Source organism: Pseudomonas sp. FBCC-B1667 (assembly GCF_059133255.1).
The window spans coordinates 5,942,222-6,055,271 of the sequence record NZ_CP101437.1 but is presented as its reverse complement, the minus strand read 5'-3'; the positions used below and the strand labels follow the sequence as shown (position 1 = coordinate 6,055,271).

108 protein-coding genes and 1 pseudogene (2 of these 109 cut by a window edge) are annotated in these 113,050 nt (G+C 60.0%); 59 read left to right on the top strand and 50 right to left on the bottom strand.

The genetic code is table 11. The annotated features are described in order from the left end of the window. The 3 genes in view from NL116_RS27975 to NL116_RS27965 are tightly spaced (at most 3 nt apart) and all read left to right on the top strand, a layout consistent with a single transcriptional unit that may run on beyond the window. Positions 1-1,162: the 3' end of an alpha-2-macroglobulin family protein gene (locus tag NL116_RS27975; RefSeq protein WP_494378148.1), read on the top strand. Its footprint begins 3,404 nt before the window's first position; 1,162 of the gene's 4,566 nt are visible here — the last part of the coding sequence; its start codon lies beyond the left edge, outside the window; its stop codon occupies positions 1,160-1,162. 1 nt (position 1,163) lies between these two features. Further along, the gene (locus NL116_RS27970) at positions 1,164-2,783 is read left to right on the top strand and encodes a DUF2300 domain-containing protein (protein ID WP_494374928.1); all 1,620 of its coding nucleotides are present in this window, start codon (positions 1,164-1,166) and stop codon (positions 2,781-2,783) included. A gap of 3 nt (positions 2,784-2,786) precedes the next feature. Further along, the gene (locus NL116_RS27965) at positions 2,787-3,599 is read left to right on the top strand and encodes a YfaP family protein (RefSeq protein ID WP_494374927.1); all 813 of its coding nucleotides are present in this window, start codon (positions 2,787-2,789) and stop codon (positions 3,597-3,599) included. A 424-nt stretch (positions 3,600-4,023) separates the two neighbouring features. On the opposite strand, the gene NL116_RS27960 is transcribed toward NL116_RS27965, so the two are convergent. The 9 genes and pseudogenes from NL116_RS27960 to exaC all read right to left on the bottom strand — a co-directional run bounded on the left by NL116_RS27960 (position 4,024) and on the right by exaC (position 13,444). Next, positions 4,024-4,770 (bottom strand): S24 family peptidase, encoded by a 747-nt coding sequence (locus NL116_RS27960; protein ID WP_494374926.1) that lies wholly within the window; start codon positions 4,768-4,770, stop codon positions 4,024-4,026. 227 nt (positions 4,771-4,997) lie between these two features. Further along, complete coding sequence (gene ppa / locus NL116_RS27955; RefSeq protein ID WP_003205933.1) at positions 4,998-5,525, bottom strand: inorganic diphosphatase; 528 nt, start codon at positions 5,523-5,525, stop codon at positions 4,998-5,000. A gap of 113 nt (positions 5,526-5,638) precedes the next feature. Next, positions 5,639-6,387, bottom strand: a pseudogene (locus NL116_RS27950) (M90 family metallopeptidase). A gap of 69 nt (positions 6,388-6,456) precedes the next feature. Next, positions 6,457-7,113, bottom strand: a complete 657-nt coding sequence (locus NL116_RS27945) for a DedA family protein (protein ID WP_494374925.1) — start codon at positions 7,111-7,113, stop codon at positions 6,457-6,459. Between the two features lie 283 nt (positions 7,114-7,396). Beyond that, the gene (locus tag NL116_RS27940) at positions 7,397-7,858 is read right to left on the bottom strand and encodes a GNAT family N-acetyltransferase (protein ID WP_027924319.1); all 462 of its coding nucleotides are present in this window, start codon (positions 7,856-7,858) and stop codon (positions 7,397-7,399) included. A gap of 115 nt (positions 7,859-7,973) precedes the next feature. Continuing rightward, a complete protein-coding gene (gene eutC, locus NL116_RS27935; RefSeq protein ID WP_494374924.1) occupies positions 7,974-8,798 on the bottom strand; it encodes an ethanolamine ammonia-lyase subunit EutC in 825 nt (274 codons plus the stop codon). An 8-nt stretch (positions 8,799-8,806) separates the two neighbouring features. After that, positions 8,807-10,201, bottom strand: a complete 1,395-nt coding sequence (locus tag NL116_RS27930; RefSeq protein ID WP_494374923.1) for an ethanolamine ammonia-lyase subunit EutB — start codon at positions 10,199-10,201, stop codon at positions 8,807-8,809. A gap of 113 nt (positions 10,202-10,314) precedes the next feature. After that, positions 10,315-11,685, bottom strand: coding sequence for an ethanolamine permease (gene eat, locus NL116_RS27925; RefSeq protein WP_494374922.1), 1,371 nt, complete (start codon positions 11,683-11,685; stop codon positions 10,315-10,317). A 238-nt stretch (positions 11,686-11,923) separates the two neighbouring features. Then, positions 11,924-13,444 (bottom strand): acetaldehyde dehydrogenase ExaC, encoded by a 1,521-nt coding sequence (gene exaC / locus NL116_RS27920; protein WP_123433406.1) that lies wholly within the window; start codon positions 13,442-13,444, stop codon positions 11,924-11,926. Positions 13,445-13,869: 425 nt separating this feature from the next. On the opposite strand from exaC, the gene NL116_RS27915 reads away from it, so the two are divergent. The 4 genes from NL116_RS27915 (at position 13,870) to NL116_RS27900 (ending at position 18,227) form a co-directional block, all read left to right on the top strand. After that, positions 13,870-15,783: a sigma-54-dependent Fis family transcriptional regulator gene (locus NL116_RS27915; RefSeq protein WP_494374921.1), complete on the top strand. Its 1,914-nt coding sequence runs from the start codon at positions 13,870-13,872 to the stop codon at positions 15,781-15,783. A 188-nt stretch (positions 15,784-15,971) separates the two neighbouring features. Then, positions 15,972-17,321, top strand: coding sequence for a UDP-N-acetylmuramate:L-alanyl-gamma-D-glutamyl-meso-diaminopimelate ligase (mpl, locus tag NL116_RS27910; protein ID WP_494374920.1), 1,350 nt, complete (start codon positions 15,972-15,974; stop codon positions 17,319-17,321). After that, positions 17,318-17,950 carry a flavin prenyltransferase UbiX gene (gene ubiX, locus NL116_RS27905; RefSeq protein WP_027924312.1) on the top strand — a complete coding sequence of 211 codons (633 nt, stop codon included), beginning with the start codon at positions 17,318-17,320 and terminating at the stop codon, positions 17,948-17,950. Before mpl ends, ubiX begins: the two co-directional genes overlap by 4 nt. Continuing rightward, positions 17,943-18,227, top strand: coding sequence for a YceK/YidQ family lipoprotein (locus NL116_RS27900; RefSeq protein WP_140669532.1), 285 nt, complete (start codon positions 17,943-17,945; stop codon positions 18,225-18,227). The genes ubiX and NL116_RS27900 overlap by 8 nt, the downstream gene beginning before the upstream one ends. Positions 18,228-18,257: 30 nt before the next feature. Here the strand turns inward: NL116_RS27900 and NL116_RS27895 are convergent, their stop codons facing one another. The 3 genes from NL116_RS27895 to NL116_RS27885 form a co-directional block, all read right to left on the bottom strand. Then, a complete protein-coding gene (locus NL116_RS27895) occupies positions 18,258-18,899 on the bottom strand; it encodes an oxidoreductase (protein WP_494374919.1) in 642 nt (213 codons plus the stop codon). Positions 18,900-18,926: 27 nt separating this feature from the next. Next, positions 18,927-20,645, bottom strand: coding sequence for a C13 family peptidase (locus tag NL116_RS27890; RefSeq protein ID WP_494374918.1), 1,719 nt, complete (start codon positions 20,643-20,645; stop codon positions 18,927-18,929). 101 nt (positions 20,646-20,746) lie between these two features. After that, positions 20,747-21,202, bottom strand: coding sequence for a MaoC family dehydratase (locus tag NL116_RS27885; protein WP_494374917.1), 456 nt, complete (start codon positions 21,200-21,202; stop codon positions 20,747-20,749). A 195-nt stretch (positions 21,203-21,397) separates the two neighbouring features. On the opposite strand from NL116_RS27885, the gene NL116_RS27880 reads away from it, so the two are divergent. The 3 genes from NL116_RS27880 to NL116_RS27870 are packed head-to-tail and all read left to right on the top strand — an operon-like array spanning position 21,398 to position 23,074. Beyond that, the gene (locus NL116_RS27880) at positions 21,398-21,760 is read left to right on the top strand and encodes a CidA/LrgA family protein (RefSeq protein WP_494374916.1); all 363 of its coding nucleotides are present in this window, start codon (positions 21,398-21,400) and stop codon (positions 21,758-21,760) included. Between the two features lie 2 nt (positions 21,761-21,762). Further along, the gene (locus NL116_RS27875) at positions 21,763-22,473 is read left to right on the top strand and encodes an LrgB family protein (RefSeq protein WP_494378147.1); all 711 of its coding nucleotides are present in this window, start codon (positions 21,763-21,765) and stop codon (positions 22,471-22,473) included. Positions 22,474-22,483: 10 nt separating this feature from the next. After that, complete coding sequence (locus tag NL116_RS27870) at positions 22,484-23,074, top strand: LON peptidase substrate-binding domain-containing protein (protein WP_494374915.1); 591 nt, start codon at positions 22,484-22,486, stop codon at positions 23,072-23,074. Here NL116_RS27870 and NL116_RS27865 read toward each other — a convergent pair whose 3' ends face one another. Both NL116_RS27865 and NL116_RS27860 read right to left on the bottom strand, forming a co-directional pair. After that, positions 23,075-24,391 carry a bifunctional DedA family/phosphatase PAP2 family protein gene (locus NL116_RS27865; protein ID WP_494374914.1) on the bottom strand — a complete coding sequence of 439 codons (1,317 nt, stop codon included), beginning with the start codon at positions 24,389-24,391 and terminating at the stop codon, positions 23,075-23,077. A 65-nt stretch (positions 24,392-24,456) separates the two neighbouring features. Beyond that, a complete protein-coding gene (locus tag NL116_RS27860) occupies positions 24,457-25,155 on the bottom strand; it encodes a DNA-3-methyladenine glycosylase (protein ID WP_494374913.1) in 699 nt (232 codons plus the stop codon). A gap of 189 nt (positions 25,156-25,344) precedes the next feature. On the opposite strand from NL116_RS27860, the gene NL116_RS27855 reads away from it, so the two are divergent. From NL116_RS27855 to NL116_RS27795, 13 genes are all read left to right on the top strand, one after another. Beyond that, positions 25,345-26,616: a glutamate-5-semialdehyde dehydrogenase gene (locus NL116_RS27855; protein ID WP_494374912.1), complete on the top strand. Its 1,272-nt coding sequence runs from the start codon at positions 25,345-25,347 to the stop codon at positions 26,614-26,616. Between the two features lie 64 nt (positions 26,617-26,680). After that, positions 26,681-27,307: a nicotinate-nucleotide adenylyltransferase gene (gene nadD / locus NL116_RS27850; protein ID WP_494378146.1), complete on the top strand. Its 627-nt coding sequence runs from the start codon at positions 26,681-26,683 to the stop codon at positions 27,305-27,307. Positions 27,308-27,378: 71 nt separating this feature from the next. Continuing rightward, positions 27,379-27,873, top strand: a complete 495-nt coding sequence (gene rsfS, locus NL116_RS27845) for a ribosome silencing factor (RefSeq protein ID WP_123433420.1) — start codon at positions 27,379-27,381, stop codon at positions 27,871-27,873. 9 nt (positions 27,874-27,882) lie between these two features. Continuing rightward, positions 27,883-28,350, top strand: a complete 468-nt coding sequence (gene rlmH, locus NL116_RS27840; RefSeq protein ID WP_007937439.1) for a 23S rRNA (pseudouridine(1915)-N(3))-methyltransferase RlmH — start codon at positions 27,883-27,885, stop codon at positions 28,348-28,350. Between the two features lie 10 nt (positions 28,351-28,360). Next, a complete protein-coding gene (mrdA, locus tag NL116_RS27835; protein ID WP_494374911.1) occupies positions 28,361-30,256 on the top strand; it encodes a penicillin-binding protein 2 in 1,896 nt (631 codons plus the stop codon). A 31-nt stretch (positions 30,257-30,287) separates the two neighbouring features. After that, entirely contained in the window at positions 30,288-31,391 is a 1,104-nt protein-coding gene (gene rodA / locus NL116_RS27830) for a rod shape-determining protein RodA (RefSeq protein ID WP_310270885.1), read from the top strand. Positions 31,392-31,408: 17 nt separating this feature from the next. Then, entirely contained in the window at positions 31,409-32,419 is a 1,011-nt protein-coding gene (mltB, locus tag NL116_RS27825) for a lytic murein transglycosylase B (RefSeq protein ID WP_494374910.1), read from the top strand. Continuing rightward, the gene (locus NL116_RS27820) at positions 32,419-33,432 is read left to right on the top strand and encodes a septal ring lytic transglycosylase RlpA family protein (protein WP_494374909.1); all 1,014 of its coding nucleotides are present in this window, start codon (positions 32,419-32,421) and stop codon (positions 33,430-33,432) included. Before mltB ends, NL116_RS27820 begins: the two co-directional genes overlap by 1 nt. 181 nt (positions 33,433-33,613) lie before the next feature. Then, positions 33,614-34,771, top strand: coding sequence for a D-alanyl-D-alanine carboxypeptidase family protein (locus NL116_RS27815; RefSeq protein WP_494374908.1), 1,158 nt, complete (start codon positions 33,614-33,616; stop codon positions 34,769-34,771). Positions 34,772-34,857: 86 nt separating this feature from the next. After that, positions 34,858-35,133, top strand: a complete 276-nt coding sequence (locus tag NL116_RS27810; RefSeq protein ID WP_003215438.1) for a DUF493 domain-containing protein — start codon at positions 34,858-34,860, stop codon at positions 35,131-35,133. Next, positions 35,133-35,780 carry a lipoyl(octanoyl) transferase LipB gene (gene lipB / locus NL116_RS27805; protein WP_494374907.1) on the top strand — a complete coding sequence of 216 codons (648 nt, stop codon included), beginning with the start codon at positions 35,133-35,135 and terminating at the stop codon, positions 35,778-35,780. Before NL116_RS27810 ends, lipB begins: the two co-directional genes overlap by 1 nt. Position 35,781: 1 nt before the next feature. Continuing rightward, on the top strand, positions 35,782-36,807 hold the full coding sequence (gene lipA, locus NL116_RS27800; RefSeq protein ID WP_027924292.1) for a lipoyl synthase: 1,026 nt from the start codon (positions 35,782-35,784) through the stop codon (positions 36,805-36,807). A gap of 175 nt (positions 36,808-36,982) precedes the next feature. Continuing rightward, the gene (locus NL116_RS27795) at positions 36,983-37,933 is read left to right on the top strand and encodes a S66 peptidase family protein (RefSeq protein WP_494374906.1); all 951 of its coding nucleotides are present in this window, start codon (positions 36,983-36,985) and stop codon (positions 37,931-37,933) included. Positions 37,934-38,059: 126 nt separating this feature from the next. Here NL116_RS27795 and NL116_RS27790 read toward each other — a convergent pair whose 3' ends face one another. The 5 genes from NL116_RS27790 to leuS all read right to left on the bottom strand — a co-directional run bounded on the left by NL116_RS27790 (position 38,060) and on the right by leuS (position 44,059). Then, a complete protein-coding gene (locus NL116_RS27790; protein ID WP_494374905.1) occupies positions 38,060-39,382 on the bottom strand; it encodes a lytic murein transglycosylase in 1,323 nt (440 codons plus the stop codon). Between the two features lie 61 nt (positions 39,383-39,443). Continuing rightward, positions 39,444-39,608 carry an alternative ribosome rescue factor ArfA gene (gene arfA / locus NL116_RS27785; protein WP_003176285.1) on the bottom strand — a complete coding sequence of 55 codons (165 nt, stop codon included), beginning with the start codon at positions 39,606-39,608 and terminating at the stop codon, positions 39,444-39,446. Between the two features lie 73 nt (positions 39,609-39,681). Beyond that, a complete protein-coding gene (gene holA / locus NL116_RS27780) occupies positions 39,682-40,719 on the bottom strand; it encodes a DNA polymerase III subunit delta (RefSeq protein WP_494374904.1) in 1,038 nt (345 codons plus the stop codon). A 39-nt stretch (positions 40,720-40,758) separates the two neighbouring features. After that, positions 40,759-41,364: an LPS-assembly lipoprotein LptE gene (locus NL116_RS27775; protein ID WP_494374903.1), complete on the bottom strand. Its 606-nt coding sequence runs from the start codon at positions 41,362-41,364 to the stop codon at positions 40,759-40,761. A gap of 88 nt (positions 41,365-41,452) precedes the next feature. Then, positions 41,453-44,059: a leucine--tRNA ligase gene (leuS, locus tag NL116_RS27770; RefSeq protein ID WP_494374902.1), complete on the bottom strand. Its 2,607-nt coding sequence runs from the start codon at positions 44,057-44,059 to the stop codon at positions 41,453-41,455. Positions 44,060-44,338: 279 nt separating this feature from the next. On the opposite strand from leuS, the gene NL116_RS27765 reads away from it, so the two are divergent. Next, a complete protein-coding gene (locus tag NL116_RS27765; RefSeq protein WP_494374901.1) occupies positions 44,339-44,659 on the top strand; it encodes a hypothetical protein in 321 nt (106 codons plus the stop codon). A gap of 116 nt (positions 44,660-44,775) precedes the next feature. Then, positions 44,776-45,537, top strand: coding sequence for a YdcF family protein (locus tag NL116_RS27760; protein WP_494374900.1), 762 nt, complete (start codon positions 44,776-44,778; stop codon positions 45,535-45,537). Positions 45,538-45,669: 132 nt separating this feature from the next. Here the strand turns inward: NL116_RS27760 and lnt are convergent, their stop codons facing one another. From lnt to miaB, 5 genes are all read right to left on the bottom strand, one after another. Continuing rightward, the gene (lnt, locus tag NL116_RS27755) at positions 45,670-47,193 is read right to left on the bottom strand and encodes an apolipoprotein N-acyltransferase (protein ID WP_494374899.1); all 1,524 of its coding nucleotides are present in this window, start codon (positions 47,191-47,193) and stop codon (positions 45,670-45,672) included. A 14-nt stretch (positions 47,194-47,207) separates the two neighbouring features. Continuing rightward, the gene (locus NL116_RS27750; RefSeq protein WP_027924283.1) at positions 47,208-48,047 is read right to left on the bottom strand and encodes a CorC family transporter; all 840 of its coding nucleotides are present in this window, start codon (positions 48,045-48,047) and stop codon (positions 47,208-47,210) included. A gap of 5 nt (positions 48,048-48,052) precedes the next feature. Continuing rightward, positions 48,053-48,547 carry an rRNA maturation RNase YbeY gene (gene ybeY / locus NL116_RS27745; RefSeq protein WP_494374898.1) on the bottom strand — a complete coding sequence of 165 codons (495 nt, stop codon included), beginning with the start codon at positions 48,545-48,547 and terminating at the stop codon, positions 48,053-48,055. Then, positions 48,540-49,544: a PhoH family protein gene (locus NL116_RS27740; RefSeq protein ID WP_027924281.1), complete on the bottom strand. Its 1,005-nt coding sequence runs from the start codon at positions 49,542-49,544 to the stop codon at positions 48,540-48,542. The genes ybeY and NL116_RS27740 overlap by 8 nt, the downstream gene beginning before the upstream one ends. 145 nt (positions 49,545-49,689) lie before the next feature. Then, a complete protein-coding gene (gene miaB / locus NL116_RS27735; RefSeq protein ID WP_494374897.1) occupies positions 49,690-51,018 on the bottom strand; it encodes a tRNA (N6-isopentenyl adenosine(37)-C2)-methylthiotransferase MiaB in 1,329 nt (442 codons plus the stop codon). 135 nt (positions 51,019-51,153) lie between these two features. Between miaB and NL116_RS27730 the strand changes: the two genes are divergently transcribed. Beyond that, the gene (locus NL116_RS27730; RefSeq protein ID WP_007894425.1) at positions 51,154-51,483 is read left to right on the top strand and encodes a DUF1820 family protein; all 330 of its coding nucleotides are present in this window, start codon (positions 51,154-51,156) and stop codon (positions 51,481-51,483) included. 38 nt (positions 51,484-51,521) lie between these two features. Here the strand turns inward: NL116_RS27730 and NL116_RS27725 are convergent, their stop codons facing one another. From NL116_RS27725 to NL116_RS27710, 4 genes are all read right to left on the bottom strand, one after another. Further along, positions 51,522-52,076, bottom strand: a complete 555-nt coding sequence (locus tag NL116_RS27725) for a tetratricopeptide repeat protein (protein WP_494374896.1) — start codon at positions 52,074-52,076, stop codon at positions 51,522-51,524. A gap of 224 nt (positions 52,077-52,300) precedes the next feature. After that, positions 52,301-53,584 carry a glutamate-1-semialdehyde 2,1-aminomutase gene (hemL, locus tag NL116_RS27720; protein ID WP_494374895.1) on the bottom strand — a complete coding sequence of 428 codons (1,284 nt, stop codon included), beginning with the start codon at positions 53,582-53,584 and terminating at the stop codon, positions 52,301-52,303. Positions 53,585-53,599: 15 nt separating this feature from the next. Continuing rightward, the gene (gene thiE, locus NL116_RS27715; RefSeq protein WP_494374894.1) at positions 53,600-54,223 is read right to left on the bottom strand and encodes a thiamine phosphate synthase; all 624 of its coding nucleotides are present in this window, start codon (positions 54,221-54,223) and stop codon (positions 53,600-53,602) included. Between the two features lie 32 nt (positions 54,224-54,255). Continuing rightward, the gene (locus NL116_RS27710) at positions 54,256-55,053 is read right to left on the bottom strand and encodes a hydroxymethylpyrimidine/phosphomethylpyrimidine kinase (RefSeq protein ID WP_494374893.1); all 798 of its coding nucleotides are present in this window, start codon (positions 55,051-55,053) and stop codon (positions 54,256-54,258) included. 325 nt (positions 55,054-55,378) lie between these two features. On the opposite strand from NL116_RS27710, the gene NL116_RS27705 reads away from it, so the two are divergent. The 4 genes from NL116_RS27705 (at position 55,379) to NL116_RS27690 (ending at position 61,777) form a co-directional block, all read left to right on the top strand. After that, positions 55,379-57,763, top strand: a complete 2,385-nt coding sequence (locus NL116_RS27705; protein WP_494374892.1) for a 7TM diverse intracellular signaling domain-containing protein — start codon at positions 55,379-55,381, stop codon at positions 57,761-57,763. 74 nt (positions 57,764-57,837) lie between these two features. Continuing rightward, on the top strand, positions 57,838-59,484 hold the full coding sequence (locus NL116_RS27700; RefSeq protein ID WP_494374891.1) for an acyl-CoA dehydrogenase family protein: 1,647 nt from the start codon (positions 57,838-57,840) through the stop codon (positions 59,482-59,484). Positions 59,485-59,572: 88 nt separating this feature from the next. Continuing rightward, complete coding sequence (gene amn / locus NL116_RS27695) at positions 59,573-61,072, top strand: AMP nucleosidase (protein ID WP_185045067.1); 1,500 nt, start codon at positions 59,573-59,575, stop codon at positions 61,070-61,072. A gap of 69 nt (positions 61,073-61,141) precedes the next feature. Further along, the gene (locus NL116_RS27690; RefSeq protein ID WP_494374890.1) at positions 61,142-61,777 is read left to right on the top strand and encodes a pseudouridine synthase; all 636 of its coding nucleotides are present in this window, start codon (positions 61,142-61,144) and stop codon (positions 61,775-61,777) included. Here the strand turns inward: NL116_RS27690 and NL116_RS27685 are convergent. Beyond that, positions 61,772-61,981 carry a DUF2788 domain-containing protein gene (locus NL116_RS27685; protein WP_027924271.1) on the bottom strand — a complete coding sequence of 70 codons (210 nt, stop codon included), beginning with the start codon at positions 61,979-61,981 and terminating at the stop codon, positions 61,772-61,774. The two genes, NL116_RS27690 and NL116_RS27685, sit on opposite strands and share 6 nt — an antisense overlap. A gap of 134 nt (positions 61,982-62,115) precedes the next feature. After that, positions 62,116-62,595 carry an Lrp/AsnC family transcriptional regulator gene (locus NL116_RS27680; RefSeq protein ID WP_007894448.1) on the bottom strand — a complete coding sequence of 160 codons (480 nt, stop codon included), beginning with the start codon at positions 62,593-62,595 and terminating at the stop codon, positions 62,116-62,118. 434 nt (positions 62,596-63,029) lie between these two features. On the opposite strand from NL116_RS27680, the gene NL116_RS27675 reads away from it, so the two are divergent. Then, a complete protein-coding gene (locus tag NL116_RS27675; RefSeq protein WP_494374889.1) occupies positions 63,030-64,094 on the top strand; it encodes a DUF6515 family protein in 1,065 nt (354 codons plus the stop codon). Here the strand turns inward: NL116_RS27675 and NL116_RS27670 are convergent. Beyond that, on the bottom strand, positions 64,079-64,984 hold the full coding sequence (locus NL116_RS27670) for a cation diffusion facilitator family transporter (protein WP_494374888.1): 906 nt from the start codon (positions 64,982-64,984) through the stop codon (positions 64,079-64,081). The genes NL116_RS27675 and NL116_RS27670 overlap by 16 nt on opposite strands. Before the next feature lie 29 nt (positions 64,985-65,013). Then, positions 65,014-65,433, bottom strand: a complete 420-nt coding sequence (gene pmcY, locus NL116_RS27665) for a periplasmic Zn2+ metallochaperone PmcY (RefSeq protein ID WP_494374887.1) — start codon at positions 65,431-65,433, stop codon at positions 65,014-65,016. Positions 65,434-65,542: 109 nt separating this feature from the next. On the opposite strand from pmcY, the gene hrpB reads away from it, so the two are divergent. Continuing rightward, positions 65,543-68,059 carry an ATP-dependent helicase HrpB gene (hrpB, locus tag NL116_RS27660; RefSeq protein ID WP_494374886.1) on the top strand — a complete coding sequence of 839 codons (2,517 nt, stop codon included), beginning with the start codon at positions 65,543-65,545 and terminating at the stop codon, positions 68,057-68,059. Positions 68,060-68,136: 77 nt separating this feature from the next. Here the strand turns inward: hrpB and NL116_RS27655 are convergent, their stop codons facing one another. After that, on the bottom strand, positions 68,137-69,057 hold the full coding sequence (locus NL116_RS27655; protein WP_494378145.1) for a LysR substrate-binding domain-containing protein: 921 nt from the start codon (positions 69,055-69,057) through the stop codon (positions 68,137-68,139). A 225-nt stretch (positions 69,058-69,282) separates the two neighbouring features. Here NL116_RS27655 and NL116_RS27650 point away from each other — a divergent pair, with 225 nt between their 5' ends. The 5 genes from NL116_RS27650 (at position 69,283) to NL116_RS27630 (ending at position 75,198) form a co-directional block, all read left to right on the top strand. Further along, positions 69,283-70,773: an aldehyde dehydrogenase gene (locus NL116_RS27650; RefSeq protein ID WP_494374885.1), complete on the top strand. Its 1,491-nt coding sequence runs from the start codon at positions 69,283-69,285 to the stop codon at positions 70,771-70,773. Positions 70,774-70,807: 34 nt separating this feature from the next. Continuing rightward, entirely contained in the window at positions 70,808-72,178 is a 1,371-nt protein-coding gene (locus tag NL116_RS27645) for an aspartate aminotransferase family protein (RefSeq protein WP_494374884.1), read from the top strand. Between the two features lie 396 nt (positions 72,179-72,574). Next, positions 72,575-73,561 carry an ABC transporter substrate-binding protein gene (locus NL116_RS27640; RefSeq protein WP_494374883.1) on the top strand — a complete coding sequence of 329 codons (987 nt, stop codon included), beginning with the start codon at positions 72,575-72,577 and terminating at the stop codon, positions 73,559-73,561. A gap of 9 nt (positions 73,562-73,570) precedes the next feature. After that, positions 73,571-74,374 (top strand): ABC transporter permease, encoded by an 804-nt coding sequence (locus NL116_RS27635; protein WP_027924262.1) that lies wholly within the window; start codon positions 73,571-73,573, stop codon positions 74,372-74,374. After that, positions 74,362-75,198, top strand: coding sequence for an ABC transporter ATP-binding protein (locus tag NL116_RS27630; RefSeq protein ID WP_494374882.1), 837 nt, complete (start codon positions 74,362-74,364; stop codon positions 75,196-75,198). Before NL116_RS27635 ends, NL116_RS27630 begins: the two co-directional genes overlap by 13 nt. Positions 75,199-75,240: 42 nt before the next feature. Here the strand turns inward: NL116_RS27630 and NL116_RS27625 are convergent, their stop codons facing one another. Further along, positions 75,241-76,317: an endonuclease/exonuclease/phosphatase family protein gene (locus NL116_RS27625; protein ID WP_494374881.1), complete on the bottom strand. Its 1,077-nt coding sequence runs from the start codon at positions 76,315-76,317 to the stop codon at positions 75,241-75,243. A gap of 66 nt (positions 76,318-76,383) precedes the next feature. Beyond that, the gene (locus NL116_RS27620; RefSeq protein ID WP_494374880.1) at positions 76,384-77,058 is read right to left on the bottom strand and encodes a YciC family protein; all 675 of its coding nucleotides are present in this window, start codon (positions 77,056-77,058) and stop codon (positions 76,384-76,386) included. Between the two features lie 180 nt (positions 77,059-77,238). Here NL116_RS27620 and NL116_RS27615 point away from each other — a divergent pair, with 180 nt between their 5' ends. From NL116_RS27615 to NL116_RS27605, 3 genes are all read left to right on the top strand, one after another. After that, the gene (locus tag NL116_RS27615; RefSeq protein WP_494374879.1) at positions 77,239-78,003 is read left to right on the top strand and encodes a DUF2076 domain-containing protein; all 765 of its coding nucleotides are present in this window, start codon (positions 77,239-77,241) and stop codon (positions 78,001-78,003) included. 139 nt (positions 78,004-78,142) lie between these two features. Then, complete coding sequence (locus NL116_RS27610; RefSeq protein ID WP_007990686.1) at positions 78,143-78,622, top strand: LabA-like NYN domain-containing protein; 480 nt, start codon at positions 78,143-78,145, stop codon at positions 78,620-78,622. Between the two features lie 22 nt (positions 78,623-78,644). After that, positions 78,645-79,256 carry a 3'-5' exonuclease gene (locus tag NL116_RS27605; RefSeq protein WP_494374878.1) on the top strand — a complete coding sequence of 204 codons (612 nt, stop codon included), beginning with the start codon at positions 78,645-78,647 and terminating at the stop codon, positions 79,254-79,256. A gap of 121 nt (positions 79,257-79,377) precedes the next feature. Here the strand turns inward: NL116_RS27605 and NL116_RS27600 are convergent, their stop codons facing one another. Continuing rightward, positions 79,378-79,833 carry an Lrp/AsnC family transcriptional regulator gene (locus NL116_RS27600; RefSeq protein ID WP_494374877.1) on the bottom strand — a complete coding sequence of 152 codons (456 nt, stop codon included), beginning with the start codon at positions 79,831-79,833 and terminating at the stop codon, positions 79,378-79,380. A 162-nt stretch (positions 79,834-79,995) separates the two neighbouring features. Here NL116_RS27600 and yedA point away from each other — a divergent pair, with 162 nt between their 5' ends. Continuing rightward, positions 79,996-80,922 (top strand): drug/metabolite exporter YedA, encoded by a 927-nt coding sequence (gene yedA / locus NL116_RS27595; protein ID WP_494374876.1) that lies wholly within the window; start codon positions 79,996-79,998, stop codon positions 80,920-80,922. 78 nt (positions 80,923-81,000) lie between these two features. Next, positions 81,001-82,335 (top strand): RNA helicase RhlE1, encoded by a 1,335-nt coding sequence (gene rhlE1, locus NL116_RS27590; RefSeq protein ID WP_494374875.1) that lies wholly within the window; start codon positions 81,001-81,003, stop codon positions 82,333-82,335. A 123-nt stretch (positions 82,336-82,458) separates the two neighbouring features. On the opposite strand, the gene NL116_RS27585 is transcribed toward rhlE1, so the two are convergent. Then, on the bottom strand, positions 82,459-83,700 hold the full coding sequence (locus tag NL116_RS27585; RefSeq protein ID WP_494374874.1) for a TIGR03862 family flavoprotein: 1,242 nt from the start codon (positions 83,698-83,700) through the stop codon (positions 82,459-82,461). A 191-nt stretch (positions 83,701-83,891) separates the two neighbouring features. Then, entirely contained in the window at positions 83,892-84,812 is a 921-nt protein-coding gene (locus tag NL116_RS27580) for a histone deacetylase family protein (protein ID WP_494374873.1), read from the bottom strand. A 74-nt stretch (positions 84,813-84,886) separates the two neighbouring features. Here NL116_RS27580 and NL116_RS27575 point away from each other — a divergent pair, with 74 nt between their 5' ends. The 3 genes from NL116_RS27575 to NL116_RS27565 all read left to right on the top strand — a co-directional run bounded on the left by NL116_RS27575 (position 84,887) and on the right by NL116_RS27565 (position 87,025). Beyond that, positions 84,887-85,456, top strand: a complete 570-nt coding sequence (locus NL116_RS27575; protein ID WP_494374872.1) for a GNAT family N-acetyltransferase — start codon at positions 84,887-84,889, stop codon at positions 85,454-85,456. A 109-nt stretch (positions 85,457-85,565) separates the two neighbouring features. Continuing rightward, the gene (tesB, locus tag NL116_RS27570) at positions 85,566-86,435 is read left to right on the top strand and encodes an acyl-CoA thioesterase II (protein ID WP_494374871.1); all 870 of its coding nucleotides are present in this window, start codon (positions 85,566-85,568) and stop codon (positions 86,433-86,435) included. After that, positions 86,432-87,025: an HAD family hydrolase gene (locus NL116_RS27565; RefSeq protein WP_494374870.1), complete on the top strand. Its 594-nt coding sequence runs from the start codon at positions 86,432-86,434 to the stop codon at positions 87,023-87,025. Before tesB ends, NL116_RS27565 begins: the two co-directional genes overlap by 4 nt. A 49-nt stretch (positions 87,026-87,074) precedes the next feature. On the opposite strand, the gene NL116_RS27560 is transcribed toward NL116_RS27565, so the two are convergent. Next, positions 87,075-88,034, bottom strand: a complete 960-nt coding sequence (locus tag NL116_RS27560) for an alpha/beta fold hydrolase (RefSeq protein ID WP_494374869.1) — start codon at positions 88,032-88,034, stop codon at positions 87,075-87,077. Beyond that, positions 88,035-88,928, bottom strand: a complete 894-nt coding sequence (gene ypfJ, locus NL116_RS27555; RefSeq protein WP_494374868.1) for a KPN_02809 family neutral zinc metallopeptidase — start codon at positions 88,926-88,928, stop codon at positions 88,035-88,037. Between the two features lie 261 nt (positions 88,929-89,189). On the opposite strand from ypfJ, the gene NL116_RS27550 reads away from it, so the two are divergent. Together NL116_RS27550 and NL116_RS27545 are read left to right on the top strand one after the other, a co-directional pair. Then, a complete protein-coding gene (locus NL116_RS27550; RefSeq protein ID WP_494374867.1) occupies positions 89,190-89,966 on the top strand; it encodes an IclR family transcriptional regulator in 777 nt (258 codons plus the stop codon). Positions 89,967-90,084: 118 nt separating this feature from the next. Then, positions 90,085-90,963 carry a DMT family transporter gene (locus tag NL116_RS27545; protein WP_494374866.1) on the top strand — a complete coding sequence of 293 codons (879 nt, stop codon included), beginning with the start codon at positions 90,085-90,087 and terminating at the stop codon, positions 90,961-90,963. A 47-nt stretch (positions 90,964-91,010) separates the two neighbouring features. Here NL116_RS27545 and NL116_RS27540 read toward each other — a convergent pair whose 3' ends face one another. Then, positions 91,011-92,312: an MFS transporter gene (locus tag NL116_RS27540; RefSeq protein WP_494374865.1), complete on the bottom strand. Its 1,302-nt coding sequence runs from the start codon at positions 92,310-92,312 to the stop codon at positions 91,011-91,013. A gap of 319 nt (positions 92,313-92,631) precedes the next feature. Here NL116_RS27540 and quiC point away from each other — a divergent pair, with 319 nt between their 5' ends. Next, positions 92,632-94,533, top strand: coding sequence for a 3-dehydroshikimate dehydratase QuiC (quiC, locus tag NL116_RS27535; RefSeq protein ID WP_494374864.1), 1,902 nt, complete (start codon positions 92,632-92,634; stop codon positions 94,531-94,533). A 102-nt stretch (positions 94,534-94,635) separates the two neighbouring features. Beyond that, the gene (locus NL116_RS27530; RefSeq protein ID WP_494374863.1) at positions 94,636-95,313 is read left to right on the top strand and encodes a TetR/AcrR family transcriptional regulator; all 678 of its coding nucleotides are present in this window, start codon (positions 94,636-94,638) and stop codon (positions 95,311-95,313) included. A gap of 36 nt (positions 95,314-95,349) precedes the next feature. On the opposite strand, the gene NL116_RS27525 is transcribed toward NL116_RS27530, so the two are convergent. The 3 genes from NL116_RS27525 to NL116_RS27515 all read right to left on the bottom strand — a co-directional run bounded on the left by NL116_RS27525 (position 95,350) and on the right by NL116_RS27515 (position 97,702). After that, positions 95,350-96,204: a shikimate dehydrogenase gene (locus NL116_RS27525; protein WP_494374862.1), complete on the bottom strand. Its 855-nt coding sequence runs from the start codon at positions 96,202-96,204 to the stop codon at positions 95,350-95,352. A gap of 5 nt (positions 96,205-96,209) precedes the next feature. Further along, complete coding sequence (gene aroQ / locus NL116_RS27520; RefSeq protein ID WP_494374861.1) at positions 96,210-96,650, bottom strand: type II 3-dehydroquinate dehydratase; 441 nt, start codon at positions 96,648-96,650, stop codon at positions 96,210-96,212. A 140-nt stretch (positions 96,651-96,790) separates the two neighbouring features. Next, complete coding sequence (locus tag NL116_RS27515) at positions 96,791-97,702, bottom strand: LysR family transcriptional regulator (protein WP_494374860.1); 912 nt, start codon at positions 97,700-97,702, stop codon at positions 96,791-96,793. Positions 97,703-97,992: 290 nt separating this feature from the next. On the opposite strand from NL116_RS27515, the gene NL116_RS27510 reads away from it, so the two are divergent. Continuing rightward, positions 97,993-98,421, top strand: a complete 429-nt coding sequence (locus NL116_RS27510; RefSeq protein WP_494374859.1) for a DUF4160 domain-containing protein — start codon at positions 97,993-97,995, stop codon at positions 98,419-98,421. Next, entirely contained in the window at positions 98,418-98,864 is a 447-nt protein-coding gene (locus NL116_RS27505; RefSeq protein WP_494374858.1) for a DUF2442 domain-containing protein, read from the top strand. The genes NL116_RS27510 and NL116_RS27505 overlap by 4 nt, the downstream gene beginning before the upstream one ends. A 54-nt stretch (positions 98,865-98,918) precedes the next feature. On the opposite strand, the gene trmA is transcribed toward NL116_RS27505, so the two are convergent. Next, on the bottom strand, positions 98,919-99,998 hold the full coding sequence (trmA, locus tag NL116_RS27500) for a tRNA (uridine(54)-C5)-methyltransferase TrmA (RefSeq protein ID WP_494374857.1): 1,080 nt from the start codon (positions 99,996-99,998) through the stop codon (positions 98,919-98,921). Further along, a complete protein-coding gene (locus NL116_RS27495; protein ID WP_494374856.1) occupies positions 99,995-101,290 on the bottom strand; it encodes an NCS2 family permease in 1,296 nt (431 codons plus the stop codon). Before NL116_RS27495 ends, trmA begins: the two co-directional genes overlap by 4 nt. Before the next feature lie 214 nt (positions 101,291-101,504). Between NL116_RS27495 and NL116_RS27490 the strand changes: the two genes are divergently transcribed. Then, positions 101,505-101,960 carry a DUF4879 domain-containing protein gene (locus NL116_RS27490; protein WP_494374855.1) on the top strand — a complete coding sequence of 152 codons (456 nt, stop codon included), beginning with the start codon at positions 101,505-101,507 and terminating at the stop codon, positions 101,958-101,960. A 67-nt stretch (positions 101,961-102,027) separates the two neighbouring features. Further along, positions 102,028-102,579, top strand: a complete 552-nt coding sequence (locus tag NL116_RS27485; protein ID WP_494374854.1) for a DJ-1 family glyoxalase III — start codon at positions 102,028-102,030, stop codon at positions 102,577-102,579. Between the two features lie 6 nt (positions 102,580-102,585). Here NL116_RS27485 and NL116_RS27480 read toward each other — a convergent pair whose 3' ends face one another. Continuing rightward, positions 102,586-103,824, bottom strand: a complete 1,239-nt coding sequence (locus tag NL116_RS27480; RefSeq protein ID WP_494374853.1) for an MFS transporter — start codon at positions 103,822-103,824, stop codon at positions 102,586-102,588. Between the two features lie 486 nt (positions 103,825-104,310). Here NL116_RS27480 and NL116_RS27475 point away from each other — a divergent pair, with 486 nt between their 5' ends. The 3 genes from NL116_RS27475 to NL116_RS27465 all read left to right on the top strand — a co-directional run bounded on the left by NL116_RS27475 (position 104,311) and on the right by NL116_RS27465 (position 106,996). Beyond that, positions 104,311-105,747 carry a cytochrome ubiquinol oxidase subunit I gene (locus NL116_RS27475; RefSeq protein WP_494374852.1) on the top strand — a complete coding sequence of 479 codons (1,437 nt, stop codon included), beginning with the start codon at positions 104,311-104,313 and terminating at the stop codon, positions 105,745-105,747. A gap of 3 nt (positions 105,748-105,750) precedes the next feature. Then, the gene (cydB, locus tag NL116_RS27470) at positions 105,751-106,758 is read left to right on the top strand and encodes a cytochrome d ubiquinol oxidase subunit II (protein ID WP_494374851.1); all 1,008 of its coding nucleotides are present in this window, start codon (positions 105,751-105,753) and stop codon (positions 106,756-106,758) included. 70 nt (positions 106,759-106,828) lie between these two features. Further along, positions 106,829-106,996 carry a DUF2474 domain-containing protein gene (locus tag NL116_RS27465; protein ID WP_494374850.1) on the top strand — a complete coding sequence of 56 codons (168 nt, stop codon included), beginning with the start codon at positions 106,829-106,831 and terminating at the stop codon, positions 106,994-106,996. A 71-nt stretch (positions 106,997-107,067) separates the two neighbouring features. Here NL116_RS27465 and NL116_RS27460 read toward each other — a convergent pair whose 3' ends face one another. Both NL116_RS27460 and NL116_RS27455 read right to left on the bottom strand, forming a co-directional pair. Continuing rightward, on the bottom strand, positions 107,068-108,192 hold the full coding sequence (locus NL116_RS27460) for a methyltransferase (protein ID WP_494374849.1): 1,125 nt from the start codon (positions 108,190-108,192) through the stop codon (positions 107,068-107,070). Between the two features lie 177 nt (positions 108,193-108,369). After that, positions 108,370-109,080, bottom strand: a complete 711-nt coding sequence (locus NL116_RS27455; protein ID WP_494374848.1) for an autoinducer binding domain-containing protein — start codon at positions 109,078-109,080, stop codon at positions 108,370-108,372. A 352-nt stretch (positions 109,081-109,432) separates the two neighbouring features. Between NL116_RS27455 and NL116_RS27450 the strand changes: the two genes are divergently transcribed. Next, positions 109,433-110,209, top strand: coding sequence for a ferredoxin--NADP reductase (locus NL116_RS27450; protein WP_494374847.1), 777 nt, complete (start codon positions 109,433-109,435; stop codon positions 110,207-110,209). Between the two features lie 46 nt (positions 110,210-110,255). Here NL116_RS27450 and mscL read toward each other — a convergent pair whose 3' ends face one another. Continuing rightward, positions 110,256-110,669: a large-conductance mechanosensitive channel protein MscL gene (mscL, locus tag NL116_RS27445; RefSeq protein ID WP_310270652.1), complete on the bottom strand. Its 414-nt coding sequence runs from the start codon at positions 110,667-110,669 to the stop codon at positions 110,256-110,258. Between the two features lie 285 nt (positions 110,670-110,954). On the opposite strand from mscL, the gene NL116_RS27440 reads away from it, so the two are divergent. Beyond that, positions 110,955-112,496: a catalase gene (locus tag NL116_RS27440; RefSeq protein ID WP_494374846.1), complete on the top strand. Its 1,542-nt coding sequence runs from the start codon at positions 110,955-110,957 to the stop codon at positions 112,494-112,496. Between the two features lie 59 nt (positions 112,497-112,555). Then, a protein-coding gene (locus NL116_RS27435; protein ID WP_494374845.1) for an ankyrin repeat domain-containing protein crosses the window boundary here: on the top strand, positions 112,556-113,050 show its 5' portion. It continues 48 nt past the right edge of the window; 495 of the gene's 543 nt are visible here — the first part of the coding sequence; its start codon is at positions 112,556-112,558; the stop codon falls past the right edge of the window.

The window sequence follows — 113,050 nt, the reverse complement described above, 5'->3', positions numbered from 1 at the left end:
CAAGGTGCTGGACCTGAGCCTGCCACCGGAGCATTGGCAGCGGGTGCTGGAGGTGTATTCGAAGCAGGCCAGAAACACGCCGCTGTTGCAGCGCGCGCTGATCCTGTCGTTCGCCAAACAGATGCAATTGCCGGTGAACACTTTGCTCAGCGGCTTGATGGATGACTTGGCGAAAGCCGGCGAGGGTAATGCCGCGAACCTGATGGAGGATGGCGAAGACAGCCTTGTCATGAGCGATCCGGATTCGGCACTTGGCCTGGCCGCTGCCCGAGTGTTGACGGCATCGCTGGCGCGTCAATCCAAGGTGACGCTGCCGGAGGCTTTCAATCGTCAACTGGCGGATGCGCAACAGCGTTTGGCGGTCAGCTCCCAGCCGTTTGCCGAAGCGCTGAACCTGTCGCTGCAACCCTTCGCTCAGGCCCACGCGCAAGCGTTGTTGCAGCGCTTGTTGCCACAGCAATCGACGCTGGAACGCGCCCTGGCGCTGACCTGGTTGCAGCGCAGCATCGAACAGGCTTCGCCGACCATCGCATTGGCGCCGGGTGAAGGATGGAAGAAACAGTACGGTGATACGGGTGAGATGTACTGGACATGGCAAGGGGCGCCATCGGTGCCGGCGGTGTTGTCGTTGGCCGGGACCCAGGAGCGTCCGTTGCGAGCCGCGTTGAGCTTCCAGACCAAACAATCGCCGGTCGATCCGATGGCCGTGACCATCACCCGTCGCCTGTCGCGTCTGGTGCCGGGTGACGAAGCCTTCACCTTCAAACTCGAAGCGGTCGGCACCCAGCCGTTGTCCAGCGACAGCCTGTACCTGGACGAAGTGATCATCACCAGTAAAGCGGCGAAACCGCTGCGTTACGGCATGCTCGAAGTGCCGCTGCCGCCGGGCGCGGATGTCGAGCGCACGACGTGGGGCATCAAGTTGATGGGCAAGGCCGGCACCGAACCGACTGCGCTGGAGAAGGCGCGTTTTGAGCCGGGCCAGATGGCTTATGCGATTCCGGTGGATGCCTTGAGCGGCGAATTGCGCCTGCGTCATCTGGTGCGCTTCTCGCAGAAGGGCCAGTTCAAACTGCCGCCGGTGCGATTCACTCAGGTGTATGCGCCGCAACATCAAGCGCAGGAACAGAAGCCGGCCCTCGGTCAGGTCACGGTCAACTGACATGACCCGGCCTCTGGTCTGGCTGCTGCTGTGTTTGATGCCTGCGCTGGCGACCGCGCAGGACGAACCGCTGCGGCTGGGCTTCAAGGGTGAACTGATTTCGTTGAACCGGACGCAAGTGATTTCACGCGAGCCGTTGCCTGCTGACTTACAGTCGCCGTTGGGCAGTGTGTGGAAGTTGTTTGTGTACGGTTGGCTGGTGGATACCGGCGCCCGTGAACCTGCTTATGAGTGTCGCGGGCAGTCGAAGGAAGAGGTTTATTGCTGCACGGCTGGCGGCAAGATCGAGCGCGATCAGGCGTTGGTGAAATCGTGTGGTTTGTATTTTGAGCCGGCACGTTTGGGCATCACAGGCGCTGACTGGCGCGCGTATTGGCAAGCGCGACAGGCACCGGAGTGGCTGCTGAATCTGCCGCTGTTAAAGCCCTCTACGCGAGTGTCCGTTGCTGAATTGCTCAAGGTAATGGCCGCAATGCCGGCGCAGGATCAGGCGCGCCGGGTGTTGCTGGACGTGGTGTTGAATGCCGCCGACGGCAATGTGGTCGGCGAACTCGGTGGCCGGTTGCGGGTGAAAACCTGGAGCTGGCTGGGGGATCAGGATCCGTCGTCACGGCAGGGCGGGTTTGCCGGTTGGACCGCGGATGGCACGCCGATCTGGGCCGGTGGGCGCGGGACCAGTCAGAGGGTGCTGCGTCATTACGCTGAGGCGTTAGCTTCGGTGTTGCCGACTGATTGGCCGGCGGATTCGGGCCGCTGCGTCGAAGTCGGACTGTTTTCTCGCTATCCGATCGAGCGCGTTCTGGCGGGAGCTCGTGTTGTATCTTCCGGGCCATTGCAGGGCGACTACCGCGTCGAATTCGTCAACGGCAATCAGCTGGATATCCACAGCGACGGCGAATTGTTTTTGGTGAAGGACAAACTTATCGCCCGGCTGGACCGCGAAGAATACGTCGCTCGCGTCCTTGAGCGCGAAGCCAAATCCGAGCCCGCCGAAGCCGCCAAAGCCCTGGCCGTCGCCATCCGCACCTACCTGCTGCAAAACGCCACCCGCAGCGGCGACTGCCTGAGCATCGACGACAGCAGCAGCCGCCAACGCGTCGCCCCGCGCCCGGCCACGCTTGAATCACGCAACATCGCCGCATGGACCAGTGACCTCGTATTGGCCGGCAGCACCGTCACCTACCACTCCGACCAACCCGGCCCGGACAAACTCTCCTGGCAGCAAGCCGTCGAACAAGCCAACGCCGGCCAGCGCTACGACGCCATCCTGCTGCACGCCTACCCGCGCGCCAGCCTCAGCCGCTGGGACAACCCCGTCGCCTCCTGCGAAGCATTGCCCGCCGCGCAAGACTGGCTGCAAACCCAACGCCGCAGCTGGCGTGTGCGGTTGGAAAACGAGGTCGGCTACAACGACGTCAGCACCTTCGCCGTCTGCCGCCTGGCCTTCGGCCGCCCCTACGTCGACCGAGAACGGCAGCGCATCTACGTGCGCGGCGTGCTGACGCTGCAAGACCGCCTCGACCTGACCCACGAATACCTGCACCTGGCCTTCGAAGCACACCCCAATGGCCAGGATGAAACCTACATCGAAGGGCTCGCCCGCCACCTCTTGCTGGAATAGGCCATGAAACTCCGTTATCCACAGGTCTTCCTGTTCCTAGGTTCTTTTTGCGTACTGCCGACGGTGTTTGCTGCTGCTGCCGTCAACCTTGACACCCCCGTCGGCGGTTGGCGCACGGGCGCAGTTGAAGGCGAAGGTGAACATTTTCGCCAGACCGTCAACTACCCCGCTTCGTCAGTCAACACCCCGGTGGGCCAAGCCGATACTGCGCGCATCAGCGGCCAGATCAAATCCACACCCAAGTCGACGGAGCCGGGTCGATTGATCGTCAACGGCGTGAGCATGCCGCTGAAGATTGATCCCGCCGGGCGTTTTGATCGCCCTTTCTCGTTTCCCAATGGCAGCAACAGCGTCGAAGTGCGCAGCCCCGATGGGCAACAGCGACATCGCACGCAGTTCCTCAATGCCAGTGGTGGCGCCACCCCGGCCAAGTTGCGGGTGTTGTTGTCGTGGGACAGTGACGGCACGGACCTCGACTTGCACTTGATCACGCCGGATGGGGCGCACATCTGGTACGGCGACCGGGTTGCGCCCAATAGTGCGGCGCTGGATGTGGATGTGACGACCGGGTATGGGCCGGAGATCTTTGCCATGCCAGCGCCGATCAAGGGGCAGTATCTGGTGTATGTGAATTATTTTGGCGGGGGGTACCGCAGTGATGAGGAGGGGCAGGAGGATGCGGTTCAGCCGTTGACGACCGCGCAGGTGACGGTGATTACCGAGGAGGGAACGCCGAGCGAGAAGATGGAGACGTTTCTGGTGCCGATGCGGGCGGTGGGGGAGTTGACGTTGGTGAAGTCGTTTAGTTATCCGTGATTCTGAATTGGGCAGCAGCGTGCTGTCTAATTGCACGAAGGTGGTCTTCCCAAACCGCAGGCATTAAAAAGCCGGCTTGTGGCCGGCTTCTCGGGGACTGGCTTGGTTCATTTTTGGTAAACCGCGCCAGCCTTCAAAACGTACACCCGGATCTTGCGTCCGGCTGTGGAACTCGGCGAGAAAATTATCTGCCTTGTCGGTGCGATCTGAGCCGCGGGGCGGGTCGATGCGCAAATGTGGGGCGCAGCATACTGATTTTTTTGGGGAATTCCCAGTGTGGTGTGTGGTGTAGAGCCATCGGGCACTGAGGTCAGTAACTCGTCCGGGTTTGTAGGGCGAATGTTCTGCCGCCATCGCGAGCAGGCTCGCTCACACATTTGATCCCATTTCAATTTGGGAGCGACGGTGCAAATGCGGTGCCCTCTCACAGAAACGGCACCGCCGGTCGCCGTTTGTTGAGTGTCGACCACCAGAACACCCACCCCAGCACCCTGATGTTCTGCTTATCGATCTGCTCGGCACTGAAGACCTCATCCGGGTGCTCGGTTTTGTTGTAACTGCGCAACCGCAGCGCATTCCCCGGCATCCGGTGCAGGTATTTGATGCGCAGCATCCCGTCATGGTCGATCGCATAGATCTCCCCATCAATCACCTTGGTGAGCCCGCGATCAATGGCGAGTGTTGAGCCGTCCTCAATCCTCGCGCCCATGCTATTACCGAGCATGTAAACGCAGATCACATCCGTATGGTTGATTTCCAAGGAGTCGAGGTGGCTTTTGGGCAGGCGGATGAATTGGCCGATGTCTTCCACGATGTGGGTTTTATGAGACCCCGGGGCGATGGGTGTTTCTTTGTAGAGGGGCAGTTCGACGTCGGTCGGCTCGATGACCGTGTAGATGCCACGAATCGCCTGGGCGTCGAAAGTGTTGCCGGACTCGTCGAGCAGGCGCAGGTGTTTGGCGTCTTCCGGGCCTTCGCCGGTTTTGAGCCAATGGCTGTTGACCGAGAGTAATCTGGCGACCTCTTCCATGCGGTAGGCGGGCACACCGCGGGTGTACCAGTTGTGGATGTTTTGAGCTTCTGTGTCGAAAAAAGCGGCAAATCCTGTCGTCGTGATCTTGGCTTTTTCGAGCAATGCTTTGAACCGTGGGCCGCTAGTGTTCTTTTTCATAAACACGAGTCTACGGGCGCAGGGCGGGGGTTTGAATAAACGAACCGTTCAAATTTCGAGGGAAATTTACGTCTGGATGTAAGACGTATTGGGAACAAATTAAACAGGAAAAACCGCATCGGCGAAAAGATAAACGCGCTGTTTAAATCTCGTTATGAGCGCCCACAAAAAACCCCGGATCAACCGGGGTTTTTTCAAGTCGTCAGTGGCGCAAGGCCATTGGCGTCTCAGCCTTTGTAGGCAGCAACCGACTTGGTGATCGCTTCGCGGGCGGCATCGGCGCCGGCCCAGCCTTCGATCTTCACCCATTTGCCTTTTTCGAGATCTTTGTAGTTCGCGAAGAAGTGCTCGATCTGCTGGATCAGCAGCGGTGGCAGGTCGGTGTATTCCTTCACGTCGACGTACAGCTGAGACAGCTTGTCGTGTGGGACTGCGATGACTTTGGCATCGCCGCCGCCGTCGTCGGTCATGTTCAGGATGCCGACTGGACGAGCGCGGATCACCGAACCTGGCGCAACCGGGTAAGGGGTAACAACCAGCACGTCGAGGGGATCACCGTCGTCAGCCAGGGTGTTCGGGATGTAACCGTAGTTGGCCGGGTAGAACATCGGGGTGGCCATGAAACGGTCAACGAACAGGCAATCGCTGTCTTTGTCGATTTCGTATTTGATCGGCGCGTGGTTGGCCGGGATCTCGATCGCGACGTAGATGTCGTTCGGCAGGTCTTTGCCAGCCGGAATCTTGCTGTAGCTCATTGGGCGGTGCCCCCGTTAGTTGACCAAAAACACTTGGCCGGATTGACCAAAAAGTGGCGGCGATTATAGGCATATTCCGCCGATGACGCCATGTACCAGAAGTCGTGTAGACCTTAGTCGCGTGCCTGATAGACCGGGTCTTCGGCCAGAAGTTGCTGCAACCGGCTCAGAGGATCTTGTCGGTAAAACAACTTCAGCTGCTCATACACCTTGGGATACGCCTCATGCAGCAAATCCGGAGCGCTAAAGAAGTATTCACTGGTGACGGCAAAAAACTCGGCAGGATTTTCCGCAGCATAAGGGTCGATCGCGGTGTCGGCGTCCGGATTGCGTTCCAGTTGCCGGTCAAGGTCATCGTAGGCCTCTTGCATCACCTTGGCCCAATCGCTCACCCGCATGTCCGGGTGCAGCGGTGGCAGGCCGTTGGCGACGCCATTGAGCATGTCGAGTTTGTGCGCGAGTTCGTGGATGACCAGGTTGTAGCCTTCCCAGCCACCACTGGCCATCACGCCCGGCCAGGCAAGGATGATCGGGCCTTGCTGCCACGCCTCGCCACTGTGTTCGCCGTCCCACTCGTGTTCGACGCCGCTGGCATCGCGATGACGCTGGGGGCTGAGGAAGTCGTCCGGGTAGAGGATGATTTCGTGGAAACCTTGATACCAGTTCAAATCGCCCAGGTTCAACAGCGGCAATGCGCCTGCACGGCCAGCAACAAGCGCTGCTCCTGGTGCAGTTCGACACCGGGCAGGGCGGTCAGGTGTTTGTCTTCGAGGAACAGCACGCAAGCCTCGCGCAGCCACTGGTCTTCAGTGGCGCTGATGCCGTCGAGAAAGCTCAAGTGATGGCGCACCCGCTGCCACATGTCGTCGGCAATCGGGTGCTTGGCCAGGGTGCGCCGGCGACGCCAGGCGCTAAGCGACCACATCGAAGATCAGCGCGATTGCGCTTTGGACGCGGCGTTGCCGAGGCGGCTGCGGACCATGCCAATGATCATTGGCACCAGCGACAGCAGGATGATGCCCACTACCAGCAACGACAGATTTTTCTTGATAAACGGTACGTTGCCGAAGAAGTAACCGAGGGTGACCAGACCACCGACCCAGAGGATCGTGCCGAGCACGCTGAAGAAAAAGAAACGTGGGTAAGGCATATTGCCGACACCGGCGACGAACGGTGCAAAGGTGCGGATGATCGGCAGGAAGCGCGCCAGTGTTACGGTTTTACCGCCGTGTTTGTCGTAGAAGTCGTGGGTTTGTTGCAGGTAATCGCGGCGGAAGATCTTCGAGTTCGGGTTGCTGAACAGTTTTTCGCCAGCCGTTCGACCAATGAGGTAGTTGGTGCTGTCGCCGAGAATCGCCGCGAGCATCAGCAGGCCGCCCAGCAATACCGGGTCCATGCCGCCACCGGCCGCAACGGCGCCGGCAATGAACAGCAAGGAATCGCCGGGCAAGAATGGCATTACCACCAGACCGGTTTCACAGAAAATCACCAGAAACAGGATGGCGTAGATCCAGGTTCCATAGTTGGTGACCAGCATGTCGAGGTAAACATCGAGATGCAAAATAATGTCGATCGGGTTGAAATCCATGGGGGCACCTGTGGTAACGGCCCGACTCAGCAGGCCTGTGCGAATGACTGCGCATAAGACTACACGAGGGCGTAGTTTTTCTTACAAGTCGGAAAGCTCGGGATTATACGGACTGAAAAGTGAAAAGAGCGTTCAGTTTGTAGCGGGGGATGTCGCAGTAGACCGATGGTCCAGGCAGGTTTTCTGTGGGAGCGAGCTTGCTCGCGATAGCCGCACCTCGGTGAACCAGTCGTACCGAGTCGATGCTATCGCGAGCAAGCTCGCTCTCACTGTGGACGGGGGGTCAGAGCTCGTCGCTGATCGGCAACACGTAGTTCTTGAACTCGGTGTCTTCCTTGAAGCCGATGGATTCGTAGGTTTTGCGCGCGACTTCGTTGTTGCTGCTGGTGGAAACGCGCATACGCACGGCATTGGTTTCCTTGGCCATTTTCTTCGCTGTACGGATCAGGTTGTCGGCCACCAATTGGCGGCGGGCGTCTTCGGCGACATAAATGTCGTTGAGGATCCATACACGTTTCAGCGAAAGGGACGAAAAGCTCGGGTACAACTGACAGAAACCCATCAGTTTGTTGCTGTCGTCATCGGACAGCGCCAGATAAATCACCGACTCCTTGCGGCGCAGGCGTTTTTCGAGGAACGCTCGGGACGAGTCCGGGTACGGCAGGGATCCGTAAAATTCACGATATTTCACGAACATGGGCGCCAATAGGTCCAGGTGTTCGAGGGTCGCTTGAATAATCCGCATGGTAGGTCTCGTCTTCAAGTGGCTGTCTTGCTGCATTTGACGGCGATGGGAAACCCGTGGCGGCCGTTCGTCGATCCTGCCTGAAACCCATTCGCAAACGCAATGCGGAAACGGTTCAGGAATCCGTTTGACCTAACAGGAAGTTTCGTTTCATGTCCGCACCGGCGTCCGATTCCAGTGTCTGAAGCTGCGCTTCATCCTTTAGATTGACCCCCGACAGCTGTCTACGACAGGCCTCGCGCATCAAATACAGCAAACGGTGCGCGGCCATGCCGTAACTCAAGCCTTCAAGCCGAACGTTGGAGATGCAATTGCGATAAGCATCCGTCAGGCCAATCTTTGGATTGTAGGTGAAATATAAACCCAGACTATCAGGAGAGCTGAGCCCCGGGCGTTCACCGATCAGGATGACCGTCATCTTCGCGCCCATCAGTTCACCGATCTCGTCGGCCACCGCGACGCGGCCCTGTTCCACCAGCATCACCGGTGCCACGGACCAGCCTTCGGCCAGCACCTGTTCTTCCAGACGCGCGAGAAACGGCAGGGTATGGCGATGCACGGCCAGCGCCGACAGCCCATCGGCCACCACAATCACCAGATCGACACCGCCGGGATTGGCCGCCGCATGCGCGCGAAGCGTTTGCGCCGATTCATCACTGAGCTTTCGCCCCAAATCAGGGCGCTGCAAATAACTGTCCCGGTTCGTGGCGGCGCTGTGCAGTAACAGACTGTCGCGCCCGTTTTCAGCCAGTTGTGATCTGAGCCCCGCCGAGTCGAACGGCAAATGCACCGCATCCCGCGCCTGCGCATGGGCGTACTGGAAATCCAGTTGGGCGCTGGTCGGCATGCTGGTGCCCGTGCGCCCCAAGGCAATACGCGCGGGAGTCAGCCGGCGCAATTCCAGCAACGGATTCTGTGGATCAACGGGTGGTTTTTCCATGAAAGCACTCATCCCAATTGCGCCATTGCCTGGCGGAAGGCCGGGGGCAGGCTGTCGCCGAAGTGAATTTTGCCGTTCGCCTGGGTAAAGATGCCCATTTTCGTCAGCCACTGCTCGAATTCCGGCGCGGGTTTCAAGCCCAGCGTCTGGCGGGCGTAGAGGGCGTCGTGGAACGAGGTGGTCTGGTAGTTGAGCATGATGTCGTCGGAACCGGGGATGCCCATGATGAAGTTGATCCCGGCCACGCCCAGCAGGGTCAGCAGGGTGTCCATGTCGTCCTGGTCGGCCTCGGCGTGGTTGGTGTAGCAAATGTCGCAACCCATCGGCACGCCCAGCAACTTGCCGCAGAAGTGGTCTTCGAGGCCCGCGCGAATGATCTGTTTACCGTTGTAGAGGTATTCGGGGCCGATGAAACCGACCACCGTGTTCACCAAAAACGGCTTGAAGTGGCGCGCCACGGCGTAGGCGCGGGTTTCGCAGGTCTGTTGATCGATACCGTGGTGGGCGTTGGCGGATAGCGCGCTGCCTTGGCCGGTTTCGAAATACATCAGGTTCTGGCCGAGTGTGCCGCGATTCAGGCTCAAACCGGCGTCATATCCTTCCTTCAAGACATTCAGGTTGATGCCGAAACTGGCGTTGGCCGCTTCGGTGCCGGCGATCGACTGGAACACCAGGTCCAGCGGCACCCCGCGATTGATCGCTTCGATCGACGTGGTGACGTGGGTCAGCACGCAGGCCTGGGTCGGGATTTCGTAACGCTGGATGATCGCGTCGAGCATTTCCAGCATGGCGCAGATCGAGGCGATGCTGTCGGTGGCCGGGTTGATGCCGATCATTGCGTCGCCGTTTCCATACAACAGGCCGTCGAGGATGCTTGCCGCGATACCGGCGGGTTCGTCGGTGGGGTGATTGGGTTGCAGGCGAGTGGATAAGCGCCCGCGTAAGCCCATGGTGCCGCGAAATTTGGTGACCACGCGGATTTTCTGCGCCACCAGCACCAGGTCCTGGACGCGCATGATCTTCGACACGGCGGCGACCATTTCCGGCGTCAGGCCGGGGGCCAGCGCGCGCAGGGTCTGTTCATCGGCGGCATCGCTGAGCAGCCAGTCGCGGAAACCGCCGACGGTGAGGTGGCTGACCACGGCAAACGCGTGTGTATCGTGTGTGTCGATGATCAGTCGGGTGACTTCATCGGACTCATAAGGAATCAGTACTTCCTGCAGGAAGTGGCTCAGCGGGATGTCAGCCAGGGCCGTCTGCGCGGCCACACGCTCGCCATCGTTGAGCGCAGCGACGCCCGCCAGAAAATCTCCGGAGCGCGCCGGACTGGCCTTGGCCATGACGTCCTTGAGGCTCTCGAAGCGATAGGTCTGAGCGCCGACGGAGTGGGCAAATGCGGCCATGGGATGGTGTCCTCTTGATTCTCTGAATAGCTAAAATTCACCACGTGCCCCCTTGTGGGAGCGTGCACTTCTATATGGCAGGCGCCGGGGGATTGGCCCGGCGCCGGTGCAACTTAAATGCCTTCGAGCATCGCATCGGCCGGCGCATCGGCGCGTTGCTTGGCCGTCAGCTGGAAATACAGGTAACCGGCAGCCATGAAGCCGAGGAACACACAGCCGATCAGCGTATTGAACCAGGCCATTGCCACCAGGCACACCACCGCCAGGAACAGCGCGATGCCCGGAACAATCGGGTAGCCCGGTGCGCGGAAGGTGCGCTCAAGGTTCGGTTCGGTTTTACGCAACTTGAACAGGCTCAGCATACTGATGATGTACATCACGATGGCGCCGAATACCGACATGGTGATCATCGCTGCCGTCAGTGTCATGCCTTGCAGATTGACCAGGCCATCGCTGTAAATCGCCGCGATGCCGATCACGCCGCCGGCCAGAATGGCGCGGTGCGGGGTCTGGAAGCGCGAAAGTTTGGCCAGGCCACTCGGCAGGTAACCGGCCCGTGCCAGGGCGAAGAACTGGCGCGAGTAGCCGAGGATGATCCCGTGAAAGCTCGCCACCAGGCCGAACAGGCCGATCCAGACCAGCATGTGCATCCAGCTCGAATTGTTGCCGACCACTGCTTTCATTGCTTGGGGCAGCGGGTCATTGATGTTCGACAGTTGGCGCCAGTCGCCGACGCCGCCGGCCATCACCATCACGCCGATGGCCAGGAACACCAGGGTCAGAATGCCGCTGACGTAAGCCTTGGGGATTGTGCGCTTAGGGTCCTTGGCTTCTTCAGCGGCCATCGCCGCGCCTTCAATCGCGAGAAAGAACCATATCGCGAAGGGAATGGCGGCAAAGATCCCGGGAATGGAGGCGACGGTGAATTCGTTGGCGCCCGACCAGCCATTGAGCACGAAGTTGCTGAAGCTGAAGCCCGGCGCCACGACGCCCATGAACACCAGCAACTCGGCGACCGCCAGTACGGTGACTACCAGTTCGAAGGTGGCCGCGATGCTGACCCCGAGGATATTCAGGCCCATGAACACAAAATAGGCGCCAACCGCCGCAATCTTGGGGTCAAGCTCCGGATATTGCACGTTGAGGTAGGCACCTATCGCCATGGCAATGGCCGGCGGCGCAAACACGAACTCGATCAGAGTGGCGATCCCTGCGATCAGTCCGCCTTTCTCGCCAAACGCGCGCCGGCTGTAGGCAAACGGCCCTCCTGCGTGGGGAATCGCGGTTGTCAGTTCGGTGAAGCTGAAAATGAAGCAGGTGTACATTGTCGCCACCATCAGTGCGGTGACGAGAAAGCCCAGCGTGCCGGCGGTGCCCCAGCCGTAACTCCAGCCGAAATACTCGCCGGAAATCACCAGGCCGACGGCAATACCCCATAAGTGCAGGGTGCCGAGTGTGGGTTTGAGCTGTGTAGAAGAAGTCATAAGTCCTCGCTGTCTTTTTTATTGTTTGATCTTTTGGACTTGCGGTACGACGTTTCAGGTGTGAAGCGGACACGCAAAGCCCGTGCCAGAGCGGCCAGGGCAGTTATGCGGTGTTTTCAAGAGCGCCTTCGCGAGCAGGCTCGCTCCCACAAGGGAACGCGGTGCAAATGCAGGAGTGAGCCTGCTCGCGAAGGCGATAGAAAGGGCGACGCAGGAAAACCTGCATCGCCCCCGGTTTTTAGAAGAAGCCCAGCGGATTGATGTCGTAGCTCACCAGCAGGTTTTTGGTCTGCTGATAGTGATCGAGCATCATCTTATGGGTTTCACGACCGACGCCGGACTTCTTGTAGCCACCGAACGCGGCGTGCGCCGGGTACAGGTGGTAGCAGTTGGTCCACACACGACCGGCCTTGATGGCGCGGCCCATGCGGTAGGCGCGATTGATGTCGCGGGTCCACAGGCCAGCACCGAGGCCGAACTCGGTGTCGTTGGCGATGGCCAGGGCTTCGGCTTCGTCCTTGAAGGTGGTGATGCTCACCACCGGGCCAAAGATCTCTTCCTGGAACACACGCATTTTGTTGGTGCCCTTGAGCAGGGTCGGCTGGATGTAATACCCGGTCGCCAGGTTGCCCTCGAGTTTTTCGATCTTGCCGCCGGTCAGCAGCTCGGCGCCTTCGCCCTTGGCGATTTCCAGGTACGAAAGGATTTTGTCGAATTGCTGCTCCGACGCCTGGGCGCCGACCATGGTGTCGGTGTCCAGCGGGTCGCCACGTTTGATCGACAGGACTTTTTTCATCACGACTTTCATGAAGTCGTCGTAGATCGACTCTTGCACCAGCGCGCGGGACGGGCAGGTGCAGACTTCGCCCTGGTTGAAGAACGCCAGCACCAGGCCTTCGGCGGCTTTCTCGATGAAGGTCGGCTCGGCTTGCATGATGTCTTCAAAGAAGATGTTCGGCGACTTGCCACCCAGCTCCACGGTGGACGGAATGATGTTTTCGGCCGCGCATTTCATGATGTGCGAGCCGACCGGGGTCGAGCCGGTAAAGGCGATTTTGGCGATGCGTTTGCTGGTGGCCAGCGCTTCGCCGGCTTCTTTGCCGAAACCTTGCACAATGTTCAGCACTCCCGGTGGCAGCAGGTCGCCAATCAGCTCGACCAATACGGTAATGCCCAGCGGGGTTTGTTCGGCAGGCTTGAGCACCACGCAGTTACCGGCGGCCAGGGCCGGGGCGAGTTTCCAGGCGGCCATCAGGATCGGAAAGTTCCACGGGATGATCTGCCCGACCACGCCCAGCGGTTCGTGGATGTGATACGCCACGGTATTGCCGTCGATTTCGGCGGCGCTGCCTTCCTGCGCGCGGATGCAACCGGCGAAGTAGCGGAAGTGGTCGGCCGCCAGCGGGATGTCGGCGTTGAGGGTTTCGCGCACGGCTTTGCCGTTGTCCCAGGATTCGGTGATTGCCAGCAGTTCCAGGTTCTGTTCGATGCGGTCGGCGATTTTCAGCAGCACCAGCGAGCGCGCCTGGGCGGAAGTGGCACCCCAGGCATCGGCGGCGGCGTGGGCAGCGTCCAGGGCCTTGTCGATGTCTTCGGCGGTGGAACGTGGGAATTCGGCAATCGGTTGGCCATTCACTGGCGAGGTATTGGTGAAGTACTGACCTTTGACAGGCGCGACGAACTCGCCGCCGATGTAGTTACCGTATTTGCTCTTGAACGAAACGATAGCGCCTTCAGTACCGGGGTGAGCGTAACGCATGGTGAGATTCTCCTTGGCTTTTGTGCTTATAAGGGAGAGCGCATGTGCGCTTGTATAAGCGTAGAGCAAAGGTCGGGCCAGTGCCTTGCAGGTCAGGCAAATCAAGGCCTTGCGTAATTTTTGTCGGACCGGCGGATGCGCGTTGTGATGCTTTCGGTACAGCCCCCGTGACACTTTGTACCGAATGTGGCACAGCGCGTGACTGACGAGTCTTGCCAGCATTGCAATGCGGGCCAGGCTGGAGGATGCTCGGACTCGTGTTCCCTGTAGCAAGCCGCCGAAAGCTGCGTTCGAAGGCGCAGCGCTCGTCTCGTTTTCTGCCATGCATGTGGGGCACAGGTTTTACGACTGCTTCGCGGCCGGACGCCGCCGCCGGCAGCTGCTACACGGAAGCGAGCCAGACTTTGTGGGGAGAATAATAAGAAATGCACGACAACCATTTGAGTCGCCATGCCCGGCAAGTCCTGACCGTCACTCAGGGCAAGTCGCACCTGCATGGCCCCGGCAGCGATCCCTCCATTGCCCGTTCCTGGCTGCGCTGTCTTGAGGACTATCACCTCGACCCGGCCCTGACCATGGCGCCAACGGTGCTGGAGCATGGCCGGGTGCTGGAAAGCCGTGAACGTTTGCAGCAAGTACTGCACATCGCCGGCAATGAGATGACCAGCCTCCACCAACAACTCTCTGGCGCCGGGCATGCGGTGCTGCTGACAGATGCCCGTGGCGTGATCCTCAATTGCGTCACCGCCCCCGCCGAACGGAAGATTTTCGAGCGCGCCGGCCTCTGGCTTGGCGCCGACTGGAGCGAAGCCTGCGAAGGCACCAACGGCATCGGCACCTGTCTGGTAGAGCGTCAGTCGCTGACCATCCATCAAGACGAGCATTTTCGCGGTCGTCACACCGGGCTGACCTGCTCGGCGAGCCCGGTGTTCGATCCTCATGGCGAACTACTGGCGGTGCTCGACGTGTCTTCGGCGCGCCACGATGTCTCGCGCCAGAGCCAGTTTCACACCATGGCTTTGGTCAATCTGTCGGCGAAGATGATCGAGAGCTGCTATTTCCTGCGCTACTTCGACAATCAATGGCTGCTGCGTTTTCACTTGCAGGCCGAATCTGTCGGGCTGTTCAGCGAAGGGCTGCTGGCGTTCGACGGGGAAGGGCGGATCTGTGCGGTCAATCAAAGCGCGCTGAACCTGCTCGCACACATTCGCGGCGGCTTGCTGGGCAAACCCGTGGAAGCGTTTTTCGATTGTTCGCTGGATGAGTTGCTCGGTCGCGCCAGTGTCAATGCCAGCGCCAGTTGGCCGCTGCGCACCCGTGACGGTCGTAGCCTGTTTGCCGTTTTACGCGGGCAACCGCGCAGTATCCCGATGCCGGTGGTGCAAAGCCCAGCGATTGCGGAGCGTCCACGGCTGTCGGGCATCTGCATCGGTGATGCCGCGCTGCAGGAAGATTTTCGCAAGTCGCTGCGGGTCTTCGAGCGCGATGTTCCTCTGCTGATCAACGGCGAAACCGGTTCCGGCAAAGAGGCCTTCGCCAAAGCCGTGCATCAGGCCAGTCAGCGGTCTGACAAAGCCTTTGTTGCCCTGAACTGCGCGGCCATTCCCGAAAGCCTGATCGAGAGCGAACTGTTCGGTTATCGCGGCGGCAGCTTCACCGGCGCGCGCAAGGAAGGCATGCGAGGCAAGCTGCAGCAGGCCGATGGCGGGACCCTGTTTCTCGACGAAATCGGTGACATGCCCCTGGCCTTGCAGACCCGGCTGTTAAGGGTGCTGGAAGACCGACAGGTGGTGCCGATTGGCGGCGAGCCCGAGGCGGTGAACGTCCGGATCATCAGTGCCACTCACCGTCATCTGCTGGATCGGGTGCAGGACGGCAGCTTCCGTGAGGATTTGTATTACCGGCTCAACGGGCTGGAAGTGGCGTTGCCGGCGTTGCGTGATCGCAGTGATAAGTCCCAGTTGCTCGATTTCTTGCTGGCGGAAGAGGCGGGCGGGGAAGCAGTGCTGATCGACGGACCGGCGCGGGACGCCTTGTTGGGTTTTGCCTGGCCGGGCAACGTGCGGCAATTGCGCAATGTGCTGCGTACGTTGGCCGCGCTGTGTGAGGGTGGGCGGATCGGGCTGGAGGAGTTGCCGGCGATGATTCGTCAGGCGCGGCCGGCGGTTGCAGTGGCGGTCGAAGAATCGTCCGAGCATCCGTTGGACGATGCCGAGCGGCTGGCGTTGTTGAATGCGCTGGAGCATACGCGTTGGCATATGACGCATACGGCTGAGCAGTTGGGGGTCAGCCGCAATACGCTTTATAGAAAGCTGCGTAAGCACGGTATCGCCCGGTAAGCCGTGTCGCGGCCATTCGCGAGCAAGCCCGCTCCCACATTAGATCTTCAGCGGACACACATTATGTGAACACCGCTGAACCACTGTGGGAGCGAGCCTGCTCGCGAAGGCGGTTTCAAATCCGAAACACAAGGTGCGATTTTCCCTTCCCTACGCTAACCTGCGGCCATGTTTTACGAGGTCGACTAATGCACATTCATATTCTGGGTATCTGCGGCACTTTCATGGGTTCGATGGCGGTTCTGGCCAAGGAACTGGGCCATCACGTGACGGGCTCCGATGCCAACGTCTATCCGCCGATGAGCACTCAGCTTGAGGCCCAGGGCATTGAGTTGACCCAAGGCTACGATCCTTCCCAGCTCGATCCGGCCCCGGACCTGGTGGTCATCGGCAATGCCATGTCCCGCGGCAACCCGGCCGTCGAATACGTGCTGAACAAGGGCCTGCCTTACGTTTCCGGCCCGCAATGGCTGGCGGATCACGTGCTGCAAGGTCGCTGGGTGCTGGCTGTCGCCGGTACTCACGGCAAAACCACCACCAGCAGCATGCTCGCTTGGGTGCTGGAGCATGCGGGCATGAGCCCGGGCTTCCTGATCGGCGGCGTGCCGCAGAACTTCTCGGTGTCGGCACGCTTGGGCGGTACGCCGTTCTTCGTGATCGAAGCTGACGAATACGACAGTGCCTTCTTCGACAAACGTTCCAAGTTTGTTCACTACCGTCCGCGCACCGCGATCCTGAACAACCTTGAGTTCGATCACGCAGACATCTTCCCCGATCTGCCAGCCATCGAGCGGCAATTCCATCATTTGGTGCGAACCATTCCAAGCGAAGGCCTGGTGATCCATCCGACCACCGAGCCGGCGTTGCAGCGTGTCATCGAAATGGGTTGCTGGACCCCGGTGCAAACCACCGGTGCCGGCGGTCAGTGGCAGGTCAAACTGCTCAGCGAGGACGGTTCGAAGTTTGAAGTGATGTTTGAAGGCGTCGCCCACGGCGTGGTCGAGTGGGACATGACCGGTCAGCACAACGTAGCCAATGCTTTAGCGACATTGGCGGCCGCGCGTCATGTCGGCGTGGTGCCTTCCATGGGTATCGCCGCGTTGAGCGCGTTCAAAAGCGTGAAGCGCCGCATGGAGAAAGTCGCCGAAGTGCGCGGCATCACCATTTACGACGATTTCGCGCACCACCCGACCGCCATCGCCACCACCCTGGATGGCTTGCGCAAACGTATTGGCGATGCGCCGTTGATCGCGATCATCGAGCCGCGCTCCAACTCCATGAAGCTCGGCGCGCACCGCGACGGCTTGCCGGAAAGCGTGGTCGATGCCGATCAGGTGATCTGGTACGCACCCGCCAACCTCGGTTGGGATCTGGCCGGCACGGCTGCGTTGTGCACCGTACCGTCGATTGTCAGCGATTCGCTGGAAGGCATTATCGAGCGAGTGAAAAGCCAGGCCCAGCCCGGCACCCACGTGGTGATCATGAGCAACGGCGGCTTCGGCGGCCTGCACGGCAAACTCGCCGAGGCGCTGCAATGAGCAGCGGCCCGGATCGCATCACGCTGGCCATGACCGGCGCTTCCGGCGCCCAGTACGGTTTGCGCTTGCTTGATTGCCTGGTGCGTGAAGACCGCGAAGTGCATTTCCTGATTTCCAAGGCGGCGCAACTGGTGATGGCGACCGAGACTGATGTCACGCTGCCGCCAAAACCGCAGATGATGCAGGCTTTTCTCACCGAATATACCGGCGCCGCGGCCGGGCAAATCAAGGTGTATGGCAAGGAAGACTGGATGTCTCCGGTGGCCTCGGGGTCCGGTGCGCCGGCGGCGATGGTGGTGGTGCCGTGTTCCACGGGGACGCTGTCGGCCATTGCGACCGGTGCCTGTAACAACCTGATCGAACGTGCTGCCGATGTGACCTTGAAGGAGCGCCGCCAGTTGATTCTGGTCCCGCGTGAAGCGCCGTATTCGAGCATCCATTTAGAGCACATGCTCAAGCTGTCGAACATGGGCGTGACGATATTGCCGGCGTCGCCGGGCTTCTATCATCAGCCGCAGACCATTGATGACCTGATCGACTTTGTCGTGGCGCGAATCCTCAATCTGCTGAATATTCCGCAAGACATGCTGCCACGCTGGGGCGAACATCATTTGAGCAGCGATGAATAAGCTACTGACCCTTTTGCTGGTGTTGCAACTGACCGGCTGCGCCACGGCGCGCACCCTTGATGCGGCCAAACCCGGGGCACCGTTGGTGTATGCGGGGACGCGTCTGGATGTGTATGCGATGAACGGTGGGTGCTGCGCCAAGGACCACTTTGGCGCCGAGGCGCCGAGTTACCCTGGCGTGGACCTGCCAGCCAGCGCGTTGCTCGATACGCTGCTGTTGCCGTTGTCGCTGTTGACGGTGCTCGGGGTAAGTTTTCAGGCGACGGGCGGGTTGTAGCGTTCGGCTAATGTGGCGGGGGGCAGCCGGTTACTTGCCCAGCTTACGCAACTCATCCGACTCAACAATCCGCACGCCATCCTGCTCTTCCAGCGCCAGGCGCCACATCGCCCGGGCCAGTTGGCAGGCTTCGATGCCGTGGTATTTGCCCGGAATCAGGCGTGACAGCGGGCCGGCGACTTTCTCGCTCAAGCGGGGTTCGACGCGATCTCCAAGTAGCAGAGAAGGGCGGCAAATGGTCAGTTGCGGCCAGTTCTGCGCGCGCAATGCATGCTCCATTTCGCCTTTGACCCGGTTGTAGAAAATCGAAGATCTACGATCAGCGCCCAAAGCACTGATCACGATCAGGTGACGTGCACCCATTTCCCGTGCGCGTTTGGCAAATGCCACCACCATTTCCAGGTCCACCGCACGAAACGCTTCTTCGGACCCCGCCTGCTTGATAGTGGTACCGAGGCAGCAGTAGGCAATGTCGACGCGACCGTTCAGCTGCGGCAGAAACACTGCCGGATCGCCAACCGGGTTTTCCAGGTGCGGGTGTTTGGCGAGTGGTCGGCGTGAGGGGGCCAATACTCTTGAAATCGTTGGTTCATTGAGCAGGCGATCAAGCAAACGTTCGCCGGTCAAACCGGTAGCTCCGGCAAGCAATACATGCTGAGGCGTCAAGTACATAGTGTTTCTCCCTTGATACTGTTCAGCTTAGTTGCTCTTTAAATCCTTGCTGTCGATAGAGACACTTTGTAGTGCTTTTCGTGCCTGCTGCTTGCGTAACAACTGCCAGCGCGAGATGACCGTTTTCGGCGCCCAGACCTGTGGTTCAGAGGCTTCGAAGCTGTCCGCCAGTTCACGTTCGGCGACGGTGGCCTTAGCCAGTTTGAAGGCTTGTTCCAGATCGTCGGTCTGGTTCAGCGCCTGGGCGAACAGCGCGTCGCCGAAGTAGGTGAAGTTGGCTTCTTCCGAGCAACCGAACGACACGCGGTCCGCGCGCGAAGCCGTCATGATCAGCGTGCGTTCGTCTTTCAATGCGGGAATGAAACCGCCGGAGTAACAGGCCGAAATCACAATGATCTTGTCGCGGTTTTTCAGCGGCGCGAGCACGGTGGCGAGTTCGTCGGCCGACAGATCGGACAGTTCCATGCGCGGCTGGTCGAGCACCAGTTCGTGTTCGGCAGTGCCGTGGCTGGTCAGGTAGATGAAGATCAAATCTTCCGGGCCACTGCGTTCAGCCAGGGTCAATGCTGCGCGGCGCAGGTTTTCGCGGGTGGCCATCGGCCGGTCCATGAGGTGCTCGCGATGGTTCACCAGCCGGATCTGGCCGTAAGCGCCGAAGCGGCTGCTGAGCATGTTGCTGACGTAATCTGACTCGCGCAGGAACACGCTTTGTTTGCCGTCACCGCCCAAGGTCAGGGTGTACAGCTCGACGGCCGGGGTCGAGGCCGGCACGTTGAACAGGGCATCTTCGAGCAAGCGGCCCTGAGCCAGCAAGCCGAGCTCCAGACTGTCGGGCAGCAACTTGCCCTCGGCGTCACGCACACGTTGGCCATTGCTCCAGATGCCACTTTGCACGGTGCCGTCAGTCAGTACCAATGTGCCGCGGCCCGAGTAACTGTCGCTGTCGAAGTGGCCGGTGTAGAAGCTGCCATCGGGCAGGTTCAGCCGCCCTGGGCCACTGAATCGCCAGTCGCTGAACTGGCCGATGTAGTGGCTGCCATCAGCGCCGATCAACTCGCCCTTGCCGTTCAGCGAGCCTTCCTTGAACTGGCCGAGCCAGACATCGCCGTCGGCATTCTCGTAGCGACCCTTGCCGTGCAACTGATTGTTCTTGAAGCCGCCCACATACATGTCGCCCTCGGCGCTGTTGAAGGTGCCGTTGCCTTCCAGTTGCCCGTCGACGAAATGCCCGGTGAATTGATTGCCGCTCGCGTCACCGCGTTGGCCCTCACCGTTGGGTTTGCCATGGGCGAACTGGCCTTGATACGAGCTGCCGTCATCGAGTTCGAGACGACCGAGCCCTGAATATTGATCGGCCTTGAACTCGCCGCGATAGGTCATGCCGTTTTCTTTGAGCGTGCCTTCACCGTCGCGCCGACCAAGCTTGAAACCGCCGCTGTAACTGCTGTCTGGTGTGGTCAGCGTGCCCTGGCCGTCGAACAGGCCCTGGTTGAAATTCCCGCGAAAAACCTCGCCGTTGCTGCCATGCCATTCACCCTGGCCATGCCATTGCCCCTTGTCGAATTCGCCGGCGTACCAGCTGCCGTTCGGATAATCGATGCGACCCTGACCTTGCAGCAAGCCATTGACCAGATCACCGCGATAGCGCCCACCATCCGGCAAGCGGGCATCGGGAGGCAGCAGCGATTCGCCATCGCCGCAAGCGGTGAGCAACAGGGTCAAGGCAAGGAGTGCAAGTGAGCGCATAGCAGGATCCGGGCAATTAGGCGAGGGAGTATGCCGCAGCTATGTGTCGTATATATATAGAGGGTCGCGAAACAGCGTGAGCTGCTTCGCATCCGGGCGAGTTACACGAAACAGAGGGATAGGGATTCAGCGATATAGGCCGGTTTGTCCGAGCCTTCTATCTCAAGGGTGCAGGTGGCTTTGAGAAGCCATTGGCCAGGTTTTTTCTCGGTGGCGTCGCTGAGATCGACCTTCAGACGCACTTTCGAATTGACCTTGACCGGTTGAATGAAACGTACGCTGTCGAGACCGTAATTGACCACCATCTTCGCGCCTTCGGGGAGGATGAGGATGTCTTCCATCAGTTTCGGGATCAGTGACAGCGACAGGAATCCATGTGCGATGGTGCTGCCAAATGGCGTTTGCGCGGCTTTGACCGGGTCGACATGAATAAACTGATAATCACCTGTGGCTTCAGCGAACAGGTTGATGCGTTCCTGATCGATGGTGAGCCATTCGGAACGTCCGAGTTCCTTGCCGACATAATCTTTGAGCTCTGCAACGGGAACATAGGGCATTGAGACTCTCCTTGGGTTTCATCGGATTTATAGTTTTTCGAGTGGGGGGATTTGACCTCCCTGTGAACCACTTTAGATCAACATGGCAAATGGCTCCGGTCAACTGTCCATGCTGTTGGCGAATGCCGATACATAGCGGCCACGTGCTTATAATGCTCGGCCCCAGCTTTGTGGGGCGAACGCGGGAGATGCCAGATGTTGTTACGTGGCCTGACCTGGCTGGTGCTGTTCCAATTGCTGGGCACCGCCATCAACCACCTGTTTTTACCGGTGCTGCCGGGGCCGATTATCGGTTTACTGTTGTTACTGGTGTATTTGATTTCACGCGGACAAGTCGGCGAGCCGCTGAGCCTGGCGGCCAGCAGTCTGCTGCGTTACCTGCCTTTACTGCTGGTGCCGCCGGCCGTGGGCGTGATGGTGTACTTCAAGGACATCGCCGCGGACTTCTGGGCCATCGTCGGCGCGCTGATGTTGTCGCTGCTGCTGTCCATGGCCTTCGCGGGGGTGCTGATGCAGCGCATGGTCAGGCGCCACGCCCATCGTGGAGATGACCAATGATCCTGGATTGGCACGGTGCGATCGATTCGGTGATTCATCATCCGTTGTTCGGCATCGGCATTACGTTGGGCGCTTATCAACTGGTGTTGGCTGCCTTCGAGAAAACCCGCTGGATCTTTTTGCAACCGGTGCTGGTCTCGATGCTGGTGGTGATCGGAGTTTTGGTCACCTGCGGCGTGACGTACGCCGAGTACCGCAAGAGCACCGAGATCCTCAGCATCTTGCTCGGGCCTGCGACGGTGGCGCTGGCCGTGCCCCTCTACCTCAATCTGCGACGGATTCGGCAGTTGTTCTTGCCGATATTTACTACGCTGGTGATAGGTGGCGTGGTCGCCACGGGCATGGGCGTGTTGCTGGGCTGGTGGTTCGGTGCCGAGCACATGATCCTGATGACCATGGCGCCCAAGTCGGTGACGTCACCGATCGCCATGCTGGTGGCCGAGCAGATCGGCGGTGTCGCGGCGCTGGCCGCAGTGTTCGTGTTGATCACTGGCGTGATCGGTGCGATCTTCGGCCCGAGTCTGTTGACCCGGCTCGGTGTGCACAGTCCCGAGGCGCGCGGCATGGCGCTGGGCATGACCGCCCATGCGGTCGGCACCTCGGTGGCGTTGCAGGAAAGTGAAGAATGCGGCGCCTTCGCGGCGCTGGCGATGAGTCTGATGGGCGTGGCCACGGCGGTGTTCCTGCCGTTGGCGGTGTCGATGGTGGTGTAAGGAAATGTCTATGAGCTTGCCGCTTTTCCCGCTGAACACGGTGCTGTTTCCTGGCTGCATCCTCGACTTGCAGATCTTCGAGGCGCGCTACCTGGACATGATCAGCCGCTGCATGAAGCAGGACGGCGGCTTTGGTGTGGTGTGCATTCTCGACGGCGAGGAGGTCGGCCTCGCGCCGGCGGGTTACGCGCTGGTCGGGTGTGAAGCGCTGATCACCGATTTCAAACAGCAGGATAACGGCCTGCTGGGCATTCGGGTGCAGGGTGGGCGGCGTTTCCACGTTTTGCGAACCGAGGTGCAGCGCGATCAGTTGACCCTCGCGGAAGTCGAATGGCTGGAAGACGAGCCTGAACAGCCGCTGCAGGATGAAGATGCTGATCTGGTTGCGCTGCTCAAGGCGTTGGCCGAACACCCGATGGTTGAAGCCTTGAACATGGGCACCGAAGCGACCGGCCAGCAGTCGCTGGCCAATCAGTTGGCGTACCTGCTGCCGTTTGCCGAAGCGGACAAGATTGACCTGCTGCAACTCGATGATCCGCAGCAGCGGCTCGATGCAATTCAGGCGCTGCTGGATGAATTGCAGGGCGAGCTGTTTGCCTGATCAGTACGCATATCTCAACATCGCATGCGGCAAATGCCGCAATGCAAAGAACGTAAACAAAGCCATCAGCGCCGGTAGCAACAGCCACCAGACTTTAGGTGGCATGGCGTTCAGTGGCGTCTGGCGCTGGCTCGCCCACAAGCTCGCTGCGCACACGCACGCAGCCAGCATCGCGCCGGCCAGTATATCCGTCGGCCAATGCGCGCCCAGGTACACCCGCGACAAGGCAATTGCCAGCGCGGGCAAACATCCCAGCAGCAACCAGGTCAGGCGCATGCGCGGTGGTTGCCCTCGGCCCGCCAGCACGGCTAAGGTCAGGAACAGCGCAAAAGAGCCTGAGGCGTGGCCGCTGGGCATGCTGTAGCTGGTCAGCGGATCGCTCAGCACTTCCGGGCGCAGGCGGGCGAAGAAATGCTTGGACACGGTGTTGCCCAGTGCTGTGAGCAGCAGTGCGCTGCCAGCAAAGATCGCTTGCCGCCATTGCCGGGTGATCAGCAGAAGCGCGACCAGCAAGGCGCTGAAGATCAGCATGTTGCGGAACTCACCGATCAGCGTGAAAAGCACGGCCACTTCATCGAGCACCGGGCTGCGGTGTTCCTGTACCAGGGTCATGACGCCCTGATCGAGCGCGGTCAGGTGCGGATAGCCGATAAACAGTGCCAGCAGAATCAGAAAGCTCATTCCGGCAATCAACATCGTCGCCTTGCGATGGCGGCGCATGCTGCTGGTGATGCTCAGGCCGACCATGGCCGCAATAGCGCCAGCGACGACGCCCGCCTCCGGCCAGAAACCTTCCGGCAATGGCAAACGAATCGCCGCTCCCGTGGCCCAGCCGGGTAGCAGGTACGCCACACTCCAGCCAGCGGCAGCCAACAGACTGACGGCAAAAAAACGTGGGAAGGGCATGTCAAACATCCCGGCGACCATCGGCAGCATCGGACGCAGCGGTCCAATGAAGCGCCCGACCAACAGGCTGGCGATACCATAACGCTGAAAATACGCCTCGGCCCCGGCAATCCATTCCGGATGATGACGCAAGCCGGGCAGGCGCCGGATGTTCTGGTGGAAATGTCGACCGATGAAGTAGGACACGACATCGCCCAGTACTCCGGCGAGGAATCCCAGCAGCAACGTTTCACTCAACGACAACGCGCCGCTGCCAGCCAGTACCGCCACGGCAAACAACATAACCGTACCAGGCACGATCAACCCGGCAATCGCCAGGCATTCCACAAAGGCCACAATGAACACCGCTGCCGCCAGCCATTGCGGGTTGATCGTCAACCAGTCGGTCACGCTATCGAGCCATGGGCCCATAAAAACAACTCCATCAAATGTTCATTAGTCCCATGGGGGGACGAACGCAATCTTCCAGACACCCCTCAAGGGAGCAAAAAATAATCGCGACCTTCGACTTGCCCCCGTCGCAACGGGTTCCGCGTGCAATATGGCGCGTAAGCGGCATCGACGAAGCGGTACATCAAGTGTTCGTCGCGCCCATGGGGGATGCCCAGGCGCGTGGTTTGAATGACGTGGGCAGGCGCCGGACCGACATCCTCGACCAGCAACACTTCATGATCAAAACGCTTGGCATCCCACACCGGCACCTTCAGCCCCAGCGCCTTGCACAGCAATGTCTGTCCGGCGCACAGCTTTTGCGAAGGGCGAGGGCGGCCTTGGGCGTCGGGATTGTTCAATAACATCTGCGCCAGGCTCGCCGGCCCGCTCAATTCATCGACCCACGGGTAGGCTGATTTGATCAGTACCGCATTGCCGGGGCCTTGAGCGCTGAAATTCAGGGAGTCGCCACCACGGGCGTAATACATATAGATGTGACCACCATCCAGAAACAACGCCTTACGCTTTTCTGTATAGCCGAGGGAGGCGTGGCTGCCTTTTTCTTCGAAGTAATAGGCTTCAGTTTCAATAATCCGGGCGCTGAGCCACAGGTCGCCAACCCGGTGACGGATCACTTTGCCAAGTAAATCCCGGGCCAGCGTTTGTGCGTCGCGGTCGAAAAACGCATCCGGGAGCCCCGTGGGCAGGCTCGTGGCGGACGCTCGAACAGTCAGGTTGGACATGATGAACGGCGTTTATCAGGGCTGATTGAGCGGTGATGATAACAATTTGCAGCTTAATCCCGGCTGAACGTCGGCAAATTGCCCTCGATTTCGACCATCCGCCCGTCACCGCTGTTAGTCGGGAGACGCGACAGCTATAATCTGCCGCTTTACTCTTTACCAAGACCTTAGCAAAGACCACCACAGACAATGACTGAGTCCGTTCTTGACTACATGACCCGCCTGGGTCGCGCAGCCCGCGAGGCCTCTCGCGTCATCGGCTACGCCAGCACTGCGCAGAAAAACCGTGCGTTGCAGGCCGCTGCCAATGCGCTGGACGCTGCACGCGTCGAGCTGACGGCTGCCAACGAACTGGATTTGGCCGCGGGTCGCGCCAATGGTCTTGAGCCTGCGCTGCTGGAGCGTCTGGCGCTGACGCCGGAACGCATCGACGGCATGATCGTCGGCCTGCGCCAGGTGGCTGCTCTGCCGGACCCGGTTGGCGCGATTCGCGACATGAGCTTCCGCCCGTCGGGTATTCAAGTGGGCAAGATGCGCGTGCCGTTGGGCGTGATCGGGATCATCTACGAATCCCGGCCGAACGTGACCATTGACGCCGCCAGCCTGTGCCTGAAGTCTGGCAACGCGACGATCCTGCGGGGCGGTTCCGAAGCCATTCATTCCAACCGCGCCATCGCCGCCTGCATCCAGCGCGGCCTGGCCGAAGCCGAACTGCCCGCCGCCGTGGTGCAAGTGGTCGAAACCACCGACCGTGCCGCCGTCGGCGCGCTGATTACCATGCCGGAATACGTCGACGTCATTGTGCCCCGTGGTGGCCGTGGCCTGATCGAACGTGTCAGCCGTGACGCCCGCGTGCCGGTGATCAAACATTTGGATGGCATCTGCCACGTCTACGTGAGTGAGCACGCCGACCTGGCGAAAGCCCAGCGTATCGCGTTCAACGCCAAGACATACCGTTATGGCATCTGTGGCGCGATGGAAACGCTGCTGGTGGATCAAACCGTTGCTAAGGATTTCCTGCCGTCGATGGCTGCCCAGTTCCGCGAAAAAGGCGTTGAACTGCGTGGTTGCGAGCGCACGCAGGCGATCATTGATGTGGTTCCGGCCACCGAAGAAGACTGGGCCACCGAATACCTGGCGCCGATTCTGTCGATCCGCGTGGTCGACGGGCTGGACCAGGCCATCGAACATATCAATAAGCACGGCTCCCATCACACCGACTCGATTGTCAGCGAAAACCTCGGTGACACGCGGCGTTTCGTCGCCCAAGTCGATTCTTCGTCGGTGATGATCAACACCCCGACGTGCTTCGCCGATGGATTCGAATACGGATTGGGTGCCGAGATTGGCATTTCTACTGATAAGCTGCACGCCCGCGGCCCGGTGGGCCTCGAAGGCCTGACCTGCGAGAAGTACATCGTGGTCGGTGATGGCCAGTTGCGCGGCCAGGCGTCGGTCTGACTTGGGCGACCTCGACCCGACAGTCCCAGCCACCGCCAGCGAGCCTCAACCTCGCCGCATAGGCATGCTGGGCGGCACGTTCGACCCGGTGCACATCGGCCATCTGCGTGGTGCGCTGGAAGTCGCCGAGTCGCTGGCGCTTGATGAGTTGCGCCTGACACCCAGTGCCCGGCCGCCGCATCGCGGTACGCCGCAGGTGTCGGCCAAAGACCGCCTGGCCATGGTCGAGCGCGCGGTGGCCGGTGTGGCGCCGTTGGTGGTGGATGCCCGCGAATTGCAGCGGGACAAACCGTCCTACACTATCGATACTCTGGAACTGATGCGCGCCGAACTGGCCGTCCAGACCCAGGTTTTTCTACTTTTGGGCTGGGACGCATTTTGCGGCCTGCCCACTTGGCATCGCTGGGAAGAGTTGCTCCAGCATTGCCACATCCTGGTGCTGCAACGCCCGGATGCCGACAGCGAACCGCCGGATGCCTTGCGCAACCTGCTGGCGGCGCGCTCGGTGAGCGACCCGCTGGCCCTAAATGGGCCGAGCGGACAGATTGCATTCGTCTGGCAGACACCGCTCGCGGTATCCGCCACCCAGATCCGTCAACTGCTGGCCAGCGGTAAGTCGGTACGTTTCCTGGTGCCCGACGCGGTCCTGGCCTACATCGATGCGCACGGACTTTACCGTGCGTCGAACTGAAAAGAGGCGCGCTTCAAGCACGTGATCACGTGTATCGAAGCCCCCGAACATACGAGCAAAACGAGTTTTATATGACTGACAAAGACGTAGCTAAAGTAAAGCGCAAAGGCACATTCAAAAGCGCGCCACTGCCAGTAGAGGCTCCAACCGGGCCGGAGCTGCGTGGTGAAGAACTGGTCAAGGTTGCCGTAGCCGCCCTGGAAGACGTCAAGGCCCAGGACATCCAGGTGATCGACGTTCGTGAAAAGCAGAGCATCACTGACTTCATGATCATCGCTACCGGTACCTCCAACCGTCAGATCGGCGCGATGCTGGACAAGGTTCGCGAAGCCGTCAAAGCCCAGGGCGTCAAGCCATTGGGTGAAGAAGGCAAGGGCGACAGCGACTGGGTCCTGCTGGACATGGACGACGTCATCGTTCACATGATGACCGCCTCCGCTCGCCAGTTCTACGACCTGGAACGTCTGTGGTCCGGCGCTGAACAGAGCCGTGCGCTGAACGCGGCTCACCACAGCCCGGAAAACACCCACGAGCATTTCATCAAGCTCAACAAAGACCAGCAATAAGGGCCCGCTGTGCGACTGCGACTGATCGCCGTCGGTTCACGGATGCCCAAGTGGGTGGAAGAAGGCTGGCATGAATATGCCAAGCGTCTTCCGTCCGAGCTGGCGCTGGAACTGGTGGAAATACCGCTCAACACCCGTGGCAAGAACGCCGACGTGGCGCGCTTCATCCGTCAGGAAGGCGAAGCCATGCTGGCCAAGGTCGGGCCAAATGAGCGTGTTGTCACCCTCGAAGTCCACGGCAAGCCCTGGAGCACTGAGCAGCTGGCGGTCGAGCTCGATCGTTGGCGCCTGGACTCGCGCACGGTGAATTTCATGGTCGGCGGCCCCGAAGGGCTGGCGCCGGAAGTCTGTGCCCGAGCCGATCAGCGCTGGTCATTGTCGCCGTTGACGTTGCCGCACCCGCTGGTGCGTATTCTGATCGGCGAACAGCTGTATCGTGCCTGGACGGTCTTGTCCGGCCACCCTTACCACAAGTAGTTCTGCCCTCATGTCTCAGCCGATCCGTATCAAGGACCACGAAAAAGACGCCCGTCTGGTGCGTGGCCGTGTCGTGTTCGGTGCCATTGCAGTCGTGACGCTGATTTGCGTGCTGATCGCGCGGCTGTATTTCCTTCAGGTCATCCAGTACGAGTACCACTCGACCCTGTCGGAAAACAATCGCGTGCATGTGCAGCCGATTCCGCCCACGCGCGGGCTGATTTTCGACCGCAATGGCGTGGTAATCGCCGACAACCGGCCCAGCTTCAGCCTGAGCATGACCCGCGAACGCTCTGGCGAGTGGCAACAAGTGCTCGACGTGATCGTCCAAGTGCTGGAGTTGACTCCAGAGGATCGGGTGATCTTCGAGAAACGCATGCGTCAGGGGCGTCGGCCGTTCGAGCCGGTGCCGATCCTGTTCGAGCTGACCGAAGAACAGATCGCACGTATCGCGGTGAATCAGTTCCGTCTGCCGGGCGTGGAAGTGGTCGCGCAGTTGGTTCGTCACTATCCGCAAGGTGCGCATTTTGCGCACTCGGTGGGATATATGGGGCGGATCAACGAGAAAGAGCTCAAGTCTCTGGATCCGGTGAGTTATAGCGGCACCCATCAAATCGGCAAAACCGGCATTGAACGCTTCTACGAACCCGAGCTGCACGGACAGGTCGGTTACGAGGAAGTCGAAACCAACGCTCGGGGCCGCGTATTGCGCGTACTCAAGCGTACCGATCCGATTCCTGGCAAGGACATTGTCCTGAGCCTGGACATCAAATTGCAGGAAGCCGCCGAGACCGCACTTGGCGGACGTCGTGGCGCCGTCGTGGCACTGGACCCGAAAACCGGTGAAGTGCTGGCGATGGTCAGTCAACCGAGTTTCGATCCGAACCTGTTCGTCACCGGCATCAGTTCCAAGGCCTATTCGGAGCTCCGCGACTCCATCGACCGGCCGCTGTTCAACCGCGTGCTGCGTGGTCTCTATCCGCCGGGTTCTACCATCAAGCCGGCCGTGGCGATTGCCGGTCTGGATTCTGGTGTGGTTACCGCGTCGACGCGCGTGTTCGACCCCGGCTACTACCAACTGCCCAACTACGATCACAAATACCGTAACTGGAACCGTACCGGCGACGGCTATGTGGATCTGGACACGGCGATCATGCGCTCCAACGACACCTACTTCTATGACCTGGCCCACAAGCTGGGGATCGATCGGTTGTCGGCGTATCTGGGCAAGTTCGGCATTGGCCAGAAGGTCTCGCTGGACATGTTCGAAGAATCGCCAGGCCTGATGCCGTCCCGCGAATGGAAGCGTGCGACCCGTCGCCAGGCCTGGTTCCCGGGTGAAACCCTGATTCTCGGGATCGGCCAGGGCTACATGCAATCCACGCCGCTGCAACTGGCCCAGGCCACGGCGCTGGTGGCCAACAAAGGTGTGTGGAACCGTCCGCACCTGGCCAAGACCGTAGAAGGCGAGAGGCCCAAGGATGAAAACCCGATGCCGGACATCGTCCTGCGCGATCCATCGGACTGGACCAAGGTCAATCACGGTATGCAGCAAGTGATGCACGGCGCTCGCGGTACGGCGCGCAAGGCCTCGATTGGCGCGCAATACCGGATTGCCGGTAAAAGTGGTACGGCCCAGGTGGTCGCGATCAAGCAGGGCGAAAAGTACGACCGCTCCAAGGTTCAGGAACGTCACCGTGACCACGCCTTGTTTGTCGGTTTTGCGCCGGCCGATAACCCGCAAATCGTGGTGTCTGTGATGGTCGAGAACGGCGAATCCGGTTCCGGTGTCGCCGCGCCAGTGGTGCGTCAAGTCATGGACGCTTGGCTCCTGGACCAGGACGGACGCCTTAAAGCCGAGTACGCCAGCCCTATCAGTGCAGAGGCTACAGCCCGTGATGAATAATTTCGATCGCATGCTCTCCAGCGAGGATGTGATGCGTCGCCGTGCAACGCTGTTGCAGCGCCTGCACATTGATGGTCCGTTGTTGATTCTGCTGCTGACCCTCGCGGCCGGCAGCCTGTTCGTGCTGTATTCGGCCAGCGGCAAAAGCTGGGACCTGCTGGCCAAGCAAGCGACTTCGTTTGGCATCGGCCTGGTGTCGATGATCGTCATCGCGCAGTTCGAGCCGCGATTCATGGCGCGCTGGGTGCCGGTCGGTTATGTGCTCGGCGTGCTGTTGCTGGTGGTGGTGGACGTCATGGGTCACAACGCCATGGGCGCTACGCGCTGGATCAACATCCCCGGCGTGATCCGCTTCCAGCCCTCGGAGTTCATGAAGATCCTGATGCCGGCGACCATCGCCTGGTACCTGTCCAAGCGCACCTTGCCACCGCAACTCAAGCACGTAGCGGTCAGTCTGTTCCTGATCGGTTTGCCGTTCATCCTGATTGTGCGTCAGCCGGACCTGGGTACATCGCTGCTGATCCTGGCAGGCGGTGCGTTTGTGCTGTTTATGGGTGGCTTGAAGTGGCGCTGGATCATCAGCGTGATCGCCGCCGCCGTTCCGGTGGCCGTGGCGATGTGGTTCTTCATCATGCACGACTACCAGAAACAGCGAATCCTGACCTTCCTCGACCCGGAGAGTGATCCGTTGGGGACTGGCTGGAACATCATTCAGTCGAAAGCCGCCATTGGTTCCGGCGGTGTGTTTGGCAAAGGTTGGCTGCTGGGCACCCAGTCGCACCTTGACTTCCTGCCGGAAAGCCACACTGACTTCATCATTGCGGTATTGGGCGAAGAGTTCGGCCTGGTCGGCATTTGCGCCTTGCTGCTGATCTACCTGCTGTTGATCGGACGAGGGCTGGTGATTACTGCCCAGGCCCAGACATTGTTCGGCAAATTGCTCGCGGGTAGTTTGACCATGACGTTTTTTGTTTACGTTTTCGTCAACATCGGTATGGTCAGTGGCCTGTTGCCGGTGGTGGGGGTGCCGTTGCCGTTCATTAGCTACGGAGGAACTTCGCTGGTAACGCTGCTGTCAGCGTTTGGGGTTTTGATGTCGATCCATACCCATCGTAAGTGGATCGCACAGGTTTGAATAAGGTGAAGATTTCAATGCAAGTAATGCGTGGCTGGGCGACTCGATACGCGCCGTGGGTCGGCCTGGTAAGCATCCTTGGCACAGCGCAGGACGCGTTGGCCGGCGATTACGAAGGCTCCCCCCAGGTGGCCGAATTCGTCGGTGAAATGACCCGTGACTACGGTTTCGCCGGTGAGCAGCTGATGGAGGTGTTCCGCGAAGCCGAGCGCAAGCAGTCGATTCTGGACGCGATCTCGAAACCCGCCGAACGGGTCAAGCAGTGGAACGAATACCGGCCGATGTTCATTACCGACGCGCGCATCGCCCGCGGAGTGGACTTCTGGCGTCAGCACGAAGCAGTCCTCGCGCGTGCCGAGCAGGAATACGGCGTACCGGCGCAGGTGATTGTCTCGATCATCGGCGTTGAAACCTTTTTCGGCCGTAATACCGGCAATTACCGGGTGATCGATGCGTTGTCGACTCTGGGTTTCGACTATCCTCCCCGTGCCGAGTTTTTCCGCAAGGAACTGCGTGAGTTCTTGCTACTGGCCCGGGAAGAACAGGTCGATCCGTTGACCCTCAAGGGCTCCTATGCCGGCGCCATGGGCTTGCCGCAGTTCATGCCGAGCAGCTTTCGCGCTTATGCAGTGGACTTCGACGGCGATGGCCACATCAATATCTGGAACAACCCGGACGATGCCATTGGCAGCGTCGCCAGTTACTTCAAGCGTCACGGCTGGGTGGCCGGCGAACCGGTGGTCAGCCGCGCCGATGTGCGAGGCGAGCAGGTGGATGAAGGTTTGACTACGGGTATCGAGCCGGTAAAAACCGTAGGGGAGTTGCGGGCGCTGGGGTGGTCAAGTCATGATGCGCTGCGCGATGATATGCCGGTCACGGCTTTCCGCCTGGAAGGTGACAATGGCCCCGAGTACTGGATGGGCCTGAAGAATTTCTACGCGATCACGCGTTATAACCGCAGCGTGATGTACGCCATGGCCGTACATCAACTGTCTGAACAGCTGGTCCAAGCACGGGGCGTCAAGTAATGCGGGCATTGCCTATGAATAAACCCCTGAAGCTCATGGCTTTCACCGCGTTGGCGGTGCTGCTTGCCAGTTGCTCGACCGGTCGTGCGCCGGCTCAGAAAACCTCGTCCACTGCCGTGCGCTCGGCGCCGGGTCTGGACATCAACCGCGCCCACAAAGATGGGGCGCCGTGGTGGGATGTCGACGTATCGCGCATCCCGGATGCCACGCCGACCCTGCACAGCGGTCCTTACAAGGCCAACCCGTACACGGTGCTGGGCAAGACCTATTTCCCGTTGCAAGAATCCAAGACTTACGTTGCCTCGGGCACGGCGTCCTGGTACGGCACCAAGTTCCACGGCCAGAACACCGCCAATGGCGAGGTGTATGACCTGTACGGCATGAGTGCCGCACACAAGACATTGCCACTGCCAAGTTACGTCCGGGTGACCAACCTGGACAACAACAAGAGCGTGATCCTGCGGGTCAACGACCGTGGGCCGTTCTATTCGGACCGCATCATCGACTTGTCCTATGCCGCCGCCAAAAAACTCGGTTACGCCGAAATCGGCACCGCGCGGGTCAAGGTCGAGGGGATCGACCCGCAACAGTGGTGGGCACAAAAAGGCCGTCCGGCGCCTTTGATGCTCAACGAGCCGCAAGTCGCGCAAAATAGCGCCCCGGTGATTACGGCCTCGGCCGGCACCGTCGAGCAATGGACGCCGCCGCCGCAGCAACACGCCGCGGCCGTCGTGCCTGTTCAGCTTGATGCAAAAAAAAACGCTTCTGTACCAGCCTCTGGCCAGTATCTGCAGGTGGGCGCGTTCGCCAACCCGGACGCTGCAGAACTCCTGAGATCGAAGCTCAGCGGGATGGTGAGCGCTCCGGTGTTCATCAGCTCGATAGTGCGCAACCAACAGACACTGCATCGGGTGCGTCTGGGGCCGATCGGTTCTCCGGGTGAAATCCAGCAAGTGCAGAACAGCGTGCGCATGGCCAATCTCGGTTCGCCGAGCCTGGTCACCGCCGAATAATACGTAGTACCTGATTGACGGTTCGCTTGCGGTTTGGGGGGCGGACCTGGTTGTTGGCTCATGAAGAACAAAAGCCCGGCAAGGGTTATAGAGTGAACGACTGAATACGCGACAGCTCGTTAGAAAGCTGTCTGATTAGTTTTGCCTTCGGGCAGTTTCCATTAGCGATTTCGAGAGACGGATGAACATCACCACCTTTGCCAAACGCCTGTTCCTGTTAGTCCCGCTGCTCCTCTCGCCCGCCGCGTTTGCGGTCGAGGTGATGCCATCACCCCCACAACTGGCCGCCAAGGCCTATGTGCTCATGGATGCCAGCAGCGGCAACGTGCTGGTCGAGAACAATGGTGATCAGCGTTTGCCGCCCGCCAGCCTGACCAAGCTGATGACCGCGTACATCGCGACCCTGGAAATCCGTCGTGGCCAGATCGGCGAAAACGACCCGGTGACCGTCAGCGAAAACGCCTGGCGCACCGGCGGTTCGCGGATGTTCATCAAGGTGGGATCGCAGGTCACTGTCAGCGACCTGCTGCACGGCATCATCATTCAGTCGGGTAACGACGCCAGTGTTGCGCTCTCCGAGCACATCGCCGGCAGCGAAGACGCTTTCGCCGACGTGATGAACAAAACCGTGGCCGACCTGGGCATGACCAACACCCACTTCATGAACCCGACCGGTCTGCCAAACCCTGAGCACTACTCGTCGGCTCACGACATGGCCGTGCTGGCTCGCGCGATCATCCACGAAGACCCGGCTCACTACGCGATCTACTCGCAGAAAGAGTTCTTCTGGAACGGCATCAAGCAGCCAAACCGCAACCTGCTGCTGTGGCGTGACAAGACCGTCGACGGTCTGAAAACCGGTCACACCGACGAAGCCGGCTACTGCATGGTGTCTTCGGCTGTACGTGATGGCATGCGCCTGATCGCCGTGGTGTTCGGCACCAGCAGCGAAGTGGCTCGCGCCGCCGAAACCCAGAAGCTGCTGACTTACGGTTTCCGCTTCTTCGAAACCCAGACCTTCTATCAGAAAGGCGCCGAGCTGGCTCAGGCCCCTGTCTGGAAAGGCGCGACCAATCAAGTCAAAGCCGGCCTGGCTGAAGACCTGACCATGACCCTGCCAAAAGGCCAGCTGAAAAAGCTCGCCGCCAGCATGACCATGAACCCGCAACTGGTTGCGCCAATCGCCAAGGGCGACGTGATCGGTAAAGTCGAAGTGAAACTGGACGACAAAGTGGTGCACAGCGCCGATCTGATCGCTCTGGACGCTGTCGAGGAAGGTGGTATCTTCCGCCGCATGTGGGATAGCATCCGTCTATTCTTCTACAGCATCTTCAACTGAATACAGTGTGCACCTGCATGACTCCGCGCTGATCCGGCGCGGGGCATGCCCGTCGCCACGGCTTACGCTTACGAGGCCGTTACGCCATGACCGATACCGAAGTAAAGGCGCCAAAGATCGAATTTCCGAACGTTGATTACCCGGTCAAGGTGATCAGCGATACGGGTGTGGGCAACAAGGACAAGATCATCGAGATCGTCAAGAAGCATGCGACGATCAACCATGACCGCGTTGATGAGCGCCAAAGTACCAACGGTAAATACACCACGATTCAGTTGCACATTGTCGCCACCGATCAGGACCAGCTGTACAACATCAACAGCGAACTGCGGGCTACCGGCTTCGTGCACATGGTGTTGTGATGTCTGGCACGCTGGGCTTTCGTGAGCTCGGCCAGATGGCTTACGAGCCGGTCTGGCATGCCATGCAACGCTTCACCAACGAACGCGGCACCGAGGCTGCCGACGAAATCTGGTTGGTCGAACACCTACCGGTGTTTACCCAGGGGCAGGCCGGCAAGGCCGAGCACTTGTTGCTGCCGGGAGATATTCCGGTGGTGCAGGTCGACCGAGGCGGGCAGGTGACTTATCACGGCCCCGGCCAATTGGTGGCTTATCTGCTGCTGGACGTACGCAAACTGGGGTTTGGCGTACGTGACCTGGTCACACGCATGGAACTGTGCCTGATCGAACTGCTGGCGAGTTACGGCGTCACTGCTGTCGCCAGGCCGGACGCGCCGGGTGTCTACGTCGACGGGGCGAAAATCGCGTCCCTGGGGCTGCGGATCCGCCACGGTTGTTCCTTTCATGGCCTGGCCCTGAACGTGGACATGAACCTGGAACCGTTTCGACGGATTAATCCCTGCGGCTACGCCGGGCTGGCGATGACCCAGCTGAGCGATCACGCAGGACCGATTGAATTTGCCGAGGTAAGTGCCCGGCTGCGCGCGCAGCTCGTCAAACACCTCGACTATGCTGAGCAGACGACCCTAACGGGCGGAATCGACTGATATGACTACTGATGCAGTGCAAACCATGATCCCGACGCTCGATGTCACCGAGCGTCCGGCCCCGCGTGCCAAGGTTGAAGCCGGCGTCAAGCTGCGCGGCGCCGAGAAGGTTGCACGTATCCCGGTGAAGATCATTCCGACCACCGAACTGCCGAAAAAACCTGACTGGATTCGCGTGCGCATCCCGGTTTCCCCGGAAGTCGACCGCATCAAGGCCCTGCTGCGCAAGCACAAGCTGCACAGCGTGTGCGAAGAAGCGTCCTGCCCGAACCTGGGCGAGTGTTTCTCCGGCGGCACCGCGACGTTCATGATCATGGGCGACATCTGCACCCGTCGCTGCCCGTTCTGCGACGTCGGCCACGGCCGTCCGAAACCACTGGACGTCAACGAGCCGCAAAGCCTGGCCATCGCCATTGCCGACCTGAAGCTCAAGTACGTGGTGATCACCTCGGTCGACCGCGACGACCTGCGTGACGGCGGTGCCCAGCACTTTGCCGACTGCATCCGCGAGATCCGCAAGCTGTCGCCAAACGTGCAGCTGGAAACCCTGGTCCCGGATTACCGTGGCCGTATGGACGTGGCGCTGGAAATCACCGCCGCCGAGCCGCCAGATGTATTCAACCACAACCTGGAAACCGTTCCACGCCTGTACAAGGCCGCGCGTCCGGGTTCGGATTACCAGTGGTCGCTGACCCTGCTGCAACGCTTCAAGCAGATGATGCCGCACATTCCGACCAAGTCCGGCCTGATGCTGGGTCTGGGCGAAACCGACGAAGAAGTCATCGAAGTCATGAAGCGCATGCGCGAACACGACATCGACATGCTGACCCTGGGCCAGTACCTGCAACCGTCCCGCAGCCACTTGCCGGTGCAGCGTTTCGTGCACCCGGACACCTTCGCCTGGTTCGCCGAGGAAGGTTATAAGATGGGCTTCAAGAACGTCGCGTCGGGCCCGTTGGTACGCTCCTCTTACCACGCCGACGAGCAAGCGAAGCTGGTTAAAGCCGAGCTGATATCGTCCTTGTAATGTGGCGATGACATAAAAGGCGCCCGCATGGCTTTTCAGGCTTTGCGGGCGTTTTTTTGCCTGGCCTGCGCCAGCCAGTGTTTTTTCCTGCAACCGGCGGGCGACTGAGCCTCTTCTGTTTGTCCCCGTTCCTGACTACTGTGTGCTGAAGATTTTCGCGCAGGGAGATTCATGGATGACCGTTCGACCGACCCACACGTTGTATCCGCATAAACCTGTTCCGGCCTTGCCGTCGGAAGGGCTGATCGGCGTGATTGCACCCGCCGGCCCTGCCGGGCTGGACACTGACAAAGCAATCGCCTGGATGCGCGCCCGCGGCTATGCGTTGCGGGTGTTTCCAGGGGTGTATGAGCAGGAGGGTTATCTGGCCGGCAGTGACGAGGTGCGGCTCAAAGATCTGCACGCGGCGTTCGCTGATCCCGAGGTGGATGCCATCATTTGCCTGCGCGGTGGTTACGGCACGCCGCGGTTGCTCGATCGTATAGATTTTGAACTGCTGCAAAACAACGCCAAACCGTTTATCGGGTACAGCGACATCACGGCGCTGCACCTGGCGATCAGTCGATATGCCGGTTTCGTGACCTTCCATGGTCCGCTGCTCAATGCCGATTTGCTGGGCGACAAACAGCAGCCTACCGAGTCGTCGTTTTTCAACATGCTCAGGGGGCAGGTAAAGGCCGGTAGCGTCATTGCGCACCCGGTTGCCTGGCCGTTGACCACGATTGAGCCTGGCATCGCTCACGGTCGTTTGCTGGGCGGAAACCTGTCGATGATTGCCGCGACCATGGGCACGCCTTACGAATTGGAAGCCGAGGGCGTGATCCTGTTGATCGAGGACGTCAACGAGCCGTTGTATCGCATAGACCGGCTCCTCACCCATTTGCGTCTGGCGGGTGCGCTGGGCAAGCTGCGAGGCGTCCTGGTAGGGGACGTGGCGGGGGTTGATGCGGTCGCGCTGGAACGGTTGCTCAAGCAGACTTTCGAGTCCTTGCGGATTCCGGTGCTGTCCGGGTGGCGCAGCGGGCATTGTGATCCGAACCTGACGTTACCGATGGGGGCGTTGGTTCGATTGGATGCGGGGAAAAAGGAGTTGGTGTTGGAGCAGGATGTGGTGGTCAGGCGCTAGCGTTTCGTCGTCTGATAGTCAGTCATCGTCGGAACGCCGCAGGGAGCAAGCTCCCACATTAGTTCCGTGAACGACACAAAACCTGTGGGAACCTGCCTTGCTCCGGGCGGCGTTCCGATGATGCTTTTAGCGGTTACGCAGTCCTTCCAGCAGTTTGTGCGTCGGGTACCCATCCGCCGGCCAGCCAAACGACTGCTGTGCGCTGCGGATCGCTTTGCGGGTGTTGGCGCCGATAATGCCATCCGGGGTGCCCGCGTCGTAGTTCTGCGCACTCAAAAGGCTTTGCAATTCCATGCGCTCGGTTCGGCTCAACGGCAAGTCATCTTTTGGCCAGGTGCCGCTGATCAGCCCCCCACCATTGAAGCGTTCTGACAACAGGCTTACCGCCAACGCATAGGACGACGAGTTGTTGTACTTGAGAATCGCGCGGAAGTTGTCGAGGACCAGGAACGCCGGGCCGCGATAACCGGCCGGCAGCAGCAGGGCCGCGGAAAGGTGTTCCGAGCCTGGCGGCACCTGAGCGCCAGCGGGCAGCGAAACCCCCAGCTGTAACCATTCGGCGACGCTTTTGCGAATCGTGCCATCGGCCAGAACGTAGTTGAAACTGCCCGGTAGCTGCACTTCAAAGCCCCATGGCTGGCCTTTCTGCCAGCCGGAGCTCTGCAGGTAGTGCGCGGTCGAGGCCAGGGCGTCAGCGGGGCTGTTCCAGATGTCACGGCGACCGTCACCATCGAAGTCGACAGCGTGGGTGTTGTAAGTCGTCGGGATGAATTGGGTCTGGCCCATGGCACCGGCCCAGGAGCCGAGCATTTTCTCGGGGGTGATGTCGCCCTGTTGCAGGATTTGCAGGGCGGCGATCAGTTGATCGTGGGCAAAGCCCGGGCGCCGGCCTTCATACGCCAGAGTCGCCAGCGAGTTGATGACCGACTTGCTGCCCTGGAACTGACCGAAGTTACTTTCCATGCCCCACACTGACACCAGTGCCTGGCGGTCGACGCCATAACGCTGTTCGATGCTTTGCAGGATGGCCGCGTTTTCACTGAGCAGCGTCTGGCCTTTACGTACTCGCAGCGGAGAAAGGGCGCCGTCGAGATATTCCCACACCGGCCGGGAAAATTCCGGTTGGCTGCGGTCGGCCCGGATTACGCTCGGGTCGAAGCTAACATTGGCAAAGGCGCGGTCGAACAGATCGGCGCGGATACCGGCAGCCAGTGCGTCTTTGCGGAAACCCGCTTGCCATTCGACGAACGTCTGGGTGGGCTGGATGTCGAGGTTTTCTCCGGCCGGCACCACGGGCGGAATGACCGCGGGGGCTGTCGCGACGGGAAGGGTTTGCAGCGGCTGGGCGTCGGCGGCGGTTGGTTTTTCCGCGCAGGCGACAAGCAAAATGAGGCTGGAGGCAGCGATCAGTTGGCGAACGGGCCAACGACGGGAAAGACTAAGGGGCATGCACAGGTCCAGAAGGTACGAATCAGGTACAGACCTTAACATGTCGAAGGGGCTTTCTGCTTTACGCAGCCAGAAAGTAAGAAGCCTCCCAGCTATTAGACTGGAAGGCTTCGCGGCGGTAGCTGCCTTTGCCCTTGCCGGCTCGTTCCTGACGGCTGCGGAACAGTGGCTGGGCGATGATGGACTTGGCCTTGTTGGGGCCATGCTTTGATGGCTTTTTGCTCATGATGATTCTCGCAAGTGGGTGGGTTTTGCGGGGCAAATCATCGGCTGAAGTGGGGGTTCTGTCTAGTCCCACATTATTCGGCGGGCAAGGTCAGGCGCTGGCCGGCCATCAGCAGTGACAATCGGCTGAGGCTCATCCACGGCGAGCCTGCCGCCTGACCCTTGATCTGCGCATCAATGCGCTGTGCTTCCAGCAACAACTGCGCCCAGCGTTGCGCCGAGTAACGTTGCAGGGCTTTGCTCATCAGGGGTTTGCGCTTGTCCCAGATGGGCGGTCGGGCCGAGCTGAACGCCTTCTCCAGCGGCACGCCCTGGCTGTATTGCAACGACAGGTTGGCCAGCAGACGCAGCTCGCGGGCCAGCGCCCAGAGAATCACCGGCGGTTCGACACCCTCGCCGCGCAGCCCCTCGAGCATGCGCAGCGCATGGGCCGCTTCGCCATTAAGGATGGCGTCCGTCAGGCCGAATACATCGAAACGTGCGCTGTCGGCCACAGCGGCCTGAACGGTTTCGACGGTGATCTGCCCACCTTCGGCCATCAATTTGAGCTTTTCGATTTCCTGCGCGGCGGCGAGCAGGTTGCCCTCGACGCGGGCGGCAATCAGTTCGACCGCGTCCTGGCTGGCCGACAACCCGGCCTGTGACAGGCGTTGGCGGATCCAGCTTGGCAACTGATTGGCATCCACTGGCCAGATTTGCACGAACTGAGTGTGCTGACCTTCGACCAGCGCCTTGCCCCACTTGGTCTTTTGCGCACTGCCATCGAGCTTGGGCAAGCTGATCAGCAATATCGTGTCTTCGGCCGGTCGCGAGCAGTATTCGATGAAGGCGGCAGCGCCCTTGTCACCGGGTTTGCCGGAGGGCAGGCGCAGTTCCAGCAGGCGCTTTTCGGCGAACAACGACATGCTCGCACCCGCCTGCAACAACGTGCCCCAGTCGAAACTGGCATCGGCGGCGAAGACCTGGCGTTCATCGAACCCCTGTTGGCGTGCGGCGGCACGAATGGCGTCGGCCGCTTCCTGGCACAACAACGGGTCATCGCCGCTGATGATGTAGACGGGCGCCAGGGCACCTTGCAGGTGTTTACCGAGTTGGGCAGGGGCAAGTTTCATAAGAGAGGGCCAACGGGGTGCCGAAGCACCCCGAAAGTCTTACTGTTGCGGAATCTGGACAGGCGACTGGCGCGGAGTATTCGCTTCAGCCTTCTGTGCAGCTTCCAGCGCCTGCGCTTCGGCCTTGGCCTTGGCTTCGGCGGTCTGCTGCAACTGGTCCAGTTGAGCCGGAGTGATCTGTTGCAGACGCAGCATCATGCGCTGAATCAGCTCGCGACGGGTTTCTGTGCGGGCGGTGACGGCGTCCTGGTCGGAGCCCGCCAGATTGTTGCCGTCATGCATGTAGATCTTTTGCACTTCGAGCTTGTCGCTTATCAGCGGCAGGTCGTGTGCGCCACGAATGTCGTAATTCAGAACGGTGGTTAACTGGTATTCGCCAGTATGGCCGCCACCTGCGTAGCTGATGATGCGCTGGCTTTCCTGCTCATCGGTCAGCACCAGTTTGTAAGGTGCACCGGCGTAGACCTTGACGCCATTGCCTTCCAGTACCTGACGCATTTGCTTCACGGTTTCGCCGTAGGCGTTACGGGCGCTCAGGTCGAGTTCCTTGATCGCCAGTTCAGTCGTGCCGGTGCCGCGCAGCTGGAAACCGCAGGCGCTCAACAGGACCGCAAGGCCCATCACCAGCAGATTGCGTTTGATCATTTTGTTGCTCCCCTTGAAACCATGTGGGCCGATCTTTCGGCCCGAAAGGTTTTACTCGGCGCCGGGCATGGCCCGGCGCCTGATCCAATTAGCTGGCGACGATGTTGACCAGTTTCCCGGGCACGACGATTACTTTGCGAATAGTCAGGCCGTCGACAAAGCGAAGCACGTTCTCGTTGATACGGGCCGCGGCTTCAACTTCTTCACGCGTCGCGCTGGCGGGCATTTCGATCTGGCCGCGCAGCTTGCCGTTGACCTGAATGACCAGCGTCAGGCTGTCCTGCACCAAGGCGTTCTCGTCCAGCACCGGCCAGGTGGCGTCGATCACCGGATCAGCGTGACCCAGTTGATTCCATAGCTCATGGCTGATGTGCGGCGTGATGGGCGCCAGCAGCAGCGTCACGGTTTCCAGACCTTCCTGAACCAGTGCGCGATCCTGTTCGGTGCCTTGAGGGGCTTTTTCCAGCACGTTCATCAACGTCATCACCTGGGCGATGGCCGTGTTGAATTTGTGGTTCTGGCCGACGTCGTGGCTGGCCTGCTTGATGGCCTGGTGGATCGAACGGCGAATGACTTTCTGCTCATCGTTCAGGCCGGCGACGTCCAGTTTGCCCGGCAGGCCCTGAGTAACGTGGGCTTGAGCCAGACGCCAGACGCGCTTGAGGAAACGGTGCGAACCTTCCACTCCGGAGTCGGACCATTCCGCGCTCATGTCAGGTGGCGAGGCGAACATCATGAACAGGCGGCAAGTGTCTGCGCCGAACTGATCAATCATCGACTGTGGGTCAACACCGTTGTTCTTGGACTTGGCCATCTTCTCAGTGCCGCCGATTTCCACCGGCAGGCCGTCTGCGATCAGCTTGGCGCTGATGACCTTGGCCTTGCTGTCGCGTTCGAGTTCGACGTCCGCCGGGTTGAACCAGGTGTAGGCGCCGTTGGCTTCGCGACGATAGTAAGTTTCGGCGATCACCATGCCTTGGGTCAGCAGGTTCTTGAACGGCTCGTTGGAGCTCACCAGGCCTTCGTCGCGCATCAGCTTGTGGAAGAAGCGCGCGTACAGCAGGTGAAGAATCGCGTGTTCGATACCGCCGATGTACTGATCCACGGGCAGCCAATGGTCAGCTGCCGATTTTTCCACCAGGCCGCCCTCATAGTGCGGCGAGGCGTAACGGGCGTAGTACCAAGAGGACTCGACGAAGGTGTCCATGGTGTCGGTTTCACGCTTGGCAGGCTGGCCACATTTAGGGCAGCTGCATTCGTAGAACTCGGGCATGCGTGCGAGTGGCGAACCGGCGCCGTCGGGTACGACGTCTTCCGGCAGCACAACAGGCAGTTGATCTTCCGGCACCGGCACATCACCGCAAGTAGTGCAGTGGATGATCGGGATCGGGCAACCCCAATAGCGCTGGCGGCTGATGCCCCAGTCGCGCAGACGGAACTGGGTGCGCGAGGCACCAAGGTTTTTCTTGATCAGCGCAACTTCAATGGCGTCGAACGCGCCGGCGAAATCGAGGCCGTCGAATTCCGCGGAATTGATCAGCGTGCCGTGCTCGCCATAAGCGTCCTGCCACGGAGCCGGATTGGTATCACCTGCACTGGTGCGCACCACGGACTTGATCGGCAGGTTGTACTTGGTGGCGAACTCGAAATCACGTTCGTCGTGCGCCGGGACAGCCATGACTGCGCCATCGCCGTAGTGCATCAGCACATAGTTGGCGACCCACACCGGCAGTTTCTCGCCCGTCAGCGGATGCTCGACAAACAGCGAGGTCGGCAGGCCTTTCTTCTCTTGGGTGGCGACGTCAGCTTCAGCGACGCTGCCGCCCTTGCATTCAGCGATGAACGCTTGCAGCTCAGGATTGTTCTGCGCGGCCAGGGTGGCCAGCGGGTGTTCAGCGGCCACCGCAACGTAGGTCGCGCCCATCAGCGTGTCAGGACGGGTGGTGAATACTTTCAGCGCGCCGGCTTCGCCGATGGAATCGACGTTGTACGGGAACTGCACTTCCATGCCGCGGGACTTGCCAATCCAGTTGCGTTGCATGGTCTTGACCTGTTCGGGCCAGCCAGTCAGTTCGTCGAGGCTCTCCAGCAGCTCATCCGCGTAGGCGGTGATCTTGAAGTAGTACATCGGGATTTCGCGCTTTTCGATCAGCGCGCCGGAACGCCAGCCGCGACCATCGATCACCTGTTCGTTGGCCAGAACGGTCTGGTCGACCGGGTCCCAATTCACGGTGCCGCTTTTTTTGTAGATCACACCTTTTTCGAACAGGCGAGTGAACAGCCATTGTTCCCAGCGGTAGTAATCCGGCTTGCAGGTGGTCACTTCGCGGGACCAGTCCACCGCCAGGCCCAGGCTGCGCAGCTGGGTTTTCATGTAGGCGATGTTTTCGTAGGTCCATTTCGCGGGCGCTACGTTGTTCTTCATCGCGGCGTTTTCCGCCGGCATGCCGAAGGCGTCCCAACCCATGGGTTGCAGGACGTTCTTGCCTTGCATGCGCTGGTAGCGGGAGATCACGTCGCCGATGGTGTAGTTGCGCACGTGCCCCATGTGTAGCTTGCCGCTGGGGTAAGGGAACATCGACAGGCAGTAGAAGGTCTCCTTGCCTGGCTGTTCACTGACTTCAAAGGACTTTTGCTCGTCCCAGAACGACTGGGCGGCGGCTTCGATTTCACGGGGCTGATATTGTTCGTGCATGGCTACTTTTGAACTGAATAGGGGTGGCCTAATCCTCTTCAATGCGACGCTGGACGGTGATCACGCCAAATCGGCGTTTCGGTGCCCAGACGAGCTGGAAGTGGAGTTACAGGAAGCGCCGTAGCATACATGACCGCACTCTACCGAGGGAAACCCTGATTAAGGTCGCGCGTCTTGCAAAAACGGCCGCGAGGGCCGTTGGTCGCAGTGTTCAGCCGGTTTGTTCATGGAAGCTAAGCTCTAAATGGGGAGCGAGTCTTATCTTTAATGAGGTGAGGGATGGTTGAATCACAGCAAAAAGCCACAAAACCGGAGCTGTACGAAAGACTGATCGATCGTCTGGGAATGGCTTTGGACGCTGCAAAAACGGCTGGCCGGCTGCGCGATGAGCGCCCCCTGGAGCTAGAGCTGCGCGGCCTTAGCCCCGCCGAGTTTGAGTTGGTCAAAGCCTATCTGGATCGCAGTGAACGTGAAACGCACGGATGCTTATCAGCAGCAGTGAAGCAACTCGACGCACCACGTTCGGCCAAAGTCATCTGGCTCAAGGACAAAGTACCAGGCAGGGACGCTGTAAAGGTCCGGTCTCTGCAGTTCAAGTAAGGGCACTTGAGGTCATGGCCCGACTTCTTTTTAACGTCTGTGAAGCGTAGTTTTTCCATATCTGTTGTCGCATTGCGTCAACCCACTTAGGCTTCGGGCATCTCTGGAGATGCTCGATGCCTTTTCGATATTTTGTAAAACAACTTCTGCTGCCCCCCGGCATTCTTTTGCTGTTGCTGGGCCTTGCGTGGTGGTTGCGCCGCTCAAGGCCAAGGCTTGCGGGTGTGTGCTTTGCCCTGGGTTTCGGTGGCTTCTGGCTGATGAGTTTGCCCGTGGTGGTGCAGTGGAGTGCCAAAGCGCTTGAGCGCGAACCGCCGCTGCCACGCGACGAATGGGCGATGCTGGGCCAGCGTGCGGACGCCATTGTGGTGTTGGGTTCCGGGCGTGAGCGCGGCGACGTGGCGTGGGGCGCCGACCAGCCGACTGGTGTGGGGTTGGAGCGCGAGCGTTATGCGGCGCGTCTGGCCAAGGTGTCCGGATTGCCGATTCTGACCAGTGGTGGCCTGCATTACGGCACGCCACCTACCGAGGCGAAGATGATGGCGGACTCGTTGCTCGATGATTTCGGCGTGACGGTGCGCTGGCAAGAAGGGCGCAGCCGCACGACGTGGGAAAACGCGCAGTTCAGTGCCGAAGTGTTATTGCCTCAGGGCATCAAGCGGGTAGTGGTCGTCACTCAGGCGTGGCACATGCCGCGGTCTGTCTGGAGCTTCCAGAAGGCCGGGTTTGAAGTAGTGCCCGCGCCAGTGGGGTTTTTAGGTGTGGACAATGCCCGGCCACTGGGCGGCTGGATGCCGGAATTCAAATCGATCTGGCAGTCCGGGCAATTGCTGAATGAAGCGGTGGGGCAGATCGGGTATTCGCTTTTCTATCGCTGATCCCTTGTGGCGAGGGGGCTTGTCGGAGCGCCGCACCGCCTCGCTGGGTCGCGTAGCGGCCCCCTTACCCCCAGGGCCCAGGAGAAATGGGGCTGCTACGCAGTCCAACGGAGGCAGGCCCCCTCGCCACATTCAGACAGTTTTTGCCATCCGGCTGGCAATCAGCGCCCAGCCAAACAACAGCACGCAAACAATGATCAGCGGCCACGAACGCCATTGCAGGTACGGCGTCAGGTTGTGCATCGGCACCACTTCGCCGTAGAGGATGCCGCGTTCGAATTGCGGGATCTGCGCAGTTATCTGGCCAAACGGGTTAATCAGCCCGGATACGCCATTGTTGGTGGCGCGGATCATCCAGCGGCCCGCCTCAAGCGCACGCATCTGCGCCATTTGCAAATGTTGCAGTGGGCCGATGGAAGTGCCGAACCAGGTGTCGTTACTGATGGTCAGCAGCAAATCGCTGCGGGCCGCGAGGCTGGCGGCAAATTCCGGGTAGACCACTTCGTAGCAGATGAACGGCGCAATCTGATAACCCTTGGCCTGCAGCATCGGTTGATCGGCCGGCCCTCGCGCGAAATCGGACATGGGCAGGTCGAAGAACGCGATCAGCCCGCGCAGCACATCCTGCAGCGGCACGTATTCGCCGAATGGCACCAGCTTCTGCTTGAGGTAAGTGCCATCGCCTTCACCGACGACCGTAATGCCGTTAAAGAAGCGTTTCTCGTGACGTACTTCCTGGCGAATCGGTACACCGGTAATCAGCGCCGAATCCCGCTCGGCGGCGAAGTTGCCCATCATGGTCAGGTAGCCCTCGGCGGACGACTTGAGCACTGGCACGGCGGTTTCCGGCCAGATCAGCAAGTCGACGCGTTTGGAGCTGAAGCTCATGTCGCGGTACAGCTCCAGTTGCGCGTTGAGCTGCGCCGGGTCCCACTTCATGCTTTGTTCGATATTGCCTTGAATCGCCGCAACGCTGAGCGGTGGGCCCGACGGGCTGGTCCAGGCGTGTTCTTTCAAGGCCAGGCCGGCCACCCAAGGGCCAACGAGCAGCAATGCACCTGCCGCGATAAACCCTTTACGACCGGTGCGCACCAGGCGCAATGCGTTGTAGATCAGCGCGGCCGTCAGGGCGAGGGTAAAGGAGATCAGCCACATCCCGCCTAAAGGCGCGAGCCCGGCCAGTGGACCGTCGAGCTGACTGTAGCCGGAATAGAGCCACGGGAAACCGGTCAGGAACCAGCCGCGGAACGCTTCCTGGCCGACCCACAAGGCTGCAAACGCCATGGCATCTGCCAGCGGCGCTTCGTTGCGACGCAACCAGCGCGCCCAAATCCAGGCGGGCAGGGCAAAGAACCAGGCAATCGCTGCAGTGAACGCCAGCATCAGCAAGCCCGCCAGCAACACCGAAGCGCCACCGAAGTTGTGAATGCTGTAGTAGATCCAGCTGGTGCCGGCGCCGAACAGACCAAAACCGAAACACCAGCCACGACCCAGGGCCTGACGTGGGCTCAGTTCGCGTAAACCGGCGTAAAAGAAACCGACCGCCAGCAACGCCAACGGCCAGATATCGAACGGTGCCAGCGCCAGGGTGGTGAGTGCGCCGGCCGCCATGGCCAGCAGATTACCGGGCCAGCCGGGGCGGGTTATCCAGCGCATTTCAATCCTTAGAATTACCGAGCGATAGGGGTCAGGCGCAGCAGGTGAATCCGACGGCTGTCGGCGTTCAGGATGCGGAAGCGATAAGGGCCGATTTCCGTGATTTCGTTGCGTTTGGGCAAGTGCCCGAACGCGCTCATCACCAGGCCGCCGACGGTGTCAAACTCATCATCGGAGAACTCGCTGTCGAAAAACTCGTTGAAGTTTTCGATTGGCGTCAGCGCCTTGATCAGGAAGTCGCCGCTTGGCAGTGGCTTGATATAGCTGTCTTCCTCGACGTCGTGCTCGTCTTCGATGTCGCCGACGATTTGTTCCAGCACGTCTTCGATGGTCACCAGGCCCGCCACGCCGCCGTATTCGTCAATGACGATGGCCATGTGGTTGTGGTTGGCGCGAAATTCGCGCAACAGCACATTCAGGCGCTTGGACTCGGGCACGAACGTGGCCGGGCGCAGCAGGTCCTTGATGTTGAAGCTGTCGCCGTTCTCCTTGAGGATCAACGGCAGCAGGTCCTTGGCCAGCAACACACCCATCACGTCATCGTGGCTTTCGCCGATCACCGGGTAGCGCGAGTGGGCCGAGTCAACCACGGCGGGCAGGAACTCGCGAGGGGTCTGGGTCGCCTTGATGCTGACCATTTGCGAGCGCGGGACCATGATGTCCCGTACTTGCAGGTCCGCAACCTGGATGGCGCCTTCGACGATGGCCAGCGCTTCGCTGTCCAACAGTTTGTTCTGGTGTGCGTCGCGCAGGAGCTCCAGCAGCTCCTGACGGTTTTTCGGCTCGTGGGCAAAAGCCTGGGTGAGCTTACCCAGCCAAGACTTCTGCCCGTTGCTCGATCGATCTTCGCTCATAGCGATTACTCTGAATCCTTTGTTGTAACGATAGGGGATGTTTCGGTTTCGTCGTCCACATAGGGGTCTGGATAGCCCAACTCTGCAAGCAACGTTCGTTCCAGTGCTTCCATTTCTTCGGCTTCGTCGTCATCTATATGGTCGTAACCCAGTAGATGCAAGCAACCGTGAATCACCAGATGTGCCCAATGGGCCTTCAATTCCTTGCCTTGTTCGGCGGCTTCGCGCTCGACCACGGCCACACAGATCACCAGATCGCCCAGCAGCGGGATATCCAGAAATTCGTCGGGCACGTCGGCGGGGAACGACAGAACGTTTGTGGCGTAATCCTTTTGCCGCCAGGTGTGATTCAGTTCGCGGCCTTCTGCTTCGTCGACCAGGCGAATGGTCATTTCGGAGTCGGCAGTGCGCTGGCGCAGGGCGAGTTCGCACCATTGGCGGAACTCGGCTTCGCCGGGGGCGGACGCTTGTGTCGCCAGTTGCAGATCAAGCTCAAGCATCGCGGCGATTGTCCTTGGGTGCTTCCTCGGTCACGCGATTTTCGAAGCGCTCGTAGGCTTCGACAATGCGCTGCACCAATGGATGGCGTACAACGTCCTTGGGCATGAAGTGGGTGAAGCTGATACCCGGCACGTCCTTGAGCACCTCGATCACATGGTGCAGCCCGGATTTGGTGCCTTTCGGCAGGTCGACCTGGGTAATGTCACCGGTGATGACCGCGGTGGACCCAAAGCCGATACGGGTCAGGAACATTTTCATTTGCTCGACGGTGGTGTTCTGGCTTTCGTCGAGAATAATGAAACTGTTGTTGAGCGTGCGACCGCGCATGTAAGCCAGCGGTGCCACTTCGATGACCTGGCGCTCGATCAGCTTGGCAACGTGTTCGAAGCCGAGCATTTCGTAGAGCGCGTCATAGAGCGGGCGCAGGTACGGGTCGATCTTCTGCGACAAATCGCCGGGCAGGAAACCGAGCTTTTCGCCAGCTTCAACCGCCGGGCGAACCAGCAGGATGCGGCGAATCTGCTCGCGTTCCAGCGCGTCTACCGCGCAGGCCACCGCCAGATACGTCTTGCCGGTACCGGCAGGGCCGATGCCGAAGTTGATGTCATTACCGAGAATTTCTTTCACATAGCGCAGTTGATTCAAGCCGCGAGGGCGAATCATGCCTTTTTTGGTGCGCAGCGCTACGGAGGGTTCGGAGGGGGAGACGTTATCCAGCTCTTCGACGGCTGATTCCTGCAGGAACAGGTGAACCATGTCCGGCGACAGCTCGGTACCCTTGGTTTCCCGGTACAGACGGCGCAGGAGGTTTTCCGCGGAGGTGGTGTGTTTAGGTTCGCCGATCAATTCGAACTGGTTTCCGCGGTTGCGGATCTCAATGGTCAGGCGCTGTTCGATCAAGCGCAAATGCTCGTCGAATTGCCCGCACAGATTGGCGAAGCGGCGAGCCTCAAAGGGCTCAAGGATGAAACGATGCGGTTCTATGGGTGCGTTCAAGGTCGTATTTAGCCGCCCTGGGGCAATTAAGATGAAATCAAGGATAACGCCAGTGGCGCGGGTGCGAAAGCTCTTAAATATCGCAAGGTCAATCACAGCTCCTGCAGGAGCCGAGCAGGCTCACTCCTACAGGTGGAATGTGGCGTTATTGAATGAGCGAGCCCCGCAGCGAGTGCGGTTGTGCGGCATCAATGTGCACGTCGGCGAACTGGCCAATCAAGGTTGGATTGTCGCAACGGAAGTTGACGATACGGTTGTTTTCGGTCCGGCCTTGCAGCTCGCCGGGGTCTTTTTTCGAGTAATCGGTCACCAGGATCCGCTGGATCGAACCGACCATTTGTCGGCTGATTTCGAAACCTTGCTGATTCAGGCGATGTTGCAGGGCATTCAGGCGCTCTTTCTTCAACTCTTCCGGTGTCTCGTCAGCCAGGTCGGCCGCCGGAGTACCGGGGCGTTGGCTGTAGACGAACGAGTAGGAGAAGTCGAAACCGACGTCTTCGATCAACTTCATGGTCTGTTGGAAGTCTTTCTCGGTTTCACCCGGGAAGCCGACAATGAAGTCCGAACTGATGCAAATACCCGGCACGGCGGCCCGCAGTTTGCGCAGTTTGGATTTGTATTCCAGCGCGGTGTGGTTGCGCTTCATCGCCGAGAGAATCCGGTCCGACCCCGACTGCACCGGTAAATGCAGGTGTTTGACCAGTTCCGGCACATCGGCATGGGCCTGGATCAGGCTGTCGGAAAACTCCAGCGGGTGCGACGTGGTGTAGCGAATCCGGTCGATGCCATCGACAGCTGCCACGACGCGGATCAGCTCGGCCAGATCGGCCAGGCGTCCATCATGGGTAGTGCCGCGATAACCGTTGACGTTCTGACCCAGCAGCGTCACTTCGCGCACGCCGTTTTCTGCCAGGTGGATGATCTCGGCAATCACATCGTCGAACGGGCGGCTGACTTCTTCACCGCGGGTATAGGGCACCACACAGAAAGTGCAGTACTTGCTGCAGCCTTCCATCACCGACACATAAGCGCTTGGGCCATCAATGCGCGGCTCGGGCAAGTGGTCGAATTTTTCGATTTCCGGAAACGAGACGTCGACTTGCGGCAGCTTGGTGGCGCGCGCGGCGTCGATCATTTCTGGCAGGCGGTGCAGGGTTTGCGGGCCGAAGACCACGTCGACATACGGCGCGCGATCACGAATGGCCGCGCCTTCCTGACTGGCCACGCAACCGCCGACGGCGATCACCATGTCCGGGTTGGCGAGTTTCAGTTCACGCCAGCGGCCGAGCTGGGAATACACCCGGTCCTGGGCGCGTTCGCGAATGGAACAGGTGTTGAGCAGGATCACGTCGGCGTCTTCAGCCCGAGCGGTGACTTCCAGGGCCTGGTGTTCACCCAGCAAGTCGACCATGCGCGAGCTGTCGTACTCGTTCATCTGACAACCGTGGGTTTCGATGTAAAGCTTCTTGGCCATGGACAGAGTCATCACGTGATTCAAAGAACCGCGCATTATAGGGAACATGTCTCAAGGTTCCTACCGCTGTGCGTCCGGCGGCTATGCTATAGTTCGCGCCCTCATTTTTATCCCCAAATGTGTTGCTCGCCCGCCATGACCAAACGTGAAGCTCCAATCTACAAGGTGATTTTCCTCAACCAGGGCCAGGTGTACGAAATGTATGCCAAGCAGATCTATCAAAGTGATCTGTGGGGCTTTCTGGAAGTGGAAGAGTTCGTCTTTGGCGAGCGCACGCAAGTGGTCGTCGATCCGAGCGAAGAAAAGCTCAAGGCTCAGTTCGAAGGCGTGGTGCGCAGTTTTGTGCCGATGCATTCGATTGTGCGCATCGACGAGGTAGAGCGTCTGGGTACGCCGAAAATCAGCGAAGCTCGTGGCGCGGTCGGCAACGTCATGCCGTTTCCGATGCCGATGCCTGAGAAGTAAGTCTTAAAACCGAGTTGCCAGAAAGTTCGGCGCAGGAATCAGGGTAAAGGTGCAAAAGGCGTTCGCCCATCCGCACTCTGCAATTCCATCAGGTATTTACGAAAGATTTGCCCCAGTACCTGAGTCGCCACTTCCAACTCTTCGCGCGGCATTTTCTCGGTGACTTCGTCGGCGGTGTCCAGCGCATCTTCAGCACCGTTGACCGCAGCCATTTTCAGCAGAATGTAAGCCTGAACGTTATTGGCCTGAACGCCTTCGCCTCTGAAGAACATGGTGCCCAGTTTGAATTGGGCCTGGGCGTGGCCTTGCAGCGAGGCTTTTTCGAAATAGCTGAGGGCCTGATTGAGGTCGCGTGGCGCGTTTTTGCCTTCGTAGTAAAACTCACCCAACTCGTATTGCGCTTGCGCATCCCCTTCGTCCGACGCTTTCTGGCAGGCAGCGAGGGCTTGCGTCAGGTCTTGCGGCTGAGTATTGAGGGTGCAGCGACCCATCGCTGGGATTAACAACGAGTTGCCGCCCGCTTGTGCGTTCGCGAGCAGGGGCTGAAGGAGCAACAGGCAGCCCAGTGCAAGGGCGCGGCCGGTGCGGTTCATGAGAATCGACTTACCTCTGAAGGGCGCGCGGACCCATCGAGGGATCCAATAAGCGCGCATTATGAAATAAGCAGGGCCAACCTTACAAAGTCTTTACTCGTTTTTCTGCTGCGCGGGGAATATATCGCCCAATTTGCGGGAGATTCTTGGCAGTAGCGTAGGAATAATGGTGCAAATGTAGGTGAAAGCTGACGCTGGCAGACGCCAACGTCAGCGGCACTGCGTTATTTCAATGCTGCGAATGCGCGTTCGGCAGCATCCAGCGTCAGTTTCAATTCGGCTTCGCCGTGAGCGATCGAGGTGAAGCCGGCTTCGAATGCGCTCGGCGCCAGGTACACGCCGCCTTCGAGCATCAGGTGGAAGAATCGCCCGAACAGGGCGGCATCGCTGGCCATCACGTCATCGAAGGTCACGATGTCGTCTGCACCACTGAAGTACAGGCCAAACATGCCGCCCGCTTGTGTGGTCACGAACGGAATGCCCGCCGCATCGGCGCGTTGTTGCAGGCCATCGAGCAGGCGGCTGGTGTATTCGCTCAGCTCGGCATGGAAGCCTGGACGGCTGATCAGGCGCAGGGTGGTCAGGCCGGCGGCCATGGCCAGCGGGTTACCGGACAATGTGCCCGCCTGGTACACCGGGCCCAGTGGCGCGATGTGCGACATGATTTCACGTTTGCCGCCGAAGCAGCCGACCGGCATGCCGCCGCCGATGATCTTGCCAAAAGTGCTCAGGTCCGGCGTTACGCCGAAGTGAGCCTGTGCACCGCCGAGGGCCACGCGAAAACCAGTCATCACTTCGTCGAAAATCAGCACCACACCGTGCTTGTCGCAGAGGGTCCGCAGGCCTTCGAGGAAACCTGGCGCCGGGGGTACGCAGTTCATGTTGCCGGCCACTGGCTCGACAATAATGCACGCCACGTCCTGGCCGACTTCGGCGAGCATGGTTTCCACCGCGTCGATGTCGTTGAACGGCAGGGTCAGGGTGTGTTTGGCGAAGTCCGCCGGCACGCCGGCCGAGCTCGGCACGCCTTGGGTCAATGCGCCGGAGCCGGCCTTGACCAGCAGGCTGTCGGAGTGACCGTGGTAGCAGCCTTCGAACTTGATGATGCTGTCGCGACCGGTGAAACCACGGGCCAGACGGATCGCGCTCATGGTCGCTTCGGTGCCGGAGCTGACCATGCGCACCATTTCCATCGACGGCACGATCGAGCAGACCAGGTCCGCCATCTCGGTTTCCATTGCGGTCGGGGCACCGTAGGACAACCCGTGTTCCAGCTGTTTACGCACCGCGTCCAGCACGTCCGGATGGCTGTGGCCGAGGATCATCGGGCCCCAGGAGCCGACGTAATCTACATAACGCTTGTCGTCTTCGTCGGTGACGTAGGCGCCTTCAGCGTGTTTGAAAAACAACGGGGTGCCGCCAACGCTTTTAAACGCGCGCACTGGCGAGTTCACGCCACCGGGAATGTGTTTCTGGGCATTGGCAAACAGGGTTTCGGAACGAGACATGGTCGGGCTCTCAAATCAGACTTTAAGTAATTCGTTAAAGGCGCGGGCACGGCGTGTCACCTCAGCCGGGCTCTCGGCGCCAAACAGGCCGTGGACAACCGCCAGCAGGTCAACCCCATGGGCTACCAGTGGCGCGGCGTTTTCCAGGGTGATGCCACCAATCGCGCAGATCGGCAGGTGCAGTGTGCGGCGGGCCTGGTCAAGCAGTTCGAGGCTGCAAGTCGGTGCGCCGGGTTTGGTGTTGGAATTGAAGAAACGGCCGAAGGCGACGTAGCTCGCACCTTCTTTGGCAGCCTGTTCGGCGAGTTCGAGTTGTGCGTGGCAGGTCGAACCGATGATGGCTTTGCGACCGAGCAGGGCGCGGGTCGGAGACAACGGACCATCGGTCTGCCCCAGATGCACGCCCACGTTCAGGCGCGCCGCGAGTTCGGCATCGTCGTTGATGATCAACTGAGTCTTATAGCGATCACACAAATCGCGCAGTGCCTCGGCCTCACGCAGGCGCCGGGCCTCGTCGCTGGTCTTGTCGCGGTATTGCAGCAAGGTGACGCCGCCTTCCAGCGCCGCCTCCACGTACGAAAGAAATTTACCGGCCAGCAACTGGCTATCGGTAATGGCGTACAGGCCACGTAGTTTCATCGGACAAGCCTCGGCGCTTTACGCATCAAAAGTTACGAACAGAAATCCAGCGGCAGACGCCGCGGCACGAACTGGCCTTTGCCCAGTTGCTCCGCATCACGCAGGGTTCGCCATGTGTAGTTAAGCGCGGTCTGCACGGCGCTGGCGAGGTTTTCCCCTTGGGCCAGACGACCGGCCAGGGCGCTGGCCAGCGTGCAGCCGGAGCCGTGATAACTGCCGGGCAAGCGCTGGCAGGTAAAGGTTTCGCGGTGACCGTCACGGCTGTACAGGCGATTGTGGATTTCGTGTTCGTCACCATGGCCGCCGGTGATCAGCAGGTGTTTGACGAATGGCAGGAGTTTTTCGGCGCATTCGTCGGCCGTGCCTTCTGGCAGTTCGGCGAGGATGCGCGCTTCGGGAAGGTTAGGGGTGGCGATGATGGACAGGGGCAGCAGGCGTTCGCGCATGGCGTAGCCGACTTCATCTTTGCCCAGTCGTCCGCCACCGCCGGCGCGCAGCACCGGGTCGCAGACCACTGGCAAATGCGGGTGTGCCGTGAGCAGTTCGACAACGGTGTCGACCATCTCCAGGGAACCGAGCATGCCCAGTTTCACCGCGGCGACGTCGGAATCGTTGAGCACGGCATTGGCCTGGGCCAACACCCACTCACGGTCGAGGACGCGAAAGTCAGTGACGTTGACCGTGTCTTGCACGGTCAGGGCGGTGACGGCCGGGGCCGCATGACAACCCTGAGCGAGCAGGGCTTCGATATCTGCCTGCAAGCCGGCGCCACCACTTGGGTCGTGGCCGGAGAGACAGAGGACAACGGGGCGAGAGCTGTAGATATTCATGGTGCGCGAGCTTACCACCAGTCGACCAACGAGTCATGAGACGGACCCTGTAGCCGCTGGCGAAGCCTGCGTCTGGCTGCTACAGGAATGAACAAAACGGCCGATGCATTGACATAACCTGAGCAGGTCGGCAGGTCTTTGGCAAAATTTATCGCTGGAACACCTGTGCTAGAGCCTTTTAAGTAAAACTTTCAATGGTGTTCAATGGCCATCAACGGCTATGCTAGAGTGGATCCAAACCAATAACAGGTAATACCGGTTTTATGTCTACTCAAAGGGAATGAGGGGCTTTTGAGATAACCGGACAGGCCACGCTGGGGCTTAAATGCGCTATTTGCTGATGTTGCTGCTTTGCTTGCCCCTCATGGCGAGCGCCGTCGAGTTCGACGAATTCACCCAGAGCCTTCCCCTGGGCCGAGTCATGCAAGTGTACGAAGACGCGGGTGGTCAGGCGACCATCGCCGATGTTCGTGCGCAGGCGGCGGCCGGAAACTTCAAACCTCACGACAACGCCACGCTCAACGCCGGTTATTCGCGTTCGGTGTTCTGGCTGAAAATCGATCTGCATTACCGCCCGACCAACCCCGCTGCGCAACGCACCTGGTTGCTCGAACTGGCTTATCCGCCCCTCGATCACCTTGATCTGTACTTGCCCGATGCTACCGGCAGCTACCAATTGGTGCGGCAGACCGGCGATGCCTTGCCATTTGCCAGTCGCGAGATCCGCCAGAACAATTACCTGTTCGATTTGAATTTCACCCCTGACCAGGCGCAAACCGTCTACTTGCGCCTGCAAAGTGAAGGCTCGATCCAGGCACCGGTCACCTTGTGGTCGAGCACCGCGTTCCTCGAAGAACAACCGGTGCGCCTCTATGTGTTGGGGTTGATCTACGGCGTGTTGCTGGGAATGCTGGTGTACAACCTGTTCATCTACCTCAGCGTGCGTGACACCAGTTACCTGTATTACATCTTCTACATCGCCTCGTTCGGCCTGTACCAACTGTCGGTCAATGGCGCGGCGGTGCAGTATTTCTGGCCGAACAATCCATGGTGGGCGAACGCGGCCACGCCGTTCTTCATCGGCTGCGCAGGGCTCTTCGGCAGCCAGTTCGCCCGTAGCTTCTTGCAAACCGGCTCTTACGGGCGCTGGCTCGACTGCTTGTTGCTGGCGTTGATTGCGTTCAGCGCGGTGGTGATCGGGCTGTCATTGATGGCCAGTTACGCCCTGTCCTTGCGCCTGGCCACGGCGTTGGCCTTGACCTTCACCGTGGTGATTTTCGCCGCCGGGTTGTGTGCCTGGCTTCGCGGCCTGCGGGTGGCGCGCTACTTCATCATTGCCTGGTCGGCGTTTTTGCTCGGCGGCATCGTCAACACGCTGATGGTGCTGGGTTACCTGCCCAACGTGTTCCTGACCATGTACTCCAGCCAGATCGGCTCGGCGATCGAAGTCGCCTTGTTGTCGCTGGCCCTGGCCGACCGCATCAACGCAATGCGCGAGCAGCAAGCGCAAACATTGTTCGACGCCGGGCAAAAGCTTGAAGTACTGAACCAGCAACTGGCCCACAGTAACAAGCTAAAAGACGAATTCCTCGCCACGTTGACCCACGAATTGCGCACCCCCATGAATGGCGTGATCGGTTCGCTGGAGTTGATGCAAACGGTCGAGATGGACCCAGAGCTGGAGCAATACCAGCAAACCGCCGCCGGCTCGGCGCGAGACATGATGCGCATGGTTAACGGCATCCTGACCCTGACCGAGTTGCAGGCCGGCAAACTCAAAGCCACTGCGGCAACATTCAGTTTGCGCGGTGTGGTCGACGCCTTGCGGACTCAGTTCGAGGGCAATGCCTCGAGCAAGTCGCTGGACTTCAAAGTCGACGTCACTTCGGGGCTGCCGGACCGCTTGCACGGCGACAGCGTCAAACTGGCGCAGTGCCTGGAATGCTTGCTGGACAACGCAATCAAGTTCACCCGGGTCGGCGGACTCGCGCTGCGGGTGACGGGTAAACCGGTGAAAAACGGTCGGCTGCCGTTGTCGTTTGCGGTGATCGACACCGGCATCGGTTTCACCGATCTGGGGGAGGCGACTATGTATCAGCGTTTCTTCCAGCTCGACGGTTCAATGACGCGCGAGTACGGCGGTTTGGGCGTGGGCCTGGCGATTTGTCGGCAACTGGTCGAATTGCTCGGTGGGCGCCTGACGCACCGTTCGGAGCCGGGTAGCGGTAGCCGCTTCCAGCTGGATGTCGAATTTGAAGTGGCCGTGGTAGAGCGACCGCCGATACCGATGATGAGTGGCGACCCCACGCGTTTGCGCTTGCCTCAGGATTGCAGCGTGTTGCTGGTCGACAATAACAGCGTCAACCAGTTGGTGATGCGCGGCATGTTGCTCAAGCTCGGGTTTCGGGTGCGTTCCGCGGATAACGGCGTGGCGGCGCTCGATCAGTTACAGCGTGAAACCTTTGATGCGGTGTTGCTTGACTGCCAATTGCCCCCTCTGGATGGCCACTCGTTGTGCTGCCAGATCCGCGACCTGCCGGGCTGCGCCGAGTTGCCGGTGTTCGTGGTCGCACTCAGCGTCGATCGCGAACGCTGCCCGACCGGTGACATGATCGATTACTTGAACAAACCGGTGAAATTCGAAGATTTGCAGGCTGCGCTGTACCGCCGGGTGTTGTGCCCTAGACAGGGCGAAAGCGCCGACAGTTAGGCGCATATGCCACTTTGTTCAGCCACGGGGCAGTGCTTAACTGAATTCCTTGGCTGATCCGAAGGAGCCCCGTCATGAACCTGCATCAGTTCGCCGAAACCCACGAAGTCACCAACCAGCCACCGTCGCTGGACGGCACCAACCTCTACCGCATTGACCTGCCGCTGCAGGAGTGGTCGCGACGGTTCGGGGCCGGTTGGGCCGAGTCGCGGATCGACGCCTATGGCGCACTGGCCGGCGGGTCCCTGATGGAGGCCGGGTTCCTCGCCAATCAGAACAAACCCGTATTCGTCAGTCATGACCGTTATGGCCATCGCATCGATCTGGTGGAGTTCCACCCGGCCTATCACCAATTGATGCGCACCGCCGTCGAGCACGGACTGACGTCGTTGCCCTGGACGCATCCGCAATCCGGTGCGCATGTCGCCCGCGCGTCCATGAGCTATCTGCACAGCCAGGCCGAGGCCGGTAGCGGTTGCCCGTTGACCATGACCTTCGCCAGCGTCCCGGCGATGCGCTTGCAACCGGATCTGGCCGAGCAGTGGCTGCCGAAAATCCTGTCGACCGAATACGACCCGCGTAACGTCGGCATGGCCCACAAGGCCGGTGTAACCATTGGCATGGCCATGACCGAGAAGCAGGGCGGCACCGACGTGCGCGCCAACACCACCAAGGCGTATCCGGTCGGCGCCGGTGGTCCGGGCCAGGCTTACGAACTGGTGGGGCACAAGTGGTTCTGTTCGGCGCCGATGTGCGATGCCTTCCTGACCCTGGCACAAACGGACAAAGGGTTGACCTGTTTCCTGCTGCCGCGCCATCGTCCCGACGATACGCGTAATCAGTTCTACATCCAGCGCCTGAAAAACAAACTGGGCAATTGCTCCAACGCCTCCAGCGAAGTGGAGTTCCGTGGGGCACTGGCGTGGATGATCGGCGAGGAAGGGCGGGGCGTGCCGACCATCATCGAGATGGTCGCCATGACCCGCTTCGATTGCATGGTCGGCTCCAGCGCACTGATGCGCCAGGCCCTGACCCAAGCCAGCCATCACTGCGCTCACCGTTTGGTCAGTGGCAAGCTGCTCAGCGAACAACCGTTGATGCAAAACGTTCTCGCTGATCTGGCACTGGAAAGCGAAGCCGCCCTGGCCTTGAGCCTGCGCATGGGCAAGGCGCTGGATCACCAGGGCAATAGCCATGAAGCGAAATTCGCCCGGCTGGTGACGGCGGTGGGCAAATACTGGATCTGCAAACGCGCGCCCGCGATGATCAACGAAGCGGCGGAATGTATGGGCGGTGCCGGGTATGTCGAAGAAAGCATCCTGCCGCGCCTGTATCGGGAGGCGCCGGTCAATTCGACGTGGGAAGGTTCCGGCAATGTGCAGTGCCTGGATGTGTTGCGCGCCTTGTCGAAGGAACCGGGCGTGCTGGATGTGTTGTTCAACGAACTGGGTGATGGCCATGGCGACAAACGCCTGGCCGCGCACATCAGCCAGTTGCAGGCGGCGTTCAAGGACACCCGCGACATCCAATACCGCGCGCGGCAATTGACCGAAGACATCGCGCTGGGGCTTCAGGCCAAGCTGCTGCTGGAGGCGGGAAATGCGACGGTCAGCGATGCGTTTATTGCCAGTCGTCTCGGCTCAGCCGGTCGGGCGTATGGCGCGTTGCCGCGTGGGCTGGATGTGGAAGCGATTGTGGCCCGGTCGACCCCACATATGTGATCGACTCAGAACCCTGTGGGAGCGGTGGTGTGCTCAGGAGCGGTGAATCAGCATGCCACTGTTCCCGTGAAGCGACGATGCAGGCAAGATGAAGGTCTGCAAGTCAGAACACAGGATGCTGATCGTGACCGAAGCTTTTATTGTCGTTCAAACCGCCGAGCAAGCCGTGGACCGGCTTGCGCTCTTGCACAATCGTGCAACCACCGCGCTGAACCAGGCGCTCAAGCGTTACCTCAAGGATCGTGTCGAACCGGACGCCGAACAGCGTGCGATGTTTCGTTATCCCGAACTGCGTCTGACCTATCACTGCCAGGGCGAAGTCCCGCAGACCACGCGCGCTTATGCCAAGGTTCAACTGCCCGGGACCTACAGCGTCACCGTCACCCATCCGGCGGCTTTCCGTAAATACCTGCTGGAACAGCTCGTGCCGCTGATGCACGACTTCACCGTGACCGTCGAAGTCGGCGTCAGTCAGCAGAACATTCCTTATCCGTATGTGGTCGAGCAGGGCGATGAGCTGGCCGGCTCCGGCGTAACTGCGGCGGTGCTGGCGCGGGTATTCCCGAGTACCGACTTGTCCGCTGCGACCGATGGCATTGCCGATGGTTTGTACGATTGGGAAAACACCGATCCGCTACCGCTGGCACTGTTCGACGCCGCGCGGGTGGACTTTTCCCTGCGTCGGCTGGTGCATTACACCGGCAGTGACTGGCGTCATGTGCAGCCGTGGATCCTGCTGACCAACTACCACCGCTACGTTGACCAGTTCATCGTCCATGGCCTGGAGCAATTGCGCAGCGACCCGCGTTTTGTGCGCATGGTCTTGCCGGGCAATGTGATTATCGAAAAGAGCATGGACCACGGCGAAGCCTCGGCGATTGCGGCGGGTGTGGTCTGGCACCGTTACCAGATGCCGGCCTACCACCTGATCGCCAGCGATGGCCACGGCGTGACGCTGGTCAACATCGGCGTCGGCCCGTCCAACGCCAAGAACATTACCGACCACCTGGCGGTGTTGCGCCCGCATTGCTGGCTGATGATCGGCCATTGCGGCGGCTTGCGTCAGTCACAGACCATTGGCGACTACGTGCTGGCGCACGCTTACATGCGCCGCGACGGGATTCTCGACCGGGTCGTGCCGCCGAACATTCCGATTCCGGCCTTGGCTGAAGTGCAGATGGCGTTGCAGCAAGCGGCGGCCAACATCACCGGCGAAAAAGGCGACGAGCTGAAGAAACGCCTGCGCACCGGCACGGTACTGACGTATGACGACCGTAACTGGGAACTGCGCTGGGCGCAGGAACGCCCGTTGATCAACCTGTCTCGCGCTGTCGCCGTGGACATGGAAAGCGGCACTATCGCCGCCCAGGGCTATCGGTTGCGGGTGCCTTACGGCACGTTGCTGTGTGTTTCGGACAAACCGTTGCACAGCGAAATCAAGCTGCCGGGCTCGGCCAACGCCTTCTATGAGCGCGCGGTCAGCCAGCACTTGAAGATCGGCATTGAAGCGGTGGATCTGTTGCGCACCGAACTCAACTCGCTGCACTCGCGCAAACTGCGCAGCTTTGACGAGCCGCCGTTCCGCTGATTCGTGATGGTCATTTGACGGTCAGGGCACTAGCATTGGCAGCCCTGACCGTTAGATGTTTCTTTCCTCATGCCCCGTCCACCACGTCTCGCAACTCGCCGTCCTGGCGCTCATACTCCGACCTCGGCACCGCGCCGTGTCGCCAAAGCGCCGCCAGCCGAGCCGAAGCTGATCCTGTTCAACAAACCGTTCGACGTGCTGACCCAATTCAGCGACGGAGATGGGCGGGCGACGCTCAAGGATTACATCGAGATTCCGGGGATCTATCCGGCGGGACGGCTGGACCGCGACAGCGAAGGTTTATTGTTGCTGACCAACGATGGTCAACTTCAGGCGCGGATCGCCGACCCGAAACACAAACTGGCCAAGACCTATTGGGTGCAGGTGGAAGGCGAGCCGAGCGCCGAGCAATTGCAGCGTTTGCGTGATGGCGTTGAACTGAACGACGGCATGACGCTGCCGGCCCAGGCGCGGCAGCTTGAAGAGCCGGCGCTGTGGCCACGCAACCCGCCGGTGCGCTTTCGCAAAAGCGTGCCGACGAGCTGGCTGGAACTGGTGATTCGCGAAGGGCGAAACCGTCAGGTGCGGCGCATGACGGCGGCGGTCGGCTTGCCGACATTGCGTCTGGTGCGGGTCAGAATCGGAGACTGGACGATCGAGGGGCTCGATCAGGGCCAGTGGAAGGAAGTGCCGGCGCGCTTATAGCGTGCCGGATTCGATCAGGCCGATCACCACGCTTTTGATCACGAACGCGGCCACGCCCAGCCCCAGCACAAAGAACAGAATCATCGAGCCAAAGCGTCCGGCCTTGGACTTCTTCGCCAGATCCCAGACGATGAAGCCCATGAAAATGATCAGGATGCTGACCAGGCCAGTCATCATCCACTCTTCAAATACTGCAGGATCCATCGAACATCTCCAGCGCAGGCGCGGCTAAAAGGGCGCGGCGAGTATACGCCACGGGGGATTGGCGAAGTATTGACCTGCGTCGGTGTGTCGCAGTCATTCGTCGCCTGTGCCGTCCCTATCGCGAGCAGGCGTCCTCAGCTGCGCAAATGAGTCAGCGGTAATTCAGTGCTATTGAGCACCTGATTCAACACAAAACTCGACCGCACACTCGTCACCCCTTCAATCCGGGTCAGGTGCCCCAGCAACAGTTTCTGATAGTGATCCATGTCGGGCACCACCACCTTCAACTGATAATCCGCATCCATCCCCGTTACCAGGCTGCATTCCAGCACCTGTGGCAGCGTACGAATCGCCGCTTCGAAGTTCTCGAACCGTTCCGGCGTGTGTCGGTCCATGCCGATCAGCACATAGGCCGTCAGACTCAAACCGAGCATTTTGCGGTCGAGCAGGGCGACCTGACGGGTGATGTAGCCGTCGTCTTCCAGTTGCTTGACCCGGCGCGAGCATGGCGAAGGTGACAGCCCAATGCGTTCGGCCAGTTCCTGATTGGAGATGCGCGCGTCACGCTGCAATTCCGCCAAAATGCTCAAGTCGTATCGGTCCAGTTTGCTCATCAATCAGGCCTTTGTCGTAACTATTGCGGCAGATTATCTATCCAGGGTTAAAAATTGCGCAAGTGATGTTTATTTGAGCAATCTTCGCAATCCTCTGCCGGCGCGCCAAGCCTATTCTTATCACCAGAATCACTGCTCGGACAAACAGTCCACAGCGACTCGCCCAATCAGGCCAGTCGCGGCCGCCACCCCCACCGGGGATGTGTCGGCCCCGAGCTGCACACTGTCCAGAAGACGGCGTGAGGTGAGCCGGCGTCATAAACGTCGAGCACGGACGAAGTTCTCAAAGGGAGGCCGACGGGTCTCCCTTTTCTTTTGCCGGCGATTTCTCTTCTGCCCTCAATAAATAAGTTTCGCGACTGATAACCTGTTGCAGAACCGGCCTGTGCTTTTCCAGTCTTACGTACAGGCCCTAACCCGCAGTGAGGAAAAGCATGAAGTCGCGCATCTGGCGGTTGGCCGGTGTTGGTTTGCTGTGTGTCGGTGTCGCTGCGCAATCGCTGGCCGATGATCAGCAAAACCGTGGGCCCGATGGCGGGCAGCATGGGTCGGATGGCCATCAGGGCAACGGTCAGGGGCATGGCAACAGTCAGCAACGCCCGCAGAACGATCAGCAGAATAATCAGCCGCGTCCGCAGAGCAACGAGATCATACGTGGCGAAAACAGCCGCCAGTTCGAACATAACGGCCAAAATCAAAACAACGGTCAATGGCAGAATCAGAACCAGCCACGGCCGCAGCACGACTACAACAACCCGGTTCGCTCGCCGCCACCACCTCCGCAATTACCCGCCAATGACCTGCCGATACAAGGCCGGCCCGACACCGTGCGCCAGACCCAACAGCCGCAGCGTGGTTATTATCAGGACAATCCGCACAACAACGGATACAACCAGCAGTGGCAAACCGGCGGTATGGGCGCACGGCCCAATGATCATTACTGGGCCGGTCGCCCGAATGGTCGCGGCAACGGTTGGGGACCCGGTCCGCAGTATCGGCCCGGTCAGGTGATCGATCGCTTCCCGGATCGCGATTACCGCGTTCCTTACGGCGGTCGGGATTACTTCTATTCCGGCGGCTACTGGTATCGCCCGCAAGGCCCGCGTTACGTAGTGGTGCAGCCGCCGCGCGGGATCCGTGTCAGTTACTTGCCCGATTACGCCCGTGAAGTGTGGATTGGCGGGGCATTACTGTTCCTGGCAGCCGGGTCGTATTACGCCTATCAAGAAAACACTCAGGATTACGTGGTGGTCGAACCACCGGGACAACCGCTGCCGCAATCGTCCAGCAATGGCTATGACGTCGAGGCGTACCCGGCCAGCGGCCAGTCGCCGGAACAGGTCAGTCAGGACGGTTACGAGTGCTACCAATACGCGGTGCAGCAGAGCGGTTTTGATCCACGCGCCGACACTTACCAACCTGACCCTTCGGTGGTGCAAGCCTACCGACAGGCCCAGGGCAATTGCCTGGGCAGTCGTGGTTATCAGGTCAAGTTCTGAGTCTTGGCAGCCAGCACCACTTCCTGCGGGTCGGCGTGCACCAGCACTTCGGCTCGCGGGTAGGCGGCATGGATGGCGTCGGCGGCTTGATCGCTGATGCCGTGGGCGACTGACAGCGTCAAATCCCCCGGCAATTCCAGGTGCAGTTGCACGAACCACTGGTTGCCTGAAATCCGCGTGCGCAAATCGTGCGCCCCCAAAACACCCGGCACGCTGCACGCCAGTTCAAGCATGTGCTGACTGACATCCGGCGGCAATTCTTCATCCATCAACACCGTAAAGCTTTCCCGGGCGATCTGAATCGCGCTCCAGAGAATGTACGCGGCAATCGCCAGGCCGAACCACGGGTCGACCTGATGCCAGCCAAACCCGGCCAGCACCAGCGCCACCAGAATGCTGCCGTTGAGCAGCAGGTCCGAGCGGTAGTGCAGCGAATCCGCACGCACCGCGTTAGAGCCAGTGGCTTTGACCACGCGATGCTGCAACATCAGCAAGGCCACCGTCAGCACCAGGGAAAATACGATCACCCCGATGCTGATCCACGGCGCGCCGACCGGCTCCGGGTGTTGCAGACGGTCAATCGCCTGCATGGAAATCAACACCGCACTGCCGCCAATGAATAACGCTTGGGCCATGCCCGCCAGCGACTCGGCCTTGCCATGCCCGTAACGATGATCGTCATCGGCGGGGCGCAAGGCGTAATGCACCGCCAGCAAGTTGAGCAGCGACGTGACGCCGTCGAGCGCCGAGTCGGTCAATCCGGCGAGCATGCTCACCGAACCACTCAACCACCAGGCGATGGCTTTGGCGACGATCAGCGTGCACGCCACCGCCACCGAGGCACGGGTCGCCAGCCGCAGCAGGCGGGCGTGTTCGGAGCTGGAAGTCATAGGGGCAGCTTTTCCTTTGGGTGCACCGATTAAGCGGCGGGTTGCAGGCCGAGCAGGGCCAGTTGCTGGGTGCTGCCTTTGTGCTGGATCAGGCGTGGGTCGTCCAGCGGGAAGCTGCGGCCCAGTTCAGTTTCCAGAATAGTCTGCAACGTGTGGTTATCGACCTTGCCGTCGGCACCCATCGCTTCCTTGAGCTTCTCCGGATCTACCTGAGCGGTCTTGCCTGGCTCGAAGTAAATCGCACCAGTGGCGAAGTCGACCGCAAACGCGATCAGGCCGGGAATGATGTAGAACAACAGGCCCACGGCGTCCAGCGCGGCGATAGCCGGGTCGATTTTACCGTCGATTTGCCCACGGCGGTCGGGGTAGAAAATCGATCCGCAAGCGGTCAGCTGGGTCAGCAGGGTTGCAACCAGCACACCGCCAATCAGGCGAAAGGGAACACGCATATGAATTCTCCTGGGTAATTTCAAAACGAAAGAGCGTCGGTATGAATTAAGACCCTGACGAACGCCCGGCAGTTCGCCGTTATACTCGGCCCTCTGTTTTGGAGCCAGCATGATTTCTTTGCCGATTGATGAAGTTTTACCCGCGTTGCGTGAAGCCTTGGCGACACGCAACGAAGCCGTGCTCGAAGCACCGCCCGGTGCCGGTAAGACCACCCGTGTTCCATTGGCCCTGCTCAACGAGGCCTGGCTGGCCGGGCAAACCATTCTGATGCTTGAACCGCGCCGGCTGGCAGCGCGGGCGGCGGCGGAGCGGCTGGCCAGTGAATTGGGGGAGAAGGTGGGCGAAACGGTCGGCTATCGCATTCGTCTCGACAGCAAAGTCGGCCCCAAGACCCGCATCGAAGTGGTCACCGAAGGCATCCTGACGCGCCGTTTGCAGGACGATCCGGCGCTGGAAGGCGTTGGCTTGCTGATCTTCGATGAATTCCACGAGCGCAGCCTCGACGCCGACCTGGCATTGGCCCTTAGCCTGAATGGCCGGGAGCTGTTTCGTGACGATCAACCGCTGAAAATTCTGTTGATGTCGGCAACCCTGGAGGGCGAACGCCTGGCCGGGTTGCTCGACGATGCGCCGATCCTGCGTAGCGAAGGCCGCATGTACCCGGTGGCGATGCACTGGGGGCGTCCGTTCCAGCCCGGTGAATTCATCGAGCCGCGACTGGTGCAAACCATCCTTGAAGCCTTGAACGATGAAACCGGCAGCCTTCTGGTGTTCCTGCCCGGGCAGGCGGAAATCCGTCGGGTCCATCAGCAACTGGCCGATGCGTTGGGCGATAGCCCCCAGGTGCTGCTGTGCCCGCTGCACGGTGAACTGGACCTGAACGCCCAGCGCGCGGCGATTGATCCGGCACCGGCAGGCTTTCGCAAAGTGGTGCTGGCAACCAACATCGCCGAGACCAGCCTGACCATCGACGGCGTGCGCGTGGTGATCGATGCCGGATTGGCGCGGGTGCCGCGCTTCGACCCCGGCAGCGGCATGACCCGCCTCGACACCCAGCGCATTTCCAAGGCCAGTGCCACGCAGCGCGCGGGCCGGGCAGGGCGGTTGGAGCCAGGCGTGTGTTATCGCTTGTGGTCGCAGGATCAGCACGAGCAACTGGCGGCCTACGCCAGTGCCGAAATTCTCTCGGCGGACCTCGCCGGCCTGGCGTTGCAACTTGGTCGCTGGGGCGTTACACCGGGTCAGTTGGTTTGGCTGGATGTGCCTCCAGCCGCCGCTTATGCCCAGGCTCAGGACTTGCTGGATCGACTGGGCGCATTGGACGGCGAAGCGCTGACCCGTCACGGTCAGGCCATGGCCGAACTGCCGGCGCACCCGCGTATCGCGCATTTATTGTTGCGCGGCCAGGCGCTCGGCTTGGCCGACATGGCCTGCGATGTCGCGGCGTTGCTCGGTGAGCGCGATATCTTGCGCGGCGCTGGCGCCGATCTGCACAGTCGCTTGGTGCTGTTGTCTGGCGAAGAACGTGCCGCTCGCGGCGCTCAGGGCGGTGTACAACGGGCCCGGCAACTGGCGCGACAGTATCGCGGTTACCTGCGCGGCAAAGCCTCGGAGCCGGTCAGTGATCCGGATCACCCGCGCTGGCTCGGCGCATTGCTGGCGCTGGCCTATCCCGACCGCGTTGCCCAGCAGCGTCGAGCCGGTGGCGCGGAATATCGCTTGGCCAACGGCCGCGCCGCACTGTTCGCCGAGGCTGACAGCTTGATGAAACAGGCGTGGCTGGTGATCGCCGATCTCGGCAGTCGTCAGGGCCAGCGCGAGGAACGAATTTATCTGGCGGCGGATTTCGATCCGGCGTTATTCGACTCGGTGCTCGCCGAGCAAGTGCGCATCGTCGATCAACTGGATTGGGACGAGCGCGAAGGCGTGTTGCGTGCCGAGCGTCAGCGCAAGGTCGGCGAACTGATCCTCAGTCGCGAACCGTTGACCGGTCTCGATGAAACCGCGCGCAGTCAGGCGCTGGTCAATCTGGTACGACGCAAAGGGTTGGAGCTGTTGCCGTGGACGCCGGAGCTACGTCAGTGGCAGGCGCGAGTGGCCTTGTTGCGTCAGCTGGACCTCAGCAGCAAAAGCGCCAGTGAATGGCCGGATGTCAGCGACGCCGCTCTGCTCAAAAGCCTTGAACATTGGCTGATGCCCTACCTGGGCAAAGTCTCGCGGCTCAGTCATTTCGCCAATCTGGACCTGTCGAGCATCGTCCATAACCTGCTGCCATGGCCGTTGCCGCAACGGCTCGATGAGCTGGCGCCGCATCATCTGAGCGTGCCGTCGGGGTCATCGATTCGTCTGGATTACAGCGAGCAGCCGCCGATTTTGGCGGTGCGATTGCAGGAGCTGTTCGGCCTCGCTGAGACACCGCGCATTGCCGGTGGCCGGCAGGTGGTGAAGTTGCACCTGCTGTCCCCGGCACGGCGGCCGGTGCAGGTGACCCAGGACCTGGCGAACTTCTGGCGCAGCACGTATGCCGAGGTGAAGAAGGATTTGAAGGGGCGGTATCCCAAGCATTACTGGCCGGATGATCCATTGGTGGCCGAAGCGACTGCGCGGATCAAACCCCGCAAGTAATCGCTACCGTCTGGCCTGTTGGGAACGCAACCCTGTGGCGAGGGGGGGGTCGACTGGCTCAACAGTTGTGCCAGGCATTAAGGCCGGGTAGCAGCCTTCGCCGTCAACTGCTCCCGACAATAATCGGCAAACAACTGCGCCGGTTTGGTCAGTTGCCCACGCTTGAGCCACGCCGCCACCAGTCCTGAACCGGTGACGTCTTCGACGATGTCCACACACACCACTTTCTGCCCGTCGTAGGTGCACTCCGAATGCGGTCGCGTGACCAGGATGGAGAAGCCGAACCCTTGCCCGACCATGCCGCGGACCATCTCGATTGACGGTGAGCTGAAGGCAATAGTGGGCGACAGGTTCAATTCTTCGAACAGACTGACGAAGTACGTCCGGCTCGGCTGCACGTCCAGCAGAATCATCGGCTCCAGGCACAGGTCGCGCAGCGACACCTGCTTGAGCTGGGCAAAGCGATGGTCCGCCGGCAGCAACGCATAAGGTCGCTGCGCCGGCATCAGCGGTTCGGTCTGGATGGTGGCGTCGAGGTCGTGTTCATACAGGATCGCCAGGTCGAACGTGCCCGACGTCAGGCCTTGCACCAGCTCTTGCTGCTCGCCGTCGCGGATGCGGATTTTCACTCCCGGGTACAGCGCCGAGAACCCGGCAATCAATTGCGGCAGGTACAGCGGCGCGACCGTTTCGAAGCAACCAATGTCGATCTGCCCGGCCACCACGTCATTGTCGGCCAGGGCGTTCTGTTCGAACTCCTTGGCCATGCGCAGCAGTTCCTGGGCCTTGCGGTAGAAGCGCGCGCCGCTCGGCGTCAAGGACACGCCTTGGGCGTGATGCCGGATCAGCAGTTGCACGCCGAAGCTGTCTTCCAGGCCTTTGATCGCCGTGGAAATAGCCGGCTGGGCGATGTACAGCTTGCGCGAGGCCTCGGCGACGCTGCCGCATTCGACGGTGGTGATGAAGTATTTCAGTTGACGCAAGTTGTAGGCAGCCACGGCAAACCTCGGGGTGGATGATCCAGGCATCCAGGCAATTTTCGCGCCGACGGCGTCCGTTCTGACGACGGTGTTGTTGTGCCTGAACAATAACCACATACCGCGCAACGGGGGAGGTTGGCTGCCCAGTTTTTTCATGGTCTGCGAAAACATTTTTACTATTTTTCGTGGACACGGGGCTGGGCCACCATCCAGTCACAAGAAAAGCCCTTGGAGCATCTGAACGTGTTCGAGCTTGCATATTGGCAAAACAAAGCCGCCGCACTGCAGTTTCCTGACCAGGCCGTCATCGACGGTAAACGCCGTTCCGCGCAGTCCGGCCAGACGTTCGCCGCGATCAACCCGGCCACCGGGCAATGCCTGGCCAACGTGACTGCGTGTGGCGATGAAGAGGTCAACGCTGCTGTCAGCAATGCGCGGCAGGTCTTTGAAGCCGGCACCTGGTCGACGCGTTCGCCCGGTGAGCGCAAACAGGTGCTGCTGCGCCTGGCTGACCTGATCATGACCCACCGCGAAGAACTGGCACTGCTTGACTCGTTGAACATGGGCAAACCGGTCATGGACGCCTACAACATCGACGTGCCGGGCGCGGCCGGTGTGTTTCGCTGGTACGCCGAAAGCCTCGACAAACTCTACGACCAGATCGCCCCCAGCGCGCAGAACGTGCTGGCAACCATCACCCGTGAAGCCCTCGGCGTGATCGCTGCCGTGGTGCCGTGGAATTTCCCGCTGGACATGGCCGCGTGGAAACTCGCACCGGCCCTGGCCGCCGGCAACTCGGTGATTCTGAAACCCGCCGAGCAATCACCCTTTTCCGCCCTGCGCCTGGCCGAGCTGGCGCTGGAAGCCGGCTTGCCTGCGGGGGTATTGAACGTGCTGCCGGGCCTCGGCGAGCAGACCGGCAAAGCCCTCGGCTTGCACCCGGATGTCGATTGCCTGGTGTTCACCGGCTCCACGGAAGTCGGCAAATACTTCATGCAGTATTCCGCGCAATCGAACCTTAAACAGGTGTGGCTGGAGTGCGGCGGCAAGAGTGCAAACCTGGTGTTCGCCGATTGCCAGGACCTCGATCTGGCCGCTGAAAAAGCGGCGTTCGGGATCTTCTTCAATCAGGGCGAAGTTTGCTCGGCCAACTCGCGTTTGCTGGTGCAGCGCTCGATCCACGATGCGTTTGTCGAACGCCTCATGGCGCACGCCGAACGCTGGCTGCCGGGCGATCCACTGGACCCGTCGAGCGGCGCCGGGGCGATTGTCGACAGTCGCCAGACCGCGCGCATCATGACGTTCATCCAGCAAGCCGAACGTCAGGGCGCGACAAAAGTGTGCGGTGGCCGGCAGTCGATCTTCAACGGCTCTGACAACTTCATTCAGCCGACGATTTTCACCGGTGTGACCCCGGACATGCCGCTGTTTCGCGACGAAGTATTCGGCCCGGTGCTGGCGGTTACCGCATTCGATGACGAGGCTCACGCCTTGCAACTGGCCAACGACAGCGTCTACGGTCTGGCGGCTTCGCTGTGGACCGACGACCTCAATCGCGCCCACCGTGTGGCGCGGCAATTGCGAGCGGGGACGGTGTCGGTCAACAGCGTCGATGCACTCGACGTGACCGTGCCTTTCGGCGGTGGCAAACAGTCCGGTTTCGGCCGCGACTTGTCGCTGCATTCATTCGATAAATACACCCAGTTGAAGACCACCTGGTTTCAGCTGCGCTGATAACAGCCGCTCATAACAAAACGGAGAACTGGCGATGACCACACCACGTGAAACCCGCGACTACCAGGCCGCCGACGCTGCGCACCACATCCACGCTTTCGTCGATCAAAAGGCACTCAACGACGAAGGGCCTCGGGTAATGGTCCGTGGCGAACGCCTGCACTTGTGGGACAACGACGGTCGGCGCTACCTCGACGGCATGTCCGGGCTGTGGTGCACCAACCTCGGTTATGGTCGCAAAGACCTGGCGGCGGCAGCGACCCGGCAGCTTGAACAACTGCCTTACTACAACATGTTTTTCCACACCACTCACCCGCAGGTGATTGAGTTGTCTGAGCTGCTGTTCAGCCTGTTGCCAGGGCACTACAGCCACGCGATCTATACCAACTCGGGGTCTGAAGCCAACGAGGTGCTGATCCGCACCGTGCGCCGTTACTGGACGATTGTCGGCAAGCCCGAGAAGAAAATCATGATCGGTCGCTGGAACGGTTATCACGGCTCGACCCTGGCCGCGACGGCGCTCGGCGGCATGAAGTTCATGCACGAAATGGGCGGCATGATTCCCGACATCGAACACATCGACGAGCCGTACTTTTTCGCCCATGAAGGCAACCTGACCCCGGCGGAATTTGGCCTGCGGGCCGCGCAGCAACTGGAAGCAAAGATTCTCGAACTGGGTGCGGACAAGGTCGCAGGCTTCATCGCCGAACCGTTCCAGGGCGCGGGCGGGATGATTTTTCCGCCAGAGAGCTACTGGCCTGAGATTCAGCGCATCTGCCGCCAGTACGACGTGCTGCTGTGCGCGGATGAAGTGATCGGCGGCTTCGGTCGCACCGGTGAATGGTTTGCCCACGAGTACTTCGGTTTTGAGCCTGACACGCTGTCGATTGCCAAGGGTTTGACCTCCGGTTACATCCCGATGGGCGGGTTGATCCTGTCGAAGAAAATGGCCCAGGTGCTGGTGGAGCAGGGTGGGGTGTTTGCTCACGGCCTGACGTATTCCGGGCACCCGGTAGCGGCGGCGGTGGCGATTGCCAACCTCAAGGCCTTGCGCGATGAAGGGGTGGTGACGCGGGTCAAGGATGACATCGGCCCGTACCTGCAACAGTGCTTGCGCGAGGTGTTCGGCAATCACCCGTTGGTGGGGGATATTCAAGGCGTCGGCATGGTCGCGGCGCTGCAACTGGCCGAGGACAAAATCAGCCGCAAGCGCTTTGCCAACGAGAACGACATCGCGTGGCGTTGCCGCACGATTGGCTTCGACGAGGGAGTGATTATTCGCTCGACGCTGGGTCGGATGATCATGGCGCCGGCGTTGATTGCCAGTCGTGAGGAGATTGATGAGCTGGTGGGCAAGACCCTCAAAGCAGTTGATCGTACGGCGCAGGAGTACGGCCGGCTCTGATTTGGCTGGAAGGTCCTTCGGACCTTAATCGCGGGCAAGCCCGCTCCCACAGGTTATGTGTCGTATCTAAATTATCCGGTCGACATACAACCCTGTGGGAGCGGGCTTGCCCGCGATTGCTTTTGTCCATTCAACACATGTCTCACCTTTTGCACCCACCTCGGGCACCCCCGCCCACACCGCCCTTTTCCAGTGCGCGCTACACAGCTTTTTCATCATTCGCCTCGACATATTTCCTAATTTTCCTTCTCCCCGCGCTGGGCCAACATCGACTTCGCCAGTCAGCCCGATGCTGCCCGCCGAATGGTCCATCAGAGACCGCAGGTGTCAGCTGATTTTCCGGACCGCTGGCCGTACTGCCCATCAAAACTAAATCAACAGCTTTGGGAGTGCTCCATGATCAAGTCCTTGCTAACCCGCATCGCTCATCCATTGGCGATCACCGCCATCGCCGCGACGGTCGCCACCAGCGCCCAGGCCGGCACCCTTTCTATCGGTCACACCACCTGGGTCGGCTACGGCACCCTCTACCTGGCTCAGGACCTGGGCTACTTCAAGGAAAACGGCTTGACCGTCGAATTGCCCGTCGTCGAAGAGGCTTCGATGTACATGGCCGCGCAGGCCTCGGGCGAGTTGTCAGGCTCGGCGTCGACCATCGACGAAGTGCTGAAGTACCGTCCGCAATTCTGCTTCAAGGCAGTGGCCGCGCTCGATGACAGCCATGGTGGCGACGGCGTGCTGGTGGGCAAGGACGTCAAGAGCCTGCAGGAGCTCAAAGGCAAAGCGGTGGCAGTGAATGAAGGGTCGACCTCGCAGTTCTGGCTGTCTTACCTGCTGAAAAAGCACGGCATGAAAATGAGCGACATCACCGTGCAGAACATGACGGCTGACGATGCTGCAACTGCGTTCATCGCCGGTCGCGTTCCTGCTGCGGTGACGTGGGAGCCGCATCTGTCGATGGTGCGTGACAAGCAGCAGGGCAAGGTGCTGATCGACAGCAGCAGCACTCCTGGCGTGATTGTCGATGTGGTCGCGCTGAACTGCACCGTCATCGAAAAGCAGCCGGAAGACGTCAAGGCGTTGGTCGCCGGTCTTTACAAAGCCGTGAAATATACCCAGGACCACCCGGAAGAAGCCTACAAAATCATGGCCAAAGGCGTCGGCGGTTACCTCGCCGATCCGAAGGAGTTGGCCGCCGCCGCGCAAGGCGTGCGCTTCTACGATCAGGCCATGAGCGAAAAACTCCTCGGCTCGCCAGGCAAGCCGGGCGATAGCGAACCGTTGATCAAACTGGCCAACGAAACCGCGAGCGAACTGCAGGGCAAACCCTACAACGTCAGCAATGACGATCTGATCGACAACCGTTTCGTCACCCCGCTCTAGGAGGTTTGCATGTTCAAGCGCAATTCATGGCTGAGCCGCTGCATCACGCCCAAGACTGGCCTGCCGGTGCAGGTCATCTGGAGCGCGAGCGGTCTGGCCTGGGTTCTTTTGATCGGCCTGTGGGCCGGGTTGTCCTATGGCGGCGTGGTGCCAGGCATGTTCCTGCCGACACCGGGCGCGGTGGCCGAAGCCGCCGTGCGCCTGGGCCGCGACGGCACCCTTGGCCTGCACGTGTGGGCCAGTCTCGAAGTGGTAATGGTCGGTTTCATTGTCTCGTCGCTGGTGGCGGTGCCGCTGGGGTTGCTGATGGGCAGCTTCCGTATCGTTCAGGCGTTCCTTGAGCCGATGGTGAACTTCATCCGCTACCTGCCGGTCACCTCGTTCGTGCCGCTGTTCATTCTGTGGATCGGTATCGGCCTGGAGCAGCGAGTCTCGGTGATCATCTTCGGCGTGTTCTTCCAGCAACTGGTGATGATCGCGGACGTGTCCAAAGGCATCTCCAAGGATTTGATCAACGCGTCCTACACCTTGGGCTCGACCCGTCGCGATGCGGTGCTGCATGTGATCGCCCCGGCGTCGTTGCCGGGTGTGCTCGACACCTTGCGCGTGACCATGGGCTGGGCCTGGACCTACCTGGTGGTTGCCGAACTGGTCGCTGCTTCCAGTGGCCTGGGTTACTTGAGCCTCAAAGCCATGCGTGGCTTTCAAGTGGATGTGATTTTTCTGGCAATCGCGATCATCGGCCTGCTGGGCCTGGTCACCGATCAACTGTTCCGTTTCCTACGTCTGAGGATCGCCGCATGGGCTCAGTAAGCGCCGTCAACCCTCGCTTCGTCACACCGTCGGCCACCCCGGTGCTGGCCGCTCCAAGGCTGCAAGTGGACAAGGTCAGCCTGCGCTATCAGAAACCTGACGGCGGCATGTTCACTGCGCTGGAGCAGGTGTCGTTCGAAGTGCCGGATCAACAATTCGCGGTGCTGGTCGGGCCTTCGGGCTGCGGCAAGTCGAGTTTGCTCTACCTCACCGCCGGCCTTAACGAACCCACCGAAGGCGAGATTTACGTCGGTGGCCAGCAAGTACAGGGGCCGGGTGCGGATCGCGGCATGGTGTTCCAGAGCTACACGTTGTTTCCGTGGCTGACGGTGCGCCAGAACGTCGAGTTCGGGCTCAAGCGTCGCGGCATGGCGGCTGCCCGGCGCAAGGAGATCGTCGACTATTACGTCAATGAAGTGGGCCTGAGCGGGTTTGCCGACAACTACGCCAAGCAGCTGTCCGGCGGCATGATGCAGCGTGTGGCGATTGCCCGTGCGTTGGCCAATGATCCGCAGATCCTGCTGATGGACGAACCTTTCGGCGCGCTCGACAGCCAGACGCGCCTGCAAATGCAGCAACTGTTGTTGCGGGTCTGGGGCAACAGCAAAAAGACCGTTTTGTTCGTGACCCACGATATCGACGAGGCGGTTCTGCTCGGTGATCGGGTCTACGTGATGGGCGCCAGGCCTGGGCGGATCAAGCAGATTCTGGATGTGCCGATCGAACGCCCACGGACCCTGGACATGGTCATGGAGCGCTCGTTTATCGACATGAAGCGCAAGATCTTCGGACTGTTGCATGACGACCTGGAAGAGGTGCATTGAACCGATTTTCTGGCCATACCCAATCCCACAGGTTTTGCGTTGTCAGTTGGCGGGTAGCAGGAACCGTGCAATCACCGGCAGGTGATCGGAGATGCGCAGCGTGTCGTCTTGCCTCACCATCGCCTCGACCCGTTTGATGCGCGGACTGTAGAAAAGGTAATCAACCGTGCGGTCCGGGCCATTCAAGCCCGGATCATTCGGATAATGCGTCAGCCACCGGGCCCGATCGGCGCCGCTGGCTTCGTTGTTGGTCGGGATCATCGCGTACTTGCCCCACAGCACGTGCAGCGCGCTGTCGGCGGAGTAGGGCGTGCGTTGCTCCTCGGGCAGTCGGCGAAATTGCCCTAGCGGCAACAGATTGAAATCACCACCGATCAACCACGGCGTGCCACGACCTTCGAATTTGTCGAGCACGTTGGCGACGGCCGCCACTTGGGCTTGCAGCGTTTCGTCTGGCTGGATGACGCGGTCCAGATGGGTGTTGAGCACCGCCATCTGACCGCCGTCGTTCAACGGCAGGTAAGACACCAACAAGGCATTCTTCGGTTTGAACTGACGGCTGATCAGGTTGGCCGACGCGACCGGCAATTGCAGGCGTTCGGCATGTTCGATCTGGTAGCGGCTGAGCGTTGCCAGTTGCCGACCGACGCTGCCGAAGATGTGTGGCTCGGGCACGAAGTCGGCTTTCCAGTCGAAGGCGCGAGTGCTGCACGGATACAGGTCGGCAACCCGCTCTTGCAGGAGTTTGAACTGGTTTTGATAGTCGCTGGTCTTGGCGTTGTCATCGAGTTCCTGCAGCAACACGATGTCGGGGGATTCGTCGCGAATCACCCGTGCCACTTCGTCGAGGCTGAAGGCCATGTCTTCCGGCGTGGGCTCTTCATCAGTGCCCTGCGCGAGGTCATTCCAGAACACATAGCGTTTACCTGCCAGGTACTGGACGTTCCAGGTCATCACTTTCAATGCCTGACCGGGTACCAGGGTGGGTGCTTGAGTCGTGCAACTGACCGGCAGCACTTCCTTGGAGTCGGGGCGCCAGGTCAGGTTGTAGATCAGTAATGCGATCACGCCGGTCACGATCAACAGACTCAGCAGGGTGTAGCGCAGTAGACGGGTCATGGCTCGGCTTATAGCGTTACAAAAGATGGCCCCGAGCATAACCGAGACCGGGGCCGAAGCCCACGGTCAGAGCGGCCCCTCAATCTTCTCGGGTGTATCACCAATCAGCATGAACAAGCGGAACAACACGACGCTGGTGAACAGTTGCAGGAAGCTGTGGGCGCTGTCGATCAGCAGGGAAATCACCGGGTTTTGCGGGTCCGGGTACACCGCGAGGGTGGCGCCCTTGAGCACCCACAACGGGCCCATCACGCACAGGATGCACACCAGAATGCGCATGAAGTGGCCGCGAGTCAGGCGCAGGCTTGCTTTCATGGCCGCCAACGGGGCCATGCCACGCAGCACCAACAGGTACTCGCCGAAGGCCAGGGTCACCATCAGATAGATACCGGGCAGGAAGTAGAGCGACAGGCCGAGCAGGATCAGCAGGGTATTGAGCGCCGTCAGCAGGGCGAAGCGCGGCCACAGGTACGCCGAGCGGGTCAGCAGATCACGGTTGCGCGGCGACTCACCGCGGCTGCGGGCGTCGAGAAACAGGATCAGGGCCGCGGTGTACAGCGGATAAACCAGCAAGCCGACGATCACGCTGACGCCGGGAAAACTGTCCGGCTCGGTAGAGCGGTCGACAATTTGTTGCAGCAGCGCCTCGAAGATCACCAGTGGCAGGCACAGTTGCACGATCTGCCCCAGATTGCGCTTGAAGAAATACAAGGAGTCACGCAGTACATCGAACGGATTCATCAGTCGGTATCGCAGGTTGGAAGCAGTGGTCCACTTTAACCGATCAAACCCCAGGGGGCGCAAACGTAAACGTTAGGTAAAGCTCATTGAAACAACTTGTTTCAGCCTCCATTAAGGTCGAGCACCTTATCCTCTTTGGAAAAGGACAAATGATTTCCCCCGGCAATCTACGAGGTCGCCATGAACAGCGAAGAACAAACCCTGATCGATGGACTGTTTTCCCGGCTGCAACAGGCCGAAACGGACTCAGCCCCGCGCGATGCCCTGGCTGAGGCGCGGATCAAGGAACACCTGGCTCGCCAGCCTGCGGCCGGCTATTTCATGACCCAGGCGATCCTGGTTCAGGAAGCTGCCATCAAGAGCCTTGACGAACAGAACAAGCAACTGACCCGGCAAGTGCAGCAATTGCAGGCCGAACTGCAAGCGGCCAAGGCGCAGACAGCGGCCCCGGCGCCAAGCGGTGGCGGCTTTTTGTCGAGCATCTTCGGTGGCAGTGCCCGCGATCCACAGCCCGCACCGACCCAGAGCGCCCCATCGTCCACAGGCGGCTGGCGTGAACCGGCACGGCCATCGTTCAATTCACAGCCACCGCAGCAGAATTTTGGTGCCACGCCGCCACAGCAAAACTATGCCCCGCAACAGCAGGCGCCGGCGGCGGGCAGCAGTTTTCTCGGTGGTGCGTTGAAAACCGCGGCCGGTGTCGCGGGTGGCGTGATGCTGGCACAAGGCATCAGCAGCCTGTTCCATCACAATCAGCAGCCGGAAGTGGTTGAAGTGATCAAGGAAGAACCGGCTCAGGTCAATGACCAGAGCAACGGCGGTTGGGGCGATGACCAGCGTATGGCCGACAACAACACCAACGATCAGGGCGGTTTTGCCGACACTGATTACAGCGATGACAGCTCGTCATTCTTCGGCGGCGATGACGACGATTCCTTCGTCTAAGACGCCATTCGTCCGGGGCGCGACCGTGCCCCGGGCCGATTATTCGCGGAACAATCCTTCGGGCTGGCATACTGGGCGACTTTTCGGGCCAGGGTGCCTGATCTCGCCTGCGCGCCTGTGCGCCAAGAGGAAACCCGCGGTGAAAAAAATCGCAGTGTTCGCCGATGTTCAAAACCTCTATTACACCGTGCGTCAGGCCTATGGTTGCCACTTCAACTACGCCGCGTTGTGGGCTGACATCAGCAAACAGGGCGAGATCGTCGAGGCTTATGCCTACGCGATCGATCGTGGCGACAGCAAACAGCAGCAGTTTCAGCAGATCCTGCGCAACCTTGGTTTCACCGTGAAGCTCAAGCCCTACATCCAGCGCAGCGACGGTTCGGCCAAGGGCGACTGGGACGTGGGCATCACCCTCGACATCATGGACGCCGCCGATCATGTCGACGAAATCGTGCTGGCCTCCGGCGACGGTGATTTCGACATGCTGCTGGAACGCATCATCAGCAAGCACGGGGTGCAAGCGGTCGCCTATGGCGTACCGGGGCTGACCGCCAACTCGCTGATCCGCGCTGCCAGCCGGTATGTGCCGATCGAAGGCGCGTTGCTGCTCAAGAATTGATTTTTACGGAGTTGAAACAGGTTTGGAACGCATAGCAGTCATCGACTTTGAAACCACCGGGATCTCCCCGAGCAGCAGCTGCAGGGCTACCGAAATTGCCGTGGTGATCCTTGAACAGGGGCGCATCGTCGAGCGTTATCAAAGCCTGATGAACGCAGGCGTGCGCGTGCCGGCGTTCATCGAGCAACTCACCGGCATCAGCAACGCCATGCTGCGCACCGCGCCATCGGCGGAGCAGGTAATGAACGAGGTCAATGAGTTTGTCGGCTGTACTCCGTTGCTCGCGCACAACGCCGCGTTCGACCAGAAGTTCTGGGACTTTGAGCTGGGGCGGATCAAACGCACGCGTTTGCAAAACTTTGCCTGCTCGCTACTGCTGGCCCGTCGGCTGATGCCGGCAGCGCCGAATCATAAACTCGGCACCCTCACCACCTTCGCCAACTTGCCCGACACCGGCAAGGCTCACCGGGCGATGGCTGATGCCGAGATGGCGGCCAACCTGACAACGCACTTGATGAACGAGTTGCAGCGCAAGCATGGGTTGCGCGAGTTGTCCCATGATTTGCTGTGCGGCTTGCAGAAAGTGCCGGCGGCGAAGATCAACGAACACCTCAAGCGTCATCGCGGGTTCTGAAACTCACCACAAAAACCTGTGGGAGCGGGCTTGCCCGCGATGGCGATTGATCATTCAGCATTGTTGTTGACTGACACTCAGCCATCGCGAGCAAGCTCGCTCCCACAGGGACTGCGTTGATTCAGACTTTGCCATTACCTTCGATGTGCCCCAACGGCACGCGCTTTTCTATTGCGCTCGACAACACAATCGACGTCTTGCTGAACCCGAACTTGGCAATCCGGTTGATCAACGCTTCCAGCTCCGGCATCGAGCCCACCGCCGCTTGCATGATCACGCACGGATCGCCGGTCACCCGGTGGCATTCGGTCAACTGGGGGATTTTGATCAGATCGTCGTAGGCCTTCTGATTGCCATGCTGGTTCAGGCGCAGTTCGATCACGCACTGGATCGGCAAGCCGAGCTTGGCCATGTCGACTTTCGCCTGGTAACCGGTAATCACGCCGCTGGCTTCCAGTTTAGCCACGCGCTCGGCCACGGCCGGGGCGGACAGATTGACCTTGCGCGCGAGGTCGGCGTAGGACGCACGACCGTTTTCCAGCAGGGCGCTGAGGAGCATGCGGTCGTATTTATCCACGGACTATTCCTGAGAAATGACTGACTTTCGAAAGCACGGTTTATATCGCTGAAGTCCGTGTTTTGAAAAGTGTACTGGCGTGATAAACAGGTTTTGTAACTTATTTTTCGCCGTTGGCCTTTCTAGAATAGCTGTTCACATTGTTTTGTCATCGAGCTGCCCATGCCTGGCTTACGTCGTTTTCCCTTGCCGTTGATCGCTGCCTTTTTCGCGTTGTACGTGATTTGGGGCTCGACCTATCTGGTGATCCGCATCGGCGTGGAGTATTGGCCGCCATTGCTGCTCGCGGGGATCCGTTTTGTGCTCGCCGGGACGTTGATGTATGGCTTCCTGCGCTGGCGCGGGGCGCCGGCACCGACCTGGGCGCAGTGGAAAGCGGCCGGCATGATCGGGATCCTGCTGCTCGCCTGCGGGAACGGCGGCGTCAGTGTCGCCGAACACATGGGGGTGGCCTCCGGCGTGGCGGCGCTGGCGGTGGCGACGGTGCCCCTGTTTACCTTGTTGTTTGGTTATTTCTGGGGGGCGCGTAATACCCGTCTCGAATGGGCCGGGATTGCGCTGGGGCTGATCGGCATTGCCATGTTGAATCTCGGTTCGAACCTGCAATCGAGCCCCTTGGGTGCTCTGTTGCTGGTGTTTGCGGCGGCGTCCTGGGCGTTCGGGTCGGTCTGGAGCAAACACGTGCCGTTGCCGGCGGGGGCGATGGCCAGTGCGGTGGAAATGCTGGTCGGTGGTGTGGCGCTGCTGATCGGCAGTGCCGTGAGCGGCGAACATCTGCAAGCCATGCCGCCGATCGAAGGTTGGGCAGCCCTGGCGTATCTGACGTTCTTCGGCTCAATCATCGCGTTCAACGCTTATATGTACCTGTTGAAAAACGTGCGTCCAGCGGCGGCGACCAGTTATGCCTACGTCAATCCGGCCGTGGCGGTGTTGTTGGGTATCGTGTTTGTGGGTGAGACCATCGGAATCGAAGAAGGGCTGGCGATGCTGGTGATCATCAGTGCCGTGGTGTTGATCGGATTGCCGCAGTGGCGTCGGGCGCCGGTGCAGCCTGCTTTGGTCGCGCCGACAGAATCCCGTGTGAATTAGGGTAAACTGCGCGCCATTGCATCTTGTTATGCACACTTGTTTTGAAAAACCCGCGCTGAATTTTCCTACGGTAATCCCATGACTTTCGCCACCCTTGGCCTGATCGAACCCTTGCTGCGCTCTCTCGAGACGCTCGGCTACCAGACCCCGACGCCAGTTCAGGCGCAAGCCATTCCGGCGGTGCTGGCCGGTCGCGACCTGATGGCTGCGGCCCAGACCGGCACTGGCAAGACGGCCGGTTTCGCGTTGCCGCTCCTGCAATTGCTGGCCATGGAAGGGCCGAAAGTCACCGCCAATTCGGTGCGCGCACTGATTCTGGTACCGACCCGCGAACTGGCGGAACAGGTTCACGAAGCCGTGCGTCAGTACGCCGAGAACTTGCCGCTGAGCACTTACGCGGTGTACGGCGGCGTCAGCATCAACCCGCAAATGATGAAGCTGCGCAAAGGCGTCGACCTGCTGGTGGCCACGCCGGGCCGTTTGCTCGACCTGTTCCGTCAGAACGCGCTCAAGTTCAATCAGCTGCAAACCCTGGTACTGGACGAAGCCGATCGCATGCTCGATCTGGGCTTTTCCGAGGAGCTGGGCAACATCTACAAGGCGCTGCCGAAGAAGCGTCAGACGCTGTTGTTCTCGGCGACGTTCTCCGAGGCGATCCGCACGCTGGCCGGGCAAATGCTCAACGATCCACTGAGCATCGAAGTCAGCCCGCGCAACGTGGCGGCCAACACGGTTAAGCAGTGGGTGGTGACGGTCGATAAGAAGCGCAAGCCGGAACTGTTCGTTCACTTGTTGCGCAAAGGCAAGTGGAAGCAAGTGCTGGTGTTCGCCAAGACCCGCAACGGTGTCGACGCGCTGGTGGAAAAACTCCAGGGCCTAGGCATCAATGCCGACGGCATCCACGGCGACAAACCGCAGGCCACGCGTCAGCGCGCACTGGACCGTTTCAAGGCCAGTGAAGTACAGATCCTGGTCGCCACTGACGTCGCGGCCCGTGGCCTGGACATCGAAGATTTGCCGTTGGTGGTCAACTTCGACCTGCCGATCGTGGCCGAGGATTACATCCACCGCATCGGGCGTACCGGCCGTGCGGGTAACACCGGGCAGGCGATTTCGCTGGTCTGCGCCGATGAAGTGAATTTGCTGTCGGCCATCGAGACGTTGACCCGTCAGACATTGCCTCGGCAGATGGAGCACGACTTCGAACCTGAACATCGCGTGCCGGATACCGATGCCAGCGGTCAGGTGGTGAAGAAGCCGAAAAAACCGAAGAAGCCGAAGACTTCCAGTGGCGGTAAACGCAATCTGGGCAAATGGGTTGAGAGCGGTGATGCTTCGGCGCCGGAGCCGTCGATCAAGCCTGTGCGTAAAGTGCCGGTGTTCAACACTGGGCCGCGCAAACGTAAGCCTTAAGTGTCGGCGGCGTCTGTCAGGACGCCTTCGCGAGCAAGCCCGCTCCCACATTCGATCGCATTCTTCTGGGAGAACCCGGTTAAATGTGGGAGCGGGCTTGCTCGCGAAGGGGGCAACTCGGTCTCAAGCCTTGCGCTTCAACCACTCCACCATCCCGATCCCCGCCGCACGCCCACTGGCGAAACACGCGGTCAGCAGATAGCCGCCCGTCGGCGCTTCCCAATCCAGCATCTCTCCCGCGCAGAACACGCCAGGCAATTGCTTGAGCATCAAGCGTTCATCCACCGACTCGAACATCACACCACCGGCGCTGCTGATGGCTTCGTCCAGTGGGCGGGTTTTCACCAGCGTCAGCGGCAGTGCCTTGATCGCGTTGGCCAACAATGCCGGGTCGCTAAAGCAATCGGCTGGCGTCAGTTCACGCAGCAACGCGGCTTTCACGCCATCAAGGCCCAGCTGACTGTGCAGGTGCTTGGACATCGAACGTGAACCGCGTGGTTTGCTCAGCGCGGCCTGCACTTTATCCACAGGCTTGCCTGGCAGCAGGTCCAGGTGAATAGTCGCGGAACCGGTGAGGTTGATCGCTTCACGGATCGGCGCGGACAGGGCGTAAATCAGACTGCCTTCGATTCCGGTCGCCGTGATCACGCATTCCCCGAGCCGTGGCACGTCGTCATTGAGACCGATGGCGATGTTTTTCAGCGGCGCGCCGGCGAATTTACTGACCATCAATTCGCTCCAGGCCTGCACCTCGAAGCCGCAATTACTCGGTTGCAACGACGCCAGTCCTACGCCGCGTTGTTCCAGTGGCAGCATCCATGCGCCGTCCGAACCGAGACGCGACCAACTGCCACCGCCGAGGGCCAGCAGGGTGGCGTCAGCCTTGACGATTTTTTCGCCTTCGGGGCTGTCGATCCGCCAATCACCGCTGTCATCCCAACCGAGCCAACGGTGGCGGGTGTGGATAACTACGCCGGCATCACGCAACCGTTTGAGCCAGGCGCGCAGCAGGGGCGCGGCTTTCATGTCGGTCGGAAACACCCGGCCGGAACTGCCGACAAAGGTTTCAATGCCCAGATCATGAATCCATTGGCACAGCGCTTCGGCGCCAAAGGAGCGCAGCAGCGGCGCAATCTGCGGGGCACGGTCGGCGTAGCGCGAGAGAAACGCCGGGTAGGCTTCGGAATGGGTGATGTTCATGCCGCCGACACCGGCCAGCAGGAATTTGCGTCCCACCGAAGGCATGCCGTCGTACAGGTCGACCTTGATCCCGGCCTGACTCAACACTTCCGCTGCCATCAGGCCGGCAGGGCCGCCGCCGATGATGGCGACATGAGGGGAGAGGGCGGTGGAAGATCGGGTCATGGAATGCGCTGCGGTTTGGCGGAATGAAGGCGGGCATTCTACCAGCACAGATCCCTGTGGGAACGGCGGTGTATTTGAGGTGGTTAAAAAACAACCAGCGCTGTGTAGGCTATACGCCGCAAGGGCTGTAGGTCCTTTCACTCAGGTTATCCACAGGCCGTTCCACAGGCATTGTGGGTAAACACTCACGGTCAATGACAACCTGATGACTGCCACACCCGTTGCGCGCTGTGATGCAGAATCCCGTGCCGGCGCGCCAACGCCTTGCGGTCCTTGCTGTAGCCACCGCCGATCACCCCGACCACCGGAATATCCCGGCCCAGGCAGTGGCGCATCACGCTTTCATCACGTGCCGCGACACCTTCGTCTGTCAGCTTCAAGTAACCCAGAGCGTCATCCTTGTGCACATCGACGCCGGCGTCGTACAGCACCAGGTCCGGTTGGTAGAGCGGCAGCAAATAGTTGAGCGCGTCGTCGACCACTTTCAGGTAGTCGGCGTCGCCCATGCCCTTGGGCAACGGGATGTCCCAGTCACTTTCGGCTTTGCGTGCAGGAAAGTTCTTCTCACAGTGCAGGGAAACGGTCACCGCGTCCGGGGTGTTGTGCAGGATCCGTGCAGTCCCGTCGCCTTGATGCACGTCGCAATCGAAGATCAGCACCCGATTCACCCGGCCGCTTTCCAGCAGGTAGTGGCTGATCACGGCCAGGTCATTGAAGATGCAGAAGCCGGCCGGGTAATCGTAATGCGCATGATGCGTGCCGCCGGCCAAGTGACAGGCCAAACCGTGTTCCAGCGCTTGTTCCGCCGCGAGCAACGATCCGCCAACCGCGCGCACCGTGCGCCGGGCCAGGGCTTCGCTCCAGGGCAGGCCGAGGCGCCGCTGGTCTTCACGGGACAACTCGCCGCTCATATAACGTTCGATATAGGCAGCGTCATGGGCGAGGGCGAGAATGTCCGTGGGGCAGAGTTCCGGGCGCAGCAGGTCGGCGTCCCGGGTCAGGCCGCTGTCCACCAGGTGATCGCGCAGCAGGCGAAACTTGTCCATGGGGAAGCGGTGATCCGCCGGAAACTCGGGGCTGTAGTCTTCGTGATAAATCAGCGGCAGCGGCATGATGATTTCATGTAGGAATGAGAGAAGGATCCTACCAGCGATGTAGACTTGCGGCATGGAAACGGGGGAACGCAATGGAGCCAATACTGGAACTCGAAAGTGCGCGACTGCTGTTGCGGCAGTGGCACGATGAGGACCTGCCGGAATTTGCGGCGATGTGTGCCGATTCGCAGGTGATGCGTTATTTTCCGGCGCCGTTGAGCCGTCTGGAAAGTGCCTCGCTGATTGGACGTATTCGCGGGCATTTTGCCGAGCACGGATTCGGCTTGTGGGCGCTGCAACGCAAGGACACCGGCCAATTCATCGGGTTTACCGGGCTGGGCGTGGTGGGCTTCGACGCGCCATTCACTCCCGCGACCGAAATCGGCTGGCGCCTGGCGCGTGAGCATTGGGGCCTGGGGTATGCCAGTGAAGCCGCGTGGACCGCTCTGCGTTGCGGGTTTGACCGCTTGGGGCTGTCCGAAGTCGTGTCCTTCACCGCGCAAACCAACACGCCTTCCGAGAAAGTCATGCAGGCCATCGGCATGCACCATGATTCAGCCGATGACTTCGAGCATCCGAAGCTCGCAGCCGGCCATCCCCTGCGTCACCATGTGCTGTACCGCATCACCCGCGAACAATGGCTGCAAACCTTGCATGGATAAGCCGCCGCGGACGTTTACAATGGTCGCCATCTTATTGGCCCTGGCCAGAAACTGAATCGACCGTCGCAGCCAAGACTGCGCGGCAATGTTTTGCGTGAGGAGAGCCTGAATGAGCCAAGTGTTGGATGATCTGGTCGACCTGTTGACCCTGGAACCGATCGAAGAAAACCTGTTCCGTGGCCGCAGCCAGGACCTGGGTTTTCGCCAGTTGTTCGGCGGTCAGGTGCTCGGCCAGTCGCTGTCGGCGGCCAGTCAGACGGTAGAAGAAGCGCGCCACGTGCATTCGATGCACGGTTATTTCCTGCGTCCGGGCGATGCCGGGTTGCCAGTGGTGTATCAGGTTGATCGGGTACGCGACGGCGGCAGTTTCAGTACGCGCCGGGTGACGGCGATCCAGAAAGGCCACCCGATTTTCACCTGCAGCGCCTCGTTCCAGTACGACGAAGAAGGCTTTCAGCACCAACTCGAGATGCCGGTGGTGGTCGGCCCGGAAAACCTGCCGTCGGAACTGGAGCTGACCCAACAGCGTGCGCACCTGATTCCGGAAAAAATGCGCGAAAAACTGCTGTGCCCGAAACCGATCGAATTTCGCCCGGTGACCGAGAAAGACCCTTACAACCCGCAGCCGTCCGACCCGGTCAAGTACGTGTGGTTTCGTGCCGACGGTGCGTTGGCCGACTCACCGGCGCTGCACAAATACTTGCTGGCCTATGCGTCGGACTTCGGACTGCTGGTAACTTCGATGCAGCCTCACGGCAAAACGGTCTGGCAGAAAGACATGCAGGTCGCCAGCCTCGATCACGCGCTGTGGTTCCATCAGGATCTGCGCGCCGATGACTGGTTGCTCTACGCGATGGACAGTCCGTGGGCCGGTAATTCCCGCGGCTTCAGCCGTGGCAGCGTGTTCAATCGCGCCGGGCAGTTGGTGGCCTCGGTCACGCAGGAAGGCCTGATTCGTCACCGCAAGGATTGGGCATGAGCCTGGCCGAGGTGCGTCATTGGGTGTTCGACATGGACGGCACCCTCACAGTGGCCGTGCATGACTTCGCGGCGATTCGCGTGGCCTTGGCGATCCCGGCCGAAGACGACATCCTGACCCACCTCGCGGCGCTGCCAGCCGATGAAGCGGCGGCTAAACATGCCTGGCTGCTGGAGCATGAACGTGATCTGGCGCTGGGTTCGAAACCGGCGCCGGGCGCGGTAGAACTGGTGCGCGAGTTGGTCGGGCGGGGTTATCGCCTGGGCATTCTGACGCGCAATGCCCGAGAGCTGGCGCACGTGACGCTGGAGGCGATCGGCTTGGCCGACTGCTTTGCGGTGGAGGATGTGCTGGGCCGCGATGAAGCACCGCCCAAGCCGCATCCCGGTGGTTTGCTGAAACTGGCCGAGGCCTGGAACGTGCCGGCGAGCGAGTTGGTGATGGTTGGTGATTACCGCTTTGATCTGGATTGCGGGCGGGCGGCCGGGGCACGGACGGTGTTGGTGAATTTGCCGGATAACCCGTGGCCGGAGCTGACGGATTGGCATGCGGCGGATTGCGTGGCGTTGCGGGAAATGTTGTTGGCTTGAGCGCCTCTTCGCCTCGCTCGCGAAAGGGCACTTTCAGGTACCACCAAACTCACTGCCCAAACAAAACCTTCTGCCCCTCAGGCGACGTCAACATCCCGTCCCCGTCATGCCCGACTCCTGGCACTTCCACCAGTCGCTGGTTCACCCCACGCGGGTTACGACGCAGCAAATAATCAAAGTAAAAGTGCCCGCGAGCCAGCCGATTGGTGCCTTGGGCTTCAGCCTCGCACCCTTTATCCAGCGCCGGTTGCTGTGGGTCGGTGTCTTGCTGTCCGAGCAGATAGGTCACGTCACGCTTGACGTAATTGCCTTCAAGCTGTGGCGCCGTTTGCCCACTGGCATAGAGGGGTAAATCCGTCAGGCCATACTTCCAGCGGTTGAAACCGGGGCATTTCGCGTGATCGAACGCCACAGGACGGCGCTCATCGAAATACGCATACGAGGAAGGGTTGGCGACCACATAACGGACTTTCACACCGGCAGCGGTCAACGTGGGTTGATCGTGAGCCAGCAAGGCATAGCGCTGAACCACTTGGCCGCCCCCGGAGTGACCGGCGATGACGATTTGTTTCACGTCCGGAAACTGTTGGCGGTCGCTGACCCTCGCGATGATCTGATCCAGTGCCCCAAAGGAACTCAGTGCAAACGGGGCTGTGGATAAACCGCCAGCCATCCAGTCATTGCCCTGCCAGCGCAGTACGGAGTCCGCCACTGGATGCAGGGCGACATCGGTTTCATTGAGAAACTGTGGGGCGATGACCAGCGTGGTCTGGGTTTGTCCTGCCAGTTCAGCCGCCTGCTCGGCACTCTGGCGATAGGTTTCAGCGTTGCGCAGACGGCCATGGATGATGATCAGCACTCGTTCGATTTTCGCCGGCGCGGCGCCGAGGCTCACCGCCATCTCGCCCTCTTTGAGTAGCAGCCGGCCGGGGCTGAGTTGTTTGACCGCATGCTCGGCGGCTTGGGTGCTTGCGCAGGTAAACAGGACAGCTAACAGCCACTTATTCATTTACAGGTTTTTCGCCGCAAAGGTATCGCACTGGCCCACCTGGCCTTGTGCAAATCCGGTTTTAAACCAGCGCACCCTTTGCGCTGACGTTCCATGGGTAAACGAGTCTGGCACCACGCGGCCCTGACCTTGCTGTTGCAAACGGTCGTCGCCGATGGCGTTGGCGGCGTTCAGGGCTTCTTCGATGTCACCCGGTTCCAGCCAGTTCAGACGCTTTTGTGCATTGTTGGCCCAGACCCCGGCCAGGCAATCGGCCTGAAGTTCCTGACGCACGAGCAACCCGCCGTCGCCTTCCATCTGCCGGCCTTGCGCTCGTGCAGTCTGAATTTTCGCGGAAACGCCGAGCAAGGTCTGAACGTGGTGTCCGACTTCGTGAGCGATCACGTAGGCTTGCGCGAAGTCACCGGCGGCGGAAAAGCGTTGCGACATTTCCTGGAAGAACGCCATGTCCAGGTAGACCTTCTGGTCGGCCGGGCAATAGAACGGACCGGTCGCCGAGGTTGCCAGACCACAGGCGGAATTGACGCGATTGCTGAACAGCACCAGGGTCGGGTTCTTATATTGCTTACCGGCCTGCTGGAAAATCTGACCCCAAGTGTCTTCGGTGTCGCCGAGGATCGAGCGCACGAATTCGGCCCCTTCATCATTGGCCGGTGGCGCCTTGCGGGTCTGGTTGGTGGCTGGCGCCGACTGCTCGCTCATTTGGCCGGTGAGTTGTCCGAGGATCTGCATCGGGTCCTGGCCGGTGATCCAGCCGATGCCGACAATCAGAATGATTGCGGTCAGGCTCAGGCCTTTACCGCCACCCAAACGCATCCCGCCGCCACCACCGCCGACATCATCACCACGCGCATCGACCACGTTGTCGCTGCGTCGGCCTTTTTTCCATAGCATGTGGGAATCCTCTGATTGTCCGTGGGGATGAGTGTTGCTGGTGTGAGGGGGCGGCGCCAGTCCGGTCGTCCGGGTTTCGGCTATTCCCGGCAATCGCAGGTGTTCGCCCGCAGTATTCCAGACTTGTATGAACGTGGACTCCCCATTGAATTCCGTCAGGCACCGGGTTTTTATCGAATGAACGTGTCGATCGTCGAGTTCCAGATTTCGCATTAGCAGGTTCGTCTTCTAGAATCAGCGAAATTGTAGGTGGAACCTCCCATGGCCGGCAGTCAGATCGAACGTGTTTTCAGCGTGTTGGAAAGTCTTACCAGTGACCCGCGCGGTGTGCCGATGCAGACGCTGGCGGAACAATTGGATATTCCGAAAAGCGCGACTCATCGCTTGCTCGCCGAGCTGATTCGGCTGGGGTATGTGCGGCAGAATCCGGAGAACCTGCGTTATCACCTGACCACCAGACTGGTGGCGATGGGGTTTCGTTATCTCTCGGGCAGTGGCGCCGATATCGTGCAGCCGGTGCTGGATCGGCTTGCGCAGGAGACCGGTGAACTGGTGCGCCTGGGCGTCATTGAAGGCGAGCGGCAGGTCTGGATCGCCAAGTCGCAAGGTGCACGATCCGGCTTGCGTTACGACCCGGACATGGGCCGCGATGCGCCATTGTTCTACACCGCATCTGGCCATGCGTGGCTGGCGTGCATGAGCGATGCCGAGGCGTTGTCGCTGGTAGAACGCCAGGGCGGTGAGCGGCCCAAAGACCTGGGGCCAAATGCGCCGCGCTCCAACATTGAACTGCTGGAGCGTCTGCGTCTGGCGCGGGAACAGGGTTATGCCTGGGTTGAAGAGAGTTCGGCGGTGGGCACCTCGGCGATTGCGGCCGTAGTGCGGCACCCGAGCGAGGGGCGGGTGATGGGGGTGCTGAGCATCGCCGGGCCGAGTGCGCGGATGCCGGGGGCGCGGTTGCATGAGTTGGCGCCGTTGTTGTTGAGGTACACCGAAGAGTTGTCGGCGGCGAGCCTTGCTTCAGAGTTGTTCAGCTGACTGGGGTGTCTGTTCGTCCGGAAACCGTGCGATGTTCGAACACTTTCGCCCTATGCTTGTGTAGGAATCTGGAACCAGGTTCTAAATTATTGGAATTCGCCAGGCGCAAGGGAACCCCATGACCGTCAGCACTCCGCTCTCCGGCGTAAACCAGCCCTTCAAGGGGATTTTGCTGATCGTCGTCGCCACCTTTCTTTTTTCCAGTCACGACGCCTTGTCCAAATACCTCTCCGGCTTCTACCCGATCGTCATGGTCGTTTGGGCGCGGTATGTGGTTCACACGTTGTTGATGGCCGGGATTTTCCTGCCGCAATCCGGGCTGCCTGTCCTGCGGACTAAACGGCCTGCGCTGCAGTTGATGAGGGCGTTATGCCTGTTGGGCACCAGTCTGTTTTTTACCACCGGTTTGCAATACATCCCGTTGGCCGAAGCCACGGCGGTCAACTTTCTTGCACCAGTGCTGGTCACCGCTTTGTCGGTGCCGTTGCTGCGCGAGCACGTCACCCGTGGCCAATGGATCGCGGTGATCTGCGGCTTTATCGGCGTATTGATCATCGTCCATCCCGGCGGTGAACTGTTCACGCCAGCGGTGCTGTTGCCGCTCTGCTCGGCATTGTTCTTCTGTTTCTATCAGTTGCTCACGCGCAAGCTCAGTAACATCGACAGCCCGACCACCAGCAACTTTTTCGCCGGCCTGTGCAACACCTTGGTGATGAGCGCATTGGTGCCGTTCTTCTGGCAAGTGCCGACCCTTGGGCATGGATTGATGATGGTGGCGCTGGGCGCGTGCGGGATGACGGCTCATTTGTTTCTGACCCAGGCGTTTCGCTACGCCGCGCCCGCACTGCTGGCGCCGTTCGGTTACTGCCAGATTGTGTTTGCCGGTCTGCTGGGCTGGCTGCTGTTTGCCCACACGCCGACCCTGACCACGGTGATCGGGATCGCGGTGATTTGCTGCAGCGGGTTGGCAGCGGCCTGGCAACAGAGTCGGCGGTAGGCAAACAAAAAAGCAGGCCTGGAATCAGGCCTGCCGGGGAAGGGCAATTACTCGGTGACGGCAGGAATCTTGCGCGGTGCCATGAAGTACATCCAGGTCAAGGCGATGAAGTACATCGCTGGAATCAAAGTGAACAGCACGGTGTAGTTATTGTTGGTGACGGTCAGAATATGGCCGACCAATTGCGTCATGAACATCCCGCCAATGGCCGCGCACATGCCGCCAAAGCCAAACACCGTGCTCATCATGTGTTTAGGTGTGTAGTCCATCACCAGGCTCCAGATGTTTGCGGTCCAGGCCTGATGCGCGCCGATGGCCAGAGAGATGGCGAACACGGCGACCCACAGGCTGCTCGAACCCGCCGCCATGATCACGCCGACGATGCAGCAGGCAAACAGGAGCATCGACATCAGCCGCGCCTTGATCGGATTGACGCCGCGACCGATCAGGAACGAGGAGAGGATGCCGCCACCGACGCTGCCGAAGTCGGCGGTGAGATAGATGATGATCAGCGGAATCCCCATCTGGGTCACGTTGATCCCCAGGTTGTATTGCTGATTGAGGAACGGCGGCAACCAGTACAGGTAGAACCAGAACACCGGCGCGGTCATTGAGTAAGCGAGGGCGAAGGCCCAGGTGCCGCGCATGCGCAGGATTTTCGAGAACGGCACGCGGGATTGTTCCGGTTCGACTTCGTTTTGGATGTAGTCCAGTTCCGATTGTTTGACGCTCGGATGATCTTCCGGGTTGAAGTATTTCAAGCCCCAGAACAGCAACCAGACTCCGCCCAGTGCCGACATGCACAGGAACGCGGCCTGCCAGCCCCATACGTGCAGGATCAGCGGCAGCAACATGGGGGTAAACATCGCACCGACGTTGGTCCCGGCGTTGAAGATGCCGGTGGCCACGGCGCGTTCGCCGGCCGGGAACCACAGCCGCGTGGTCTTTACGCAGGCCGGGTAGTTGGCGGCTTCGGTCAAGCCAAGGATGAATCGGCAGACCATGAAGCCGACCGCCGAAGTTGCGAGGCCGTGAGCGCCTGTGGCAATGCTCCAGAGCAGGACCGCGCAGAAGAACACGCGCTTGACGCCGACCCGGTCGATCAACCGGCCTTGCAGCACGAAACCGATGGCGTAGCCGACCTGAAACCAGAAGTTGATGTTGGCGTAGTCCATCGCCGTCCAGCTCATCTCCTTGGCGAGGATGGGCTGCATGACGCCGAGGGCGGCGCGGTCGATGTAGTTCAGGGTCGTCGCGAAAAACACCAGCGCCAGCATGCCCCAACGGGTTTTGCCGACTGCCATGGCGCCGCGGATCTTGTCGCCGATGCCGCTGCTGGCAGGCGTCATGGAGGCGTGCTCCACGGGAGAGCTGTGAGAAGGAGTCATGTAGTCCACCGATTATTTTTATGTGGTGTTCTGGGTATTTGGTAACCGAGCCCGACGGTGCGTGACCGGCCTCAATGTGGAGTCGATGTTGCGCAGTGGACAAAAAATCGTCAATTCACCAACGGTCATTGTGTTCGATAATCGAACACAAAACTAACCGGGTAGTACACTTTAAATTGCTGCGCGCGTTCGTCCAGCGAATAATTCCCCACACGCTAAACGCAGACATAAATCGTGCGATATCGATAACAAGAGTGTCTCCACCACCGGGAGTCGAAACATGCAGCGTTCCATTGCCACCGTGTCCTTGAGCGGTACCCTGTCGGAAAAACTCGAAGCCATTGCCGCCGCCGGTTTTGACGGGGTGGAGATTTTCGAGAACGACCTTCTCTACTACGACGGTAGTCCACGGGAAATCAAACAGATGTGCGCCGATCTCGGGATCGCGATCACGCTGTTCCAACCCTTCCGGGATTTTGAGGGATGCCGCCGTGATCGGCTCTCGCGCAATCTGGAACGCGCCGAGCGCAAATTTGACTTGATGCAGGAGCTCGGCACGGACCTGGTGCTGGTATGCAGTAATGCCTCTGCCGATTCCATCGGTGATGAACAAATCCTCGTCGATGACCTGCGCCTGCTGGCCGAACACGCCGGTTCGCGCGGTCTGCGAATCGGTTATGAAGCGCTGGCCTGGGGCCGGCATGTGAACACTTATCAACAGGTGTGGAACATCGTCCGACAAGCCGATCATCCGAGCCTCGGTGTGTTGCTCGACAGCTTTCACACCCTGTCGCTGAAGGGCGATCCGAGCGCCATCGCCGAGATTCCGGGCGACAAGATCTTCTTCGTGCAAATGGCCGACGCACCCATCCTCGCCATGGATGTGCTGGAGTGGAGCCGGCATTTTCGCTGCTTCCCGGGCCAGGGCGAATTTGATCTGCCGGGTTTCCTCGCGCCGATCATCAAAAGTGGCTACACCGGGCCGCTGTCACTGGAAATCTTCAATGACGGTTTCCGCGCCGCGCCACCTCGGGCCAACGCCGCCGATGGTTTGCGTTCGTTGCTGTATCTGGAAGAGAAAACCCGTCAGCGTCTGGCGCAGCAAGCTCAACCGGCGCCCAACCTCGACATCCTGTTCCAGACACCCACGGCCAGCGAATACAACGGCATCGAATTTCTCGAATTTGCGGTGGATGAAAGCCTCGGCGCCAAACTCTCCCATTGGCTTGAGCGGCTGGGTTTCGTCAAGGCCGGGCAGCATCGCTCCAAGAGCGTGAGCCTGCTGCGTCAGGGCGATATCAACCTGATCCTCAACTCCGAACCGTATTCGTTTGCCCACAGCTTTTTCGAAGCTCATGGCCCTTCGCTGTGCGCCACCGCCGTGCGGGTCAAGGACAGCAGCAGCGCATTGGCCCGGGCCGTGGCTTACAAAGGCCAGCCGTATCGTGGGCTGGTCGGGCCCAATGAACTGGAATTGGCGGCGGTGCGCGCGCCGGACGGCAGCCTGATCTATCTGGTGGATCAGGAGGCCGACGTCTACGGCACCGACTTCAATCTGGCTCCGGCCGCGATGCCCAGCGGCGGGCTCAAGCGCATTGACCACATGGCGATGGCGTTACCGGCCGACAGCCTCGACAGTTGGGTACTGTTCTACAAGAGCCTGCTGGATTTCGAAGCTGACGACGAGGTGGTCCTGCCCGACCCGTATGGCCTGGTAAAAAGCCGTGCGCTGCGCAGCCGCGACAGTTCGATCCGCTTGCCGTTGAACATTTCCGAGAACCGCAACACCGCGATTTCACACGCGCTGTCGAGTTATCGCGGCTCCGGTGTGCACCACATTGCGTTTGATTGCGATGACATCTTTGCGCAAGTCAGCCGTGCAAAAGAGGCGGGCGTGCCGTTGCTGGACATCCCGCTCAATTATTACGATGACCTCGCCGCGCGGTTCGACTTCGATGACGAGTTTCTCAGCGAACTGGCGTATTTCAACGTGCTGTACGACCGCGACGCTCAGGGCGGCGAACTGTTTCATGTGTACACCGAGCCGTTCGAAGGGCGGTTTTTCTTTGAAATCATTCAGCGCAAGAACGGTTATGCCGGTTACGGCGCGGCCAATGTTGCGGTTCGACTGGCAGCGATGGCCAAATCCCGCAGCGGTGCCATTCGTCAGGCCAAGTTGTAGGAAAATCGTAAACGCCGGGACAAACCGCTGCCGCGCGGCTTCCTTCACTGTGCGCAGCGGCCCATAATCGCCAGCCTGTGCAGTGATGGCCGTGAGCCCGCAATGACAATGACTTCAGAACGCTCCGCAGTGCCCGCCGATCCGATCGTCGAGCCCCGCAAGAGCCGCAAGAACAACCCTGAAAAGACCCGCGAGAACATCCTTCAAGAGGCGATTGTCGAGTTCGTCCAACAGGGGCTTTCCGGTGCTCGCGTCGATGCAATCGCCGAACGCATCCACACCTCCAAACGCATGATCTATTACTACTTCGGCAGTAAGGAGCAGCTCTATATCGAGGTGCTTGAGAAGCTCTACGGTGATATTCGCAGCACCGAAAACCGCTTGCACCTGACCGAGCTGGCGCCGGTGGAGGCGATTCGGCGTCTGGTGGAATTCACCTTCGATCACCATGATCACAACGTCGATTTCGTGCGTATCGTCAGCATCGAGAACATTCACAATGCCGAATACGTGAAGCGTTCCGATGCGATCAAGGCCATGAACAATACGATCCTCGATGCATTGGGCGAGATTCTGCGTCGCGGAGCCGAGGAGGGCCTGTTTCGCGCAGGGCTTATACCGCTGGATGTGCATCTGCTGATCAGTTCGTTCTGCTTCTATCGCGTGTCGAACCGTCATACTTTCGGCGAGATTTTTCAGATCGACCTGCCGGATGAAGCCATCAAACAGCGTCACCGGGCGATGATTTGCGAGTCGGTTTTGCGTTACTTGCAGGCCTGATATCAGGTGAGGGGGCGTTCCCCTCACTGCATCCCCTCAGTCGTTCATGCTTTGAAAATGCGCGAGCATTCGCTGCGCATCCGGCACCACGCCGCTGAACAATTCAAACGCCTTCACCGCCTGAAACACCGCCATGTTGCCGCCATCCAGCGTGCGGCAACCGAGCGTGCGGGCGTTGCGCAGCAGTTCGGTTTCCAGCGGGAAATAAACGATCTCCGCCACCCACAAGGCTGCGCGAAGCAACTCGACCGGCACCGGCATGCCCGGCAGTTTTTTCATGCCCATGGGCGTGGTATTCACCAAACCATCTGCCAGGCCCAAGGTGCTCGGCAAATCGTGCCCGGCCACCGCACGGCCGGCCCCGAAGTGTTGATTGAGATTGTCCGCCAGTGCCTGCGCGCGGCTGGGTTCCACGTCAAAAACACTCAGCAGTTGTACGCCTTCGCTCAACAGCGCGTGGGCCACTGCCGCGCCGGCGCCACCGGCTCCCATTTGTACGACGCGCGCTCGGGCAGCGTCCTTCAAGCCACGGCGAAACCCTTCGGCAAAACCCAGGCAATCGGTGTTATGGCCGATGCGTTTGCCGTCCTTCAACACCACGGTGTTCACCGCACCGATGCCGCGGGCTTCCGGCGACAGTTCATCGAGCAGCGGAATGATCGCCTGCTTGCACGGGAAGGTAATGTTCAGTCCGGTGAAGTTCATCCGCTCGGCGGCCATCAGCAGGTCGGGCAGGGCGTTGCTGTCGAGCTTTAGCTGATCCAGGTCGATCAAGCGATAGAGATAACGCATGCCCTGCGCTTCGCCTTCGTGCTCATGCAGCGCCGGTGTACGGGAGGCTTGAATCCCGGCGCCAATCAGCCCGGCCAATACGGTGTTGTGCCGAGTCATTACGTTCACCCCTTCAACTGCAGACTGAAATGTTCCAGGGCCAGGCGATAGCCATGGCTGCCGAAACCGGCCATCACGGCGGTGGCAATGGCCGAGACGAACGAGTGATGCCGGAAAGGCTCGCGGGCGTGGACATTCGACAGGTGGACTTCGATCACGGGCAATTCGCTGGCGACGAGGGCGTCGCGAATCGCCACTGAGGTGTGAGTCCATGCGGCGGGGTTGATCACAATCCCGGCGCAACGGCCGCGAGCGGCGTGAATCCAGTCGAGCAATTCACCTTCATGGTTGGTCTGGCGAAATTCCACCGCCAGGCCGAACTCTTCGGCGGCACGGCCGCACAGCGCAGCGATGTCGGCCAGGGTTTCGTGGCCGTAAGTCGCCGGTTCACGCGTGCCGAGCAGGTTCAGGTTCGGGCCGTTGAGCACCAGAACGATAGGGGGCATCGAGGTCTCTCCACTTATTGTTTTTGGAATCGGCTGTAGGTTTCAGCCTGTGGAGATAAATTGTACTAGCTGGTTAATTCGGTCAATTGCAGCGAGGCCTCGGCGGGGATTTGTGTGCGGTGATCGGACAGTTTCGCTGTTTATCGCGGGAGATGCTCAACCAGGAAATCAATAAAGGCGCGCAATCTCAGCGGCACATGGCGGCTTTGCGGATACAGCAAGGTGAACGGTCGCGAGCGACCGCTGTAAGGTTTCAACACCTCCACCAGCGAGCCATCGGCCAATTCTTTTTCGACAATAAACCGGTACGTCTGAAACAACCCCGCGCCATGTTTGGCCAGGGTCACGCCACCCAGCACATCGTCAGAGCAACTGAGACTGCCCTCGGCGAGAATTTCCAGCGGTGCGCCGCTGTCATTGAACAGCCAGGCGATCCGCCGGCCACTGCTGGGCAGTTCGTACTGGATGCATTCGTGATGTGCGAGATCGTCGAGTGTTTGTGGGACGCCTGCACGCTTGAGGTAATCGGGGCTGGCAATCATCACCAGCGCGGCGTCCTCCAGATGTCGGGCGATCAGGCCTGAGTCCGGAATGGCCCGAACGCGAATCGCCATGTCATACCCTTCACCAACGAAATCGATGTTGCGATTGCTGATGTGCGATTCAACCTTTACGTCGGGAAAGCGCACCCGAAACGCAGGCAGCAACGGCAGAATCCGGTGGTGCGCATACGTTGTGGGAATGCTGATGCGCAAGGTGCCGGATGGTTGCTGCTGCTGGCCCATGACCTCGCGCTGAGCCTCGACCAATTGCGCCAGTGCCTGACGACATTCTGCGTAGTAACGGCGCCCGCTGTCGGTCAACTTCACGCTGCGGGTGGTGCGCGCAAACAGCCGAACGCCCAGGCGCTCTTCCATGCGCGATACCGAGCGGCTGACGGCGGCCGGTGTCACGCCTGCCACCAGTGCGGCGGCGGTAAAGCTGCCGGCCTCGGCGGCGAGGCAAAACAGCTCGATGCTGCCCAACTGAAGATCATCGAAGACACGCTGCATGATTGATTACACCGGGGATCAAATGAGGGGCTGAATGGCATCACTGTAGATGAAATCGTCGTGGCAGTGTTTTGATCGATGACAGATCAAGACAGCCGCCCTGGTGGCGGCTTTGTTGTGGGCGCAGTGAAAGGATTGCTTACTATTTTGACGCCGTCATTGGCGAGTCAAAAAACATTCAGGCGCTAGGCTGAAAACCAGGTCGATCATCAAACGGATCAACCACCCATTATCGGGTTCTTCAATGGATGGAGAATCTTTGCACTCTATAACCTATCGGATGGGTTGGCATGAATGTATGTCGTTACAAAGGCTTCTCATTGGTCATCATGCTGCGTGATCAACATTGCCCGCCGCATGTCCATGTCGATGCACAGACGTGGAGCGCTCGCTTCAAGTTCAGTTTCTGGCACAACAGCGTGGCGCTCTGGGATGTCGTTCCTCATTCACAGCGCCCCCCTTCAGCGGTACTGGAAGGACTGCGTCAGGCGTTGCGGCGACCGGCGCATTTACGGCGTGCACGCGGCCTCTGGTGGAGCAAATTGCGCACCGCCTGCCTCGATCATCAGTTGTGGGATTGGGAGGGCAATGAAGTGGTCGTGATGAAACGAATCGCCAGCACGACTTACCTGATTGGCTCGGCCAGTTACGAGCCCGAAGCGAACAAAACGCTGCTGTCCCTGACGGGGGCGGCGGAGGGAGTGGAAATCGAATTATGAAAACCATACAAGCGAGCATTCAGGCGGATCGCCCCGTCACCGAGGAAACACTGGAACAGGCCATTCAGCGAGGCGAGTTGAGCCGTCGTAGCGGTTTGAATGCGCGGGCTGTGACCTGGACCGGACATAGCCTGGTCATCAGCTTCGAAGACGGCAGTGGCGTGCTCCTTCCGGCAAAGAATTACCCGGAGTTTGACGGCTTTGACGACGAGGATTTCGCCGACTTGAAGGTGGGCTTTGCGGGCACCGCGCTCTGCCATGAAGGCAGTGATTTGCAGGTGTCCATTGCCGGTTTGATTTCCGCGAGCAAGCCACTGATGGATATGGCGTCTTCAGTCATCGCCTCGCGCAATGGGCGTCAGAGCAGCGTTGCCAAGGCCGAGGCTGCGCGGGCCAATGGCAAAAAGGGAGGGCGCCCGCGCAAGGTCGATACGGCACTTTGATTCGCCCACAAAAAAGCCGTCGTCATGACGGCTGATTTGTATTGGCAACGGCAATCAACGACGGGTCAACAACACCCCGGATTCCATGTGATGCGTCCACGGGAACTGGTCAAACATCGCGCACTGAGTGATGCGATGCGTGTCGTGCAACTGGGCGATGTTCGCCGCCAGCGTTTCCGGATTGCAGGAAATGTAGAGGATGTTGTCGAAGCGGCGGGTCAGCTCGCAAGTGTCCGGGTCCATGCCGGCGCGGGGAGGGTCGACGAACACGCTACCGAACTCGTAGCTCTTGAGGTCGATGCCGTGCAAGCGGCGGAACGGGCGGACTTCATTCAGCGCTTCGGTCAGCTCTTCGGCAGACAGACGCACCAGAGTGACGTTATCCACCGCGTTTTCGCTGAGGTTGCTCAGCGCTGCGTTGACCGAGGTCTTGCTGATTTCGGTGGCCAGCACTTTGCGTACGCGGGTCGCGAGCGGCAGGGTGAAGTTGCCGTTGCCGCAGTACAACTCCAGCAAGTCGTCGGTGCGATCACCCAACGCTTCATATGCCCAGTTGAGCATCTTCTGGTTCACGGTGCCGTTGGGTTGTGTGAATGCGCCTTCCGGCTGGCGATAGCTGAAGGTGCGACCGCCGACTTCGAGCTGCTCGACCACGTAATCGTGACCAATCACTTCGCGTTTGCCTTTCGAGCGGCCGATGATGCAGACGTTCAGGTCGGCGGCCAGTTTCGAGGCCGCTGCATGCCAGTGTTCGTCCAGCGGGCGGTGATAGCACAGGGTAATCATCGCATCGCCGGCCAGGGTGGTCAGGAACTCCACCTGGAACAGCTTGTGGCTCAGGGCGGCACTGGCTTTCCATGCTGCTTTGAGCTGTGGCATCAGTTCATTGATGCGCAGGCTGGCAATCGGAAACTCTTCGATCAGGATCGGCGTGCGTTTGTCTTCCTGGGAAAACATCGCGTAGTGCCGCTCACCGCCTTCACGCCACAGGCGGAATTCGGCGCGCAGGCGGAAGTTCTGCAGCGGAGAATCGAACACCGCCGGTTCTGGCGCATCGAACGGGGCCAGCAGGTCACGCAGACGTGTGACCTTTTCTTCAAGCTGAACGGCGTAGGCCTGGGAATCAAAAGTCATGCGTTGAACCAACCCAACTTGATCACGAACAGAATCGACAGGATCACCAGCGCCGGGTTCAGCTCACGGCCACGACCGGACATCAGCTTGATGGCGGTCCAGGAAATGAAACCGAAGGCGATGCCGTTGGCGATGGAATACGTGAACGGCATCGCCAGCGCGGTGATCACCACCGGTGCGGCAACGGTGATGTCGTCCCAGTCTATTTCGGCCAGGCCGGAGGTCATCAGTACGGCGACGAACAGCAGTGCCGGCGCCGTGGCGAATGCCGGGACGCTGGACGCCAATGGCGAGAAGAAGAGCGCCAGCAGGAACAGAATCGCGACCACCACAGCGGTCAAACCGGTACGGCCACCGGCACTGACGCCGGCTGCGGATTCGATGTAGCTGGTGGTGGTGGAGGTGCCCAGCAGCGAACCGGCCATGGCCGCGGTGCTGTCGGCGATCAGGGCGCGGCCCATTTTCGGCATGTGGCCGTCCTTGCCCATCAGGCCGGCGCGCTTGGCGACGCCGATCAGGGTGCCGGAGTTGTCGAACAGGTCGACAAACAGAAAGGCGAAAATAACGCTGACCAGACCGATGTCCAGTGCGCCTTTGATGTCCAGTTGCATGAAGGTCGGGGCCAGCGACGGCGGCATCGACATCACGCCGCCGAACGGGGTGAAGCCCATCACGATGGAAACGATCGTCACCACCAGAATGCCGATCAGCACGGCGCCGCGTACGGCCAGGGCTTCAAGGGCAACGATCAGGGCAAAACCCAGGGTCGCGAGGATCGGGGCAGGTTGTTTCAGGTCACCGAGGCCGACCATGGTCGCCGGGTTGCTGACCACGATGCCGGCGTTGTGCAGGGCGATCAGCGCCAGGAACAGGCCGATACCGGCGGCAATCGCCGAGCGCAGCGGCAGCGGGATGCTGTTGATGATCCATTCACGGATGCGGAAGATCGACAGCAGAAAGAAGCACACCGCCGAGATAAACACCGCCCCCAGCGCCACTTGCCAGGTGTGGCCCATGTGCAGGACCACGGTGTAGGTGAAGAAGGCATTCAAACCCATGCCCGGCGCGAGCGCGATCGGGTAGTTGGCGATCAGGCCCATGATCGTGGAGCCAATCGCCGCGGCCAGACAGGTGGCGACAAACACCGCGCCCTTGTCCATGCCGGTCTCGCCGAGGATGCTCGGGTTGACGAACAGAATGTAGGCCATGGCCAAGAAAGTCGTGACGCCCGCCAGAATCTCGGTCCGCACGTTGGTGTTGTGTGCCTTGAGTTGAAACAGCCTTTCCAGCATGTCTGCTCCCCGTGGCGCGCCCGGCGCCGTGAATGTATCGACCTCAACAGCAAAGCACAGACCGCTGAATGCGCCTGGGAAAATACTGTGGGCCGGAAAAAGCCGCGCATCATACCAGCAGCGTGGGGTTATGGCTGCTTATGGCTGCGATCGTCGTCGATGTTTTGCCGTCAAGCGAAGTGAGCCATACTGCGCGCTGGTTTTGGGGGGCGTTATGTATTGCATGAAAACGCGTGTGATCGCCGTTATTGGCCTCGTGATGGCCATGTTGCTGGGGGCACAACACGCCTCGGCTGCGATGGCGCCGGCGTTGAGCCAGCTGAAAGTGCTCAAGGTCGAATCGCCCGGTTGCGGGTTTGAAGACATCGCCGAGGGGCAGGACCAGACGCGTTGCGACCACAGCGGACCGCACATCAAGGTCTACGTGCTGGAGGTCGGCTATGGCCGTCAGCCGTACGTCGCCCTGGACGGGTTCGAAGTGAACGGCACCCGCACGCCGGTGTGTGCATTTGATAGCGGTAATCTGACCGAGTGTACCGTCGGAAGAAAAACCGTCGGCTATCTGTACGTCATGGACCTGGACGGCAAGCAGAGCGGCATCTTCACCTTCAGCAACACCTCGATCAACTCGCCGGGTAACACGATGTCGACGCAGCTTTACATCAAGTAACGGCTGCACTCGAACAAGCGTCAGGAAAGCTGACTACGCTTTAAAGATTATCCTGTGGACTTCGCCCATGACCTTTAGAGCTTTGATTACCCTCGCCGAGGGCATTGATGACCTGCAAACAGTGACCCTGGTCGATGTGTTGCGCCGCGCCAACGTTGAAGTGGTGGTGGCCAGCATCGAGGGGCGGCGCATGCTCACCTGCGCCCGTGGCACCCGCCTCACGGCCGATGCCATGCTGGTGGACCTGCTGGCTCAGCCCTTCGATTTGATCGCCTTGCCGGGCGGCGCCGTCGGCGCGCAACACCTGGCGGCCCATCAACCCCTGCAACAACTGATCAAGGATCAAGCCGCCGCCGGCCGCCTGTTCGCAGGCATCGCCGAAGCCCCGGCGGTCGCGCTGCAACACTTCGGCGTGCTGCGTCAGCGACGCATGACGTGCCTGCCGTCCGCCAGTCATCAGCTGTCAGGCTGCAATTTCATTGACCAACCGGTGGTGGTCGACGGCAACTGCGTGACCGCCCAGGGTTCCGGGGCCGCCCTGGCATTCGCCCTGACGCTGGTCGAACAACTTTGCGGCAAAGCCAAGCGCATGGCGGTGGCGGGGGAGCTGCTGGCTTAAAGTCGGTCAGACCTTCACTTCCTCCACCGGCACATGCATGCGATCGCGATTGGCCAACGTCGGGAACAGTTTCACCCAGGCCCCGGTCACCACCAGCGTGCCGATCCCGCCCATGACCACTGCCGGCACGGTGCCGAGCCAGTGGGCGGTCAGCCCGGATTCGAATTCGCCCAACTGGTTCGAGGCGCCGATGAAGAGGCCGTTCACGGCGCTGACCCGGCCGCGCATGTCGTCCGGGGTTTCCAGTTGCACGAACGAGGCGCGGATCACCATGCTGATCATGTCGGCCGCGCCCAGCACCACCAGCACCGCGAGCGAGAACCAGAACGAGGTCGACAGACCGAACGCGATCGTGGCGACGCCGAACACACCGACGGCGGTGAACATCACCCTTCCGACGTTGCGCTCAACCGCGAACCGCGCCAGGAACAGCGACATCAACAGTGCGCCGACGGCCGGCGCAGAACGCAGCAGGCCAAGCCCCCAAGGGCCGGTCAGCAGGATGTCCTTGGCAAACACCGGCAGCAGCGCCGTCGCGCCACCGAGCAAGACCGCAAACAGGTCCAGTGAGATCGCCCCGAGAATGTCCGGGCGACTGCGAATGAAACGGATACCCGCCAGCAGCGAATCCAGCGTCGCCTTGCCCTTGTTCAGCGGCGTCTGCCGGGCCGGCAAGTTGAGCATCAACCCGCAGGCAATGAGGTAGAGGATTACTGTCGGGCCATACACCCAGACGCTGCCGAACGCGTAGAGCAAACCGCCGAGCGCCGGGGCGACGATGGTCGCGGATTGTTGCGCCGATTGTGCGGCGGCCACCGCGCGAGGAAACAGCGCACTGGGTACGATGCTCGGCAGCAGGGCTTGAGTGGTGGGCATTTCGAAAGAGCGCGCAGCACCGAGCAAGAACGCGAGGATGAAAATCATTTCCCGGGTGACGTGATCGGTGGCACTGCCGATGGCCAGTGACAGCGCGATCAACGCTTGCAGCGACTGGCAGATCGCCGCGACTTTGCGCCGGTCATAACGGTCCGCGACGTGCCCGGTGTGCAGCATGAACAGCACGCGCGGGGCGAATTCCACCAACCCCACCAGGCCCAGATCGAGCACGTTGCCGGTCAACTGGTACAAGTTCCAACCGATGGCCACGGTGAGCATCTGAAAACCGCTGGCAGTAAACACCCGAGCCAGCCAGAACGCGATGAAAGGGCGGTGATGACGTAACAGCAAGGGCGCTTGGCTGGGCATCTGCGGGGAAATCTGGGAGAGGGATAGGGCGAGGTTATCACCAACCTGTAACCAGAAGTTGCGGCCACCGAAAATATACTTAGCTAGACACCGATCTCGAAAACACGCCCGTTTTCCCCTGTGTGAGTGAGCCTGTTCGCAATCGCGGTGCATCAATCGACCTCGCTGTGCCTGACACGGCGCTTCGCGAGCAGGCTCGCTTCCACAGGGAAAGTAGTGCGACGCGTGTCGAAGGTCATGAGGCAACTTGTCACGCGGCAAAAGACCACGCGGTTCATCACCGGAAATGGGACTACTCTTTCAACGTTGATTGATCCAGATCAAAACCCTTCAAGGAATTGATCCGGCGGCCACCAGGCCAGACTCCCTGCGTTGTGAGGCTATCAATAAAAAGAACGAATTCGAATTCGCCGCACTCCATAACCGTGGGGGCCGTTGCGTGCAGGCTTCCAGCCAGCAGCCGTATTACCTGACAGAGGAAGACTTATGTTCGGTTTAGAGGCACTTGATCTCGCCCGAATGCAGTTCGCGTTTACCATCTCTTTTCACATCCTGTTCCCGGCCATCACCATTGGCCTGGCGAGTTACCTGGCGGTGCTCGAAGGTTTGTGGCTGAAAACCCATAACGACACTTACCGCGACCTGTATCACTTCTGGTCGAAGATCTTTGCCGTCAACTTCGGCATGGGGGTGGTCTCCGGGCTGGTGATGGCGTATCAGTTCGGCACCAACTGGAGTCGTTTTTCGGACTTCGCCGGATCGGTGACCGGACCACTGCTGACCTACGAGGTGCTGACCGCGTTCTTCCTCGAAGCCGGTTTCCTCGGGGTCATGCTGTTTGGCTGGAACAAGGTCGGGCGCAAGCTGCACTTCTTTGCCACGGTCATGGTGGCCATCGGCACGCTGATCTCGACCTTCTGGATCCTGGCGTCCAACAGCTGGATGCAAACCCCACAGGGTTTCGAAATCGTCAACGGTCAGGTGATCCCCACCGACTGGCTGGCGGTGATCTTCAACCCTTCGTTCCCGTATCGCCTCATGCACATGGCGACGGCGGCGTTCGTCGCCACCGCATTCTTCGTCGGCTCCTCGGCAGCCTGGCACCTGCTGCGCGGCAAGGACAACCCGGCCATCCGCACCATGCTGTCGATGGCCATGTGGATGGCCTTGATTGTGGCGCCGATTCAAGCCGTGATCGGTGACTTCCATGGCCTCAATACCCTCAAGCATCAGCCGGCGAAAATTGCGGCGATTGAAGGGCACTGGGAAAACATCGGCGATGAACCGACGCCGTTGATCCTGTTCGGCTGGCCGGACATGAAAGAAGAGAGAACCAGATTTGCTGTCGAAATTCCGTATCTGGGCAGCCTGATTCTCACTCACTCGCTGGACAAGCAAGTCCCGGCGCTCAAGGAGTTCCCGCCTGAAGACCGGCCCAATTCGACCATCGTGTTCTGGTCGTTCCGGACCATGGTGGGCCTCGGCTTGCTGATGATCTTCACCGGTTTGTGGAGCCTATGGCTGCGCAAGAGCGACAAGCTCTACACCTCGCGACCGTTCCTTTACCTGGCATTGTGGATGGGCCCGTCGGGCCTGATCGCGATCCTCGCGGGTTGGTTTACCACCGAAATCGGCCGTCAGCCGTGGGTGGTCTACGGTCTGATGCGCACGGCGGACGCCTCTTCCAACCATAGTTTCCTGCAGATGAGCATCACGTTGATTCTGTTTGTCGTTGTGTATTTCGCGCTGTTCGGTGCCGGCCTGGGCTACATGATGCGCCTGGTGCGCAAAGGGCCGAAGATCGACGAAGGCAAGGAAACCAACGACGGTGGTCCTGGCAAGAAACGTACGCCCGCCCGTCCGTTGTCCGCCGCTGACGATGATGGCGCCGACAGTGACCACAGCCTGACCAAGGAGATTTGAGTCATGGGTATTGATCTTCCGCTGATCTGGGCCGTGATCATCATCTTCGGCATCATGATGTACGTGGTCATGGACGGCTTCGACCTGGGGATCGGGATTCTCTTCCCGTTCATCCCGGGCAAGACCGACCGTGATGTGATGATGAACACGGTCGCCCCGGTCTGGGACGGTAATGAAACCTGGCTGGTACTGGGCGGTGCCGCGTTGTTTGGCGCCTTCCCGCTGGCCTATTCGGTGGTGCTTTCGGCGTTGTACCTGCCACTGATCCTGATGCTGATCGGCTTAATCTTCCGGGGCGTGGCCTTCGAGTTTCGTTTCAAGGCCAGGGATGACAAACGTCACCTCTGGGACAAGGCCTTCATCGGCGGCTCCGTCACCGCGACCTTCTTCCAGGGCGTGGCATTGGGCGCTTTCATTGATGGGTTGCCAGTGGTCAATCGCCAGTTTGCCGGTGGCTCACTGGACTGGCTGACGCCGTTCACCCTGTTTTGCGGCGTGGCGCTGGTGGTGGCTTATGCGCTGCTCGGTTGCACATGGCTGATCATGAAGACCGAAGGCAAGTTGCAAGAGCAGATGCACAACCTGGCGCGACCGCTGGCGTTCGTGGTGTTGGCGGTGATCGGTATCGTCAGCATCTGGACGCCGCTGGCTCACGCCGAAATCGCCGCGCGCTGGTTCACGCTGCCCAATCTGTTCTGGTTCATGCCGGTGCCGATTCTGGTGCTGGTGACCATGTATGGCTTGATCCGCGCCGTCGCCCGTAATGCGCACTACACGCCGTTTCTGTTGACGCTGGTGCTGATCTTCCTCGGCTACAGCGGTTTGGGCATCAGCCTGTGGCCGAACATCGTGCCGCCGTCGATCTCGATCTGGGACGCCGCCGCGCCACCGCAAAGCCAGGGCTTCATGCTGGTGGGCACGTTGTTCATCATCCCGTTCATCCTGGGTTACACCTTCTGGAGCTACTACGTGTTCCGCGGCAAGGTGACTCACGAAGACGGTTATCACTGACACTGTGGGAGCGAGCATGCTCGCGATGGCGCCCTGACAGGCGCCATCGATCTACCTGAGGATCGATGCAATGACCGGTAAACATTCCCTGCACGACATTGAAGAAGCCGAAAAAAAGCCGCTGTTGCAACGGCTGGGGTGGCTGGCCCTGATCTGGGTCGGTAGCGTCGGCGCCCTGTTTATCGTGGCCAGCGTGATGCGTATGTTCATGAATGCGGCAGGCCTGACCACACACTGAAGATCCCATCCCGTTGCCTTGGAGGCACGGATTTACAACCCTCCTGCGTGGAGGGTTTTTTTTGCTCCGGTTTATTTGCGGGCTTTGAGAATCACGAATTTTGGCGTGGCGGCCACTTGTTCGACGCCGCGGAACAGTCGGGCGAGCTTGCTGTGGTAACCCAGGTGGCGGTTGCCGACGATATACAGCGCGCCGCCCACCACCAGCGCCTCCCGGGCCTGCTGGAACATGCGCCAGGCGAGAAAATCGCCGACGACCTGCTGTTGATGGAACGGCGGATTGCACAACACGACGTCCAGGGATTGAGCTTCCTGCCCGGCCAGGCCGTCGCCGGCCCGCACGTTGACCGCTCTATCACCCAGCGCCGCTCGCCAGTTTTCGGCAGCCGACTGCACTGCCATGAACGACTCATCCACCAGCGTGTACTGCGCTTCGGGGTTTTGCAGCGCGCTGGCAATGGCCAGCACGCCGTTACCGCAACCGAGGTCGGCGACTCGCGCGGTGCCGAGGTTTTTCGGCAAGTGCGGCAGAAATGCCCGAGTGCCAATGTCCAGCCCTTCGCGGCAGAACACGTTGGCGTGGTTCAGCAGTTCAATGGCTGGTTCATCCAGTTGATAGCGCGAAGGGTAGGGGGACACGACCGGGGCTTTTGCTTCTGGTGTGGCGATCAATAGCCGCGCCTTTCTCACTGCCAGGGAAGCTTGTACCGGGCCGATATAGCGCTCCAGCAGATCACCGGCAGCACGTGGCAGGTGCTTGATCATCGCCGCCGCAATCACCTGCGCTCCTGGCGCCAGTTGGCCTTGCAGGCGAATCAGTTGTTCTTCCAGCAACGCCAGGGTTTTCGGCACCCGGATCAATACCCGGTCAAACGGGCCACTGAATGCTTCGCTGGCAGGCACGCTTGGCACGGCGTCAAACGCCTGGCCGTTACGGATCAGATTTTTTTCCAGCCCCTGAAAGGCCAGGAACGAGTCGCCACTGCTGATCACCCGGACCTTGCCCGCGAGGCTGGCGGCCACTGCACCAAAACTGTCGTTCAATACCAGTACCCGAGTCTCGGCCGAAGGTTGTTGTTCGGCCAGGTGGTTGAGCAAGTATTCGTCGGCAGCATCGAACGCTTGCAGCGGTTCATTCTGCTGTTCTGGCTGACGGATCAGGTCGAGTTGGGCGAAGGGTGTTTCGAGCAGGGGCATGAGGCGGGGCTCTGGGTAGTCAACGGGGGTATGTCCCGCTGCCGGAGGCGTTGTAGCGGGCGGGTCCGTCCGAGTGCACGGCGTCGTGAAGTGACACACGACAGCACTCAGTGGGACCGCAGATGGTACGTTTTTTTCTGCTGGATTACTCGCGGGTTTTCCGCAACGCGTGTGGTTTCAGATGGCGCCAGCCCTCACTGCCTTTATCACCGCCGCAATCTTGTTGTTTACGCCAAATTTCTGGATGGCGTTGCGCACATGGTGATTGATAGTGCGCTCACTGATGCTCAGGATTCTGGAGCACTCGTAAGCTGTCTTGCCGTCGGCGGACAATTTCAGGATTTCGATTTCGCGCGTTGATAAACGAGGCGTGTTCGCCGTCGGCAGGCGTTGGCGCAGTTTTTGAGCCACGAGTTTATGCAACTGCTGGCTGATGAAAATGGCATAGCCCAGGTTTTCATACAGCTCATAGGCCGAGATCGGGCTGCTGCTTCTGGCCATGCTGAACATGCTGCGAAGACCGCTGTCATCATGAACCGATTGTGACCAGCCGTGCTGCAGACCTTGTTGTTTTTGCGCCAGCCTCAGCTGAGGTGTCTTTGAGAAGACTTCGTCTTCCCAGAGAATGGGCTGCTCTGATTGATTGCAATGAGCTAATATTGGATCGATGTCAACGTAGTGTTCTTGTTCATATTTCGTATTCCAGTCGAAAGGGTAGTTGTTAAAGTTGACGGTATCGTGAAGATGCCGGGCGGCCGGGGATGTAATTGAAAAAGAGCAGAAATTGAAGCCGAGATTCTGGATAAGATCGAGTGAGATCTCATAGGCAGACTTGATTTCTCTGGCATCGGATATCTGTCTTAATTGTGACTCCTTCCACATTTCCATTGTAGAAACTCCACGCGAATATCTTGGGGTGTGAATTGGATCCAAGATCCAACTCGACCAGAGTGTAGGAGCAATCCTACAAATACGCTGCAATTTTTTCGCTCTTGAAAGTTATCGACAGTGCATATCTGGTTCTTAGCTGTTCAGGTTCATGAAATTAATTTCACATGGTGTATATCATTCTACTTGTTGTATTTGTATAACTTTGATCAGTGGCATTTACACTGCGTAATCAACTGTACAACTAATACACTAGGCGGTAGGCCTCATCTCCAAAAGACACTACAAATCACCGGTGTTTACATCGCCGGCTTTGCGCGACACTGGAGGTACCAGTTCAATGGAGCGTCCCATGACCGCCAGTGCCGAAAAATTCACTCGCCAAACCTTGCTCGACGTCCAGCCGTTGACCCCCAACCTGTTCACCCTTCGAGCCACGAGAGATGCGGGCTTTCGCTTCAGGGCCGGGCAGTTCGCCCGACTAGGTGTCATCAAGGCCGATGGCAGTACGGTCTGGCGTGCCTATTCAATGGTGTCGTCCCCCCATGACGAGTTTCTCGAGTTCTTCTCTATCGTGGTGCCGGGGGGGGAATTCACCAGCGAACTCAGTCGGCTGGAGGTGGGTGATACCGTGCTGGTCGACCGCCAGGCCTTTGGTTATTTGACCCCGGACCGCTTCGTCGATGGGCGGGATCTCTGGTTGTTATCCACAGGCACCGGCATTGCCCCGTTCCTGTCGATCCTGCAGGACTTCGAGGTGTGGGAGAAATTCGAACGCATCATCCTCGTCTACAGCGTGCGTGAGGCCCGGGAGCTGGCCTATCAGGCGCTGATCGCCGAGTTGGGGCAACGTGATTACCTGGTCGAAAACGCCCACAAATTGCAGTTCATCGCCACCGTCACTCGCGAACAACACCCTGACGCCCTGAACGGACGAATCACCACGCTGATCGAAAATGGCGAGCTGGAGCGGGCAGCAGGCGTGACGCTGACGCCCGAGCATTCGCGGGTCATGCTTTGCGGCAACCCGCAGATGATCGATGACACGCGCACGCTGCTCAAGCAGCGCGACATGCACCTGAGCCTCAGCCGACGACCCGGCCAGGTGGCTGTGGAAAACTTCTGGTAAAAACAACGGCGCCTCAGAGGGCGCCGTTTCTGATTGCAATCAGCCTTCAGGGACGATTGTTCTGGGCCTTGAGCAGATCGCGGATCTCGCTCAACAACTCTTCTTCCTTGGTCGGAACCGGCGGCAGCGTCGGGGCGGCAGCCTCTTCACGCTTCAGTTGGTTGATCGCTTTGATCCCCATGAAAATTGCGAACGCGACAATGACGAAGTCAATCATGCTCTGGATGAATTTGCCGTAGGCCAGCACCACGGCCGGGGCATTGCCTTCGGCAGCCTTGAGCGTAATGGCCAGGTCACTGAAGTCTACCCCGCCGATCAGCAAGCCAATGGGCGGCATGACCACGTCGCCGACAAACGACGTCACGATCTTGCCGAAGGCGGCACCGATGATGATACCGACGGCCATGTCGATCACATTACCTTTGACCGCGAAGGCCTTGAACTCACTTATCACGCCCATAGGTTATTTCCTTGTTACAGATGAGGTTGGTGAACGCAGTGTAATTCAGCAAAAGAGCTCGTGCTTGAAACACCTCATTACAATGCTCGTGACTATCGACCCGTCTTCCGGCAATTAGTTTGCAAAGTGCCAGCAATCGCGCGCGAAATACGCGCTAACTGACTGATTAGCGAGATAAATATCCAAATCATCACGGTGTGTTTTTTCTATTTAGGTTTTACCGGCTCGGCCTCTAGCCTCGGGTCAGCGCACTGGGAGTGCGCCTTGAAAACAGAGGAACCTGATATGACTTCTACCCTTGGCCTGGGGGCTTTTCCCCATTGGCGTACTGTTGGCGTCTTGACCGCCAGCTTGCTGTCCTTTTCCATCCATGCTGCCAACCTGACCCGTGATAACGGGGCTGCCGTAGGCGATAACCAGAACTCACAAACGGCGGGTGCCACAGGCCCGGTGTTGTTGCAGGACGTGCAACTGATCCAGAAGCTGCAGCGTTTTGACCGGGAACGCATTCCTGAACGTGTGGTGCATGCTCGTGGCACCGGCGCCCACGGCATGTTCACCGTGACCAATGACCTGAGCGACCTGACCAAGGCGAAAGTTTTTGCTGACGGGCAGAGTACACCGGTGTTCGTGCGTTTCTCCGCCGTCGTTCATGGCAACCATTCGCCGGAAACCCTGCGCGATCCGCGTGGTTTCGCCACCAAGTTCTACACCGCCGACGGCAACTGGGACCTGGTGGGAAACAATTTTCCGACCTTCTTCATCCGTGATGCGATCAAGTTTCCAGACATGGTCCACGCGTTTAAGCCAGACCCGCGTACCAACCTCGACGATGATTCGCGGCGATTTGATTTCTTCTCCCATGTGCCTGAAGCCACGCGTACCCTGACCGAGTTGTATTCCAACGCTGGCACACCGGCCAGTTATCGGGAGATGGACGGAAACGGTGTGCATGCCTACAAGTTAGTTAACGCCAACGGCGATGTGCATTATGTGAAGTTTCACTGGAAAAGTTTGCAGGGGATTAATAATCTCGATCCTGAATCGGTGTCGAAAGTTCAAGGCAAAGATTACAGTCATATGACCAATGATTTGGTCACTCATATTAACAAGGGTGACTTTCCGAAATGGGACTTGTACGTTCAGGTTGTAAAATCTCAAGACTTGTATAAGTTTGATTTCGATCCATTGGATGCGACGAAGATCTGGCCAGGAGTTCCTGAGCGAAAAGTTGGACAAATGATCCTGGATCGTAATCCTTCGAATGTCTTCCAGGAAACCGAACAAGTGGCGATGGCTCCGGCCAATCTGGTTCCCGGTATCGAGCCTTCGGAAGATCGCCTGTTGCAAGGGCGAGTGTTTTCCTATGCCGATACTCAACTCTATCGCCTGGGTGCCAACGCACAGCAATTGCCGATCAATGCGCCAAAAGTTGCCGTGAATAACGGTAATCAGGACGGCGCGATGAACACCGGTCACAGCAGCACGGGGGTGAATTACCAGCCAAGCCGCCTGATGCCCGGCGAAGAGCCCCAAGCCGCGCGCTACAGCCAATCGGCGCTGACGGGCAGCACTCAGCAGGCGAAGATCCAGCGTGAGCAAAACTTCAAGCAGGCCGGTGATCTGTATCGCTCCTTCAGCAAAAAGGAGCGCAACGACCTTTTCGAGAGTTTTGGCGGTTCGCTCGCGACAACCGATGACGAGAGCAAGCACATCATCCTGTCGTTCCTGTACAAAGCCGACCCGGAATACGGGACCGGCGTGACCAAGGTGGCCAAGGGTGACCTGAGTCGGGTCAAGGCGCTGGCGGCCAATCTGGTCGACTGATCGCGTTTGCATGAAAAGCGGGACCTCCGGTGAGGTCCCGTCGGGCCAAGGAGTGTGCGATGCGTATTTATCTGTTTGTGTCTCTGGCGTTGCTCTCGACCAGTGCTTTTTCCACCCCACGCGACGACTCGGCGGTGCTGGCTGCTCAACTGCAGGATTACTACTTCGACGCCGCCCGCCGTGGCAATGTGCCCATGCTCGACACCTTCATCGAGGCTGGATACTCGCTCGACACACGCGACACTAAGGGTTACACCGCACTGATTCTGGCGGCCTACCACGGCCAGACCGCCGCAGTGGAGCGCTTGCTCGCCGCGGGCGCGGATGCCTGTGCTCAGGACCAGCGAGGCAACACGGCATTGATGGGGGCGATTTTCAAAGGGGAAGTGCAGATTGCCCGGAGCTTGCTGTCGGCCGATTGCAGCCCCGACCAGCGCAACGGCGCGGGGCAAACGGCTGCGATGTACGCCGGATTGTTCAAGCGTGCCGAACTGCTCGACGCACTTAAGGCCAAAGGCGCGGATCTGGAGGCCGAAGATCCGTTGGGCAACAGT

Coding starts and splice junctions, on each gene's coding strand:
- NL116_RS27970 (WP_494374928.1), top strand. CDS start 1,164: ATGACCCGGCCTCTGGTCTGGCTGCTGCTGTGTTTGATGCCTGCGCTG.
- NL116_RS27965 (WP_494374927.1), top strand. CDS start 2,787: ATGAAACTCCGTTATCCACAGGTCTTCCTGTTCCTAGGTTCTTTTTGC.
- NL116_RS27960 (WP_494374926.1), bottom strand. CDS start 4,770: ATGAAAAAGAACACTAGCGGCCCACGGTTCAAAGCATTGCTCGAAAAA.
- ppa (WP_003205933.1), bottom strand. CDS start 5,525: ATGAGCTACAGCAAGATTCCGGCTGGCAAAGACCTGCCGAACGACATC.
- NL116_RS27945 (WP_494374925.1), bottom strand. CDS start 7,113: ATGGATTTCAACCCGATCGACATTATTTTGCATCTCGATGTTTACCTC.
- NL116_RS27940 (WP_027924319.1), bottom strand. CDS start 7,858: ATGCGGATTATTCAAGCGACCCTCGAACACCTGGACCTATTGGCGCCC.
- eutC (WP_494374924.1), bottom strand. CDS start 8,798: ATGGAAAAACCACCCGTTGATCCACAGAATCCGTTGCTGGAATTGCGC.
- NL116_RS27930 (WP_494374923.1), bottom strand. CDS start 10,201: ATGGCCGCATTTGCCCACTCCGTCGGCGCTCAGACCTATCGCTTCGAG.
- eat (WP_494374922.1), bottom strand. CDS start 11,685: ATGACTTCTTCTACACAGCTCAAACCCACACTCGGCACCCTGCACTTA.
- exaC (WP_123433406.1), bottom strand. CDS start 13,444: ATGCGTTACGCTCACCCCGGTACTGAAGGCGCTATCGTTTCGTTCAAG.
- NL116_RS27915 (WP_494374921.1), top strand. CDS start 13,870: ATGCACGACAACCATTTGAGTCGCCATGCCCGGCAAGTCCTGACCGTC.
- mpl (WP_494374920.1), top strand. CDS start 15,972: ATGCACATTCATATTCTGGGTATCTGCGGCACTTTCATGGGTTCGATG.
- ubiX (WP_027924312.1), top strand. CDS start 17,318: ATGAGCAGCGGCCCGGATCGCATCACGCTGGCCATGACCGGCGCTTCC.
- NL116_RS27900 (WP_140669532.1), top strand. CDS start 17,943: ATGAATAAGCTACTGACCCTTTTGCTGGTGTTGCAACTGACCGGCTGC.
- NL116_RS27895 (WP_494374919.1), bottom strand. CDS start 18,899: ATGTACTTGACGCCTCAGCATGTATTGCTTGCCGGAGCTACCGGTTTG.
- NL116_RS27890 (WP_494374918.1), bottom strand. CDS start 20,645: ATGCGCTCACTTGCACTCCTTGCCTTGACCCTGTTGCTCACCGCTTGC.
- NL116_RS27885 (WP_494374917.1), bottom strand. CDS start 21,202: ATGCCCTATGTTCCCGTTGCAGAGCTCAAAGATTATGTCGGCAAGGAA.
- NL116_RS27880 (WP_494374916.1), top strand. CDS start 21,398: ATGTTGTTACGTGGCCTGACCTGGCTGGTGCTGTTCCAATTGCTGGGC.
- NL116_RS27870 (WP_494374915.1), top strand. CDS start 22,484: ATGAGCTTGCCGCTTTTCCCGCTGAACACGGTGCTGTTTCCTGGCTGC.
- NL116_RS27865 (WP_494374914.1), bottom strand. CDS start 24,391: ATGGGCCCATGGCTCGATAGCGTGACCGACTGGTTGACGATCAACCCG.
- NL116_RS27860 (WP_494374913.1), bottom strand. CDS start 25,155: ATGTCCAACCTGACTGTTCGAGCGTCCGCCACGAGCCTGCCCACGGGG.
- NL116_RS27855 (WP_494374912.1), top strand. CDS start 25,345: ATGACTGAGTCCGTTCTTGACTACATGACCCGCCTGGGTCGCGCAGCC.
- nadD (WP_494378146.1), top strand. CDS start 26,681: ATGCTGGGCGGCACGTTCGACCCGGTGCACATCGGCCATCTGCGTGGT.
- rsfS (WP_123433420.1), top strand. CDS start 27,379: ATGACTGACAAAGACGTAGCTAAAGTAAAGCGCAAAGGCACATTCAAA.
- mrdA (WP_494374911.1), top strand. CDS start 28,361: ATGTCTCAGCCGATCCGTATCAAGGACCACGAAAAAGACGCCCGTCTG.
- rodA (WP_310270885.1), top strand. CDS start 30,288: ATGCGTCGCCGTGCAACGCTGTTGCAGCGCCTGCACATTGATGGTCCG.
- mltB (WP_494374910.1), top strand. CDS start 31,409: ATGCAAGTAATGCGTGGCTGGGCGACTCGATACGCGCCGTGGGTCGGC.
- NL116_RS27820 (WP_494374909.1), top strand. CDS start 32,419: ATGCGGGCATTGCCTATGAATAAACCCCTGAAGCTCATGGCTTTCACC.
- NL116_RS27815 (WP_494374908.1), top strand. CDS start 33,614: ATGAACATCACCACCTTTGCCAAACGCCTGTTCCTGTTAGTCCCGCTG.
- NL116_RS27810 (WP_003215438.1), top strand. CDS start 34,858: ATGACCGATACCGAAGTAAAGGCGCCAAAGATCGAATTTCCGAACGTT.
- lipB (WP_494374907.1), top strand. CDS start 35,133: ATGTCTGGCACGCTGGGCTTTCGTGAGCTCGGCCAGATGGCTTACGAG.
- lipA (WP_027924292.1), top strand. CDS start 35,782: ATGACTACTGATGCAGTGCAAACCATGATCCCGACGCTCGATGTCACC.
- NL116_RS27795 (WP_494374906.1), top strand. CDS start 36,983: ATGACCGTTCGACCGACCCACACGTTGTATCCGCATAAACCTGTTCCG.
- NL116_RS27790 (WP_494374905.1), bottom strand. CDS start 39,382: ATGCCCCTTAGTCTTTCCCGTCGTTGGCCCGTTCGCCAACTGATCGCT.
- arfA (WP_003176285.1), bottom strand. CDS start 39,608: ATGAGCAAAAAGCCATCAAAGCATGGCCCCAACAAGGCCAAGTCCATC.
- holA (WP_494374904.1), bottom strand. CDS start 40,719: ATGAAACTTGCCCCTGCCCAACTCGGTAAACACCTGCAAGGTGCCCTG.
- NL116_RS27775 (WP_494374903.1), bottom strand. CDS start 41,364: ATGATCAAACGCAATCTGCTGGTGATGGGCCTTGCGGTCCTGTTGAGC.
- leuS (WP_494374902.1), bottom strand. CDS start 44,059: ATGCACGAACAATATCAGCCCCGTGAAATCGAAGCCGCCGCCCAGTCG.
- NL116_RS27765 (WP_494374901.1), top strand. CDS start 44,339: ATGGTTGAATCACAGCAAAAAGCCACAAAACCGGAGCTGTACGAAAGA.
- NL116_RS27760 (WP_494374900.1), top strand. CDS start 44,776: ATGCCTTTTCGATATTTTGTAAAACAACTTCTGCTGCCCCCCGGCATT.
- lnt (WP_494374899.1), bottom strand. CDS start 47,193: ATGCGCTGGATAACCCGCCCCGGCTGGCCCGGTAATCTGCTGGCCATG.
- NL116_RS27750 (WP_027924283.1), bottom strand. CDS start 48,047: ATGAGCGAAGATCGATCGAGCAACGGGCAGAAGTCTTGGCTGGGTAAG.
- ybeY (WP_494374898.1), bottom strand. CDS start 48,547: ATGCTTGAGCTTGATCTGCAACTGGCGACACAAGCGTCCGCCCCCGGC.
- miaB (WP_494374897.1), bottom strand. CDS start 51,018: ATGGCCAAGAAGCTTTACATCGAAACCCACGGTTGTCAGATGAACGAG.
- NL116_RS27730 (WP_007894425.1), top strand. CDS start 51,154: ATGACCAAACGTGAAGCTCCAATCTACAAGGTGATTTTCCTCAACCAG.
- NL116_RS27725 (WP_494374896.1), bottom strand. CDS start 52,076: ATGAACCGCACCGGCCGCGCCCTTGCACTGGGCTGCCTGTTGCTCCTT.
- hemL (WP_494374895.1), bottom strand. CDS start 53,584: ATGTCTCGTTCCGAAACCCTGTTTGCCAATGCCCAGAAACACATTCCC.
- thiE (WP_494374894.1), bottom strand. CDS start 54,223: ATGAAACTACGTGGCCTGTACGCCATTACCGATAGCCAGTTGCTGGCC.
- NL116_RS27710 (WP_494374893.1), bottom strand. CDS start 55,053: ATGAATATCTACAGCTCTCGCCCCGTTGTCCTCTGTCTCTCCGGCCAC.
- NL116_RS27705 (WP_494374892.1), top strand. CDS start 55,379: ATGCGCTATTTGCTGATGTTGCTGCTTTGCTTGCCCCTCATGGCGAGC.
- NL116_RS27700 (WP_494374891.1), top strand. CDS start 57,838: ATGAACCTGCATCAGTTCGCCGAAACCCACGAAGTCACCAACCAGCCA.
- amn (WP_185045067.1), top strand. CDS start 59,573: ATGAAGGTCTGCAAGTCAGAACACAGGATGCTGATCGTGACCGAAGCT.
- NL116_RS27690 (WP_494374890.1), top strand. CDS start 61,142: ATGCCCCGTCCACCACGTCTCGCAACTCGCCGTCCTGGCGCTCATACT.
- NL116_RS27685 (WP_027924271.1), bottom strand. CDS start 61,981: ATGGATCCTGCAGTATTTGAAGAGTGGATGATGACTGGCCTGGTCAGC.
- NL116_RS27680 (WP_007894448.1), bottom strand. CDS start 62,595: ATGAGCAAACTGGACCGATACGACTTGAGCATTTTGGCGGAATTGCAG.
- NL116_RS27675 (WP_494374889.1), top strand. CDS start 63,030: ATGAAGTCGCGCATCTGGCGGTTGGCCGGTGTTGGTTTGCTGTGTGTC.
- NL116_RS27670 (WP_494374888.1), bottom strand. CDS start 64,984: ATGACTTCCAGCTCCGAACACGCCCGCCTGCTGCGGCTGGCGACCCGT.
- pmcY (WP_494374887.1), bottom strand. CDS start 65,433: ATGCGTGTTCCCTTTCGCCTGATTGGCGGTGTGCTGGTTGCAACCCTG.
- hrpB (WP_494374886.1), top strand. CDS start 65,543: ATGATTTCTTTGCCGATTGATGAAGTTTTACCCGCGTTGCGTGAAGCC.
- NL116_RS27645 (WP_494374884.1), top strand. CDS start 70,808: ATGACCACACCACGTGAAACCCGCGACTACCAGGCCGCCGACGCTGCG.
- NL116_RS27640 (WP_494374883.1), top strand. CDS start 72,575: ATGATCAAGTCCTTGCTAACCCGCATCGCTCATCCATTGGCGATCACC.
- NL116_RS27635 (WP_027924262.1), top strand. CDS start 73,571: ATGTTCAAGCGCAATTCATGGCTGAGCCGCTGCATCACGCCCAAGACT.
- NL116_RS27630 (WP_494374882.1), top strand. CDS start 74,362: ATGGGCTCAGTAAGCGCCGTCAACCCTCGCTTCGTCACACCGTCGGCC.
- NL116_RS27625 (WP_494374881.1), bottom strand. CDS start 76,317: ATGACCCGTCTACTGCGCTACACCCTGCTGAGTCTGTTGATCGTGACC.
- NL116_RS27620 (WP_494374880.1), bottom strand. CDS start 77,058: ATGAATCCGTTCGATGTACTGCGTGACTCCTTGTATTTCTTCAAGCGC.
- NL116_RS27615 (WP_494374879.1), top strand. CDS start 77,239: ATGAACAGCGAAGAACAAACCCTGATCGATGGACTGTTTTCCCGGCTG.
- yedA (WP_494374876.1), top strand. CDS start 79,996: ATGCCTGGCTTACGTCGTTTTCCCTTGCCGTTGATCGCTGCCTTTTTC.
- rhlE1 (WP_494374875.1), top strand. CDS start 81,001: ATGACTTTCGCCACCCTTGGCCTGATCGAACCCTTGCTGCGCTCTCTC.
- NL116_RS27585 (WP_494374874.1), bottom strand. CDS start 83,700: ATGACCCGATCTTCCACCGCCCTCTCCCCTCATGTCGCCATCATCGGC.
- NL116_RS27580 (WP_494374873.1), bottom strand. CDS start 84,812: ATGCCGCTGCCGCTGATTTATCACGAAGACTACAGCCCCGAGTTTCCG.
- NL116_RS27575 (WP_494374872.1), top strand. CDS start 84,887: ATGGAGCCAATACTGGAACTCGAAAGTGCGCGACTGCTGTTGCGGCAG.
- tesB (WP_494374871.1), top strand. CDS start 85,566: ATGAGCCAAGTGTTGGATGATCTGGTCGACCTGTTGACCCTGGAACCG.
- NL116_RS27565 (WP_494374870.1), top strand. CDS start 86,432: ATGAGCCTGGCCGAGGTGCGTCATTGGGTGTTCGACATGGACGGCACC.
- NL116_RS27560 (WP_494374869.1), bottom strand. CDS start 88,034: ATGAATAAGTGGCTGTTAGCTGTCCTGTTTACCTGCGCAAGCACCCAA.
- ypfJ (WP_494374868.1), bottom strand. CDS start 88,928: ATGCTATGGAAAAAAGGCCGACGCAGCGACAACGTGGTCGATGCGCGT.
- NL116_RS27550 (WP_494374867.1), top strand. CDS start 89,190: ATGGCCGGCAGTCAGATCGAACGTGTTTTCAGCGTGTTGGAAAGTCTT.
- NL116_RS27545 (WP_494374866.1), top strand. CDS start 90,085: ATGACCGTCAGCACTCCGCTCTCCGGCGTAAACCAGCCCTTCAAGGGG.
- NL116_RS27540 (WP_494374865.1), bottom strand. CDS start 92,312: ATGACGCCTGCCAGCAGCGGCATCGGCGACAAGATCCGCGGCGCCATG.
- quiC (WP_494374864.1), top strand. CDS start 92,632: ATGCAGCGTTCCATTGCCACCGTGTCCTTGAGCGGTACCCTGTCGGAA.
- NL116_RS27530 (WP_494374863.1), top strand. CDS start 94,636: ATGACAATGACTTCAGAACGCTCCGCAGTGCCCGCCGATCCGATCGTC.
- NL116_RS27525 (WP_494374862.1), bottom strand. CDS start 96,204: ATGACTCGGCACAACACCGTATTGGCCGGGCTGATTGGCGCCGGGATT.
- aroQ (WP_494374861.1), bottom strand. CDS start 96,650: ATGCCCCCTATCGTTCTGGTGCTCAACGGCCCGAACCTGAACCTGCTC.
- NL116_RS27515 (WP_494374860.1), bottom strand. CDS start 97,702: ATGCAGCGTGTCTTCGATGATCTTCAGTTGGGCAGCATCGAGCTGTTT.
- NL116_RS27510 (WP_494374859.1), top strand. CDS start 97,993: ATGAATGTATGTCGTTACAAAGGCTTCTCATTGGTCATCATGCTGCGT.
- NL116_RS27505 (WP_494374858.1), top strand. CDS start 98,418: ATGAAAACCATACAAGCGAGCATTCAGGCGGATCGCCCCGTCACCGAG.
- trmA (WP_494374857.1), bottom strand. CDS start 99,998: ATGACTTTTGATTCCCAGGCCTACGCCGTTCAGCTTGAAGAAAAGGTC.
- NL116_RS27495 (WP_494374856.1), bottom strand. CDS start 101,290: ATGCTGGAAAGGCTGTTTCAACTCAAGGCACACAACACCAACGTGCGG.
- NL116_RS27490 (WP_494374855.1), top strand. CDS start 101,505: ATGTATTGCATGAAAACGCGTGTGATCGCCGTTATTGGCCTCGTGATG.
- NL116_RS27485 (WP_494374854.1), top strand. CDS start 102,028: ATGACCTTTAGAGCTTTGATTACCCTCGCCGAGGGCATTGATGACCTG.
- NL116_RS27480 (WP_494374853.1), bottom strand. CDS start 103,824: ATGCCCAGCCAAGCGCCCTTGCTGTTACGTCATCACCGCCCTTTCATC.
- NL116_RS27475 (WP_494374852.1), top strand. CDS start 104,311: ATGTTCGGTTTAGAGGCACTTGATCTCGCCCGAATGCAGTTCGCGTTT.
- cydB (WP_494374851.1), top strand. CDS start 105,751: ATGGGTATTGATCTTCCGCTGATCTGGGCCGTGATCATCATCTTCGGC.
- NL116_RS27465 (WP_494374850.1), top strand. CDS start 106,829: ATGACCGGTAAACATTCCCTGCACGACATTGAAGAAGCCGAAAAAAAG.
- NL116_RS27460 (WP_494374849.1), bottom strand. CDS start 108,192: ATGCCCCTGCTCGAAACACCCTTCGCCCAACTCGACCTGATCCGTCAG.
- NL116_RS27455 (WP_494374848.1), bottom strand. CDS start 109,080: ATGGAAATGTGGAAGGAGTCACAATTAAGACAGATATCCGATGCCAGA.
- NL116_RS27450 (WP_494374847.1), top strand. CDS start 109,433: ATGACCGCCAGTGCCGAAAAATTCACTCGCCAAACCTTGCTCGACGTC.
- mscL (WP_310270652.1), bottom strand. CDS start 110,669: ATGGGCGTGATAAGTGAGTTCAAGGCCTTCGCGGTCAAAGGTAATGTG.
- NL116_RS27440 (WP_494374846.1), top strand. CDS start 110,955: ATGACTTCTACCCTTGGCCTGGGGGCTTTTCCCCATTGGCGTACTGTT.